This window comes from Kribbella amoyensis, from assembly GCF_007828865.1.
GTDB lineage: Bacteria > Actinomycetota > Actinomycetes > Propionibacteriales > Kribbellaceae > Kribbella > Kribbella amoyensis.
This window is the reverse complement of the sequence record NZ_VIVK01000001.1, coordinates 5,570,480-5,684,982: the sequence shown is the minus strand read 5'-3', so window position 1 is coordinate 5,684,982 and position 114,503 is coordinate 5,570,480. Positions and strand designations below refer to the sequence as shown.

Here is a 114,503-nt window from a genome sequence, read left to right as displayed (position 1 = left end):
TCTCCGCGCTGGCGATCTTCGGGCCGTCGCTCGCGCAGGTGGTCGGGATGACGACCCTGCTCGCGGCGGCCGACCGGCTGCCGCCCCGGGCCGCGCTGGCCGGACTCGGCTGGATCTTCGCCGCCGGCACCGCTGCCCAGGCGATGCCCGGCCAGCCCGTCTTCGTTGCCTTCAGCATCCTGTTCGTGGTCGGCGTGGTGTCGTCGGTCGGCGGCGGGGTCCGCTGGGGCCTGCTGAACCAGCTGCTCAGCAAGGACGGCTACCTGCTCGGCCGGTCGGTGCTGAACATGTCGGTCGGGGTGATGCAGATCTGCGGGTTCGCGACCGGCGGCGTACTCGTCGCCGTCCTGTCTCCCCGCGGCGCCTTGCTCACCGGTGCCGCCCTGTACTGCGGGAGCGCCGTGGTCGCGGGGTGCTTCCTCACCCGACGGGCGCCGAGGTCGACCCAACGAGTCTCGGTCGCCGTGACGTGGCGCAACAACCGCGAGTTGCTCTCACCGGTCCAGCGACGCCGGGTCTTCCTCGCACTCTGGCTTCCGAACGGGCTGATCGTCGGCTGCGAGTCCCTGTTCGTCGCGTACTCACCGACGTACTCGGGGCTCCTGTTCGCGGCCGCGGCCTGCGGGATGCTGGTCGGTGACACCCTGGCCGGGCGTTTCCGGCCACAACGGCTGGCCGTCGGGTTGTACCTGCTGCTGGCGGCCCCGTACTTGGTCTTCTTCCTGCGGCCACCACTCACCCTCGCCGTCGCCGCGGTCGCCGTTTCGGCTGTCGGGTACTCGGCCAGCCTGCTCATGCAGGAACGCCTGATGGCACTCACCCCGGACAAGCTGAGCGGCCAGGCACTCGGCCTGCACTCGTCCGGGATGCTCGTGATGCAGGGCGTCGCCGCGGCCTTGGCCGGCGGGATCGCCCAGCTGACCTCACCCGCGCTGTCGATGTCGGTCATGGCGGCCGCCTCGCTCGTCGTCACCTGCGCGTTGGCCCGCGGACTGCGGACCGGCTCGAAAAGCGCTCAGCTGGTGAGCACTTAGTTTGCGAGAATCCCCGTATGCGCGCTGATCGGCTGGTCGCCACCCTGCTCCTGATGCAGGCCCGCGGCCGGGTCACGGCGGCCGAGCTGGCCGAGGAGCTGGAGATCTCCGTGGCCACCGCGCGCCGCGATCTCGAGGCCTTGTCGACCGCCGGGATCCCGGTCTATCCACAGCCCGGACGCAACGGTGGTTGGTCCTTGCTCGGCGGCGCCCGGACGGATCTGAGCGGGTTGAGCGCGACCGAGGCGCAGGCCCTGTTCCTCCTGGTCGGGCCGGCCGCCTCGATCGCGCCCGACGCGAAGGCCGCGCTGCGCAAGCTCGTCCGCGCCCTGCCGGAGACCTTCCGGACGGAGGCCGAGGCGGCAGCGGAGGCGGTCGTGATCGACCCGGCGGGCTGGGGCGAACACGGCAAGCAGCGCCCGTCCCGGGTGAACGAGCTGCAGACCGCGGTGGTGAAGCGGCGGAAGGTACGCCTGACCTACGCCGGTCGCCGTCGTGAGCAGTCCGAGCGGGTCGTCGATCCACTCGGACTCGTCGACAAGGACGACGTCTGGTACCTGATCGCGGGGACCGAGAAGGGACAGCGCACGTTCCGGGTCGACCGGATCGTCGCGGCCGAGGTCACGGAGCTGCCCGCGGAGCGCCCGGACGACTTCGACCTCGCGACCGAGTGGGCCCGGGTGGTCGACGAGATGGAGCAGAACCGGTCCGGGCTCGCCGCGACCGTCCTCGTCCGGGAGCGGCATCTCTGGGTCATGCAGGACCGGCTCGGGCGGCACTGCGAGGTCCTCGGACCGGGTGACGAAGGCTGGGTCCGGATCCTGGTGACAGCCCCGACCCCGCTGATGATCGCGCAGCACCTGGCCGGGTGGGGCGGCCTGATCGAGGTGCTCGACCCGCCGTCGGTACAGGCCGAACTGGCCCGGCTCGGCGGCGAACTCGTCCAGCGGTACGGCCACTGACCGCAGACGGCCGGTGACAATTCGTCGCAGCAGGTAAGACGTGCGCCAACCGGGGGGATTCGCGACTCCGGATGACCGGGACGGCGAGTAGGGTCCCCGATGTCCCAAAGCTGTTCCACGCGCTAGCAACAGGAAGTGTCCGTGACCACGTCTCCCCCTCAGCCGCCCCACAACCAGTACCCCGGCCAGCCGGCGCCCGGCGGGTACGGTCCGCCCCCGCAGGACCAGGGGCCGCAGCACCACGGTCCGCAGGGCCAGTTCCCGCAGTACACGCAGCAGCAGCCGGAGAACTTCCAGCCGGGCCCGTACGACCAGCCCCCGCACGGACAACCGCAGCACGGACAACCGCAGCACGGGCAGCCGTACGAGCAGCAAGGACAGCCGCAGTACGGTCAGCCGGGTGGCGGCCCGCAGTACGGGCAGGAGCACGGGCAGCAGTTCGGGCAGCCAGGGCCGGCGCAGTTCGGGCAGCAGCCGCAGCCGGGGATGGCGCCGATGCCGGGCGGGACGATGCAGTGCCGGTTCTGCGGTGCGGTGCCGGCCGTCCCGGCGACCGTCCGCGGCCACCAGGGCCTGATCATCGTGATGCGGTTCCTGAAGCTCGAGGGGCCCTACTGCAAGACCTGTGGGACCGCGGCGGTCCGCGACATGACCTCGAAGAGCATGGTCGCCGGCTGGTGGGGTATCGGCTCGCTGATCGTCAACCCGATCACGATGCTGATGAACCTCGGCCCGGCGAACAAGTTCAAGAACCTGCCCGAGCCCGCCCCCGGCGCACCGGGCCGGCCGATGGACCCGGGCAAACCGCTGTTCAAACGGCCGCAGGTGATCGGCCTGGTCGTGCCGCTCGCGGTCATCCTGCTGATCGTGATCGGCAACATCAGCAACCTGAGCAGCCCGTCGTCGGCGTCGGTCGGTGACTGCATCCACAACGCGGGCTCGGTCTCCAAGCCCGACGTGAAGGTGGTCGACTGCACGTCCTCGGACGCCGACTACAAGGTGCTCGGCAAGGTCAGCACGTCGGACGAGTCCCAGTGCGAGCAGTACGAGGGCTACACCGTCGCGTACACCGAGGAGCGCAGCTCGTCGGCGTACACGCTCTGCCTCGGCCCGAACTGACCAGACGCTCGGGGGCGGATCCGCTCCGCCCCCGAGCTGGTCAGGTGTAGTACCCGTCGACCGCGGCCTTCGCCTCGTCGTACAGCGCGGGCCCTTCCTGGGCGACGGGCTGGAATCCACCACCGGGCTTGAGCGCGTTCAGCTGCTCGCCCGACAACGCGTAGACGACCCGGCCGAGACCGGAGCGTTCCAGCGCGCCCGCGCACATCCCGCAGGGCTGGGTGCTGGTGTACATCGTGGTCTGTTTCGCGGTCTCCGGATCGAGGTTCGCCGCCGCCCACCGGGCCAGCTTGAGCTCCGGGTGGGCGGTGATGTCGTTGTCGGTGAGGCTGGTGTTCCCGTCCTCGGCGAGCACGGTGCCGTCCGGTGCCGCGAGCAACGACCCGAACGGCGGGTTGCCAGCGGCCCGGGCGGCGACGGCGAGCTCGATCGCGCGACGGAGAAGGGTTTCTGCTGCGGGGGTCACCTGCTGCTCCATTCGAGGTTGGCCCGGACCGTGGCCAGTGCCTGCCACGCGGTCTCGGGGTGTTCGGTCTCGGCAGGATCGCCGACGAACGGGTCCAGGACGACGGATTCGGCGCCGAGCAGCCGCAGTTCGTCGAGATCGCCGATCACCTGGTCGATCGTGCCTTCCCCGGCGACGCGCTCGCCGTCCGGAAGCGGGCGGTCGGTCAGCCGGAGCAGGATCCGCGGCGCGAACCCCGGTACCGGGCGCTGCTCGTCGTCGGCGATCGCCTTCATCCGGTCCAGGGCGTCGCGCATCCAGGTGACCCGTTCGCGCAACGGGTGCCACGCGTCGGCGTACCGGACGGCGCGGCGCAGTCCCGCGGTACTGCGGCCGCCGACCCACAACGGGATGTGGCCGCTGCGGTAGTCGGCCGTGTCCTGCCAGGCGGTCCGCAGGGCGGCGAGCGTCTCGTCGGTGGTACGGCCGCGGCGGGCGAAGTCGGCGCCGAGGGCCTCGAACTCCTGCTGGGCCCAGCCGATGCCGACGCCGAGGATCAGGCGGTGGCCGCTCAACTGGTCGAGGTTCGCCGCCATCCGCGCGGTGAGCAGCGGATGCCGGTACGGCGCGATCAGCACGGTGGTCCCGAGACGGATCGTGCTGGTCTGACCGGCGAGCCAGCTGAGCGTGGTGAACGGTTCGTAGAACGGGGCCGGGTACTGCTCGGCGACGTCGGGCGTGATCGCGACGTGGTCGGACACCATCAGCAGGTCGTACCCGAGTCCCTCGACGGTCCGGGCCCAGGCGAGCAACCGGTCGGGGGTGGTTCCGGGGCCGAAGTTGGGGACGTTCACACCGAGCAACATGCCGACCAGGCTATCCAGGCGGACCGGCCGCGTTGAAGAGAATCCTCGCGGTAAACCGGGGTCGTGGCCGTGGATCTCCCGGTAGGTTGGCCGGATGACCGAGACTCTTGATCAGACCGACTGGGCCATCCTGGTCGAGGTCCAGACCGACGGGCGGATTCCACTGACCGAGCTCGGCCGGCGGGTCAACCTGAGCGCCTCCGCGACCACCGAGCGGGTGAAGCGGCTGGAGTCCCTCGGCGTGATCAGCGGGTACAAGGCCGAGGTCGACCTGACGAAGGTCGGGTACCCGGTGCTCGCGGTCGTCCGGCTGAAGTACCCCGGGAACAAGCACGCTCCGTTGCACAAGCTGTTGCGGGAGCGATTCGAGATCCTCGAGTGCCTGCGGACCACCGGTGACGACTGCTACACGCTCAAGGTGGCCGCCGGGTCGATGGCGCACCTGGAGCAGCTGGTCAACGAGCTGACCGAGTTCGGCAGTACGACGACGAACCTGGTCTACAGCCAGACCCAGCCGTACCGCGGCCCGCAGGCGCCCCCGGCCGAGCTGTGACAACCGGCAACAGATGGGCAGCAGGTCCACGACAGGCGTCACCGGAACACTCGGCTCCTCAACAAACCCGAATATCCCGTGACCAAAGGATCTGAGCATGGCAAAGAAGACGTTGGAGGAACTGAAGGCCGAGTACCAGGGTCTCGCCGAGAGCCAGGCCGAACTGCGCAAGATGGGTGCGTCGGCGAGCTCGCCGCAGATGAAGCAGACCGCGAACCAGCTCGGCAAGCTCTCCAAGCAGATCGACAAGCTCGAGCGGTAGGCCGCTGACTTCCCGCGCTGCCGCCGCCCGCCCGCGGCGGTGGTGCTCCAGAACTCGAGGAGACAGCTCGTGGACGACGAGCCGATCGACCTGTTCTATCCCCACCTGGGCGCCTTCGTATCCGAGTGGATCGCGCGAAGATACGCGCGCCGGCTCGGCAACGCGTTCGTCTGGTGCCCGGAGTGGTACCAGCACTCCGAGGCCATGAGCCGCCTCGACGCTCTGTGGCGCGCCTGGGAGTCCCTCCGCCACGACGGCCAACTCGGGATGTCCCTGTGGTGGCGCGACCACGCGGACCACCACATGACCTACCTGCTCGACCCGGACGGCCCCTTCGGCACCTGCCGCAGCGGCCACTCGGAATTCCCGGTCCCAGACCTCCCCCTCGTAGACCCACCCGAAGGCCTCTTCGTCGACCTCCGCCAACCCGCCCTCTCCGCCTAGACAGTCCGTCAGGTAGGCAGCACCTGACGGGTAGCGTCCGGTGGATGGAGTTCTCGGAGATGGTTGAGCGGGCCCGGAGTGTCCGGGCTTCGTATGCGGCGGTCGAGGCCGAGCGGTACGGCCGGGCTTGGAACCGCGAGGAGCTGATGCTCGGGTTCCTGGGCGACGTCGGCGACCTGGCGAAGCTCGTCCAGGGGAAGGAAGGCGTGCGGCCCAGAGACGACCTCGACGAGGCGTTGGCGCATGAGCTGGCGGACTGCTTGTGGTCGGTGCTGGTCCTGGCCGATGCCTACCAGGTCGATCTCGAGGGTGCCTTCACCCGGACGATGGACGAGCTCGACCAGCACCTCGCCGGCTGACCGGCGAGGTCGCGCCCAGGTCAGTACGGGCGGTCGCCGGTGGTGGGGTCCCAGATGGGGCGGACTTCTATGGCGCCGTAGCGGGCTGAGGGGTGGGCTGCTGCTATGCCGGTGGCTTCGTCGAGGTCTTCGCAGTCGATGACGCAGAGGCCGCCGATCAGTTCCTTGGCGTCGGTGAAGGGGCCGTCGGTGATGGAGACCTCGTCGTCGTCATCCTGGTCCGCACCGGCACGGACGCGGACCGTGCGGGCCTCCGCCGGGGAGCGGAGGCCCGTCGCGTCGCGGAGGACACCGCGACGCGTCATCTCCTCGGTCCAGCCCTCGCAGCCCTTCTCGAACGAGTCGTCGGGCGCCAGTTCGGGATCGGGGCAGATCAGCAGGAGGTACTGCATCAGTCGTCGTTCGCGATTGTGGTCACCGGCGTGCCGAGCTCGACGGTCCGGCTGACCGTGCAGAGCCGGTCGTGGGACATCTTGACCGCCCGCGGCAGCGCCTCGCGGGCCTTGTCGCCGTCCTCGCCCTCGGGGAAGCGGATGGTGAACTCGACCTTCAGGTTCTCCATCCGGTTGCCCTCCTCGGGGTCGCGGATCTTGTCGCCGGTCACCACCGCGCCGAACTCGGCCGGTTCGGCGCGCCGGCTGACCACGACGTCCACGTCGATCGCCGAGCACGCCCCGATCGCGGCCAGCAGCAGCTCGACCGGGGTGAAGTCGGTGTCGTCGGGACCGCCGGAGCCGACCGTCATGGTGCCGCCGCGGACGTTGTGGACCAGGTACTTGCTGTTGGCGGTGCGTTCGAACCGCACCTGCCGGAGAGTGTCGCCCATCGTCCGTCGCAATCTGTTGCTCATGGCAACCTGGGAGGGCCCGGTACGACGCTGGGGTGGTGCGCGCGCCGGGCGGGTGGCCGTGCCGCGGTCAGAGCGATCGCAGCGCGTCGGCGACAGGGGTGTCGCCGGAGATCAGTTCCAGGGTCCGGCCGATCGAGGCCGGGGTGTCACAGAGACCGGCGAGGACCAGCGCCACGTCGTCGCGGGTCACCCGGCCCTGGCCGGTGTGGTCGGCGAGCAGTACCTTGCCGGTCGCGGGCTCGTCGGTCAGCCCGCCCGGCCGCAGGATGGTCCAGTCCAGGTCCCGGCCGCGCAGGTCGTCCTCGGCGGCCTTCTTCGCCCGCAGGTAGACGGTGAACGTGTCGTCGGGGTCCAGGCTGTCGATCCGGTCGACGCCCATCGACCCGACCTGGAGATGACGCCGTACCCCGGCCCCCTCGGCCGCCTCCGCGAACAACGCCGCCGCGCCTCGGTCCACGGTGTCCTTGCGCGCCTTCCCGCTGCCCGGTCCCGCGCCCGCGGCGAACACCGCGACCTCGGCCCCCGACAACACCTCGGCGACCGCGTCGACGTCGGCCTGCTCCAGGTCCAGCAGCGCGATCCGCCCACCGGCCGCGGCGACGTCGGCCTCGTGCGCGGGATTCCGCACCAGCCCGACCACCTCGTGCCCGTCGGCGGCCAGCAGCTTCGTCAGCCGCAACGCGATCTGCCCGTGTCCACCCGCTATGACGACTCGCATACCCCGAGACTAGTACTCCACCCCGACAGGGCCCGGGACGGTTCCGGCAGACTGGCAGGCATGTCCTCCGCAGTTGCCGCCGACGGGACCCGGATCGCCTACCAGCTCGCCGGCCCCGATCCAGGAACCCGGCCGGCGTTGCTCCTCCTGGCCGGTCAGTCGAACAACCACCACTGGTGGGACCCGGTGCGCGCCGACTTCGAGGCCGGCCGCCGGACGATCACGCTCGACTACCGCGGGACCGGGGACAGCGACAAACCCGACGTCCCGTACAGCACGCAAACCTTCGCCGAGGACGCCGTCGCGGTCCTCGACGAGCTCGGCCTCGACCAGGTGGACGTCTACGGCACGTCGATGGGTGGGCGGACCGCGCAATGGCTCGCGATCCGTCATCCCGAGCGAGTACGGCGGCTCGTCCTCGGGTGTACCTCGCCCGGCAAGGCGCACGGGTACGAGCGGAGCCAGGAGATCCGGCGAGCGCTCTCGCAGCGGGACCAGGAGGCGAGCGCGACCGTGCTGCGCGAACTCATGTACACCCCGGCCTGGCTCGCCGCGAACCCCGGCCCGTACCCGGTGCTCGGCGACACCACGATGCCCGCGTACGCGAAGGGCCGGCACCTGGTCGCCAGCAACAACCACGAGGCGTGGGACGAGTTGCCCGCGATCCAGGCGCCGACGTTGATCCTGCACGGTACCGACGATGTCTTCAGCCCGGCCGCGAACGCCGACCTGCTGGCCGCCCGGATCCCGGACGCGCGGGCGAAGCTCGTCCAGGGCGCGCGGCACGCCTACTTCCACGAGTTCCGTGCCGAGGCCAGTCCGCTGGTGCTGTCCTTCCTGAAGTCCTAGGAGTCCTGGCGGAGGATCGGGCGCAGCGTGTCGAGCACGGCCGGATCCTCGATCGTCGACGGGACCGGCTCGTCCCGGCCGTCGGCGATCCCACGCATCGTCTTGCGGAGGATCTTGCCCGACCGCGTCTTCGGCAGCGCCTCCACCACGGACACCTCGCGGAACGCCGCCACCGGGCCGATGTCTCGGCGAACCGCGGCGACCAGCTCGTCGCGGAGTACCGCCTCGTCCACCTCGACACCCGACTTCAGCACGACCAGGCCGCGCGGAAGCTGACCCTTCAAGGCGTCCTTCACCCCGATCACCGCGCACTCCGCGACCGCTGGATGCGCGGCCAGGACGGCCTCCATACTCCCGGTGGACAGGCGATGCCCGGCCACGTTGATCACGTCGTCGGTGCGCCCCATCACGAACAGGTACCCGTCCTCGTCGACGTACCCGGAGTCTCCGGTCAGGTAGTACCCGTCGTACCGGCTGAGGTAGTTGTCGATGTAGCGCTGGTCGTCGCCCCACAGCGTCGGCAGCGCCCCGGGCGGCAACGGCAGCTTGATCGCGATCGCCCCCTCCTCCCCCGCGGGCTGCCGAGCTCCTTCGGCGTCCAGGATGCGCACATCCCAGCCGGGCAGCGGGACCGTCGCCGAGCCGGGCTTGGTGGGCAACGGTTCGAGGCCACGCGGATTCGCGGCGATCGGCCAGCCCGTCTCGGTCTGCCACCAGTGGTCGACGACCGGGACGCCGAGGTGGTCGTGCGCCCAGTGGTACGTCTCCGGATCGAGCCGCTCGCCGGCCAGGAACAACGTGCCGAACGCCGACAGGTCGTACTTGGCGAGCTCGGCCGCCTCCGGATCGACCTTCTTGATCGCCCTCAACGCCGTCGGTGCCGTGAACAGCGCCTTCGCCCGGTGGTCGGAGATCACCCGCCAGAACGCACCCGCGTCCGGCGTCCCGATGGGCTTGCCCTCGTACAGGACCGTGGTCGCGCCGATCAGCAGCGGGGCGTACACGATGTAGGAGTGGCCGACGACCCAGCCGACGTCGGACGCCGTCCACCACACATCCCCCGGACCGATGTCGTACACGGCCCGCATCGACCAGGCCAGCGCGACCGCGTGACCACCGTTGTCGCGGACCACGCCCTTCGGCTTGCCGGTCGTCCCGGACGTGTACAGCACGTACAGCGGGTCGGTCGCGGCCACCGGGACCGGGTCCGCCGGATGCGCCGTCGAGACCAGCTTCTGCCAGTCGAGGTCGCGCTCGCCGAGAGTCGCGGGACCGGCGTCTCGTTGCAGTACGACGGTGGTGTCCGGCTGATGCGTGGACAGGGTGAGCGCGCTCTCGATGATCGGCAGGTACTCGACCACGCGGGCCGGCTCGATCCCGCAGGACGCGGCCACGATCACCTTCGGCCGGGCGTCGTCGATCCTGGCCGCCAGCTCCTTCGGCGCGAACCCGCCGAACACCACCGAGTGGATCGCGCCGAGCCGCGCGCAGGCGAGCATCGCGATCGCGGCCTCCGGCACCATCGGCATGTAGACGATGACGCGATCACCCTTGCCGACCCCGAGCGAGGCGAGCGCCCCCGCGAAGACGGCTACCTCGTCGCGCAGTTCGCGATAGGTGTACGTGCGCTGCGTCCCGGTGACGGGCGAGTCGTGGATCAGCGCGTTCCGGTCACCGTGACCCGCTTCGACGTGCCGGTCGAGCGCGTTGTACGCCGTGTTCAGCTCGCCGTCGGGGAACCAGCGGTACAGCGGCGCGGCCGAGTCGTCGAGCGCCCGGGTCGGTGGTGTGGTCCAGCTGATCGCGGTCGCCGCCTCCAGCCAGAATCCCGCCGGATCCGCCAGGCTGCGGCGGTAGCTCTCCTCGTACGCACCCATCGGTGGCCTCCTGTCACCCGTCCGGTGAGGTTCTCTGCAGTCTTGCCGGTGCCCCCGTGTTGGTCTACCCGGCTCGCAGTTGCACCGACGTTGCGTCCGGGCGTTCGCGACGGGCCGGGTCCCGCTACCGGTAAGGCGCGTGGCAAGGTTGGGACATGACAGTGACTGCCGCGGACGTCCAGCATGCGGCCGAGCGGATCTCCGGGCGGGTCCGGCGGACCCCGGTCCTGCGGGTCTCGCCGACGCTGACCCTCAAGCTGGAGCTGCTTCAGCACGTCGGCTCGTTCAAACCGCGCGGCGCCTTCAACCGGATGCTCTCCGCCAAGGAGCAGGGCGCACTGTCCGGCCTCGGCGTCGTCACCGCGTCCGGCGGGAACGCAGGCCTCGCGGTCGCCTACGCGGCCCGCGAACTCGGCGTACCGGCCCGGATCTTCGTCCCGGAGAGCGCCCCGTCCACGAAGGTCGCGCGGCTCCGGACCCTCGACGCGGACGTGGTCCAGATCGGCACCGAGTACGCCGAGGCGTACGCGGCGGCGGTGACCGCGAGCGAGGCCTCGGGGGCGTTGTTCGTGCACGCCTACGACCAGCCCGAGATCGTCGCGGGTCAGGGCACGCTGGGACTGGAGTTGCTGGAGCAGGCGGATCCGTTCGACACGGTCCTGGTCGCGGTCGGCGGCGGCGGCCTGATCGCCGGGATCGCGACGGCGCTGGGCGGCCGGGCCCGCGTGGTCGGCGTCGAGCCCGAGGTCGCGCCGACGATGGCCCGCGCTCTCGAAGCCGGCGAACCGGTGGACGTCCAGGTCGGCGGCTGCGCGGCCGACTCGCTCGGCGCCCGGCGGCTCGGCTCGATCGCGTTCGACGCCGTCCGCGCCCACGGCGTCCGGTCCGTCCTCGTCACCGAGGAGGCCATCGTTGCCGCCCGCAACGAGCTGTGGACCGAGTACCGGCTGGCGGTCGAGCACGGCGCCGCGGTCACCCAGGCCGCCCTGTCCTCGGGCGCCTACCGCCCCGAACCGGGCGAGCGCGTCGTCATGGTGGTGTGCGGCGCCAACACGGACCCGTCCACACTGGGCTGAGCGGCCCGACCGAGCCCTCAGGAGTCTCTCAGCTCGGGCAGAGCATCATCCGTACTGACTGCACCTGCTCCCCAGAGCCGAGGTTCCGATGACACCCTCCAGTGGAGGTGCCGGCAGTGGCCGATGAGATGCTCCCGTTTGGACGGCGACGAGGCGGCTGACCGTGTCCGGCGGACCGGCGCTCGTGGCGACGGACCTGCGCAAGTCGTACGGCCGGGTCATCGCCGTGGACGCGCTCGCGCTCGAGGTCGCCGCCGGGACCGTGCTGGGCTTCCTGGGCCCGAACGGCGCCGGCAAGACCACGGCGATCCGGATGCTGACCACGATCCTGCCCGCCGACGGCGGCTCCTTCGCGGTGACCGGGATCCCGCACACCAGGCCGGACGAGATCCGCCGCCGGGTCGGCGTCCTGCCGGAGAGCGCCGGGTACCCGGCCGGGCAGACCGGCGCGGAATGGCTGCGGTACCACGCGGAGCTGTTCGGCCGGAGTCGCGCCGACGCGCAAGCCCTGGTGGCCGGGCTGCTCGCCGAGGTCGGTTTGGCCGACCGGGCCCGGACGCTCGTGTCCGGGTACAGCCGCGGGATGAAGCAACGGCTCGGTATCGCCCGGGCGCTGGTGAACGACCCCGACGTGGTGTTCCTGGACGAGCCCACCCTGGGCCTGGATCCGATGGGCCAGGCACAGGTGCTCGACCTGATCGGCCGGATCGCCCGCGAGCGCGGCGCGACCGTGGTGCTGAGTACCCACGTCCTGGCCGACGTCGAGCAGATCTGCGACCGGGTGGTGATCCTGAACCGCGGCAGAGTGGTTGCCGAAGGCACCGTTGCGGAGGTGGTCCGGCAGGCGGCCGCGCCGCGGCAAGGCCGGCTCCAGGTCCCCCCGGAGCTGACCGGCCGGGCGCTGACGGCGCTGGCCGGCACGCAGGTGCGCGCGGTGTCCACCGGCGGCGGCCGGTTGGGCGAGCTCGAACTCAGCATGCCGCCTGGGCTCGGGCCGGAGGCCGCCGCCACCCAAGCCCTGACCGGCCTGCTGGCGGCCGGCGTGCCCGTGCTCGGATTCACCCTGGAGGGCGGCCGGCTCAGCGACGCCTTCCTCGCCTTCACCGAGGAGGCCTGATGACGATCCAGCCGACCGGCACCGATCCGGGCGGGACGACCCCGGCCGGTACCGGCGTGGAGCGTGCCTCCGATGTGCCGCGACGGGCCGGGCGCGGCTCGTGGCTGGTGGTCGCCTGGCGGGAGATCCGCGATCTCTGGCTCGGCGGCCGCGGCCTGGTGCTGTTGTTCGCCTACGCGATCACGCTCAGCGTGACCACCTACCTGACCGCGTCCAACCAGGCGCTGAACTTCCTCGAACAGCGCGAGGCCGTCAGCCTCACCCTCCAGGTCGCCGTGGCCCTCGGGACCCTGCTCACCCTGCTCGCGGCCTCCGACGCGTTCAGCGGCGAACGCGATCGCGGCACCCTGGAATCGTTGCTACTGGCACCCATCCCGCGCTGGGCCCTCACCGTCGGCAAGGGACTGGCCGCGCTGACGCTGTGGTTCGCCGCGTACGTGGTCGCGATCCCGTACGTGTGGTATCTCGGCAAAGGCGTCAAGGTGGTCGACACCTCGTTGCGCAGCGGCCTGCTGGTCGGGGCCTTGCTCGCCCTCGCGATGGTCGGCCTCGGCCTGCTGATCAGCATCTTCTCGAGCACGAACCGGGTCAGCCTGTCGGTGAGTGTGTTCATCCTGCTCGCCTTGTTCGCGCCGACCCAGATGCCAAGTTCCGCCCAGCGTGGTTGGTTCGGTGACCTGCTGCTGCGGGCCGATCCGTTCACGGCGGGGCTGCGCTACCTCGGGCGGACCATCGTGAACGCCAGGAGCTTCGCCCAGGAAGGCCATTGGCTGATCGGACCGGCCGTCGCCGCGGGCCTGGCAGTCGGGTTCGCGGTGGCCCTGTCCAGCCGACTCCGGCTCGGAGCGGGAGGCCGCGGATGAGGAAGTACCTGCTCCCACTGGTCGCTCTCGCCGCCATCGCGGCGCCTACCCCCTCAGCTGCCGTGGAGGCGCCGCCGGGCGCGGCTCAGCAGGTGATCGTCGAACTCGACCGGACCGAGGCCGCGATCGGACTCGGCCAGACGATCACCTTCACCTCGGCCGTGCGCAACACCGGCGAGCAGGAGCTCACCGGCGCGATCGCGCACCTGAACATCTTCGCCGTCGACCCAGGTGTCTACGTCGACCCGGAGGACTGGTCCAGCGAGCGTACGCAGTACCTGGACCCGCTCGGCGGTGGCGACACCGACAAGCTCGAGTGGGAGATGCAGGCGGTCAATTCCGGCCACTTCGTCGTCTACGTCGCGCTCGGTACCGGACAGGCCGCCGCGCCGGTCGTGTCGAGCAAGGCCTTGCGGCTGGACATCGCACCGGAACGCACCCTCGGGGCCGGCGGAGTGCTGCCGATCGCGGCCGGTGTGCCCGGCGTGATCGCGGTCCTGATGATGCTGGCGATGCTCCGCCGCCGGCAGCTGCGCCCGAAGAGCACCGAGCCCTCGCAGGACGCCGGCTCCTGAAGCTGAGGTCAGCCGACCGACGGCCGGGGACGGCGGTGCTCGGCCAGGATCCAGGCGGCGATGACGCCGCCTACCGCGCCGAACAGGTGGCCCTGCCAGGAGATGCCGTCCTGCGGCAGCAGTCCGCCGAGCAGGGCGCTGCCCCAGACCAGCACGACGACCAGGCCGATCAGGACCTGACCGATCCGGCGGTTGAAGATGCCGCGCGCGATCAGGTACGCGGCGTACCCGAAGACGAGACCGCTGGCGCCGATCGTCACCGTGTTCGGCGGCGAGATCAGCCAGGTCCCGAATCCACCGAGCACGGCGACCAGTGCGGTGACCGCGAGCAGCCGGGCCGCGCCGCCGATCGCGATCAGCGCGCCGAGGGTGACCAACGGCAGCGTGTTCGAGAGCAGATGGCCGAAGCCGAGGTGCAGGAACGGCGAGGTCACGATGCCGATCAGGCCGTCCGGCTCGCGCGCGACGATGCCGTACCGGTCGAGCTCGCCGTGCAGCAGGGTGTCGACGACCTCGCTCACCCACATCAGGCCCACCATCGCGATCAGCAGCTTGATCCCACCGCTGATCCGGGCAGCCTCGACCGCGTCGCTGGTACGGCGCGCCGGCGTCGGGTAGCTCATGCCTCCACCATGCCCGATTACCCCAAAACCCGCCCGGGTACGCCGCGCCGCGACCGCCGGGTGAGCAGGATGTGGACGGCCCGCTTTTCGGATCGTGGACCCCGACGAGCGCGACAGGGCCTGGATGTGTCACCATGTGCGACTTGCAGATCGCTGTGTGCGATCGGGGGTGGGCCGTCGGCCGGGCTGGGGAGATCCGGACGGGTGGAGTGCGCTGTTCCTGGTCGTTCGCCGGTGCCCGTCCGCCCCGACAGCTGGAGGAACTCGCGATGCCCGTCGCCGTCTACGTTCTCGGGCTGGCGATCTTCGCCCAGGGCACCTCCGAGCTGATGCTCGCCGGGCTGCTCCCCGAGCTCGCGGCGGACCTGGGCGTCTCGATTCCGGATGCGGGGCTGCTGATCTCGGCGTTCGCGGTCGGCATGCTCGTCGGCGCGCCGGTGCTGGCCGTGGTCACCCTGCGCCGCCCTCGACGGACCGCGCTGCTGGTGTTCCTGACCGTCTTCGCGCTCACCCACGTCGCCGCCGCCCTCACCCCGAACTACACGATCCTGCTCGCCACCAGGATCGTCGGCGCCTTCGTGTACGCCGGATTCTGGGCCGTCGCCGCCGTCACCGCGGTCGGTCTGGTCCCACCGACGAGCCGCGCGAAGGCGATGAGCGTCGTCGCCGGTGGCCTCACGGTCGCCACCATCGTCGGCCTGCCGGCCGGCACCGTGATCGGTCAGCACCTCGGTTGGCGGGCCGCGTTCTGGACCGTCGCGGTGCTGTCGGTCGTGGCGATGGCCGGCGTCATCAGTACGGTCCCGCCGGGCCGCCCCGATCCGGCGACGACGCCGCAGCTCGCCGCCGAGCTGCGCGCGATGAACAACCCGCGACTCTGGCTCGCCTACACCACGACCGCGCTCGTGACCGCGGCGATCCTGGTGATCTTCAGCTACCTCGCTCCCCTGCTCACCGGCGTGACCGGCCTCCCGGCCGGAGCGGTCCCCGCCGTCCTGGCCCTGTACGGCGTGGGTTCGCTGATCGGGATCACACTCGGCGGCCGGACCGCCGACGCGCAGCCGTTCCCCACGCTCGCGACCGGGATCACCGGGATCACCGTCCTGTCAGTGGTACTGGCCATGGCCGCCGGACTGCCGGTGGTGGCGATCGTCGCGGTGTTCCTGCTCGGTGGCTTCGGGTTCGCGACGAACCCGGCCCTCAACGCCAGCGTGTTCAGCCTGGCCGGGCGGGCGCCGACCCTGGCGACCGCGGTGAACTTCTCCGCGTTCAACGTCGGCATCACCGTCGGACCGTGGCTCGGCGGCGTCGCGATCGACGCCGGTGTCGGCTACCCCGCCCTCGGCTGGCTCGCGGCCACCCTCGGAGTACTTGCCCTGGGCACCGTTCTGATGACCGCCCGGCGGGTCCGGCGGGACCAGGCCCCGGGATCCTTCCGAGGACCCCGGGGCCTGTCCGTCGACTAGTTGACCGGGCCGCCCGAGTCGATGTGCGTCGGGTCGAAGTCGGAGCGGCGCTTGAACACGTACTTGTTCAGCAGCCAGGTCAGCGCCCACAGCCCGATCCCGACCAGCATCAGCCAGCCGGCGATCTTGTAGTCCGCGCCGGCCCGGCCCGACAACGGGCTGGCCAGGTAGACACACAGCACGACGCCGAGGATCGGCAGCACGGTCGGAGCGTGGAAGTGCTTGTGCTCGACCTTGTCCCGGCGCAGCACGAGCACGGCCACGTTGACGATCGCGAACACGCAGAGCAACAGCAGCGCCGTCGTCCCACCGAGCGCGGTGAGGTCGGCGTATCCGATCAGGAAGAACGCGAGCACCGTGGTGAACAGGATCGCGACCCACGGCGTCCGCCGGCTCGGCAGCACCCGGCCGAGCGGTCCGGGCAGAACCCGCTCGTGCGACATGCCGTACAGCAGGCGGCTGGCCATCAGCATGTTGATCAGCGCCGAGTTGGCCACCGCGAACATCGTGATCCAGGCGAAGATCTCCAGCGGGAAGCCGGGCGCGCCGGCCGAGACCACCTTGAGCAGTGGCGTGGAGCCCTGGTTCAGCTCTTCGGGCGAGACCAGGGTGACCGCCGAGATCGCCACCAGGATGTAGATGACACCGGTGACCGACAGGCCGATCAGCATGATCTTCGGGAAGATCTTGACCGGGTCCTTCGTCTCCTCGGCCATGTTCACCGAGTCCTCGAAGCCGACCATCGCGAAAAACGCCAGCGCGGTCGCCGCGGTCACCGCGCCGAACGGGCTCTCCCCCTCGGGCACGTTGAAGTCGGTCAGCCGCGAGGTGTCGCCGTCCCCACCGGCCAGCGCCCAGGCCCCGATCCCGATCACGATCAGCAACCCGGACAGCTCGACACAGGTCAGCACGACGTTGGCCTTGACGCTCTCGCCGACGCCCCGGAGGTTGACCAGGGCAATCAACGTCATGAACGCCAGCGCGGTGATCATCAACAGCGAGCCACGCTCGGGATCGATGTCGACCGCCGAGAAGAAGTTCGCGGCGAACGCCTTGGACGCACTCGACGCCGAGGTCAGACCCGAACACATCACCGCGAAGGTGAGCAGGAAGGTGAGGAAATGGATGCCGAACGCCTTGTGCGTGTACACGGCGGCGCCACCGGCCCGCGGGTACTTCGTCACCAGCTCGAGGTAGCTGGTCGCCGTCAGCATCGCGACGATGAACGCGCACAGGAAGGGCAACCAGACCGCGCCGCCCACCTCGCCCGCGACCTTGCCGGTCAGCGCGTACACGCCGGTACCGAGGATGTCGCCGACCACGAACAGCAACAGCAGCCCTGGTCCCATCACGCGTTTCAGCTCGGGACGGCTGTGATCGGTCGAAGCCGTGGCCGCGTTCGTGCTCTCGCTCATCGTGCCTCCTGCCGCGAATCGGGACGGAATCCCGGGTGACGCACCTTGGCCCAACATCCTTCCATCCGAGCGGATCGCTCGCGCCCCGGACACGCACGACGACGATCCGTGACTTTGTCAGGAAACCAAGCTTCGACAGGAACCCTGTGCAGGCAGGGAGAGCGGGAGCCGGGCGCGGGGTTGAGGCTTGACCGGGCGTCCCCTGTCCGGTCCCCCGCGCCCGGCCGTCAGTGGGTCGGCACCGCGTCCAGGACGGTCTGCTCCACCCGGCCGCCGGCCGCGTCGGTGGCGACCGCGCGCAGTGACAACGACTTGCCCGGGACCAACGCCCACGGCGGGATGATCGTCCGGTACCGCGACCCGATCGGCACCGTCAACGCACGGGTCCACTGCTTCCCGCCGTCGGTCGAGTACCAAAGCGACGCACCGGTGACCCGGGAAGCCGTCGACCCCTTCAGGTGACCGACCACCAGGTCGAGCGTCATCGGGCGCCACGCGGCCGCGCGACCGAGTCCGTCCACGTCGGCGTCGTACCCGATGTCGAGCAGCGCCGGCGGGACCCCGGTCGCCTTGGTCGGGTCCGGCGGCGTCGACGTGAAGTCCCAGGTGGTCTGCGCCCGGCCCGATCGCGGGAACAGCGCCGGGTCGAGGGTCCAGCTCTGTTCGAGCCGGAAGCGGCCTGGGCCGTTGGGGATCTGGAAGTAGCTCGACCCGCCGTTCACCTCGCTCACCAGCGCGCCGTCGCGGTACAGGGCCAGCCGGCGTTCGGAGTACGCCGTCGCGGGTGGCTTGCTGCTGTGCAAGGTGTCACCGAGTCCGGCGTCGACGAACAGGTAGCTCTTCGTGTGCGAGGCGGCGGCCACCGTCGGCCGCAGGGTGAGCCCGAAGTCCCGCTCGATCCGGGCCCCGGCCGCGAACGGCAGGTTCTCCCGGTCGCACAGCTTCGTCCCGGTGGCCGTCGTCGCTGTCATGCACTGGTTCCACCGCGAACCCGGTTCGGCGGTCAGCAGCTCGACCTCACGGGTCGGCGTGGTCACCGTCCGCCGGTTGACCCAGCCGATGTTGCCCTTGACCGTCGACCAGGCGCGCTCGACGGTCTGCGGACCAGTACCGCTGACACTGCCGAAGGTACTGTCCACCCGGGCCATCCGGGTCAGGTCGCGCCGGCTCACCGCGGGCGCCAGCGGAGAGGAAAACCGGTCCCTCGCAAACAGCAACTCGTACGCCGCGGCATCGCCGGACTTCACCGTGCCGACCGGTTCGAGCCGCCAGCGGTTCGACGCCTCGAACGAGCCGGCCCCGGTCAGCGCGGTCGTGGGTTGTACGAACACCTTGCCGGCGGCGATCTCCTCCGGCGTGAAGAAGTAGAAGTCGATCAAACCACGGCTCGTACTGTGCCGCGAGATACCGATCGCCGAGTGCACGAGCCGCGTCGGCTGACCCGCGACCGACGGCGCCCGCACCTGCTGGGCCTTGCGCGCGTCCGCCACGAACGTCGTGTCCTGGCCGAACGGGATCTCCGCGGTCCCGGCGAGCGCGAACGTCCCGGCCGCCGGGTCGGTCACCGCCGAGAGGACGGACAGCCGTCCGGGATCCAGCCGCACCTTCGCGGTCCCGTTCGCGTCCAGGGTGAGGTTCGACGATCCCCCGGTCACGTAGTTGAACACGGTCGCCTTGCCCCCGGCGTACGGCGCCCCGCTGCGGTCGAGCACCTTGACGGTCAGGTCGTAGCGCTCCGGTTCGTCGTACGCGCCGAAGGCCAGCCGGACCTGGTCGCCGAACGAGATCCCGCCCTGCCAGAACCCGTCCGGCAGCAACGCGGGATCGACGGTGATCGTGGTGGACGCCGTACCGCCCGCGGGCACGGTCAGCTCGGCCGGTGACGCGACCACCGCGTCGGCAGGCGCTTCGACCTTCGCCGAGTTCTGTTCGGCATCCGTCACGGGCAGCGTCACGGGCGTACTACCGGTGTTGGTCAAGGTGACCACGCGGCTGCGCTTCCCCTTCTCCGGGTAACGCAGGTACTCCAGGTCGAACGAGGAGATGTCCGAGGTCACCGTCGCGGCCGATGCCCGGGCGAGGTCGAGCCGCCCACCGCCGGAGGTCCAGCCGTCGTAGATCGTGGAGATGTCGGCGCCGTTGACGACGTCCGACTTCAGCTGTTGCCAGGTGTGCGCCGGGTTCCGCTGCAGCATCAACGCGGCCGCGCCGGTCACCAGCGGCGTCGCCTGCGAAGTACCCGACATCGTGACGTACAGGTTCGAGCCGTCGCGCGCACCGGCCTTGGCGCCCGGGATGTTCACGCCGGGCGCGGACAGGTCGGGCTTCAACCGGTACGTCCCGCGGGTCGGGCCCTCGCTGGAGAACAAGGCCTGCTTGTCGGCCCCGTCGACGGCGCCGACCGTGAGCGCCGACGCGGCGACCCCCGGACTGCCGATCGTGTACGGGTTCGAGCCGAGGTTGCCCCGGTTCCCCGCGGCCGCGACGAACAACGTGCCGTACTGCGCGGTCAGCCGCTCGAGCGCGTTCGACACCAGGTCGTCGCCGTCGGCGGGTGCGGAGCTCAGGCTCAGGTTGACCAGGTCGGCGCCCTGCTCGGCGGCCCACTCCATCCCCGCGATCACCCACGACTCCTGGCCGAACCCGTCGGCCGCGAGCACCTTGCCGGACAGCAGTTCGGCGGCCGGGGCGATCCCCTGCCGCGCGCCGTCCGACCCGGCGCCGTTGCCGACGATCAGCGACGACACGTGCGTACCGTGGCCGTTGTCGTCCTCGGCGCTCCCGGTACCGGTGAAGTCGACCGCCTCGGCGACCTTGCCGGCGAGCGCCGGGTGACCCGAGTCCGCGCCGGTGTCGAGCACGGCCACCTTCACGCCGCGACCGTCCAGGCCCTGCGCCCAGGCGGCCGGCGCCTTGACCTGGTTCAGGTACGGGTCGGGTGCCGCCGCGGTCACGCTGCGCAAACCAGTCGCGCCGAGCCGCTTGTCGAGCCAGACTTTCCCGGTGGTCGTCCGACGCGAGGTCAGCTGGTTCGTGAGGCTCGCGTCCTTGCCGATCGTGCCGGCGCTCGCTCCGACGCTCCGCAGCACCTTGGCCGCCCGCAAGCCGGCCGGGACGCCCTGCGTGATGACGGGCAGGTCCGAGCGGTGCGCGTCGTCGTACTCCATCTCGACCAGCCCGGTCACGTCGAACAGCGCCGGGTCGAGCACGTCCGGGACCAGGTTCGCCACCGTCGACGGGATCACCGTGACCCGGCCCTCGTCGCGGCGGACCGAGAACGACGTCCCCGGGGTCCGCGGGTCGATGGTGACGGCCGGTTCGCCGCTGCTGTCCGGTCCACCGAGGACGACGCGGTCACCGGTCAGCAGGGTGACCGTGCTCTCGGCGACAACCGCTGATCCGGCAGGTGAGCCAGGGCTCGGTACGGAGGCCGTGGCGGAGGCGCCGCCGAGCGGAATCAGCAGCGCGACGGACGACAACAGGGCGGCAGGGCGGAACAGGCGCGGGGACACCGTCCTGTGGTATCGAATCCAGCGGGGTCCACGCCACGAGATAGCGTGTCGTATGCCGGACTTGTCCAGAATTGGCCAGGAGGGGTCGTGCTCGAATCCGTCGGAGTGACACCTGCCGACGAGGCTGCCTACCGCGCCCTGCTCGCGATGCCGGGCGCCTGCCTGACCGACCTGGCCCACCGCCTCGACCGCGATCCCGCCGAGTTGCGCGAGACGGTCCAGCGGCTCGAGGACCTCGGCCTGCTGACCAGTACGTCGGACGCCCCGCCGCGGTTGCTGCCGACCCGGCCCGACGTGGCCGTGGACGCGCTGGTCGCGGTCCGCCGGGCCGAGCTGGACCGGGTCCGGGCCGAGGCGCGGGTCCTGTTGACCGAACTGCGGGCCCAGGAGCAGCACCGCCCGGAGAACCTGGTCGAGGTGATCGTCGGCCAGGAGGCGATCGCGGCCCGGTTCGCCCAGCTGCTGAACGGGACCACCAGCCAGCTCCTCGTCCTCGACCGGCCACCGTACGCCGCCGAGGTGGAGCAGTCCGACAGTACGGTCCGCGGGCTGCTCCGCGAAGGCGTCGCGGTCCGGGGCATCTACTCCCCCGACTCCCTGGACGTCCCAGGCGGCGTCGACGAGGCGTACTCCGCGGCCGACGCGGGCGAGACCTCACGGGTCCACCCGCAGGTCCCGATGAAGCTGGCCGTGTTCGACCGGACCGCTGCGCTGCTGCCGTTGTCGGTGGACCAGCTGGTCGACAGCGCGCTCGTGGTCCATCCGTGCGCGCTGCTGGACGCGCTGATCGAGATGTTCACGCTGCTGTGGGACCAGGCGGTACCGATGGTGCCGTCGGGACTGGACCCGCTCGACTCCCGGCTGATGACACTGCTCGCGGCCGGGTTCAAGGACGACGCGATCGCCCGTCAGCTCGCCCTCAGCAGCCGCACGGTCGGCCGCCGGGTCGCCGAGCTGATGGAGACACTCGGCGCCCGGACCAGGTTCCAGGCCGGCATCCACGCACAACGCCGGCGGCTGCTCGAGGACGGCTGAGCGGATTCAGCAGGTGCCGAGCATCTGCTGCAACGCGGTCTTCTCCGCCGACTGCAGGGACAGGCCGTAGGTGTGCTTCACCCAGATCCACTCGCGCGCGTAGATGCAGTGCACCGAGGTGTTGGTCGGCTTCCACGACGCCGGGTCCTTGTCGCTCTTCGACCGGTTGCTCGACGCCGACACCGCGATCAGCTGGGCGATGCTCAGGTCGTTGGCGAACTGCTGCCGCTTCGCCGTCGACCAGCTGTTCGCGCCCGACTTCCACGCCTCGGCGAGCGGGACGATGTGGTCGATGTCGATCGAGGAGTCGTCGTCGACGTAGGTGGCGTCGTACACGCTGTACCAGCGGCCGGCCGTCGGCTCGCAGTCGCCGTCGACGGTCACGCCGGTGCCGTCCCGCTTGAGGACCTCGTCGCGGGTATCACAGGAACCGGACTGGGTGATCCAGTGCGGGAACAGGTCGCGGCTGTAGCCGGACGTGGAGCCTTCGGCCTTCACGGTCAGGCCGGCCAGCTGCCTCTCGGCCGTACCGGCGGGCGGCGGGTCCGGCGGGTACGCGAGCGCGGTACCGGTACCGACCAGCCAGGCGGTCGCCACGGCCACGGTGAACTTCACGGAACGTCGCATCGGTCAGGCCTCCGAGGGTAGGGCGGATCCCCCCTGAACGAGCACTCCTAACCCTCCCCCACCAGCGGTGGCAAGAAAACCACCTGTTGATGAAGGCTCTGTGACAATCCCTGCCACGACGACCGTCAGGTCGTCGCCGTCCTCGTCCCGCTCGGCGCCTGCCCGTCCGGCTCGAAGCCGGCCAGCAACTCCTCGAGCGCACGCTGATCCGGCCCGACGAAAGGATCCGCCCCAGGTGCGGTCTCCAACAGGTCGAGGAACTCGGCGTTGTGGCCGGCGGCGGGCGGCAGGTGGCTGCTGAGGATGACGGCCGGGTCCATCTCCCGCAGTGGCTGGACGGTGCGCCGGAAGGCGGCCGGGTCGGCGGTGTGGACCCACGGACTGTCGATGGTGGCCCAGAGCAGCTGGCCGGCCCGGCGGGCGTCGGCCGGTGCGTCGCCGACGTCGCCGCCGACCGCGAGCTCGGCGCTCGGCATCGGCGCGCCGAAACAGTCGGAGCTGAAGCACACCCTGGAGCGGTCGTCGTAGAAGCCCACCGTCGCCGGGCTGTCGAACAGCGGTGGCCGGAAGGCGGTCAGCGTCCGGTCCCCGACCGAGAGCGACTGACCGGGGTTGAGCAGGTAGACCCGGTCCATCGGCAACGGCTGCTCGGTCGACATGATGCCGACGCCGATGAACGTGGTGATCACCCGGGCCCGCGGCGCCGCCTCGAGCAATTCGACCAGCGAGCCGGTGTGGTCGCGGTCCGGGTGGGTCAGCCAGATCCACCGCACGTCCTGCGGATCGACGACCGAACCGAGCGCGTCCATGAAGCCGCGGCCGGGCAGGCTCAGGCCGGTGTCGACGACCACCGGCTCGGCCGCCCGCAGGACGAAGGCGTTCACGGGCAGGAACCCGATCCCCGGAACTTCCAGCTGGTCGCTCAGCACGCTGATGTCAGCGTCGACACGGATCGTTTGCATGACGAAATCCCCCCTGTGAGCCCGCCGTCACCCACGGCGCACTCGATCGGCACCCCTTGGTTCGCACGGTCCGCCGCCAGGAGGAGGGTGTCAAGACTGGTCGCGGCCTCAGTCGTGCTCGACCACCGTGAGGGTCCAGCCGGCGCCGGTCCGGTCCAGCTCCGCGTTCCACCGCTCGGCGACCAGTTTGTGCAGCGCCCTCGCGGTGCCCGGGTCCTTGCCCGACTCGAGCAGGTGCCGGGCGACCAGGCCGCGGGTGTGCTTGGCGTTGTGCGAGACCACCGAGCGCACTCCACCACGCTCCCGCACGACCGATACGGCCACCCACTTCGCTGCCTGGTCCCCGGTCGGCCGCCACGCGGCGGCGTACGTGGACGAACGGCAGTCGACGATCACGCCCTGCCCGGCCACCTCGTCCAGCGTGGCCTGCAACGGGTCCCGCCAGTACGACGCCAGCGGGCCGAGTCCGGGCAACGTCGTCCCCATCGACAACCGGTACGGCGGAACGCGGTCCGCCATCCGCAGTGCGCCCCACGCCGCCGAGACGACGAGGAGCCGCGAGTTCGCCCGGCGCTTCGTTCCCGGCGACAACGAGGCGTACCCGAGCGCGTCGTACAGCACGCCGGAGTACAGCTCGGACACCGGGACCGCCGGCTCCGTCCGCCACCTCGTGTTGCGCTCCACCTCGTCCCGCAACGACGGGCCGACACCGAGAACGTCGTACGCATCGGTCGAGGCGGACACCTTGGCGAGCGCGTCGAGGACCGTCTCCCGCGCGATCGCGAGCTCGGGGAACGACAGCGCGCCGTGATCGACCACCTTGCCGCGGGAGCGTCCCGTCTTGCCCTCCGACGGCGGCAGCAGGATCACCGTCACGTCAGGTCGTCCAGGGTGGCGAGGTCCTCCGCCGTCGGATCCCACGACCCGGCCGCGACGTTCTGCGCGATCTGCTCCGGCGTGGTCGCCCCGGCGATCACCGAGCCGACCGCGGGCTGCGCGGCCAGACCACCGATCGCGACGTCCAGCAGGGTCAGGTCCCGCTCGGCCGCGAACGTCTCCAGCGCCTCGAGCTTGTCGAAGTCCGCCCGGGCCAGCCGCTCCGGCTGCTTGGCCAGCCGGCTGCCGTCCGGCGCGTCCTCGCCGCGGCGGTACTTGCCGGTGAGCAGGCCGGACTCCAGCGGGAAGTACGGCAGGATCCCGATCCCCAGGTGCTCACAGGCCGGCACCAGCTCGTCCTCGATCGCCCGGTCCAGCAGGGAGTACTTGTTCTGCGCGCTGACGAAGTGCTCCAGCCCGGCGGTCCGCGCGGCCCAGTCCGCGTCCACCACCTGCCAGCCGGCGAACTGCGAGCTGCCGAGGTACCTGACCTTGCCCTCGGCAACCAGTTCGGACAGCGCGGCCAGGGTCTCCTCGATCGGCGTCATCAGGTCCGGCATGTGCAACTGGTAGAGGTCGATCCAGTCGGTCCCGAGCCGGGCCAGGCTCGACTCCACCGCCTTGCGGATGTACCGCCGGGAGCCGCGCACGCCCCAGTCCGGACCGTTCACGCCTTTCATGTCGCCGCCGAACTTGGTCGCGATCACCACCTCGTCGCGCCGCTTGCCCAGTGCCTTGCCGAGGATCCGCTCGCTGCCGCCGCGCTCGCCGTACACGTCGGCGGTGTCGAACAGGGTGATCCCGGCGTCCACCGCCGCGGCCACGACCGCGTCCGCCTGCTCGGCGCCGATCCGGCCGCCGAAGTTGTTGCAGCCCAGCCCGACCACACTCACCGTGAGGCCGGAGTCGCCCAGTTGGCGGTACTCCATCTCGGTCATGGCCAAACCCTATCGATGCCGCTGGGGTGGTCGGCATAGAGTGCGCCCCATGCCGAGTCTCACCGTCGACGGCGCCCGTACCCGGGCCGCCGCCCTCTCCGTCCAGTCCTACGACGTCGACCTCGATCTCACCCGGGGCGAGCGCACGTTCGGATCCACCACGCGGATCGCGTTCACCGCCTCCACCGGCAGTACCTGGCTGGACGTGAAACCCGACGAGCTGGTCTCGGTGACCCTCAACGGCGCACCCGTCGACGTGGCCGGGCTGAGCGACGGCCGGCTCGAGCTGACCGGCCTCGCGGCCACGAACGAGCTCGTGGTGGAAGCGTCGATGCTGTACTCCCACGACGGCGAGGGACTGCACCGCAGCGTCGACGCCGCCGACGGTCTCACCTACCTGTACGCGATGTCGTTCCTGGACGCCGCGCCGCGGATCTTCGCCTGCTTCGACCAGCCCGACCTCAAGGCGCCGTACCGGATGACGGTGACCGCGCCGCCGGAGTGGGTCGTGCTCGGCAACGGGGCCGCCACCCAGGTCGCGCCCGGCCGCTGGGAGCTGGCCGAGACCAAGCCGCTGTCCACGTATTTCGTCACGCTGGTCGCCGGTCCGTACCACCAGATCCTCGGCGAGCACGACGGGATCCCGCTCGGCCTGGTCGCGCGGCAGTCGCTGAAGGAGGCGCTGGACCGCGAGGCCGCCGACATCTTCGAGGTGACCGGCCAGGCGTTCGACGAGTTCCACCGGCTGTTCGGCTACCGGTACCCGTTCGGCGAGTACCACCAGGCCTTCGTCCCGGAGTTCAACGCGGGCGCGATGGAGAACCCGGGCTGCGTGACGTTCCGCGACTCGATGGTGTTCCGGTCCGCGGCCACCGACGGCGAACGGTCCAACCGGGCCCGCACGATCGTGCACGAGATGGCGCACCAGTGGTTCGGCGACACGGTCACGATGCAGTGGTGGAACGACCTGTGGCTGAACGAGTCGTTCGCGGAGTACATGGCCCACCGGGTCGCGACCGCGGCCACCAAGTACGCCGACAACTGGATCGACTTCGCCTTCCTGCGCAAGTGGTGGGGGCTGCAGGCCGACCAGCGGTCCTCGACCCACCCGATCGCGGCCGACGCGGTGAAGGACGCGCTCGCCTCGCTCGACGACTTCGACGGCATCTCGTACGCCAAGGGCGCCGCGGTGCTCAAGCAACTGGCCGCGTACCTCGGGGACGACGTGTTCCTGGCCGGCGTCCGCGCGCACATCACCTCGAACGAGTTCGGCAACGCCACCTTCGCCGACCTGGTCGCCAAGTGGACCGAGGCCGGCGCCGTCGGACTGGACGACTGGGCGCAGAACTGGCTCCGCACCCCGGGCGTCGACACGATCAGCGTCGTACGGACCGGTATCGGCATCGTCCTGCGGCGGACCGCGCCCACCCAGTACCCCGCGATCCGGCCGCACCAGCTCACCGTCGGCGGGTACGACGAGTCGGGCCGCGGCGTCACGGTGCCGGTGCTGCTCGACGCCGACGAGGTCAGCGTCGACCTGGACCCGGCGCTCGCGGTGATCATCCCGGACGCCGGTGACGACACCTGGGCCAAGATCCGGCTCGACGCCGACTCGCTGGCCCGGCTGCCCGAGGTGCTGCCGAAGATCGAGGACGGGGTCACCCGCGCCGTCGTCCTGAACAGCCTGCGCGACGCCGCCGCCGACGCCGAGCTCGACCCGAAGCTCGCGTTCGAGGTCGTGCTGGCCGCCCTGCCGACCGAGACCAGCGACATCGCGGTCTCGGCCATGGTCGGCTGGGTGCACACCCGGCTGCTCGGCATCTACCTGACCTACGAGCCGTACCGGACCCGGCTGGCCGAGGTGCTCACGGCGAAGCTCGGCACGACCGAGGCGGGCAGCAGCCTGCAGTTGATGGTGGCTCGCTCGGTGATCCAGACCACCGCCGACGCGGACCTGCTGCGCGGCTGGCTCGACGGCACCGGCGTACCGGCGGGTCTCACCGTCGACGCCGACCTGCGCTGGCAGATCACGCTGCACCTGGCCGAGCTCGGCGCGATCGGCGACGCCGAGATCGACGCGGAACTGGCCCGCGACACCTCGTCCGAGGGCGTCGTCCACGCGACCCGGTGCCGCGCCGCCGTCCCGACCGTCGAGGCCAAGGAACGCGCCTGGTCCCTGATCATGACCGACGCCGAGCTGTCGAACTACGAGCTGTACGCCGCGTGCGAGGGCTTCTGGTGGCCGGCCCAGACCGACCTGACCGCGCCGTACGTGGACCGCTTCTTCGCCGAGATCGCCGGCACCGAGAAGTTCCGTACCGGGTGGGTGGTGGCGCGCGCCGCGTTGCAGTCCTTCCCGGTGTACGCGATCGACGAGCGGGTCGCCGGCCTGGCCGCGCAGCTGGTCGCGGACGAGTCGGTCTCGGCCGGCATCCGCAGGTCGGTCGGCGACGCGGCCGACGACCTGCGCCGGGCCCTTGCCATCCGGGCCGCGTACCCGGTTCGCTGAGCCTTTCGGGTGACCGTTCCGGGGGCCCTTACGAGTGTCGCCGGGACGGTCACTTTCGGTTGTGACTACTGTGACTGGTGTGACCAGAAGGACCCTGCTGAGCAGGCAAGATGTGATTTCGTGACGTAACCTCCACAATGACCGCCCGGCACGGCGCGCCGGTCTTGGTCAGGCAGCAGGTCACGGGAGAGACTGTCGAGAACCGCACAGGAGAACAAAGGCAATGCGCGAGGCGAAACTCGTCGGTCTGAGCCAGGATGGCACCCAGCTCATCCTGGCGATGGCGGAGACGGGTGAGGAGTTCGCCGTCCCGGTCGACGACCGGTTGCGTGCGGCCCTGCGCGGCGACCGTGCCCGACTCGGCCAGCTGGAGATTCAAATGGAGAGCGCGCTGCGCCCACGAGACATCCAAGCTCGCATCCGCGCGGGCGAAAGTGTCGAAGCGGTGGCCGCGGTCGCCCAGATGCCGATGGAACGCGTGATGGCGTTCGCCGGCCCCGTCCTCGCCGAGCGCGACCACGTCGCCAGCCTCGCCCAGCGCGCCTCCGTCCGGCGCCGCGGTGGCGCCGACGCCCCGACCCGCAACCTCGGTGCCTGGGTCACCGAGCGGCTGCGGATCCGCGGCGTCGACCCGGCCGCCGCCGAGTGGGACGCCTGGCGTCGCGAGGACGGCCGCTGGGCCGTCCGCGTCTCCTACCCCGTCCCCGGCGAGGACGAGGAGAACAAGGAAGAGAAGGTCGCCATGTTCGCGTACGACGCCCCCGGGCGGTACGCGGTCCCCGACGACGACGAAGCCCGCTGGCTGGTCGGCGAACAGCCCCAGGTCATCGCCGCCCCGCAGCAGACCGAACGCCGCCTCACCGCCGTCGCCGACTTCGACCACAGCCTCGCCCCCGACCACGGCGCCGACAGCTACGAGGCCGGCTTCGAGGACACGGTCAACCTCACCCGGGTCCGCCAAGCCGCCCGCGACGCCTCCCGCGAGTCCTTCGGCCGTGACGGGTCCGGACGTGACGGAGCCGGTCGTGAGTCCGGTGCTCGTGACGGGTATGGCCGGGAAGCCTTCGGACGTGAGGGTTCCGGGCCGAGCGGCCGGGATGCCAGCCGGGATGCCGGCCGTGACGCTGGTCGTGACGCTGGTCGTGAGAGCGGCGCCCGCGAGTTCCCCGGCCGGGACATCGCCGGACGTGAGGTCGGCGGCCGGGAGTTCGGCCGCGAGCAGGGTGGTCGTGACTTCGGCCGCGAGTCCGCCCGCGAAGGCTTCGGTCGCCGCGACGACCGCGGTCCCCGCCGAGTCCACCCGGTCCCGAGCCCCGACGACGAACCGACCCTCATCGACGTCCCGATCGAACCCCCGCCCGCCCTGCGCCCAGCAGTTCGCGCAGTAGAGCGCCCAGCCCAGCGCCCGCCGGAAGAGTCCGCCGCCAACCCGTTCGCCGACCGCCCCGACGACACCGAAGCGGCCACCTCCGACGACGCTCCGGATGAGATCAGCGCGCGCGGAACTGACTCGCCGGACCAGGCGACCGTTCCGGCCACCGACGCTCTGGATCACGCTGCAGCGCGCGCGACCGGCACGTCGGACCGCGTCAGCGCACGCCCATCCAGGGACAACACCCCCACGCGCCTCACCGAGATGCAGCGCGCCGCCCAAGCCCGCGCAGCCGAAGAAGCGCAAGCGGAGCAGCCAGCGCCGCAACTGTTCGAAGCTGACCGGGACACGCAGCCGGCCGAGGCGACTTCGGCACAGGGCCAAGCGCGCCCGACTGCTCAGAGCAACGGCAAGCCCGTCGACCCGCGCCACCCCGAACTCCACACCACCGGCCCCCGCCCAGCCGACCCTCGCCACCCCGAGCTCAACGGCGACGAAGAGGCCTCGGCGCCCACCCCCATCAACGGCCAGACCGCACGAGCAACCACAGCCGCCAGCGACACCGACGCCACCGGCACCGCACGCACCGACGCCGCACGCGCCGACACTGCACGCACCGACGCCGCACGGACTGGCACCGCACGCGCCGACACTGCACAGTCGGACACCGCGGACGCCGGGACACGGTCGGCCGGGTCGACCACCGCAGCTACGGGTACGGACTTCGCGAGCCCAGGCGACCCGGTAACCGCACGCCCGTCCGACCCACGCCGCGACCCCTCGCGCCCGGTCCCCCGCGATCCCCGCGCAGACAAGCGGCCCCAGCCCACCACGGGTACACCGGGCCAATCCGCCGACCCGACGCCCCGCCCCGCGGCTCCCGCAGCACGCAACAGCGACCAGCCCCAACCAGTCGGCGCCCGCCAAGCCACCGAGGCTCCCGCGCAGTCTGCGGCCGCAGCACCCGCAGCCGAAGCCGACCAGCCGCAGGCCGAACCCCCCAAGAAGAAGCCGGCCCGCCGCAACTCCAAGCGAGCCAGCGTCCCCAGCTGGGACGAGATCATGTTCGGCAAGAAGGCCGACTGACCCCCGACCAAGGGACAGCCAGCCAGCGGCCGAGCTGGGTCGCTGGCGGCTTGTTGGGCTGACTGTCGTGCTGCAACACGGCAGTGGTGAAACAACGCGTCAGTGGGTGCTGGATGCGCCACCCCGGCGCCACGGTCGCGCACCCAGGTCCGCGGCTATCACCGCCGTCTAGCTGACACATCATGGAATGGCGTCTCGGATGGTGGGATCTGTTTGGTGGGGTGGGGCGGGTCTGCCATGATCTTCCGCATGCGGTTCATGCTGTGTTGTTGCTGTTGTTGTCGCTGACGCGCGCCGTCACCGGCGTACGAGGCCTTGCCCATCCGGCCCGCCTGCCGACACCAGCACCCACAGAATTCCGGATTCTCCGCAATGAACCTGTCTGTCTTCGGCGACCTGCTCGCTTCCCGCGGCCTGCGGCTGCTGCCCGGCTCGCACGCCGTACCGGTCGAGCTGCTCGTACAGTTGCCTGACGCAACGATCGCCCGCTTCACCGCCCGCGGCACCACGCTGCGCCTGCGCCGGTACGCCGCGACCGCGCTCACGTCGATCGTGATCGCCCCCGAGTGCGGCTGCGGCGACCACCACCCGCACCTCGGCCCGAACCGCGTCACCCTGAGCGCGTACGCCAGCCCACTCACCGAAGACGTCATCGACGGCGAACTCCTCTTCGGCTGGACCGGCCACGAAGCCGGCCTGCTCCCCCTGGTCGACGCCGCGCCGCACTTCTTCACCCTGCTGAGCGCAACCACCGAAGCCCCCGCCACGCAGCACCCCGACCGCACCCTCGTCGGCGTCGCCTGAGCCACCACCCCAAGCGACGCGAACTCAAGAAGGCAACGGACGCGACGGCGTCGAGGTCGCCACATACGCGACGCCGTCGTACTCCTTCCGCAACCGCGTCGGCGCGAACTGCAGCTTGTACGCCCACCGCTGCACGTACGCCCCGAAGCTCCGGAACATCTGCGGCTCCTCCAACCACTGCCGCACCGCCTCGGGCACCTCGGGCGGGACCCGCAGATCCAGCAAGTGATCCCCCGGGTTCGCGGCCGCCAGCTGACCCTCCAGGGCGTTGTACCCACCCCGGTCGAGCTTGTTGCTCACCACCGGACCGCCCATCGAACCAGGCCACGGCCCCGGAAACATCCGCCGAGCCCTGAACGCACCCGACCCGCACAGCAACGCCAGCGCGTAGTACTCATCCCCGTGCCGCTCCCGCAAATGCTGACCAAGCGGCCGCAACTCCGGCGTCGAACGGCTCGCCGCCAAATGCCCGTTGTGCGCCCACACCGCCACCTTCGCCGACGGGTCCGCCAGCAACTCACTCACCGCATCCGCCATCAGCCGGTCCCGCACCGCGAACGTCGTCCGCGCCACATCCTTGTCCTGCTTCGGCGCGCAAACCACCGCCGCACACCGAGCCAACACAAGCCCATGCCGTACGACGTCCGCCGGCGCACCGTCACGCTTGAGGAAGCCCACCAACGCCTCAGCCTCCCGGACGAGCAGCGCCTGCGCATCGGGAGCAGCGCCAGGCCCGGCATCCACCTGCGCAGCCAGACCCGACTCGAACAGTTCCAGCCGATCCGGCGCCGAGTCCCGAAGATAGGTGCTCACAGCAACCACTGACGCGGAGCACTGCTGCGGATCGATCCCCGCGAACCCGACCTGCTCCGCCACCGGCCGCCCAGCGTTGTAGGAACGCATCCACTCGACCAGAGCGACGACCTCCTCGGTCCGCCAGGTCCAGAACCCGAGCTCGCTCACCACCGTGGCCGCATCGCCGATCCCGTGCCGGACGTACGCGTCGACCGCCGGCGCCGCCGATTCGCTCGCCTCCATCGCCACCACGGTGTACCCGAGCTCGGTGACGAGGAACTCGATCAGCCGGTGCTTCAACTGGAAGAACTCACTGGTCCCATGCGTGGACTCACCCAGCCCCAGTACCCGGACCCCGGCCAGCGCCGGCTTCCACACCTGCAGGTCGTCGGCCGCCGCTCCCGCGGCCAGACTCTTCAGCGGCCACGCCGTCCGCGCCAGCCACTCCCGGACCTCTGCCGCACCGACGCTCGCCACGCCCGCAGCCTAGGCGAGCGCGCGTTCACGCCCGAATCAAGCCTGCCCATACCCGCTCTTGTATTAGTAACACGCTTGGTTTAACTTAACCGCAGACCCGTTGGAGGCGTGGCCGCTCAGGGCCGGCCGCACCCCGAGCGGTCCCTCTTCGCTTGCTCCCGGCCCGCCACCTGGAGGTTCAGCCATGCCCGCCCGACGTCTGCTCGCGGGGATCCTCGCCGCGCTGCTGCTGACCGGAATCCTCAACTCCCCCACCGCGATCGCGGCCACGATGTACCCGAGCGGCGTCGGCGCCGATCTCGGCCCGACTCCGACGACCCTCGGCGTCCAACCAGCCGCGGGCCCCGATCCCGCCGGCCTCCGCACCGGCACCGAGCAGGGCCGCACGTACTGGCGCACGAACCAGGCGGCCGGTACCGAGTACATCTCCTTCGACGTCGACCGTGACTACGTCGACGAGCTCAGCACCGACGACGTCCTGGTCAGCGTCACGTACCTCGACAGCGGCACCGGGACCCTTCAACTGCTGTACGACGCGGCCGCGGATCCGCAGGCGTCCGCCGACGACGTCCCGCTCACCGGGTCCGGCCGGTGGCGTACCGGGACGTTCTCGCTCGACGGCATCGAGTTCGCCGACCGGCTCGGCGGTGCGGACCTGCGGTTGTCGGGCACCGAGGACATCACGATCGCCGGGCTGCGGATCAGTACCGCCGGCGCCTCGGTCCAGTTCGGCGCGAACCCGGTCCAGGCCGGGATCACCGTCCGCGCGGGCGACCGGCCGGAGAACCTCGTCACCGGCGTCCAGGACGGGCGGCCGTACTGGCAGACGGACCGGACCGCGCCGGCGCCCGGGACGAACTTCTTCTACGCGAACGTGTCCGACACCTACCTGTACGACAACCGTGGCCTGGTCCTGGTGAGCGTCGACTACTTCGACGCGGGCAACGGGCAGTTCGGCCTGCACTACGACTCCCCCGGCGAGACCATCCCGGAGCGGTTCAAGAACTCCGAGCTGGTCAGCTACGGCGACAGCCGGACCTGGAAGACGCACACCTTCGCGTTGCCCGACGCGGTGATGACGAACCGGTCGAACGGCTCCGACTTCCGCATCCACATCGGCAACGGTGCGGTCGATCTGAAGGTCGCGGCGGTTCGTGTCGCCAAGGTGGCCGGCACCCTCGACGTCACCGAGGGCCTGGTCGAGCTGATCGACGAGGCCACCCGCGCCCAGAAGTCCGCCCGGGAAGGAACTCGCGACGGGCAGTACCCGACCGGCAGCCGCGCGGTCCTGCTCACCGCGATCGACGAGGCCCGCGCGGTCGCCACCACGCCGGGTGTCACCGACGTCCAGGTCACGGCGGCGCTCGGCAACCTCCAAGCGAAGCTCGACGCCTTCAACGCCTCGATCGTCGACACCAACTTCGCACCGACCGGTACCGCGACCGCCGCGGACGGCAGCGGGGCCACCAACGTCAACGACAGCAACCACACCACAGCCTGGTCCAGCGAGTCCGCGAACACCTGGCTCCAGGTCGACCTCGGCCGGCAGCGGCCGGTGAACGACGTCCGCGTCGAGTGGGCGCAGTCCTCCTCACCGGACTACACCGTCCAGCTCTCGAACGACGGCCGCAACTTCACCACCGTCGGCCGGACCGGGTCACCCGGCGCGAACCAGTTCAGCAAGACCCGCTTCGCCACCACCAAGACCCGGTACGTCCGCGTGGTGATGACCGGTGCCCAGGGCTACAGCGTCAAGGAGCTGCAGCTGCGCGAGTCGCCCGTCGTCGTCCCGCAGCCGAAGCTGGTACCGACCGTCAACCCGACTGAGGACGGCGTCGTCGCCGACTTCGACGCCACCCGGTACGGCGCCGACCGTACTGGCCGCACCGATTCGACGAAGGCGATCCAGAACGCGATCTACGCCTGCCAGGATGCGGGCGGCGGTACGGTCTGGCTGCCGGCCGGGCGGTACCTGGTGAAGGACACCGTCGAGGTGCACGCATTCTGCACGCTGCGTGGTGATCGGCGTGACCCGGACGCGGCCGGCCCGGGTGACTACGGCACGGTCGTGATCGCGGATCTGGCGTCCGGTGACGACGGGCCCAGCCTGTTCCGGATCGGCGGTTCGGCCGGCGTGATCGGCGTGACCACCTGGTACCCGCGGCAGAGTGCGACCAGCCCGGTCCCGTACAACTACACGTTCGAGATCCCCGGTGGCGCCTGGATCGGGAACGAGAACTACATGATGGCGACCGTCCAGGACGTCACCCTGCTCAACTCGTACCGCGGGATCGGGATCAGCACGATGCCGAACGACCGCGGCAACGCCCCCAGCTCGGGCCAGGTGCACGAGTCCAGTACGCTCCGCAACATCCGCGGCACCGCCCTGTCCGAGGGCGCCCGGGCGTACAACGGCGCGGACGTCGGCACCTGGGAGAACGTTGCCTTCAACAACTCGTACTGGGCGCAGGCGCCGGCGAAGTACCAGCCGCCGGCCCGGTCCGCGCTGGACACCTGGACCCGGGCCCACGGGACCGGCCTGGTCCTCGGCGACCTCGAGTGGGACCAGTTCCACCGGATCTCGCTGGCCGACTACAAGGTGGGCATCCACGTCGTCGCGGGTCAGCGGGCCCAGTTCACCGGCAGCTTCCTCGAACCCGATATCCGGCGGACCGGGACCGGCGTCCTGGTCGACGTGATCGACGACCGCTGGGGCATGACGCTGGCCGGTGGTCACGTCCAGGGCAGCGAGTACGCCGTGCGCAACAACGCTCGCGGGTACGTCAAGATCACTGGCACGCAGACGATGGGAGCAGTCACCGGGATCGTGCACCGGATGTCCGGCACCGCGCCGACGTACACCCAGCGCTCACTCCCGGCACCGGCCCGCAAGAGCCTCACCCTTGTGGACGCACCACACGGCGTCGGGTACCTGCCCACCGCCGACGCCACCGCAGCGATCCAGCGGGCCCTGGACAAGGCCGGCCGTGACGGCGGCGGCATCGTCTACCTCCCCGCCGGCTGGTACCGGATCGCCCGCCACCTCAGCGTCCCCGCCAAGGTGGAACTGCGCGGCGCCTCCGCCGTTCCGAACCGCGACCAGGGCGGCGCCAGCGGAGGCACCGTGCTGCACGCCTTCGAGGGCCGCGGCACCAACGCACCCGACACGGCGACCGCACTCGTCACGCTCAACGGTGCCAACTCCGGCATCCGCGGGCTGCGCGTCTTCTACCCCGAGCAGAACCCGGGCAAGGCCGAAGGCGTGGTCCCCTACCCGTACGCGATCCGCGGCAACGGCGCCCGGACGTACGTAGTCAACGCCGGCTTCCCGAACGCTTGGAACGGCATCGACCTCACCACGTATCGCAACGACGGCTTCGTCGTCCGCAAGGTGGCCGGCGCCTTCTTCGACCACGCGATCTCGGTCGGCCGCGGTACCGGGGGCCGGATCGAGGGCGTGCTGTCCAACGGCAACGCGGTGACCCGGATCGGGTACCAGCAGCCGTACTGGATGAACGAGGGCAGCATCTTCGAGCTCGTCATCGACAAGTACATGCGCAAGATCGCCAAGATCGTCACCGTCTACGGCGCGACCGGGCTCACCTTGTTCAACGTGTTCGCGTACGGCTTCCACGACGGGCTGGTCGTGCACGACGGCGAGGTCGACGCGTTCAACCTGGGCACCGACAACCTCGGCACCGACGGGTACACGGTGCGGGTGACCACGGGCGACGTCGAGGCCACCAACCTGGCCCGGTACAACGGCGCGACCAGTACCGGTCCGGTGACACTGCGCAACGTGATGGTGATCAACGTGGTCCAGCGCCGGATCGCGGCCGAGGCGGACGGCGACGGGACCGTGCGGCTGGACGGCAACGAGTCCGAACCGGGGACCTACGAGGTCGGCACGCAGGTCACCGCGACGGCGACGCCAGGATCGGATAGCGTTTTCCGGAACTGGACCATCGACGGGCAGGTCGTGTCGGCCGATCCGGGGTACACGTTCACAGTGACCACGGATCAGGTGCTCACGGCGCATTTCACTGCCCGAGAGGAGCGCAATGGCTGACCCAACCCATCAGGTCGCGATCGTCGGGTGCGGCATCATCGGCCGCACCCACGCCGACACCCTCGCGGCCCGCCCCGGGGCGACCGTGACCGCGCTGGTCGACGGCGACCGCGCGGCCCGGGCGGCGCTGGCGCTCCGGCTGAAGGAGGCCGGGCAGCCGGAGCCGAAGGTGTTCGACGACCTCACCTCGGCGCTCGGCGCGGCCGACGTGTCGCTGGTCGCGATCTGCACCCCGAGCGGCACCCACGCCGTCCTCGCGGAGCAGGCGCTGAACGAGGGCAAGCACGTCGTGATCGAGAAGCCGCTCGACGTCGACCTGCCCCGGGCCCGCCGTCTCGGCGCGGCGGTCACCCGGGCCGGGAAGTACGGCGCCGTCGCGTCGGTGATCAGCCAGCGCCGGTTCGACCCGAGCGCGCTGCGGGTCGCGGAGGCGATCCGGGCCGGCCGGTTCGGGCAGATCACCTCGGCCGTCGCGACGCTCGCCTGGTGGCGCAGCGACGAGTACTACGCGTCCGCGGGCTGGCGTGGCACCTGGGCCCAGGACGGTGGCGGCGCCCTGATGAACCAGGGCGTGCACACCGTGGACCTGCTGCTGTGGTTCCTGGGGCGCCCGGCCACGATCCAGGCCCAGGCGTTGCGGGCGGCGCACCACGAGATCGAGGTCGAGGACACCGTGGTCGCCACGCTCGCGTTCGAGAGCGGCGCGGTCGCCACCCTGCACGCGACGACCGCGGCGTACCCGGGCGGCCGGACCCGGATCTCGGTGCACGGGACGCAGGGCGGTGCGGAGCTGGAGAACCAGCAGCTCCGCCGGTTCAACGCCGACGGCAACGCCGACGACCTGCCCGTCGAGCCCTCGACGACGGGCGGCCACGACGCGCAGTACGCCGACATCTTCGATGTCATCAGCAACGACAAGCAGCCGGCCGTGACGGTGCACGACGCGATCGAGGCGCTCGCCACGATCCGGGCCGTGTACGTCGCGTCCCGGCTGCAGCGGCCGGTGAAGTACCTGGACGTGCTGGAGGGGCGCTACGACGACGTGGACGTCACCCACGGCATCCAGCTGCCGCCGCTCTAGCCGGCGGTCGACGGTGCCTGGCCGGGCTCTCGTGTGTTGAGGATGCGCTGGTAGAGCTTGCTGTCGCGCCAGGCACCGTCGATGTGCAGGTAGTCGCGGGCAAAGCCGTACTGCTCGAACCCGACCTTGGTCAGCACCCGCTGCGACCGCTCGTTGTCGGTCCCGGTGCTGGCCGCGATCCGGTGCAACAGCAACTCGGTGTCGGCCAGGTCGCACACCGCGGCCACCGCCGCCGACGCCAGGCCCTTGCCGACCTCGGTCACGTCCACCCAGTACCCGATGTCACCGCTGCGCCAGGCACCGGCGACGATGTTCGACAACGTCGCGGTCCCGATGACGCGATCCCCGGCCGCCAGGACCCAGGGGATGACGTTGTCGCGCTCGAGGAGACCCTTGATCCGGTCGGCCTGGAACGCGGGGTCGTACCACTCGTCGGCGCGGCGTGGTTCCCACGGCCCCAGCTGCTCGCGGCTGCGGGCCTGGGCCGCGCAGAAGGAAGCAGCGTCCTCGGGCCGGATCAGGCGGAGCTCTACGTCATCGATCAGCGGGCGGGTCAGATTCACTTCGGCAGCCTACGGGCCTGGCTGGAGCCACCGACCCGTGGGGTGAACGCGTCGTGGAAGATCGTCGACGCAGCCCCGACCGCCGCCGCGTCGGCCTTGAGCATCGACTCCTCGACGACGACCGTCCGCGGACCGCGCGCGATCGGGAACGAGTTCACCGCCTGGTCGATCTCGGTGAGCAGTGTGCCGGCGATCTCCGGCTCGAACGCCGGTCCGCCCAGCACGATCAGGTCGATGTCCAGCAGGTCGACGAGACCCACCGCGCCCTGGGCGATCACCCGGGCGACCTGGCTCACCGCCTGCTGCGCGCCCTTGTCGCCGTCCGCTGCCGCCCGGCACGCGGCCTTGTACCGCTTGGCCTCGTCGGTCGCCGTCGGATCGGTCTGAACGTAGCCAAAACTCTCCGCGATCACCGGCAACGACGCCGTCGGATTGCACTCGGCCATCATCCGCGGTCCTTTGGTGGCGTCCCACTCCCCCATCCGCAGCGCGGCGAGCTGCCCGAACTCGCCTGCGTTCGCCGTGCCGCCGCGGTAGATCGAGCCGTTCAGGATCAGCCCGGTCCCGACCCCGGTGCCGAGGTAGAGATAGGCGAAGTCGCGGGCCCGGGCGGAGCGGCCGATCCACCGTTCACCGATCGCCGCGGCCGTTCCGTCCTTCTCCACCAGGACCGGGTGGTTCAGCTTCTCCTGCAGGAGGTGGCGGATCTTCAGCCCGCGCCAGGCCGGCTGCAACGGCAGGTCCAGCAGGGTGCCGTCCGCGTTGATCGGGCCAGGGACAGCGACCCCGACGCCCAGGACCGAGGCCTGGTCCACCTGGCTGATGCTGACGGCAGCGGTCACCGTCGCCGCGGCCAGGTCGACCAGGCGCTGGGCGTCGAGATCGGCGGCCAGATCGACCGTTTCGCGGCGCACGATCGTGCCGTCCAGGTCGACCACCGCCACCGTGAGCAGCTCGGGATCGACGTGGATGCCGACGGCGTGCGCCGCGTTCGACCGGAGCCGGACCGGCGTCCGGGGCTTGCCGAGCCGCTCGGCGCGTTCCTGCGCCTCCTCGACCAGCAGGCCCTGCTGCAGCAGGATGCGCAGGATCCGGGACACCGACTGCTGGGTGAGCCCGGTCCGGCGGGAGATCTCGGTCCGGCTGATGATGCCCGCCAGCCGGATCGTCTCGATGATCACGGCCTCGTTGAAGGAGCCGAGGTCGTACTGGTTCGCACCGGAACGCGCCGGTTCGTCGAGCACCGCCGAGTCACGGTCCGACGTGGCCATCGCCCACCTCCCTTGTCCGCTTTTCTTTCCCTGCTTCAGAATCCGGCCGCCCCGGCCAGCCGCGATCGTACCCGCCGGATCACGTGGATCCGGCGGGTACGACGACTCACGGTGCCTCGAGTGCTCCGTCGATCCGCCGGACCCCGGCCGCCCACTCGTCGTGGCCGGACAGCTGGGCCGGGTACCGGGCCGCGGCCTCCTCGTCGATCTCGATCCCCCAGCCCGGCGCCTCGTTCGGCGTGAGCCAGCCGTTCTCGATCCGCAGCGTGCCCGGGAAGACCTCGTGCGTCGCGTCGTTGTAGATGTGGCCCTCCTGGATCCCGAAGGCGACGGAGCTGACGTCGAGCGCCACGTTCGCGGCCGCGCCGATAGGCGAGGTGTCCCCCGGACCGTGCCAGGCGGTACGTACTCCGCACAGCTCGGCCAGGTCGGCCAGCTTGCGGGCCGGGGTGAGCCCGCCGATGTCGGACACGTGCGAACGGATGAAGTCGACGCCGTGATCGCGGACCAGCCGGACCGCGTCCCCCATCGACGTGGTCAGCTCGCCGACGGCCAGCGGTACGGGCGAGGCGGCGCGGACCTCGGGCAGCCGGTCCCAGTGCTCCGGGGCCAGCACGTCCTCCAGGAAGAACAACCGGAACGGCTCCAGCTCGCGGGCCAGCAGGACGGCCTCCTTCGGGGTGAGCCGGGAGTGGACGTCGTGCAGCAGCTCGAGGTTGTCCGGCAGCACGTCCCGCGCCGCGGCGAACAGGTCCGGCGTGGTCCGCAGGTAGTCCCGCGCCGACCAGCCGTTGTGGTACGGCATGTCCGGGTACAACGTGGCCAGCCGCGGCGCGCCGTACCCGCCGCCGCCCGGCGTGGAGATCTGCAGCCGGATGTGCCGCCAGCCCTGGGCGACGAAGTCCTTCGCCTGGTCCAGACACTCCTCGATCCCGACCCCGCTGGCGTGGATGTAGGTGTCCGCGGCGGCGCGCACCTTGCCGCCGAGCAGCTCGTACACCGGCATCCCGGCGCGCTTGCCGGCGATGTCCCACAGCGCCTGGTCGATCCCGGAGATCGCGTTGTTGGTCACCGGCCCACCCCGCCAGTACCCGGAGAAGCCGGCCAGCCTGGTCAGGTCGCCGATGTCCCCGGGGTACCGGCCGATCAGCAGCCGGGCGAGGTGTTCGTCGACGAAGGTCTGCACCGCCTTCCACCGCTGCGTGAACGTGGCACAGCCCAGGCCGTACAACCCGGGCTCGGTCGTGTCGATCCTGACCACTACCAGCGGGATGCCCTGCGGAGCGGTCACGATCGCCTTGACCGCCCGGATCCGGACATCGTCGCGGGCCGGCCAGGGCTGGGCGAAGGTGGCGGGCGTCTCTTGCGGCATTCAGCTCTCCAGTCGAAGGGTGGGAAGGTCCAGCTCGTGCTGCGCCTGGAAGCCCAGCACGGTACGGGCGGCGGTCAGGTCCATCGGTACCTCGCGCCCGGTGAACCGCCGCAACCGGGGGACGTTCGGGGCGAACGCGTCCAGCAGGTCCTCGGTCGCGTACGGCGCGTTGGTGGTGTTCGCGGCGACGAAGAACGCCTGGGCGCCGCTGAACTCCGCGGTCAGCCCGAGCTCGATCGCGCGCGCCGCGTCCCGGGTGTCCAGGTAGCTCCAGCCTTCCCGGACCCCGCCGACCGGGTCCTCGCGGAACCCGTCCGAGAGCTTGGTGAGGACGTCGGGCGAGTTCACGTGCGGGAACCGGAAGGCGACCACGTCGATCCCCCAACGCCGCCACGCCATCCGGGCGGTGTGCTCGTCGTTCTGCTTGGACAGCGAGTACCAGTCGGCGACGTCCGTCGGGATCTTCTCGTCCAGCGGGAAGTACGCCGGCAGGATGTCGTGCGGGTTGAACGGCACTCCGTACGCGTTGATGCTACTGGCAACGACCGCCCGGCCGATCCCGAGGGCCCCCGCCTGGGCGAGCACGTTGAAGGTGGACACGACGTTCGTCGAGAACACCTCGTACGGCGTGCCCGCGGTCGGATGCGGCCGCGCGGCCAGGTGGACGACCAGGTCGACGTCCTCGAGCGCCCGCGCGACGTCCGCCTCGGACCGGGTGTCGCCGACCACCACCCGGTCCGCCTTGAGCGACTCGTCCTCGACATTGGTGAGCGCCGTGACCAGCGCGCCGAGGTCGGCCAGGTGCCGGCTGGTGGCCGACCCGATCCGCCCGGCCGCGCCCGTGACCAGCACCCGGCGGCCGCTCAGCGATGAACTCACTCCTTGATCCCTCCCGACATCCCGACTCCCTTGAGGAACTGCTTCTGGAACACCAAGAACAACACCACAGGTACCAGCACGGCGAGGAACAACGCGCTCATCTGCAGCGAGATCTCGGTGGTTTCCTGGACCCGCGGCAGCGCGACCGAGATCGGCTGCATCCGCGGATCCGGCAGTACCAGCAGCGGCCAGAGGTAGTCCTTCCAGGATCCGATCACGGTGAGCAACGCCACGACTCCGAGAATCGGCTTGGACAACGGCACCACCAGCGCGGTGAACAGCCGCAGGTTGCTCGCCCCGTCGATCCGGGCCGCCTCGATCAGCTCGCGCGGGATCGAGTCGAAGTAGCGCTTCATCACCAGGATGTTGAACGCGCCCGCCGCCTGTGGCAGCCAGACGGCCCAGAAGGTGTTCTGCAGGTTCACCCCGAGCACCGGCATCTTCAGGATGGTCAGGTATAGCGGGACGAGCGAGATCACCCCGGGCAGGAACAGCGTCGCCAGCACCGCGCCGGTGACGATCGGGCCCCACTTCGGCCGCAGCACGCTGAGCACGAACGCGCCCGTCGTACAGACGAACAAGGTGGAGATCAGCGACCCGAGCGCGATGATCGCGGTGTTGCCGAGGTACGAGCCGATCTGCACCCGGGTCCACGCGGTCGGCAGGTTGGACCACTGGATCCCGCTCGGCCACAGCTGCATCGGTCCGCGCAGGATGTCCTGGCTCGTCGACAACCCGGACTTGAGCAACCACAACAACGGCCCGATCCCGGCGATCACGACGCCGATGAAGAGCAGCACCTGGATCGCCGGCAGTCCGTACCGGATCAACGGCCGCCGGCGGTCCGCGATCGAGACGATGCCCCGCTCCTCAGCCTCGAGGGCGCGGCGCCGTCGGCGGGTTCGCGGGGTCTCCGTGGCGGTACTCACGGCTTGTTCGGTGACGGGGTAACTGGTCATGTCGTGCTCCATCGCCGGGTGAGGAAGTGGTACACGACCGACAGCACGCAGAGCACTCCGGCGAGCAGCACGCTCAACGCGGTCGCGGCGCCGAAGTCGCCGTTGATGAAGGCGTACCGGTAGATCAGCAGCAGGATCGTCGTGGTCGCGTTGTCCGGACCGCCGCCGGTGAACAGGAACGGCTCGGTGAACACCTGGAACGTGCCGATCAGCTGCAGCAGCATCATGATCAGGATGATGCCGCGGATCTGCGGCAGCGTGACGTGCCAGACCCGGCGCCAGATCCCGGCCCCGTCCAGCTCGGCCGCCTCGTACAGCTCGGTCCGGACCCCGGTGAGCGCGGCCAGGTAGATGATCGACGTGGCGCCCGCCCCGGCCCAGGTGGCCTCCAGCACGATCGCCGGCATCGCCAGGCTCGGCGAGTTCAGCCAGGCGTACGGGCCGAGGCCGACCCAGCCGAGGATCGCGTTGAACACCCCGGTACCGCTGGGGTCGTAGAAGAACTTCCACAGCAGGATCGCGGCCACCGGCGGCACCACCGCCGGCAGGTACGAGATCACGTTGTACAGCCAGCCGGTGGTCCGCAGCTCGCTGATGAACACGGCCAGGAACAGCGGGACCGGGAAGCCGAAGACCAGCGCCAGCAACGCGAAGTACAACGTGTTGGCGGCGGCCTGCGGCAACTGCGGGTCGGTCAGGACATAGCTGAAGTTGGCCGTCCCGACCCACTCGGGGGCGGTGACGAGGTTGTTCTTCTGGAAGCTCAGCACCAGTCCGCGGACGATCGGGCCCCAGGAGAAGTACAGGAAGACCAGCACCAACGGGAGGGCGAAGAGGACGCTGCTCAGCCCGCCGGAGCGGAACCAGCTGACCGGACTCCGGCGCGGCCGAGCGGCGGTACGGATCGACAGGGCCATGACGGGTTACCGCCCGAGGCGTGCGTCGATCTTCGAGGCGGCGTCGGTGAGCAGTTTGTCGACGTCCGCGTTCTTGTCGGTGAGCACCTTCTGCACGACCGGGTCGAGCATCGCGTAGACCTCCTGCGCCTTGTTCGACGGCTCCGGCAGCAGCTTCAGCGACTTGGTCGACTCCAGGTACCCGGCGAACTGCTGCACCGGCACGTTGTTGTACGGCTCACGCCACTTGTTGTACCGGTCGTAGGTCTCCTGGCTCAGCGGCGTGATCCCGGGCCGGCCGACGAAGCCCTTGTCCGCGATCGTGTCCTTCGCGTTCTGCACCGCGAGCTGCTCGTCGGTGTACTTGTCGAACTCCTGCGACTTGATCCACTTCAGCGCGGCGACGATCTCGTTCTTGCTCGCCTTCGGGTTGATCATCTTGATCGAGCCCCCGGTCAGCGTGCCGTGCGGACCACCGTCCTGCGGCAGCGCCGCGTGCCCGTAGTCGGCCGGCTTCATCCCGAAGTTCTTCACCGCCATGTCGTACGCGTCCGGCGCCTGCAGGACCATGCCGATCTTGCCGGCCGCGAAGTCCTGCCGGATCTCCTCCTGGTTGTAGAGGAAGTTGCTGCCCATCGTGTTGTCGGACCAGCGCATGTCCTTCAGCAACTGCAGCGCCTTCTTCGTCGGCGCGTCGTTGAACGTCGACTTCTTGCCGTCCTCGGACTGGACGGTGCCGCCCATCGAGTACGTCATCGTGGTGAGCATCCAGCCGCCGGTGTTGTCCTTGGTCAGCTGCGCGTACCCGGCCTTGCCGGTCTTCTCGGTGATCTGCCGCGCGTACTCGCGGACCTCGTCCCACGTGGTCGGCGGCTTCTCCGGATCCAGCCCGGCCTGCTTGAACAGGGCCCGGTTGTACGCCAGACCGACGCTGAACACGTCGATCGGGACCCCGTAGATCCGGCCGGCGTCGTCCTGGACGATCTTCAGCACGTTCGGGTTCAGGTCCTTGGTCAGGTCGACCAGCTTCAGCTCGTCGGTGATGTCCGGCAGCTGCTTGTTCGGGATCATGTTGGCCGGCTCGGTGAAGCTGATGTTCATCACCGTCGGCAGCGAGCCCCCGGCCACCTGGGCCTGGAAGGTCTGCGCGTCCCACTTGGTCTCGGTGGACTTCACCGTGATGTTCGGGTGGGCGTCCATGAACTTCTTCACGTTGCGGTCGAACGCGGCGATGTCGTTCGGCTTGTCCGGGGTCGGGCGGTCCCCGATCGTGATCGTGACCGGCGCATTCTCGTCGACCGCGCCGGCTCCGTCCGCGGCCGGCGTCGTGCCGTCCGCACAGGCCGCCGCTGTCACCAGCAGCGCGACCGTGGTCGTCAGGGCGGCGACACACCTAGCGGTTCTCGTCATCGGAACTCCTCAGGTTTCCGGAGCACCCCGCCACCGGGCGGGCTCAGGGGTGTGGTGCGGGCCACAGCGGCCCGGGTTCCGAGTAAGTTAAACCAAGCGTGTTACTTTGTCCACGGCTGGCTTGGTCACGGTTCGGAACACCTGAGGAGCGGCTTCTGGGATCGGTCTGTTTCAGCGCAGTCCGCTGCTGCGCGGGTCGGCGAGTTCGCGGGCTGTGCGGACGATGCTCGCCTCCGGCTGAACCAGCGGGAGGCGTACGGCGGGTGTCGGGATCGTCCCGCAAGCGTGCAGAACCGCCTTGATCACCGTGGGATTGGGCGCGGCGAACAGCGCGCGGGACAGCTTGGCGAGCTTGTGACCCAGAGGCCTGGCCGTGCCGAGATCACCCTCGCGGTACGCGTCGAGAAGTGCGGCGAACTCGGCCGGGGCGACGAGCGCCGAGGCGAGGATGCCGCCGGTCGCGCCCAGCGCGAGCAGGGGTGCGATGAACGGGTCGTCGCCACCGAGGACCGCGAAGTCCGCCGGCTGCTCGGCCATCAGGTCGACGGTGTCCTCGTCGATACCACCCGCCGCGTACTTGATGCCCACGACGGCGCGGATCGCCGCGAGCCGGCGGATGGTGGCCGCCGACAACGACTGCCCGGTGCGGTACGGGACGTGGTACGCGACGAGCGGGACCGGGCTGACAGCGGCCAGGTGCTCGAAGTACGCGACCACTCCGCGCTCCCCCGGCCGGACGAAGGGTGGCACCAGGGTGAGCGCGGCCGCGGTCCGGTCGGTGAGCTTGGCGAGAGCGTCAGGCGTGTTCGCGCCGACGATGAGCTGGGCGTTCTGGGCGTGGCAAACGCCGGCTACGACGTCGAGGACAGTGCGGCGTTCGGCTTCGCTCAGGCTGCTCGGTTCGGCGGTCGTGCCGAGGGCGACGAGGCCGGCCGCCCCGGCCGTGAGGGTGTCGACGGCGAGCTTCTCCAGGGCGTCCAGCGCGACCTTGTCGTTGTCGTCGAACGGGGTGATCAGCGGGACGTACAGACCGGTGAGCGTCATGCGTCCACTCTCGGCGCGCGGTGAACGGTAGGTCCAGTTCAGCTTTCTGCGGTTATTCGTAAGCTGACCTTATGCTCGACGTTCGCCGGCTCCGCCTGCTCCGCGATCTCGACCGACTCGGCACGATCGCCGCGGTCGCGAAGGCGCACAGCTACACGCCCTCCGCGGTGTCCCAGCAGCTCGCCGTCCTCGAACGAGAGGCCGGGGTCCGGTTGCTCGAACGGACCGGCCGACGGGTCGAGCTCACGTCGGCCGGTGCGGTGCTGGTCCGACAGGCCGAGCGGGTGCTGAGTGCGCTGGAGGAGGCGGACGCGGCGCTGGCCACGGTCCGCGGCGAAGTCTCGGGGCCGCTGCGCATCGGGGCGTTCCCGACCGCGGTGCGCACGATCCTGCCGACCGCGCTAGTCACGCTCGGCCGCGAGTACCCGGCGCTCGAGCTGATGGTGACCGAGCTCGATCCGGTCGAGGTGCCCGAGGCGTTGCGGGAACGCCGGCTCGACGTGGCGCTGGTGAACGACTTCGACCTGTTGCCGGTCGCACCGGACGACACGCTGGACGCTGTCGAGCTGCTCGACGAGACGGTGTTCCTCGCCGTACCGGCCGACGACGCCACCGGCGACGAGCCGGTCGCCCGTTACCGGCACTCACCCTGGATCGCGGGCAGCCCTGGTACCGCCTGCCACGCGGTGACCTTGCAGCTGTGTCGCGCGGCCGGATTCAGCCCGGTCGTCCGGCATCACGCGGACGACTTCGACGCGGTACTGGCCCTGGTCGCCGCCGGGTTGGGCGTCTCCCTCGTCCCCCGGCTCGCCGCCTCCCGGCCGCCGAGTGGGGTCGCTCTCCTCCCCCTCGAACTCCGCCGCCGGACCCGGATCGCGTACCGGCGGGGCGCCCAGGACCATCCGGCCGTGAATGCGTTCACAACCGCGATCCGGGCGGCGACCGTGGAGCACGTCCGCCGGTGACCCGTGAGTACGGGTGCAACAAATCGCGTTCGAGTCGCATCGTGGGGGTATGACCGGGTCGCCGACCCGGCGGACTGGAGGGGAATGACATGTCTGCGGTGAACAACGTCGACGTGGCCGGGTTCTGGGAGAACGGCTGGACCATCGTGCCGGGCGTGTACTCGCGGGAGGACGTGAGCCGGTTGCGGGAGGCGGCGCACTGGTCCCGGAAGAACTTCGGCGGCGACCTGCTCGCGAACCCGCGGCTGAGGGAAGTCCTGACCGACGGCAACTTCGTGAAGATCGCCCGTCAGGTGCTCGGCCAGGACGAGATCGTCTACGCCGGCGACAGCGCCTTCACCGTCAACGGGGTCCAGCGGGGCTTCCACAAGGACAACGCGGACCGGGTCGACCCGAACGCGCCGGACTGGAACGGCAAGTACACGATCCTGCGGTTCGGCATCTACCTGCAGGACCACTACCGGCACACCGGCGGACTCAACCTGCGGCACCGGTCCCACAACACCCCGGACCTGACCGTCGGCAACAACGTGTACGTGCGGACCCGTGTCGGCGACGTCGCGGTGTGGAGCCTGCGGACCACCCACAGCGGGAACGGCATGCTGCTGCGCTTCCCGAAGTCGAAGGCGCCGCTGCCGAACGAGCAGGGCAAGTACCCGAAGTGGCTCGTCACGGGCAAGGACGGCGACCGGATCGCGCTGTTCGCGGCGCTCGGGCTGGACGACGCCCACATGAGCCGGTACGTCGACTACCTGAAGACCCGCAAGTACATGGTCGACATCTGGCGCAAGACCCGGTACGACCAGGCCGCGCTGTCCGCCGCGGAACAGGCCGGGCTCACCGTGCGCAACGTCCCGCTGGAGATTGTCGACGATCCGGAGGTCGGTCAGAACGCGGACTACGTGGCACTGCCGTACTGAGGTCGCGTACCTCGGTCGCGCGGGCGGCGGTAAATCGGCTGGCCGGAGCCGGGCTGGTCGGGGAGGATGGGCGGGTGCTTCTCCGACCGGCGACCGGCGCCGACTTCGACTTCCTGGCCTCGATGTTGCTCGAGGCGTACAACTGGGACGGGCAACCGCGGTTCACGCTGTCCGCGTTGACGGCGATGGACGAGGCGTGGCGGTACCTGGACGGTTGGCCGCGATCCGGTTCCGACTTCGGGGTCGTTGCCGAGGTCAACGAGCGGCCGGTCGGTGCGGCCTGGGCACGGTGCCTCACTTCCGACCGGCCGGGGTACGGGTATGTCGGCGACGACGTGCCCGAGTTGAGTATCGGCGTCTCCCGCGACGCGCGCGGCCAAGGAGTTGGGCGTGCGCTGTTGACCGAGCTGATCGCGGCGGCGCGGTCGGCGGGGTACGAGCGGATCAGCCTGAGCGTGGAGCCGGCGAACCGGGCGGCCGACCTCTACCGATCACTCGGCTTCGTCGAGGTCGGCCGGACCGGCGGCTCGGACACGATGGTGCTCACGCTCTAGCCGATCGGTACCGGCTGGTGGGTCAGCCGAAGTTGCGGACGCGGAACTGCATCACGCGGTACGGCCAGCCGGCGTCGGTCTTCCATTGACTGACCGACAGGTGCAGGTCGCTCAAGGTCGAGCCGGGGATGATGTAGCCGCCGTACAACTGGGCGACGTGGTTGTCGTTCTCCTGGCCCCACGCACCGCCGTAGACGAGGGTCTGTCGGTACGCGGTGTAGAGATTCGAGGTCGGGGTGTCCATGATGATGCCGTCGATCCGGTAGTCGCCGGCGTTGAACCAGGTCAGCACCCACTTCCCGCCGAGCGGCCGCAGGCACAACTCGCCGAAGCTGCCGGTCAGGATCGGCGTCGCCGGGTTGCCCCAGGCCCAGACGCCGTCGCGATACCCCCACGGCTCGTACGCGGCCGGGTTCGCGATCTGGTTGCTCCGGACCCGTTTGAGGATGATCGGCTTGTTGCGCTGGAAGCCGGTCGAGTACACGTAGACGTACCCGTCGTTGCCGTCGCCCCAGGTCAGGCACTGGAACAGCCCGCCGTCGAGATTCGGGGCGAACTTCGCGCCGGTGTGGTACCAGCTGGCGCCGGAGTTGTCCGACCGCCAGATCTCGGTCCAGACGACGTTGCCGAGTCCCTTGTTCACCATCGCGTGCAGGTACATCGACCCGCCGATCGTGATCACGTCCGAGGGCAGCACCGTGGAGAACGTCGGGTTGTCGTGCGGGTAGTCCCAAAGCTGCTGCGCCGCGGCACCACCGACGGCGCCGGACCACTTCACGCCGCTGTTCAGGTCGGTCGTGGTGGACCAGAGCGCGACGGGCGACCGCCACCAACCACCGCCGACGCGGGCCTCCTCGAACGTGTCGCCGAACATGAACAACATCCGCCCGTCGGGAGTCCGCACGGGGATGCCGAGATCTGTCGCCGCCATCCGGAACCGATCCGTCAACCCAGGTCCGGTGAGATCAGCAACCTTGGTGGTCAGCACTGCGGCCGGCGCGGCCACGGCTGCGGGTGCGGCGAGCGACGGCGCCGCGACCAGGGCACCGGCCCCGGCCGCGACTTTCAGGAAGGACCGTCGCATCATCGGCTCGGACATCGGCACTCCTCGATCGGGGCGGGAAATCGATTGCCCACGAGCCTGCGCCGCCGAGTCCGGCGAGTCAAGGCCCAGGCCCAGCAGTATCAGCCAGATCGAAAGGGTGCGGACGCCCACCACTCATCAACTGTCCCCGAGACTCGTCGCCCGACGGACGCCACGCCTGCGATCCCGGGTGCCGCCAGGCGCCTCGCAGGGTTGGTGAGTGCTGCGGGTCCGCCCTCAGTTGGGACCGGTGGCTACGGGGTGGTCGGGGTCGGTGATCCAGTGGGACCAGGAGCCGAGGTAGACGGGGGCTTCGAGGCCGGCTACTTCGAGGGCGAGGGATTCGTGGGCCGCTGTTACTCCTGAGCCGCAGTAGGTGCCGATGGGCTTGGTGCCGTCGGCGCCGAGGGCGGCGAAGCGGGCTCGGAGCCGGCCGGCCGGGAGGAAGCGGCCTTCGGGGTCGACGTTCTCGGTGGTCGGGGCGTTGATCGCGCCCGGGATGTGGCCCGCCACCTTGTCCATCGGCTCGACCTCGCCCGCGAAACGTTCGGGGGCTCGCGCGTCGAGGAGTACGCCGGTGGTCGCGAGATCGGCGGCTGCTGCGGCGTCCAGGACCGGGAGATGGCCCGGGGTGGCGACGAAGGTGCTGGTGGCGTCGGCGGGGACCTCGGTGGTCACCTCTCCCCCGGCTGCTCGCCAGGCCGCGAGACCGCCGTCGAGGACACGAACGTCGCGGACGCCGAAGTACCGGAAGACCCAGCGGGCGCGGGCGGCGGCGGTCGAGTTGGCCGCGTCGTAGACCACGACCGGGGTGTCGGCCTCGATCCCCGCGCGGCGCAGCGCCGCCTCGACTACGGTTGCTGAGGGCAACGGGTGGCGGCCGCCGTCGCCGGGTGGGCCGGCCAGTTCGGTGTCCAGGTCGACGAAGTACGCGCCGGGGATGTGGCCGGCCGCGTACGCCTCTCGGCCGGGTGGTCCCTGCAGGTTCCAGGTGGCGTCGACGACGACCGGGCGGCCGGCCGCGGCCAGCAGCTCGGCGGCCTGGATCAGCGGGCTCATGATGCCGCACCTCCGAACGGGAGTACCTCGGGTGACAGGGTGGCGCGGGCGCGGGCCGCGGTCAGCCGGCGCCGGTGGTGCCGACGGCAGAGTACTTCGTACGCCACTTCGCGCTCGTCCTCCTCGATGTCGCCGACGACGAGCTGCTCGCCCTCGGTCACCATCTCACCGCCGACGGTCCGTGCGTTGTGCGTCGCCCGCTCACCGCACCAGCACAGCGCCTCGACCTGCAGCAGCTCCATCCGGTCGGCCAGCTCGACCAGCCGCGCGGACCCCGGGAACAGGCTGGCCCGGAAATCGGTCAGGATGCCGAAGCAGAAGACGTCGATCTGCAACTCGTCCACCAGCCGAGCCAGTTGCTCGACCTGGAGCGGCGTGTAGAACTGCGCCTCGTCGCAGACCACGTAGTCGATCCGGCCGCCGTGGGTCAGCTCACCGACCACGTACTGCCAGAAGTCGAAGTCCGGCCGCACCTCGATCGCCTGCGCGGCCAGCCCGAGCCGTGACGACAGCACCGACTCCCCGGCCCGGTCGTGGCTGGTGAAGATCCGCCCCAGCCGCCCGCGCGCCTTGTGGTTGTGATCCATCTGCAGCGCGAGGGTGGACTTTCCGCAGTCCATGGTCCCGGTGAAGTAGAGCAGCTCAGCCACGGGCGCCCATCCTGCCAAGTGACTGGTTCGTCAGCGACCCCGGGGTGCGTCGGCTTTCGTTCTGAGCCTCTCGCGGGGTGTACTTGGACGTGCGCAAAGCTCTGATCCTGGTTCTCTCGTGCTGCCTGATCGTCCTCGGCCTGACTCTGGCGGCGGCTTCACCCGGCCGGATCGAGGCGGGCCTGCGGGCGTACTTCGTGCTCACCGCGCCGAAGCAGACCGGGCAGGTCACCGGCGCGATCACCCAGAACGGCGGCAGCGTGTACGCCGCGTACGACGGGATCGGCGTCGTCGTCGCGCACTCCAGCGCGCCGGATTTCGCGACGAAGATGCGCACCGTCGGCGGGGTCCAGAAGGTCGGCGCGACCCGGACGTCGGACGTCCCCGCCGCGGCCGCGAGCCCGGCGGTCCCGCCGCCCGCGACCGAGCAGGCGGACGCGACCCCGGAGATCCCGCGCGCGGACATGACCCAGATCGGCGCCGACAAGGCCTGGGCGGTGAACCCGGGCTCCAAGGCGATCACGGTCGGCGTGCTCGATACCGGCGTGGACGACCAGCACCCGGACCTCAAGCCGAACTTCGACGCCACCAGATCCGCCTCCTGCGCATACGGCAAGGTGGACACCCGGCCGGGAGCATGGCGGCCGGTCGGCGAGCACGGCACTCACGTCGCCGGGTCGATCGCGGCCGCGAAGAACGGCAAGGGCATGGTCGGCGTCGCCCCGGGCGTGCGGATCTCGTCGGTCCGCGTCGCCGAGGCGGGCAGCCAGCTGTTCTTCCCGGAGAACACGGTCTGCGCGTTCGTGTTCGCCGCCGACAAGGGCATCTCGATCACCAACAACAGCTACTACGTCGACCCGTGGCTGTTCACCTGCCCGTCGGATCAGGACCAGGACGCGATCGCCGAGGCGGTCCGCCGCGCGGTCGCGTACGCGGACTCCAAGAACGTGGTGAACGTCGCGGCGGCCGGGAACGAGGACTACGACCTGTCCCAGAAGTCCGACGACGACACCAGCCCGAACGACTCCACCCCGGCGATGCGCACCGTCACCGACGACTGCCTCAGCCTGCCGACCGAGCTGCCGAACATGGTCGTGGTCGCCTCCGTCGACGGCGACAACCTGAAGTCGAACTTCTCCAACTACGGCAACACCAAGATCAGCCTGGCCGCGCCCGGCGAGAGCGTGTACTCGACCATCCCCGGCGGCGGGTACCAGAGCCTGCAGGGCACGTCGATGGCGGCGCCGCACGTGGCCGGGGTCGCGGCACTCCTGCGCAGCGTCAATCCCAAGCTCACCGCCGAGCAGGTCCGGGACCGGCTCGCCGCCCAGGCGAACGACCTCCCGTGTCCGGCCGCGGCCGGCGGCGAGTGCACGGGTTCCGACGCGAACAACTCGTACTACGGCGAGGGCCTGGTCGACGCGGCCGAGGCGGTCGGCGCCGCGGGTGGAGCGCCGTCGACCGGGGTCACCATCACCGAGCCGGGCGAGCAGCTCGGGTTCGGCGGGATCCCGGCGATCCCGCTGCTGCTCAAGGGCACCAGCAGCAAGGGCGAGATCACGTACACCGCGACCGGGTTGCCGCCGGGGCTGTCGATCGACCACGACCGTGGCTGGATCACCGGCGTGCTCACCCCGGGCGCCGGCCGGTACAAGGTGACCGTGATCGCGCGGGACGCGGAGTCCCGGACGGCCTCGACGAGCTTCTTCTGGAACGTCTGGAGCTTCTGAGCCCGGAGACGCTCAGCCGGCGTCGACGAGCAGCGGGATCGCCATCTCGTCCTCGGTGAGCGAGCCGTGCAGCCCGATCAGCGCGGCCTCCTGCGGGAACCGCCGCCCGGCGACCAGCGCGACCGGACCGAGCGCGGCGACCACGACATCGCCGATCCGCGCCGACACCCGCTCCTCGACCGGACCGAACCAACCGCGTCCGGCCGCCTCTTCGCGGGTCAGGACCAGGGCCAGGTCACCGAGTCGTTCGCGGTACGTCGCGACCACGTCGTCGACCGCGCCGTCCACGCAGTACAGGTGGCGGAACCGGGATTCGCCGCCGACCAGCCGCAGTCCCTTGGTCAGCGCGGGCTCCGCGTCCAGGTCGATCCGGTGCTCGGGAGCGATGTCGACCATGCCGTGATCGGCGACGACCAGCAGAACCGCGTCCCGGGGCAGCGCCGACCGGACACGCTGGGCGAACGAGTCCGCGGCCGCGAGCTCCTTGCCCCAGTGGACCGACTCGCAGCCGTGCCCGTGACCGATGTAGTCGAGCTGCGAGTCGTACACGTACACGAGGGACGACGAGCCCTCACGACTGGCGAACCTGGTCGCGTCCAGCCGGTCCTCGATCGTGTCGGCACCGCGGTGAGCACTCCCCCGGAACGCGGCCGCGGTCAACCCGGAGGTGTCGAACCGGGCCTTGCTCACGTTCCGCGTGGCAACACCGGCCGCGGCCACTCGCTCGAACACGGTCCGGTGCGGCTGCCAGCGCCGCGGATCGACCTTGGCGTCCCAGGCCAGCGCGTTCAGCAGAGCACCCGTTTCCGGCACCATCGAGGTGTACCCGACGATGCCGTGGGCGCCCGGTGGCAACCCGGTCCCGAGACTGGTCAGGCTCGCCGCGGTCGTCGACGGGACGCCCGCGGTGAGGACGCGGCCGGCCAGCGAGGAGAGGTACGGCGCGAGGTCGGCGCGTCGGCGGAGCAGGTTCCAGCCGAGGCCGTCGAGCAGGAGGACGGCGTACCGCGGCGCCTCGGGCAGGTCGAGCACGTTCGACTCGCCGGGGACGGACAGGGCGCCCGCGACCGACGGCAGCACGTCGGCCAGCGAGCCCACGCCGTACGCCGGGAGGGTCGGCTCCAGGCCGGACATCACTACCTGCTGGTGGCGAACGACAGCGCGGCCGCGAAGTCGAGCACCTGCTGGAGACCGGCCGGGCCGTCCGCGGCCGCGCTGATCCGCAACGAGATGTCGTCGGCCGCGACGGAACCGGTGTAGCCGTGGTCGGCCTCGCAGTTCGGGTCCGCGCAGACGGCCGGCTCGAGGTCGATCCGGTTCACCATGCCCCAGCCGATCGTCAGCACCACCTCGCCGCCGTCGGCCGGATCCGCCTGCCGCTGCGAGGAGTAGCCCGCCGGGTTCGGGACGACGCGGTTCACCACGACGGCGTTCACCCGCTGCAGCGGGATCGCCTCGGTCGAGGTGGACGCGTACGGGGCCCGGATCAGGTCGTCGGCGGCGTGTTCGTCGGTGTGGCCGACGATCAGCCGGCTCGGGGTGAGCGCCAGGATGGTGATGTGCCGACGGACCTCGTCGCGGTCGAACGTCGGCTCGTGCTGCAGGACGAAGGCCCGGATCGGTTCTCCGGCGATGGCCACCCGGAGCGAGTCGGCCACGACATCTGGGTAGTAGCCGCACCGGTCGATCGCCTCGCGCAGCGCGGACGACGCGTCCGCCAGCTCCGGCACCGGTGCATTCAGGTCACGCATGCCCTCATCCTTGCATGCGCCGGTCCGAGGGACGGTACGCCTCCCCCGCCGCCTCGCCAGCCGCCTTGCCGCCGCCTTGCCGCCGCGTCGCCGGAGCCTCGCCGCCGCCTCGCCGGAGTGGAAAGGCGAGGGACGTCGTGGGACCGCCCCTCGCCGACTCCGGTTCTAGCCGACGCTCGCCTTGCGCAGGACCGGAGCACCCGCGGCTCCCGCGACGGCGACCAGGACCAGCCCGACGACGACCTGCCCGGCCAGCAGGAGTACGCCCGAGCTGCCCTCCGTGATCACCTTGCCCCCGCTCAGCGCCAACCCGCACAACGCACCGAAGCCGACCACGGGCAGGCCGACACCGACGACCGGGACCACCGCGGCCAGTCGCGCCGAACGCTCGATCACCTGCAGCGGTACGCCCGACCGGCGCAGCGCCTTCGCCGGAGCCGCCTGGTCCAGGGCCGTACCGACCGCGCCCGCCGCTGTCGACGCGGCACCGGTGACGAACACCAGACCGAGCAGCAGCGCGACCCCGAGACGCAGGTCCAGGTAGAGCCCCGCCTCATGCGCCTCCTTCTCCGCATCGGTCAACGGCACCTCGTCCGGTACCAGGTCGTACAGGATCGTGCGGACCTGCTCGCGGTCGTTGGTCGCGACCGTGATCTCGAGGGCGCGATCACGAGTACTGACCTCGCCCTTCAGCCCCGCGTCGGTCAGGCGCTTGCGGGCGTCCTGCGCGACGATCGCGGTCCTGCCCTGATCCGGAGAGACCTCGAACGCCGCGTCGGTGCCTTCGTCGGCGAGGCCGTACGGCATGAAGAGCGCGAGGAATCCGGTGACGAACCCGCTCAGCACCAACGCGGCCACCGGGCGGAACGCCGCCTTCGGGTCGTCGGCCAGCCGGCGACCGGCGAGCAGGACCACGGGACCCCTCGCGGTGTTGGCGAGGATCCGGCCGATCACCTGGACGGCGAACGGACCGACCACGCGGACCGCGAGCGCCGCCATCCCGAGACCGATCAGCAGCGGCAGGACCGCGCCGCCGGTGCCGAGGACGCCGAGCATGATCGGCCCGATCACCAGCAGACCCATACGGACCGCGCTCATCCCCTTGCGTTTCTGGCCGCGAACCACGCCGAGCGGCGTGATGCTGACCCGGCCGAGACCGATCAGCGCGCTCAGTACGGACAACAGCGGGACCGCGACCAGCACGATGAGGACAAGCCACCAGCTCACGGTGAGATCCGAGAGGTACCAGTGGCCGCCGCCCAGCGGGATGCGCGCGATCAGCGGGGTGAGCGCCGTGTACCCGATCAGGCCGACGATCGCGCCGAGGAAGCCGAGTACCGCTTGCTCGACCGCGCTCAGGAGCAGGACCTGGCCACGGGTGGCGCCGGCGAGACGGAGTGCGGCGAGCCGGTGTTCGCGGCGTTTGGCGGCGACCCCGGCGGCCTGGCCGACCAGACTGAGCAACGGGAAGAGGACGAGCGCGATCCCGAACGCGACCAGGACGAGCAGCATCGCCATCCGGCTGTCCAGGGCCGTGCCTTGCCAGGTGTCCAGGATCTTCGGGTGGTCGGTGGCCCGCACCCCCGGTGTATCGGGGCCGACGCCGCGGATCAGGACCAGCTCGTCCGGCGACGAGAGTCCGTCCTTGGTGATCGTGCCGGTCGGCTGGTCCACGCCGTACCGCTTGCTCAGGTCGCCGGTGGACCACAGCTTCGCCAGCGCGGGCGAGACGAAGACCTCACCCGGCTTCGGGGTGTGCGGGAGACCGGGCGGCGGTGGGAGATGGGCGTTGCGGTCCTGGTCGAGGACGGCCAGGTCGTACCGGACGACGGGCTCGCCCTGGGTCATGTCCTTGACCTCGTCCACGGCACCGACCGCGGTCCGCCGGTCGCCGTCGTCGGTGGTGCGCCAGCCGATCCGGTCGGAACGGTGCGTCAGGCCGAGCGAACCGGCGATCAGGAACGTGACGAGCAGCGCGACCACCGCGGTCGCGCCGAAGGCGGCCAGGTTCGCGGCCCGGCCTCCTGGTCCCGGCCGGCGGACGAACCGCAGGCCGAGATCGGTCATCGGGTTCATCGCTCGCTCACCCGGCCGTCGACGATCCGCACCACCCGGTGGCAGCGCGCGGCGACCGCGTCGTCGTGCGTGACCACGACGACGGCCGCACCGCGGTGGGTCGCGGCGCCGACGAGCAGGTCGATCACCTGGCCGCCGGTGGCCGCGTCCAGGGCGCCGGTCGGCTCGTCGGCGAAGACGACCTGCGGTTCGCCGACCAGGGCGCGGGCGATCGCGACGCGCTGGGCCTGGCCGCCGGACAGCTCGCCGGGGCGGCGGCCGGCTTCGTTCGCGAGGCCGACCTGGGCAAGAGTGGCGCGGGCCCGGCCGACGGCTTCGCGGCGGGACATCCCGTCGACCATCAGCGGGAGGGCGACGTTCTCGTCGGCCGGGAGTTCGGCGAGCAACTGGTTGTCCTGGAAGACGAACCCGAGCCGGCGCCGCCGGAGTACGGTCCGCTGGCCGTCGCTCAACTGGTCGACCCGGTCGTTGCCCAGCCAGACCTCGCCCTGGTCGGGGACCAGGATGCCGGCCAGGACGTGCAGCAGCGTCGTCTTGCCGTTGCCGCTGGGTCCCATCACGGCGAGCGCTTCGCCCGGCCGGACCGCGACGTCGACCCCGGCCAGACCGACGACGTCCCCGTAGTACTTGACCAGCCCACGCCCCGACAACGCCGCCGGCAGATGCTGGAACTCGTGCTGCGTATGCGGCGGCCGCTGAGCCACCGCCTGCGCCGACACCGGCTGCTGGGTCGGCACCGGGTACTGAGCGGTCGGAGCCGAGCTTGCGCCGCCCTGCGTCGGCACTGGGTTCTGCGTCGGCACCGGGCTCTGCGCGGGCAGCGGGTACTGCGGGGTCGGCGTCTGGTGGTGCGGTGGCGCGGGGTACTGCGTCGGTGTGTGCGGCGGACGGGTCGACGGGTTGTGGGCCAGCGGCTGGGCCGTCGGGGTCGGTCGCGGGGTCGGGGTGCTCATGCCCCGAAGCCTTCCGGTCACGGCCGTCCGGAGCGTCGGCCCGTGGACCGGTTCCGGGCACGCCTTTGGTCGTCCGTCGGTCGACCCGCGTAGTCCCTGGGTCGTACGTCGCGCTGGCCCCCGGGCTACTCGGCGGCGAATGCGGACGGGTACGCGTCGCGGTAGCTGACCAGTCGACCGGCCGGCGTCTCCACCGTCTCGGCCGCCAGCACCGCGCTCACGATCGCCCGCGTCAACGTCCGGGCTCCCGCGGCGAACACGCTCTCCAGCCGAGCGATCGCCGCCCGATCCGTCACGCTCAACCGCGCCTGCTCGGCCGGAGCGGTGGAGAGGGCGAACACGGAGTCCCCGTCGAGCAGCGTGTGCACCGGATCCACCGCCCGAGCGATGCCGTCGTGGGCGACCATCGCCATCCGCTGCGCGGCGGCCTTGTCGAGGGGTGCGTCGGTGGCCACGATCGCGATCACCGTGTTCATCCCCGGGACCGCCCCGGCCGGCGGATCCGGCGGCGGTTCCACGGGCGTCCTCAGTCCTGCGTACTCCTCCCCCAGTCCGTACCGGTCGCCGTACAACCGCCCTGTCGCGTCCACCGTCGAGCCGACCGCGTTCAGCACCACGATCGCGCCCACCGTCGTCCCGTCGTCGAGCCGCACGCTGGCCGTACCCAGGCCGCCCTTCAACCGGCCGACCCGGGTCCCCGCCCCGGCCCCGTGATTGCCCTCGGCAACAGCACCGTTGCCCGCAGCCTCGATCGCCTGACGGCCCCAGTCACCGGTGGGACGCGCCGTGAATCCACCTCCACGTCCCAGGTCGAAGACCACCGCTGTCGGCACGATCGGGACCACGTCGCGCTCGCCCGGACCGACCCGCACGCCCTCGCCGCGTTCCTCGAGCCAGGCCATCACGCCGGACGCGGTGTCGAGCCCGTAGGCGCTGCCGCCGGACAGCACGATCGCGTTGACGCCCGGGTTGGAGTTCACCGGGTCGAGCAGGTCGGTCTCGCGCGTCCCGGGTGCGCCACCGCGGACGTCGACGCCGGCGACCGCGGTCCCCGGGAGGTACACGACGGTGGTGCCGGTCAGGTACGGCGGGTCGGTGCGCTCGACCTGGCCGACGAGGACGCCGGGGACGTCGGTGATCGCGTTCTGCGGGCCTGGCTGCATAGGGAACTGTCTAGCACCCGGCCGAAATCCGGTTGCGGCCGACACTAGCGTGGAACGCATGAATCCCGATCACCTCTGTGGACTGCTGGCCGAACCGTCGAGACTGCGCACGTACGCCGCGGTCGTCCTCGGCGCCGGGACCCCCGAGGAGATCGCCGCGGCGACCGGGCTGGAGCTGCCGGTGGTCGCCAAAGCCCTGCAGCGCCTGGGCAAGAACGAGCTGATCACCGCATCACCCGGGGGTTTGAGCGCCGACGTGGACGTCTTCAAGGACGCGGTCCGCGACCACCGCCCGGAGCGCGAGCCCCTCGATCCGGACCCGGCCCGGGACGCTGTCCTGCGGTCCTTCATCCGCGACGGCCGGGTGACGGTGCTGCCGACGGTTCCGGCGAAGTTCGCGATCGTGCTCGAGTACCTGGTCAACTCCTTCGACCACGGCACCGACTACTCCGAGCCCGAAGTGAACGAGATCCTCAACCAATGGCACCCCGATCACGCCCAGCTCCGCCGGTGCCTGGTCGACGCCGGCCTGATGACCCGCACCGACAGCATCTACCGCCGCGCTGCCTGACTGCGCTGCCTGACTCGGGTTACCCCTGGACGACCTCGGCGGCGTACTCCAACTCCGCAGGAGTCGGGAGACCGGTGAGCAGCCCGGCGACCTTGTCGTCGGCGTACTCGCGGTGGTGCGCCGCCAGGTCGTGGTCCAACGCGGCACCGGCCTGCCCGTGCAGGAAGTTGAGGTGGATCGCGAGCCCGGTGGCGAAGCCGTCCGCACCGGTCAGCTCAGCGGATCCACCGGACGCGCGGTACGCCTCGACGACGCGGCGCAACGCGTCCTCGTTGGTGAGGTGTCCGAAGAGGACGGCGCCGAGCTCGCGCCACGGGGCCATCGGGCCGGCGTTGTCCCAGTCGACCAGGACGGCGTGGTCCGGGGAGTGGAGGACGTTGGTGTTCTTGAGGTCGCGGTGACACCAGATCACGTCGCCCTCCGGTGCCGCGTTGACCAACTCGGTCAACTCCGTCAGGCGGACCAGCTGCCGTCGCAACTCCCCGGCCCAGACGGCACCCTCGCGAGACGCCAGCTCGGCCAGCTCAGACCAGTCACCGTCGACCCGCTGGTAGAAGGGGCCGCGCTCGCCCTCGCCACGCAACCACTCCAGGCTGTGCATCGCACCCATCCGGCTCGCGACCCACACTGACACGTCGACGTCCGCGTGCGTCGGCACCTCGCCGTCCACCCACTCGTACAGGCGCCAGCTCACCCCGTCCACGTCGACGGCGTACGCACCGGACGTCGCGGCCAGCGGACGCGGACTCGGTACACCGACGTCGGCGCAGGCTCGGTTGAACGCGACCTCCGAGCGAACGGCCTCCTCGTCCCACGCGAACCAGAACGACTCCTTCGCTGCGAACCAGCCGCTCTCGGTCCGCAGCCGCCAGACCGCCCCCATCGCACCACGAGCCACCCGGTCGAACGCCTCGACCCGGCCCAGCCCGTACGCCTCGGCCAAGGCGCCGGCACAACTGTCCGGCGGCGGGTTCACAGGAGAGGACGGGCTCACGTGAGACGGCGGGCCGGCGTGTCCTGGCGCGGCTTCTCGTTCGGGGCGATGCGAATCGTGGTGTCGACGACCGTCGCTCCGGTGGCGTGGACCAGGACCGACCGGAGATCGAGCCGGACGACCTCTTCAAGCTCCAGCGTGAGCCGGGCGACGCGGTGCAGCAGATCCTCGATCGCGGCGATGTCGACCGGATCCGTCCCGCGGTACCCGTACAGCAACGGGGCGGCACGGACCTCGCGGACCATCTCGGCCGCGTCGGTCGTGGTGAGCGGCGGCATCCGGTACGAGCGGTCGCCCAGCAGGTCCGTCGCCACACCCGACAGGCCGAACGACACCACGGGACCGAACGCCACGTCCTCCAGCGCCGAGATCACCACCGGCACCCCCGGCGGCGCCATCTTCTGGACGACGAACTGCGCGCGGCCCGGATCGCCCGCGACGCCGAAGGTCTCGGTCATCTCGGCCCACGCCTCGCGCATGTCGTCCTCGTCGTGGATGTGCCGCCAGATGTCGGCCAGGTCGGGGCGCATCCGCCACTGCTCCGCGGTCGCCTTGAGGATCACCTCGAACCCGAGGTCGGCCGCCCGCGCGACCGCCTCGTCGCCGGACAGCACCGGGAACGCGGGCAGCACGTTGATGTCGTAGAAGCTCAGCAGCCGCTGCCGATCCGCGTCGTCCAGGTCGGCGCCGTTCGGATGCCGCTGCAGGAACTCCTGGACGAAGTCCTCCGCGCCCGCGGTGTCGATCCCGGGCAGGTCCGGGATCCGCGAGTCCGCCCGGCGCCGCCACTCGGCGTACTGGGTGGCCTTGGCGAGCGCGCCCACGGCGTACTGCGGGGAGAGGAAGGACGGGATCGATCCGCGGGCGGCGCTCCCGCTCTCGCCCGGGACGCGGAGTTGCTCCGGGACGCTGCGGGAGGCGAGGAACGTGGACACCACCGGCTTGTCGGAGTCGGCGGCCGCGGCGGCGAGGACCTGGGCCACCTCGTCGCTGTTCGACAGGACGGGCGGGGTGAAGATCACCACCACCGAGTGCACCTGGTCGTCGGCGAACACCTCGGTCAGCGCGGTCTCGAAGTCCGCGGCGGAGGCGTCGGCGCTGAGGTTGTACGGCTCCCCCGCGACGTGCAGGCCGCAGGCCGCCATCGTGTCCAGGGCGAGCAGGGTGAGCGCGTCGGAGTTGCTGACGATGCCGACCCGGCGGCCCTTCGGCAGCGGCTGGTGCGCCATCAGCTGGGCCACGTCGAACAGCTCGCCGGTGGTGTCCACCCCGATCAGCCCGCTCTGCCGGAACAGCGAGTCGACCGTTGCCGGTGGCAACTGGCTGCGCCGGACCGTGTGCCCGAGCGGGACGCCCTGGGTGGCGCGGCCCGACTTCAGCGCGATCACCGGCTTGCGGCTGGCCAGCCGGCGCGACACCCGGCTGAACTTGCGCGGGTTGCCGAGCGACTCCAGGTAGAGCAGCACGACCTCGGTCGCCTCGTCGGAGTACCAGTACTGCATCAGGTCGTTGCCGGACACGTCGGCGCGGTTGCCGGCCGAGACGAAGCTGGACAGGCCGAGCCCACGCCCCACCATGTCGGCCAGGATCGAGACACCGAGCGCGCCGGACTGGCAGAAGAACGCGACCCGTCCCCGGCTCGGCATCAGCGGCGAGAGCGACGCGTTCAGGGTGACGCCGGGCGCGGTGTTGATCACGCCGAGCGCGTTCGGCCCGATCACGCGCATCCCGTACGACCGGGCCAGGCCGACCAGCCGGCGCTGCCGCCGACGGCCCTCGGCACCGATCTCGGCGAACCCGCTCGACACCACGACCAGCCCGCGGACCCCCTTCGCCGCGCAGTCGAGCACCACGTCGACCACCGCCTCGGCCGGGACCGCGACCACGGCGAGGTCGACCGTGTCCTCCACATCGCGGATCGTCGCGTACGCCGGGACGCCCTCGAGCTCGTCGGCCTTGGTGTCCGCGTTCACCGCGTACAGCCGGCCCGGGAACCCGTCCCGCAGGTTGCGCAGCAGCGCGTTCCCGATCGTGCCCTCGCGGCGGCTCGCCCCGATGACGGCGACGCTGGCCGGGGTGAGCAACCGGGCGATCGACAACGCCTCGGACCGTTGCTCGCGGGCCTGCATCACCCCGAACGAGGTGTCCGTCGGCGCGATGTCGAACTCGACGATGATCACGCCGTCCTCGAACTCGCGGGCCACCTTGTACCCGGCTTCGGTGAAGACGGTGATCATCTTCCGGTTGTCCGGCAGCACCTCGGCGACGAACCGGGTGATGCCGTGCTCGCGGGCCGCCTGCGACAGGTGCTCCAGCAGCAGTTGCCCGAGGCCCCGGCCCTGGTGCGCGTCCTCGATCAGGAACGCCACCTCGGCGGTCCGCCGGCCGGTCCGCTCGTACCGGCCGACGCCGATCATCTGGTCGCCGACCGTGACGATCAACGCCAGCCGGTCGGTGTAGTCCACCTGGGTGAACCTCGCCACGTCGCGGTCGGACAGCTGCGGGTACGGCGCGAAGAACCGGTAGTACTTGGACTGCTCCGACACCCGTGCGTAGAACGCGACCAGCAACTCGGCGTCGGCGGGCGTGATCGGCCGCAGGTGCGCGGTGGCGCCGTCCCGCAGGACGACGTCCGCCTCGTACTCCGCCGGATAGCCCGTTGGTGGCTCGGGGCCATACTGGCCCGGGCGCTGAGGCTGCTGCTCCGACAAGGTCACGCGGCCCAGCGTACTAAGGACGAGGCACCGGAGGTCGGCGAATTCCATGTGGTGGGTGAGCGCACTCGGGGCGCTGGGTGTGCTCGGAACAGGGCTGCTCGGTGCCGGCGACGCGCTGGCCGTGATCGAGCGGATCGGGCCGGTCCTGATCTTCCTGGTCGCGGTGACCGTGATCGCCGGGCTGGCGGACACCGCGAAGGTGTTCGACGTGGCCGCGCGGGAAGCGGCCCACCTCGGCAAAGGCCGCACGTGGCGGCTGTGGCTGCTCGTGGTCGCGCTGGCGACCGCGTCCACGGTGGTGCTCTCGCTCGACACGGCGGCTGTCCTGCTGACCCCGGTGGTGCTCGCGATGGCGCGCCAGCTCCAGCTCCCGCCGAAGTTGTTCGCCTTCACGACGGTCTGGCTGGCCGGGACCGCGTCCCTGCTGCTGCCCGTGTCGAACCTCACGAACCTGCTCGCCCTGCACCAGTTCCACCAGCTCGATCTCGGCCTGCGCGACTACCTCGGACTGAGCTGGCGACCCGCGCTCGCCGCGATCCTCATCACGGTCGCAGTCCTGGCCGCGCTCTTCCACCGCGACCTCGGCCGCCCGTACGCCGTCCCGCCGACTCCGGTGGTGGACGACAAGGTGCTCTTCTGGGGAGCGGCCGGGGTCTGCCTGGCACTCGGGCCGGCCTTCGTGTCCGGCGTCGAGGTCGCCTGGCCGGCCGGGGTGGGTGCGCTGATCCTGATCGGGCTGTTCGCGGTCCGCCGCCGCGACGAGCTGACCTGGTCGCTGATCCCGTGGCGGCTGGTCGTCACGGTGGTCGGGTTGTTCCTGCTGGTCGCCGCGCTGACCGAGCACGGACTGGAGCGGGTCCTCGGCGAGATCGCGGGCACCTCGTCCGACGGGTTGCTCGCCGACCTGCGGCTGACCACGACGGCGGCGGCCGGCGCGAACGCGGTCGACAACCTGCCCGCCTACCTGGCGATGGAACCGGTGGCCGCGACCGAGGGGCGGCGGCTGACCCTGCTGCTGATCGGCGTGAACTTCGGCTGCCTGCTCACGCTGTGGGGCTCGCTGGCCACCCTGTTGTGGCGGGACCGGTGCCGCACGGCGGGCGTACACATCTCCTGGTGGTCGTTCCTCTGGCGCGGCCTCATTCTCACCCCGCTCGTCCTCGCGGGCGCGGTGCTGGCCCTCAACCTGAGCTGAACCGTCAGGTCAAGCGGTGCCTGCGCGCACCCGCCTCGGCGTCGCCGATGATCTCGGTGGCGACGTCCCGCAGTTCACGCCCGGCGTCCTGGCTGAACCTGGCCAGCGTCGCGAACGCCTGGTCCGCGGTCAGGTTGAACCGCTCCATCATGATCCCCATCGCCTGGCCGATCAGGTCCCGCGTCTCCATCGCGGCCCGCAACTGCTCCAGCTCCTGTGTCCCGGCGTACGCCACCGCCGCGTGCGCCGCGAAAAGCATGCCGACGTGCTCGGACTCGTCGGTGAACGCGCGCGGCCGGCTGCTGTACAGGGTGAGAGCGGCCATGCTGTCCCCAGTCACGAACAGCTGGAACGACAGCATGCTGGCCGCGCCGAGAGCCGCCGCCCGCGGCGCGAACCGGGGCCAGCGCGACTCCCGGCTCATGTCGGTCACGCGGACGGTCTTGTGCTGCCAGACGGCGTCCAGGCAGGGACCCTCCCCGACGTCGACCATCACGTGATCAACCAGGGCGGGCAGGTAGCCCGAGGCTGCCCGCTCCCGGATCCGGTCCGGCCGGATCACCTCCGCGACCGCGCCCTCCTCGACGCCGGGGACCAGCTCGACCGCACCGGTGACGATGTCCCGCAGGCTCGCCTCCAGGTCGGGCGCGTCCTGCGACTCCCGGGCCAGCCGGCTCAGCTCGACGGCCGGCGCGTCCCGGCCGATCGTCGTCCCGCCGTCCGCCGTCGGGGGCCGTGTCTCAGCTGCCCCGTGCTCTCGGTCCTGCGCACCCACCCTTCCACCTAACACCCGGCTGTCGCCGCACGCCACCCCGGACGCGCGAGCCGCGATTGCCGCCGGGCACCGGGTCGGCCATAGTGCGGGACATGAGCGAGGAACAGAGCACGGCCGAGCCGACCCGGACCTTCCGCGCCGCCCGCGACTTCCTGATCGCGCACCGCGAGAACTACGAGACCGCCTACCGTGACTTCGACTGGCCGAGATTCGACCGGTTCAACTGGGCCCGCGACTGGTTCGACGCGCTCGCCGTCGAGCAGCCGGAGGTGGCCGCGCTCACCATCGTCGAGGAGGACGGCGAGGTGAACTCGCTGACCTACGCGGAGATGGCGCACCGGTCCCGCCAGGTGGCCGGCTGGCTGACCGAGGCCGGGTTGCAGCCGGGTGACCGGGTCCTGATCGTGCTCGGCAACACGGTGCCGCTGTGGGAAGTCATGCTCGGCTGTATCCGGGCCGGCGCGGTGATGATCCCCGCGACCACGCTGCTGACCGACGCGGACCTGGCCGACCGGATCGACCGAGGCGGCGTACGGGCCGTGGTCACGGCCGCGGCCGACGCGCCGCGGTACGCGGGGATCGCCGACCACTGCCTACGGGTCGCTGTCGGGGACGCGGTCGAGGGCTGGCTGCACTACGACGACTCCACGGGGTACGACGGTCCTGTCCCTGAGGTGGACACGTCGGCCGACGACTCGTTGCTGCTGTACTTCACCTCCGGGACGACGAGCCGGCCCAAGCTGGTCGAGCACACCCAGGTGAGCTACCCGGTCGGCCACCTGTCGACGATGTACTGGATCGGTCTGCAGCCCGGCGACGTCCACCTCAACGTGTCGTCCCCCGGCTGGGCCAAGCACTCGTGGAGCAACGTCTTCGCGCCCTGGAACGCGGGGGCGACCGTCTTCCTGTACAACTACGGCCGCTTCGACGCCGAGAAGATGCTGCGGGTCCTGCAGACGTACGGCGTGACCACGTTCTGCGCGCCGCCGACGGTGTGGCGGATGCTCATCCAGGCGGACCTGTCGGCGGTCGACGTGCAGATCCGCGAGTGCATCTCGGCCGGCGAGCCGCTGAACCCCGAGGTGATCGAGCAGGTCCGCAGCGCCTGGGGCATCACCATCCGGGACGGGTACGGCCAGACCGAGACGACCGCGCAGATCGGCAACCCGCCGGGTCAGCCGGTCAAGCTGGGCTCGATGGGCCGGCCGCTGCCCGGGTACTCGATCGCGCTGGTCGATCCCGCCACCGGCGAGGTGGGCGACGACGGCGAGATCTGTATCGAGCTCGTTCCCCCGCCGGTCCCGCTGATGCGTGGGTACCGCGACGCCAAGGAGCTCACCGACGAGGCGATGCGGGGCGGGTTCTACCACACCGGCGACGTCGCGAGCCGGGACGAGGACGGGTACGTCACGTACGTCGGCCGCGCGGACGACGTGTTCAAGGCGAGCGACTACCGGATCTCCCCGTTCGAGCTCGAGTCGGTCCTGATCGAGCACCCCGCGGTCGCCGAGGCCGCGGTCGTCCCGTCGCCCGACCCGGTCCGGCTCGCCGTGCCGAAGGCGTACGTGGTGCTGGTGGCCGGGCGGGAGCCGTCGCGCGAACTGGCCGGCGAGATCCTGGCCTTCTGCCGCGAGCACCTGGCGCCGTACCAGCGGATCCGGCGGATCGAGTTCGCCGAGCTGCCGAAGACGATCTCGGGCAAGATCCGCCGGATCGAGCTGCGCACCGACGAGGCGGCCAAGGTGGATCGCGGCGAGGCCGGCCGGTACGCGTACGACGAGGCGGACTTCCGCGAGCGCTGAACCGCGGCTCCCCCGGATCCGTCCGGGGCGCGTGGTGAAATGTCCGGATGTCGTTCGACACCGGCCTGGGGACGTCCGCGGTCGTGGTCCTGCCGCTCCTGGTGGCGATCGCGGTCGTCGCGTCCCGGTACGCCGAACTGCGGCACGACCGCGGCATCGTCACGGCCGGACTACGGGCCGTGGTCCAGCTGGCGGCGGTCGGCCTTGTCGTCGGATTCGCGCTGCAGTCGCTGTGGGGTGCGCTCGCGTTCGTCCTGGTGATGTTCACCGTGGCGACCGTGACGAGCACGCGGCGGATCCGGTCCACCGCGGCCGTCCCACGGCAGTACGCCTACTGCGCGCTCGCGATCGGCGGCGGAGCGGGCGTGGTCCTGCTGCTCCTGATCCTGCCGGGCGTGGTGCCGCGCAACCCGGAGACCATCCTGCCGATAGGCGGCATCGTCATCGGCGGCGCGATGAACGCGACCACGCTGGCGGGCCGGCGGCTGCTGTCGGAGTACGGGACCCGCTTCGGCGAGTTCGAGGCCGGGTTGTCGATCGGCCTGATGCCACGGGACGCGTTCAAGCTGGTGGCCGGACCGGTCGCGGGCGACGCGCTGCTGCCCGCGCTCGACCAGACCCGCACGGTCGGCCTGGTCACGCTGCCCGGCGCGTTCGTCGGGATGGTGCTCGGCGGTGCCTCACCGACCGCCGCCGCCGCGTTGCAGCTGGTCGTCCTGCTCGGGCTGATCGCGGCCGAGGCACTGGCGATCCTGATCACCACCGAGCTCCTGGCCCGGTCCCGGCTGCCGGACGGGCGTACCGTTTCCTCATGACCGACGACAAAGGCATCTTCGACCGCATCAACGACCTGGTGGCCGAGGAGCACGAGCTCCGCAGCAAGCACAGCGCCGGCACTGTCGACGACAGCGAGGAGCGGACCCGGCTGCGCGCCCTCGAGTCCGAGCTGGACCAGTGCTGGGACCTGCTCCGCCAGCGCCGCGCCAAGCGCGAGTTCGGCGAGGACCCGGACTCCGCGGCCGCCCGCTCGGCCGAGACGGTCGAGGGCTACCTGAACTGAGCCCGGCGTACCGAGGTCCGCCCGCTGCTGTGCGAGCGGACCTCGGTACCTGGAATCAGAAGCCGCGCAGCTTGTCCGGGGTGATCCGGATCAGCGCCGAGTACTCCGCGTGGAACGACTCGGCGGTCATCCCGAGGCCGGTGATCGAGGCGCCGTACTTCGCGTTGTACGCGGTCAGCTCCTCGGGACTCGGGCCGGCTTCGTCGATCACCGCGTCGCCGCTGATCACGCCGACGTCGCCGCCGGTGTGGGTGGCGTTGAAGTTGAGCGCGACCCGGGGATTCGCGGCCACGTTGTGCAGCTTCGCCTTCGCCTGCTGGCTGAAGACCAGGACGTGCTCGCCGGTCCAGAGGAACCACACCGGGTTCGGCGCGGGCGTCCCGGAGCGGCCGACCGTTGTCAGCCAGAGCACCTCCTCGCCGGCCAGCTGCTTCTCGATCCGGGCACCGAAGCCGGTGGACGTGTCGATCGTGAACATAGGACCCTCTCGATCGGGTGCAGTGAACTCCGCTGACGTCAGGACGGACCCAGCCGGCCCCACTCGATCGCCGGGCAGCGGTCCATCACCATCGTCAGTCCCGCCGCCGTCGTCCGGGCGTAGGCGTCCGGATCCGTCACATCCAGCTGGAACCAGACCGCGCGGGCGTTGATTCCCACCGCCTGGTCCGCGATGTCCCCGGCCAGCTCGGACCGGACGAACACGTCCACGCAGTCCACCGCGAACGGGATGTCCGCGAGGCTCGCGTACCCCGGCTCCCCGTGCACCTGCTCGGCCGACGGGTGCACCGGGACGATCCGTTTCCCCTTCTCCTGCAGGAACCGCGCCACCCCGTACGCCGCCCGGCCCTTGTTGGTCGACAGGCCGACCACGGCCCAGGTCTCGCAGTCGGCCAGGATCGCGCGGATGTCGCTCTCGTCCGCCCAGCTCGTCATGTCCGTCCTCTCTCGGCGGGCCGGTGGTTCGGTCCGGCCGGGCCCCATCCTCCGACCTCGACCTGGGTTGAGGTCAAGGTCAGCGACGCAGATAGGTGAGCACCGCGGAGACCCGGCGGTCCAGGCCGTCCTCGAGCTCGAGCTTGGCGAAGATGTTGCCGACGTGCTTGCGGACCGCGGCCTCGCTGACCACGAGCTGCTCGGCGATCGACGCGTTCACCCGGCCCTCGGCCATCAACGCCAGCACCTCCAGCTCCCGCGGGGTCAACGCGGCCAGCGGCCCGTCGTCGCGGCGCCGGGCGAGCAACTGGCGGACCACCTCGGGATCGACGACGGTCCCACCCTCGGCGACCCGGTCCAGCGAGGCGAGGAACTCGGTCACGTGCCCGACCCGGTCCTTCAGCAGGTACCCGATCCCGCCGCTGGTCGTCTCCAGCAACGACGACAGGTACGCGTCGGCGACGTACTGGGACAGCACGAGGATGCCGATCGTCGGGAAGCCGGCCCGGATCGCGGCGGCGGCGCGGAGCCCCTCGTCGCTGTGGCCGGGTGGCATCCGGACGTCGGTGATGACCAGGTCCGGCGGATTCTTCCGGACCACGGCGAGCAGCGTGTCGGCGTCCCCGACCGCGTCGCGGACCTCGTGGCCGGCCCGGTCCAGGATGCTGGCCAGGCCCTCGCGCAGCAGCAGCGAGTCCTCGGCCAGCACGATGCTCAGCGGCCGGTCCGGCACGGGTACCTCCGGGTCGGTCGCTGCGGGGTCAGTCGTCGAGCCGGCACGGGCACTCCATCCTCAGTCGGGTCGGCCCACCGGGTGGGCTGCTGAGGTCGAGTGTGCCGCCCAGGGCGTCCAGCCGCGTCACCAGCCCGGTCAACCCGGTCCCCGCCGACGGATCCGCGCCGCCGACGCCGTTGTCGCTGACGGTCACGATCAGCCGGTCGCCGCCGATCCAGCCGTCGACCTGGCAGAGCGTCGCGGCGGCGTGCTTGGCGACGTTGGCCAGCGCCTCGCTGATGACGAAGTACGCCGCGGCCTCGATCGGCGGCGGCAACCGGGTCGGCAGCGTCATCCGGACCGTCACCGGCAACGGACTGCGGTCGGCCACCTCCCGGACCGCGGCCTCCAGACCGAGATCGACCAGCACCCGTGGGTGGATCCCCCGAACTGCTTCCCGCAGATCCGCCAACGCGGCCTCGGCCTCGCTGTGCGCCTTCACCACGAGCCGTTTGCCCTCGCCGTCCGGTAGGTCGAGCTCGGCCAGACCGAGCGTCATCGTCAACCCGACGAGCCGCTGCTGCACACCGTCGTGCAGGTGCCGCTCGATCCGGGCGCGCTCGGTCTCGAACGCGTCCACCAGGTCGAGCCGGGAGCGCCGGAGCTCGGCGAGGTTGCGGCGCAGTTCGTCCTCGCGCGGGCCGAGCATCGCCTTGGCCAGCTCCGCCTCGGCGCCGGCGAGGCAGCCGAGGAAGTACGAGCTGACCACGTACCAGAGCGGGCCGAAGGTGACGAGGAAGAGGACGCCCTCGCTCGTGCTGTCCAGGCTCCACGGCCCCATCTCGAGCCGGTCGTCGGTGGCGATGACCGGCGCGAGCAGGGTGACCACGATGACCGCCGCGCTCAGCCCGGCGAACGCGGCACTCGCGATCCAGCCGAAGGTACCGAGCAGGACGCCGTACCCGAGCGCGCGCAGCGACCCCTGCTCGCGGCGGCGGAACCGGAGCCGTTCTCGCAGCGTCATCCGCGCCGGCATTGTGGCGTGCGGGCTGCTGATGCCGCCCGGCACCATCACCCGGACCCGCCACCGCTCCACGGTGCCGATCACCACGCCGACCAGCGGGAACCCCGTCAGCATCAGGATGCCGACGATCAGCGGGCTCAGCAGCGCGCTCAAGGTGATCCCCAGGAGCAGCAGCACGATCGTCACGAGGCCGACCGGGATCGAGCTCAACAGATAGGCATAGCTGCGCCACGGCCACGACGAGACGAGGTACCGTCGCGTCGCGAGCGCCGCCCACACGTTGTCCGGTCCTCTCACGGGGTCAACCCTAGAGTCGGGGCGGCCCCGGACGCGGTAGCTTGCGCGCTACCTCCACTCTCTCGCCGGGGCCAGCGCGTGTCGGCTGCCGCGGCGGTTGGCTGGGGAGCATGACCAGTACCGCGTCGGCCTTCCCGACCTCACCCGCTCACCCGTCGTCCGCGGCCCAGCCGTACGGACCGGCCGGTGACGCGCCCGCACTCCTGCTCGACGGCATCGCCAAGACGTACCGGTCGAAGGCCGGCGCCGTGGACGCGCTGCGCGGCGTGACGTACCACTTCGCCCGCGGGTCGTTCACGGCCGTGATGGGACCGTCGGGCTCCGGGAAGTCCACCTTGCTGCAATGCGCCGCCGGGCTCGACCGGCCGACCAACGGGACCGTCGTCCTGAACGGAATCCCGCTGCACGGTCTCGGCGAGGTGGCCCTCACCAAGCTGCGGCGCGAGCAGATGGGATTCGTGTTCCAGGCTTACAACCTGCTGCCGTCGCTGACCGTGTACGACAACGTAGCGCTGCCGTTGCGGTTGATGGGGCGGCGTCCCGGCCGTGGTGAGGTGGAGGCGGTCCTGACCCAGGTCGGACTGGACGGGAAGGCGAAGCGGCGTCCGGCCGAGCTGTCCGGCGGCCAGCAGCAGCGGGTGGCGATCGCGCGGGCCCTGGTCACCCGGCCGGCCGTGCTGTTCGCCGACGAACCGACCGGCGCGCTGGACAGCGGGACCAGCCGGCAGGTCCTCGGGTTGTTGCGTGAGGCAACCGTCCGGTCCGGGCAGACGACCGTGATGGTCACCCACGACCCGGTCGCCGCGGCGTACGCGGAGCGGGTGCTTTTCCTGTCCGACGGGCTCGTCGCGGGCTCGCTGGACCGCGGGACGCCCCAGCAGATCGCCGCCGCGATGAGTGAGCTGGAGCGCTGATGTTCTTCCTCAGCCGGCACACGGTCAGCCGCCATCGCGCCTTGTACGCCGGGTCGTTCGTCGCCCTGGCCGTCGGGGTCTTCCTGCTCGGCCTCGCCGCGACCGCGACGGCCGCCACCCTCGGGTACGACGGACCGACGGGTGACACGATCACGGTGACCTTGCCCGCCTACGACGACACGCCCGAGCGGACCGCCAAGGTGGTGATGTCCGGGGAGGACGTGTCCGGGCTCCAGGCGGTGCTCAGCGTGGTCGGCACGATCGCGGGGTTCATCACCATCTTCGTCATCGCGAGCACGTTCGCCTTCGCGGTGGCGTCACGGCGCCGCGAGATCGGGCTGCTGCGGCTGATCGGGGCGACCCCTGGTCAGGTCCGGCGGATGGTGCTCGGTGAGGCGCTGGTGGTCGCCTTCGCGGCGGCTCTGACCGGGGCGGTACTGGCCCAGTTGGCGACTCCCCTGCTGCTCGCGAAGGCGTCGTACACCGAGCTCGCGCCGGTGAAGCTGGAGCCGGCGAGTCCGTGGGTGCCGCTCGCGATCGCGATGGGGATCGGGCTGGTCGTGGCGATGCTCGGGGCCCGGTCCGCCGCTCGCCGGGCCGGCAAGGTCGGACCGGTCGACGCGTTGCGGGAGGCGTCGGTCGAACCACGCCGGATCGGACCGGTGCGGGTCGTGGTCGGGGTCCTGGTGCTGGCCGGGTCGATCGTGTTGCTGGCGCTGATCCGGCCGGGCACGGGCGAGGCGGTCATCCCGTTGGCGATGTTCACACCGATGCTGCTGGTCGTCGCGCTCACGTTGCTCGCGCCGTTGGTCGTCCCGCTGATCGGCCGGCTCTGGGCGGTACCGCTGGTCGCGTGGACCAACGTCTCCGGCCGCCTGGCCCGCAGCAACGTGACCGCCGCACCTCGCCGGAGTGCGTCGCTCGCCGCCCCGATCCTCGGCATCTCGGCGATCGCGGGCTCGATGGTCCTCACCCTGAGCTTCGCCGCCGACGCGTCCGCGGCCACGATCCGGGAGACCCTGCTCGCCCCCGTCGTCGTCACCTCGGCGGACAGCGTCGATCTGCGGGAACGCATTCTGGGGACACCGGGGGTGGCTGCCGTGGACGGTGCGATCCCGGTACCACTGGTACGGATCGATCGGGACTCCGCCGAGCTGGAGACCGCCGAGGGGATCGACGTCACGGCCACGAGCCAGGCGCGGAAGGTACCGGCGCTCTCCGGTGACCTCGGCCGGCTCTCCGGCCATACGGTTGCCATTAGCAAGGAACTGGCCGGGCTCGAGCAGTACAAGGTGGGCGACGAGATCGCGGTGACGTTCGCGGATCGCAAGGCCGACCGGTTGAAGGTGGTCGCGATCCTGCCGACCGCGCTCGAGCTGAACGGCGCGATGATGATCCCCGCCGACCTCGCCCGGCAGCACGCCCCGCGGGCCCAACCGACGCGCTGGTTCGTCGTCCCCGACCAGGGCGCGGACGTCGGTACCGTCATCGCCGCGCTCGACCGCCGGCTCGCCGGTACCGGCGCGGACGCCGTCCCCGCGACCGAGTGGGAGGCCCAGGAAGGCGATGCCGTCCGGCAGGGGAACGACCTCGGCCTGATCCTGCTGCTCGGACCGGCCTCCCTGTACAGCGCGATCGCGATCGCCAACACGCTGCTGATGGGGAGCCTGCAACGCGGCCACGAGTTCGTCACCGCGCGGCTCCTGGGCGCCACCCCGGCCCAGATCCGCCGCATGGTGCTGTGGGAGTCGGCCCTGGTCGGCGCGGTCGCGCTCAGCCTCGGCACGGCGATCACCGTCGCCGTCGGCACCCTGATCCGCCGGGCCATGAACGCCGGACTCGGCGAGGTCTCCGCCACTGTCCCCTGGGCGATCCTCCTCGGGATCGCGGTCCTCTGCCTGGTCCTCGCAATCGGAGCGGCGCTGGCTCCCACCAGCTTCATCCTCCGCAGGACCCACCCGTCGGCCGCCGTCGGCTGATCCGCCAGGCCGAGCAGGGCGGACACGGAGGGTGGTGAGGGTTCGGATTGCGGAATTGTCGGCGGGCCGGGCATAGGGTTGGCGGATTGGGGCCGGGTCGCTGCGGGAGTTCCGGGGGCGGACCGGCGACAATGGCGCTGCCGCCGGACCGCCGCGGCGCTTTTCAGTGACAGGCACCGAGGAGTTCGTAGACCCGCATGGCACGCCGTTCCAGCACCACCGCCGAACCCGAGGACTTCGAGGAGCGCATCCTCGACGTCGACGTCTCCGACGAGATGCGCAGCAGCTTCCTGGAGTACGCCTACTCGGTGATCTACTCCCGGGCCCTGCCGGACGCGCGGGACGGCCTGAAGCCGGTCCAGCGCCGGATCCTGTTCTCGATGGCAGAGAACAACATCCGGCCCGACCGCGGCCACGTGAAGTCGGCCCGCGTCGTCGGTGAGGTGATGGGTAAGTACCACCCGCACGGCGACGGCGCGATCTACGACGCCCTGGTCCGGACCGCGCAGCCCTGGTCGATGCGGGTGCCGCTGATCGACGGCCACGGGAACTTCGGCTCCCTCGACGACGGCCCGGCCGCGATGCGGTACACCGAGTGCCGGATGGCGCCGCCGGCGATGGCGATGACGAACGGCCTGGACGAGGACGTCGTCGACTACAAGCCGAACTACGACGGCCAGGAGGAGGAGCCGTCGGTCCTGCCGGCCGCGTTCCCCAACCTGCTGGTCAACGGCGCCGCCGGGATCGCGGTCGGGATGGCCACCAACATGGCCCCGCACAACCTCGTCGAGGTGGTGCAGGCGCTGCGGCACCTGATCAAGTCGCCGAACGCCGACCTGGACGACCTGATGCGGTTCGTCCCCGGCCCGGACCTGCCGACCGGCGGCAAGATCGTCGGCCTGGACGGGATCAAGGACGCGTACGCGGCCGGCCGGGGCAGCTTCAAGATGCGCGCCACCGCCCGGATCGAGAACGTCACCCCGCGGCGCAAGGGCATCGTGGTCACCGAGCTGCCGTACACGGTCGGCCCGGAGAAGGTGATCGAGAAGATCAAGACCCTGGTCCAGGCCAAGAAGCTGCAGGGCATCTCCGACGTCAAGGACCTGACCGACCGGGCGCACGGCACCCGGCTGGTGATCGAGGTGAAGAACGGCTTCGTCCCCGAGGCCCTGCTGGAGCAGCTGTACAAGCTGACCCCGCTGGAGGACTCGTTCTCGATCAACGCGGTCTGCCTGGTCGACGGCCAGCCCCGCACCCTCGGCCTGAAGGAACTGCTCGAGGTCTACCTGGGGCACCGCTACGACGTCACCCGGCGGCGCAGCGAGTTCCGCCGGAGGAAGGCGCAGGACCGGCTGCACATCGTCGACGGCCTGCTGATCGCGATCCTGGACATCGACGAGGTGATCCAGATCATCCGGTCCAGCGACGACGCCGGCCAGGCCCGGTCCCGGCTGATCGAGATCTTCGAGCTGTCCGAGACCCAGGCGAACTACATCCTGGACATGCCGCTGCGCCGGCTGACCAAGTACTCGCGGATCGAGCTGGAGACCGAGAAGGCCGAGCTGGAGCGCGAGATCGAGAAGCTGACCGCGATCCTCGAGGACGACGCCCTGCTCCGCAAGATGGTCTCCGACGAGCTCGCCGAGGTCGCCAAGACCTACGGCACGCCGCGGCGGACGGTGCTGCTGGAGTCGTCCGGCGCGGCCAAGACCGCGGCCGTCCCGCTCGAGGTGTCCGACGACCCGTGCTGGGTGCTGATGAGCTCGACCGGCCTGCTGGCCCGGACCAACGGCGTCGAGCCGTTCGGGGAGAGCGACAGCCGGGCCAAGCACGACGCGATCGTGTCGGTGATCAAGAGCACCGCCCGCGGCCAGTACGGCATGGTCACCAGCGCCGGCCGGCTGATCCGGCTCGAGTCGCTCGACCTGCCCGCGGTCCCGGCCACGGCCAGCGCGCCGAACCTGCAGGGCGGTGCGCCGATCGCCGAGTTCGTCTCGCTGGAGCCGGGTGAACGCGCGCTCGCGCTGACCACGATGGACCCCGAGTCCGTCGGCCTGGCGCTCGGGACGGCGGGCGGCGTGGTCAAGCGGGTCGTCCCGGACCACCTGAGCAACCGCGACTCGTGGGAGGTCATCCGGCTCACCGACGGCGACGAGGTCGTCGGCGCGGTCGAGCTGGCCACCGGCGAGGAGGAGCTGTGCTTCGTCACGTCGGACACGCAGCTGCTGCATTTCAACGCCGGCGCCGTCCGTCCGCAGGGCCGGACCGCGGGCGGTATGGCCGGTGTCCGGCTCGGCAAGGACGCGAAGGTGGTGTTCTTCGGCGCGATCGACCCGGCCAAGGACAACATCGTGCTCACCATCTCCGGCTCGTCGTCCGCGCTGCCGGGGACGGAGGTCGGCGCGGTGAAGGTCACGCCGCTCACCGAGTACCCGGGCAAGGGCCGCGGGACGGGCGGGGTCCGCTGTCACCGGCTGCTCAAGGGCGAGGACGGCCTGATGATCGCGTACATCGGTGCCGGTCCGCTGCGGGCCAGCGCGAGCAGCGGCGCCCCCGTGGAGCTGCCGCCGCTGGACGCCCGCCGCGACGGCTCCGGCGTACCGGTCGCGCAGCCGATCGCCGCGTGCGCCCCCAACCTGGCAGGCTGATCCCATGAGGAGACTGGTCGCGCTCGGAGCGGTGCTCGTGCTCGCCCTGGTCGGTTGCAGCGACGACAAGGGCAGTGACGGCGACGGCAAGACCGGCGACGACGCGGTGACCCTGCTGACCGAGGCGAAGAAGACGATCGACGAGGCGGCCAGCGTGCACGTGGTCCTGGCCGGCCGCGATCTGCCGGACACGGCGCAGACGCTCGCCGCCGGTGACGGGGTCGCCACCCACGCGCCCGCGTTCAAGGGCAAACTGACCGTGCGCGCGGCCGGGTCGCCGATCGACGCCGAGGTGGTCGCGGTCGGCGGCAAGGTGTACGCCAAGCTGCCGTTCACACCGAAGTTCATCGAGCTGCCGCCGAGTCAGCTGGCCGGGCTCGGCGCCCCCGACCCGGCGATCCTGCTCGACCCGTCCAAGGGCCTCACCTCGGTGCTGCCGACGGTGAAGGACCCGGCGATCAAGGGCGAGACCCGGGACGGGTCCAAGGTGCTGACCGAGGTGACCGGAACGATCCAGGGCAAGTCGCTGCAGGGCATCTTCCCGAAGGCGCCCGCCGACCAGGACTTCCCGAGCACCTTCAAGATCGACAAGGACGCCAAGCAGTTGGTGTCGGCAACGATCACCGGACCGTTCTACGACGGCGCCACCAGCAGCTACGACGTGACCCTGGACCGGTACGGCGAACAGGTCGAGATCACCAAGCCGTGAACGCGCCGGGGGGATCCGGCCGGCCCGGGACCGGGGCCGGCCGATGAGTGAGGTACCGGTCGCCGGTGGGACCGTGGGCGGCGCGCGCCGGCGGTTGACGCTGGCCTCGATCGCGGTGGCGTTCGCGGCCGCGGACACCTACGTCGTGGTGCTGGCGTTGCCGGACATGATGGCCGGCGTCGGGTTGTCCGCGGACCAGCTGCAGCGGGCCGCCCCGATCGTGTCCGGCTTCCTGCTCGGCTACATCGCCGTACTGCCGTTGATCGGCCGGATCGCGGACGTGGTCGGCCGGACCCCTGTCCTGGTCGGCGCGCTCATCCTGTTCGCGGTCGGCTCGCTGATCACGGCCGGGGCGTACGACCTGTCCCTCGTCGTCCTCGGGCGCTTCCTGCAAGGCGTCGGCGGCGGTGGACTCGTACCGGCCACGCTCGCCCTCGTCGCCGACCTCTGGCCGACCGACAAACGCGGACTCCCCCTCGGCGTGGTGGGCGCGGTCCAGGAGCTCGGGTCCGTCCTCGGTCCGCTGCTGGGGGCCGCTGTCCTCGCGATCGCCGACTGGCGGTACATCTTCTGGCTCAACCTCACCGTCGCCGTGGTGCTCGCGATCCTGCTGCGCGGGCGTCGACGGCCACCGCTCTCGGCCGTTGCCGGGTTGCTCGCGTGTATCGCGCTCGGGCTGACCCTGACCGCGCCCGAACGCCTCGCCACCGGCGTCACCCTGGGCATCCCGTTCGTCCCGTTCAGCGGGGATTCCCGGTTGCTCACCCCGATCGGCGTCGTCACGCTCGTCCTCCTTCTGGTCTGGATCGCTCTGCTGCTTCGGAAGACCGATCTGCGGAGCGTCGCTGCCCAGGTCGACCTCGTCGGCGCGTTGCTCCTGGCCGCGGCGCTCGCGGGTGTCGTACTCGCCTTCGCCACCGCGGATCCCGAGCGCGAGGTGATGTCCCCGGCCGGACCGTGGCTGCTCGTCGGTGCGGGGGCCTTCGCGATTGCGTTCGCGCTCTGGCAACGCCGGACCGCGCAGGCGATCGTGCCGCCAGGATTGCTGACCGCCAAGGCTGCCTGGGGTTCGCTCGTGGTCAGCTTCCTCGTCGGCGCAGCCCTGATCGCCGCTCTCGTCGACGTTCCCGTGTTCGCCCGGACGACGCAGGGCGGTGGGCAGCTCGCGGCCGCGCTCGTGCTGCTCCGGTTCCTGGTCGCGCTCCCGGTCGGCGCGGTCGCCGGCGGCTGGCTCACCCGGCGGTACGGGCTCGGCCTGATCACCGGCGCCGGGCTCGCGTTGTCGGGTGCGATGTTCGTCTGGATGGCGTTCTGGGGCCGGGACGCGCTCGACCACGTCCCGGCGACGCTGGCCCTGATCGGCTGCGGGTTCGGATTCGGCCTGGCGCTCTCCCCGGTGAACACCGCGATCCTGGCCGCGACCCGGGCGGACAGCCACGGCCTGGCCAGCGCGCTCGTCGTGGTCGCCCGGATGGTCGGCATGCTCGTCGGCGTCTCGGTCCTCACCGCGCTCGGACTCCGCCGGTACTACGCCCTCGCCGAGGACATCCCGTCACCCAACGAGCTGTGCCCGGCTACCCCCGGTACCTGCCGCCCGTTCGTCGACGCGCTCCGCGACGCGGCGATTTCACAAGTGCACACGATCTTCGCCGGCGCGGCGGTCTGTGCGTTCGCGGCCGCGATCCTCGCCGTCGTGCTGCTCGGCCGGCACCGATCCGTCCCGAGGTGAGGACGGTCGTGCGGGTCGCCGGCCCGGCTCGCGTACCGTGATGCCTGTGACCGCACGAACCCTCGGCCGGCCGGACCTGTGTTCGGTCGTCTGCCGGCAACTGGACGAACCGATGCCGGGGACGGCCGTCGTGGCGTCCGGCTGGGTGGTTGTCGAGCAGCCCGGTCCGTGGGGACGCAAAGCACCGACCGAGAGCCGGCTCGATCCCGCGTTCGGTGCGACGATCGATGCCGAGTGCAAGAAAGCCGATCTCCGGTTCGGCCTGATCCGCTCCCCCGGCCGCCGGCGCGACATCGAGCCGCCGCCCCACCAGGTGTACGTCGCGAGCAGCGTCCCCGGACGGACGTGGCTCCTCGGTGGCCGCGTGACCGATCCGGCCGCGTTGTCCGGCCTGGACCTCCAAGCCGTGAAGCGCGGTGACCGCGACGCGGTCGTCGCGTCGATGCCCGAGCTCGCGCCGACGACCGACCCGGTGATGCTGGTCTGTACCAATGGCAAGCGGGACGAGTGCTGCGCGGTGTACGGACGCCCGCTGATCGACGCACTGGCCGGCCAGGTCCCCGGCCGGGTCTGGGAGTCGAGCCACCTGAGCGGGCACCGCTTCTCCCCCACGGCCGCCGTGCTGCCGTACGGCACACTGCACGGCCGGCTCACCGCCGAGAGCGCGCTGGCCGTGCTCGACGCCGCCGATCGCGGCGAGACCGTGGTACCGACGCTGCGTGGCAGGTCCGCCTGGACCAAGCGCGGCCAGGTCGCCGAGATCGCCGTCCGCAACCTCACCGGCGAGGTCGCCCTGGACGCGCTCAGCGTCATGGCGGAAAGCCTGGACACCGTTTCGGTGCGGCACACCGACGGGCGGACCTGGACCGTTCAGGTCACCAGTGCACCCGCCGACCCACCCCGCCCGGAGTCATGCGGAAAGGAAACCTACGACATGTCGATCCTGCGTGCCGGCACCGTCACCCCTGGAGGACACCGATGAGTGCCGACGAGATCCTGCCGCCGGTCCCCGGCTTCGAGGACCTGCTCGCCGCCAACGCCGACTACGCCGACCACTTCGCGTACTCGGGCTTCGACGGCATCGCCCACGCCGGCATCGGCGTGGTCACCTGTATGGACTCACGGATCCCGCCGCTGGAGATGCTCGGCCTCAAGCCCGGCGACGCGAAGGTCCTGCGCAGCGCGGGCGGCCGGGTCACCGAGGTAACGATGACCGGGCTCGTACTGGGCGTCCAGCTGCTCGGGGTCCGCCGGGTGATGGTGATCCCGCACACCCGGTGCGCGATGGCCGCGATGACCGAGGACGAGCTGCGCGCCAAGGTCGAGAAGGCGGCCGGCAAGCCCGCCGGGTACCTGCCGATCAGCGTTGTCCCGGACCAGCTGGAGGCGCTCCGCAAGGACGTCGCCGCGGTCCGTGAGCACCCGCTGATCGGCGACGACATCCTCGTCGGCGGCTTCATGTACGACGTGGACAGCGGCCGCCTCACCCAGATCGCCTGACCCGTTCGCCTGAGCGGTTCGCCTCAATCCGATCGTCTGACCCTTCGTCTGACCCAGGTCGGCTGACGTCGGCCGATGTCGAGTGGCGGCCCGGTGCTGTCCCCCGACGGCCCGGGCCGGACGTACGCCCCCGCCCGCCTCGCAGTGAGGAGCAGCTCGTGTCCGGATCGCTCGTCCCGCCCGCGCTCGAACCGTTGCCGCTGGCAACCCTGCGACCGGCCGGCTGGCTGCGGGCCCGGCTACGGCTGCAGGCGGACGGGATGGCCGGTCACCTCGACGAGTTCTGGCCCGACATCGCCCGCAGCGGCTGGATCGGCGGCGACGCCGAAGGCTGGGAACGCGGTCCGTACTGGCTCGACGGCATCGTCGGGATCGCCTACTTGCTGGACGATCCGCGGCTGACGGCGAAGGTGGACCACTGGGTCGGGTACATCCTCGACCACCAGCACGAGGACGGCTGGTTCGGGCCCCGGACCGGCTCCGCTACGTACGCCGACCACGACGTCTGGCCCCGGGTGATCGTGCTGAAGGCGTTGCTGCAGTACCACGACGCGACTGGCGATCCGCGCGTGCTGCCGGCCGCGCTGCGGTTCCTCCGGCTGCTCGACCGGCTGCTGGACGAGTGGCCGTTGCTGGAATGGGCGCGGTCGCGCTGGACCGACCTGGTCTGGGTGATCAACCAGGTGGACGACCTCACCGGCGAACCCTGGCTCCGCCCCCTGGCCGCGAAGTCGCACGCGCAGGGGTACGACTGGTTCGCGTTCGCCGACCGGCTGCCGTACCGGGAGAAGGTGCCCGAGGCAACGTTGAAGGCGCTGCAGGCCGCCAACGCGGGGAACTGGATGAACGACGAGTACCTCGCCTCGCACGGCGTGAACGTGGCGATGGGTCTCAAGGCGATGCCGGTGTGGTGGCGGCACACCGGTGACGACGGGCAGCTCCCCCGGTTCCGGCGGATGCTCGACGCGCTCGACACCCACCACGGCCAGGCCAGCGGGCTCTACAGCTGCGACGAACACCTGGCCGGTACCCATCCGAGCCAGGGCACCGAGACCTGCACGGTGGTGGAGTACCTCGCGTCGCTCGAGGTCGCCCTCGAAGCCTGGGGCGCCGCCGGATCCTGGGACGCGGTCGAGCCGATCGCGGACCGGCTGGAGAAGATCGCGTTCAACGCGTTGCCCGCCTCGGTCTCCCCGGACGAGTGGACCCACCAGTACGTCCAGCAGGCGAACCAGGTCGTCTGCCATGTGACCGAGGACCGCGTCTACACGAACAACGACGCCGACGCGAACACCTTCGGCCTCGAACCCCATTTCGGCTGCTGCACCGCGAATCGGCACCAGGGCTGGCCGCGATTCACCAACCACCTGTGGCTGCGTGCCTCCGACGGCGGCCTCACCGCCCTCTCGTACGCGCCGTGCTCCCTGCGGACCGACGACGTACAGGTCGAGGTGTCGGGTGGGTACCCCTTCACGGACGAGGTGGTCCTCACGGTCGAGCGAGTCGGCGCGACGGTGCCGTTGCGTCTGCGCGTTCCGGCCTGGTCCGACGGGGCGACGCTGACCGTCGACGGTGGGGAGGCGGTCGCGTTGACGCCGGGTTCGGTGCAGGAGGTCCTGGTCGACTGGACGGGCTCCCGCGTTCTCCGGCTCACCCTGCCGGCCGCGGTCCGGGTCGTACCCCGTGGCGCGAGTGCGGTCTCCGTCGAACGCGGACCGCTGGTGTACTCCGTTCCCGTCCCCGACGAGTGGCGGCAGATCGGCGGCGAACACCCCCATGCCAGTTGGGAAATCCACCCGACCGGCCCCTGGAACTACGCCCTCGCGGTGACGCCTGGCACGGTCGCCGAGTCCGACGTGACCCGGACCGAGATCGGCGATCGACCCTTCTCGCCGGAGGACGCACCGATCCGCCTGCGCCTGCAGGGGCGCCTCGTGGACTGGGGTCTCGAACACGGTGCCGCCGCTGCTCCCCCGGCAAGCCCGGCCAAGTCCTCGGCCGAGCTCGAAGACGTCGAGCTGATCCCGTACGGGTGCACGAACCTCCGCGTCACCGAGTTCCCTTGGACGCACGTCGGCTGACGGTGGCGGAGTGGATCCGGGCGTACGCGCCGATCGGAGTCGACCGGTAACGCTCCGGATCTGGTAAGACTCCTGTATGAGACTCCGCCCCAGCTCACTGTCGCGTTCGTTGCTGGTCGGTGCTTTGGCGCTGACCAGCGTGTTGTCCGCCGCTCCTGCCCCGGCCGTCGCGGGCCCGGTCCGTACCGGCTGCTTCGACCCGGCGATCACCGGGAGCGTCGAGGAACAGCGGCTCGACAACGGCATCGACGGCGGACCCTCGGTCCCGGCCGAGATCCTCGCCCGCTCCGGCTTCGACAAGCAGGTCGCGGTCTTCACCCGTCTGCTCTGCACGGCACCGAACGGACGAGCCGCCCGCGCGATCGTCCAGGCCCAGGGCGAGGCGCTGTGGCGTACGGCGACCCACCGGGCGCAGCGCCCGCAGACGGCGCCCGCGCTGCCGCCGACCGACGACCGCGGCCTGTACTGGGCCCGGATCTCGATGAGTCTGGCCCTCCGGCAATGGCAGCCGGGCTTCGACCTCGGGACCAGCGAGCGCGCCGGCCTGATCCGCGCGCTGGAGTACTCGTCCCGCGGGATCACCAGCAGCCGGTTCAGCGCCGGGGTCCGCAAGATCGTGGTCACCGGGTTCGACCCGTTCACGCTCGACGCGGACGTCCGGATCGGCAACCCGTCCGGCGCGAACGCGCTCTCCCTGGACGGACAACGCTGGCGGATCGGCGGCACGACGTACGAGATCCGGACCATGGTGTTCCCGGTCCGGTACACCGACTTCGACGAGAACATGGTCGAGAACGCGCTCGCCCCGCACTACCGGAGCGGACCGCAGCACGCGGACCTGGTGCTGACCGCGAGCCAGGGCCGGGTCGGGCTGTTCGACCTGGAGGTGTTCAACGGGCGGCGGCGGTCGGTCAGCTCGATCGGCGACAACAACAACCTGTGGGGCGGCGGCACGCTCGCCGCGCCGGTGGTCTCACCGAGCATGCCGGCCGGACCGGAGTGGCTGACGACCAGCCTGCCCACGGCTCGGATGGCGCAGACCGAGGTCGCGCCGTTCCGGACCCGCGTGAACACGTCGGTGCTGGAGATTCCGGCCGGCGAGACCACCCCGGTCCGCCGTCCGCTCGGCCCGACGGCCGGCTCGATCGCCTCCGAGGGCGCGGGCGGCGGCTACCTGTCCAACGAGATCGCCTATCGCAACACGTTGCAGCGGGACCTGCTCGACCCGCTGATGCCGGCCGGCCACCTGCACGTCCCGGTGCTCCAGTTCGACCTGGAGAACAAGACCGCGATCACCGACCCGACGTACGAGGCCAACCGCGCCGCGATCGTCGAAGGCGCCCACGCGATCCTGCGCAGCGCACTGACCTGACGCCACCGCCAGTTCCAGCACGGGGCACTAGCTCGCGAGGATCACCGGGAACGCCTTCAGGATCGAGTCGAAGTGGTGATCGGCGACCGGGGTGTCGACGGCGTGGTGATGACCGATCCGGATCGTCGACAGCCCCGCGTTGATCCCGCCCGCGATGTCGTACGCCGGGTGGTCGCCCACCATCCACCCGCCGGCCAGGGTCGCCCCGGTCTGCTCAGCCGTCACCGCGAAGATCCGCGGGTCCGGCTTCCGTACCCCGGCCGCCTCGGAGATACAGGCGAAGTCGACGACCTGGTCGATCCCGGTCGTGCGCAGCTTGAGACTCTGCTGCACGGTGCCGCCGTTGGTGATCACGGCGACCCGCCACCCCGCTGTACGCAAGGACTCCAGCCCGTCCAGGACAGCCTGCTCCGCCCGCGTGAACAGCGGGTGCTCCGCGTCGTACGCCTCGACCAGCTCCGGCACCGTCGCCCCGACCGGGTAGCCCTCCTTCAACCCGGCGAAGAGTTTCCGCCGATCGTGGAAGCCACCCTGGTCGTGGTCGCGCAACCAGCCGACCGCGCTCTCGTCCAGACCCTCCCGGTCGACCCACCACCGGGCCCAGGCGAGGAACGCCGCGTCCCGATCGATCAGCGTGTTGTCGAGATCGAAGCAGGCGAGACGCGGAGCAGCGGCCGTCATACGTCGATGCGGGTCTCGTCCAGCTCGTACGCGCCCTGCACCAGGAACTCCTTGCGCGGCGCGACGTCGTTGCCCATCAGCAGGTCGAACACGCTCGCGGCAGCCTCGCCGTCGTCGACCGTGATCCGGCGCAACGTCCGGTGCCGCGGGTCCATCGTGGTCTCCGCCAACTGGTCGGCGTCCATCTCACCGAGACCCTTGTAGCGCTGCGGGGGCTCCTTCCAGCGGACGCCCTTCTTCATCAGCTCGGCCGACTTCCGCTGGTACTCCGCGTCGCTGTAGGTGTACAGGTACTTGTCCTGGCCCTTCTTCGGGTTCGTCAGCTCGAACCTGTGCAGCGGCGGGACCGCGGTGTACACCCGGCCCGCGTCGACCAGCGGCCGCATGTACCGGAAGAAGAGGGTGGCCAGCAGACACCGGATGTGCGCGCCGTCGGAGTCGGCGTCGGCCATGAAGATGATCTTGCCGTACCGGGCCTGGTCCAGGTCGAAGGTCCGCCCCGACCCGGCGCCGACCACCTGGATGATCGAGGCGCACTCGGCGTTCTTCAGCATGTCGCCGACCGACGCCTTCTGGACGTTCAGGATCTTGCCCCGGATCGGCAGCAGCGCCTGGAACTCCGAGCTCCGGGCCAGCTTCGCGGTCCCGAGCGCCGAGTCGCCCTCGACGATGAACAGCTCGGAGCGGTCCACGTCGTTGCTGCGGCAGTCCGCCAGCTTGGCCGGCAGGGCCGACGATTCCAGCGCCGTCTTCCGCCGCTGCAGCTCACGATGCTGCCGGGCCGCGACCCTGGTCCGGGACGCGGCGACGATCTTCTCCAGGACCGCGCGGGCCTGCGCCTTGTGCTCGCGCTTGGTCGAGGTGAGGAACGACTCCAGCTCGCTCTGCACGACCTTGGCCACGATCCGCGAGGCGGCCGGCGTGCCCAGTACCTCCTTGGTCTGGCCGTCGAACTGCGGCTCGGCCAGCCGGACCGTGACCACCGAGGTCAGGCCCTCCAGCACGTCGTCCTTGACGATCTCCTCGCCGGACTTCAGCAGCCGCGTCCCGGTCAGCACGGACGTGAACGCCTTCGACAGCGCCCGCTCGAAACCAGCCACATGGGTGCCGCCCTTCGGCGTGGCGACGATGTTCACGAACGACCGCACCTCGGTCTCGTACCCGTCGCCCCAGCGCACCGCGATGTCCACGTCGAGGTCGCGCTCGACGTCGGTCGGGGTCATGTGTCCGGCGTCGTCGAGCATCGGCACCGTCTCGGTGAAGTGCCCGGTCCCGGTCAGCCGGACCACGTCGGTGACCGGCTGGTCGGTGGCCAGGAACTCGGTGAACTCGCTGATCCCGCCGTCGTGCTTGAACGACTCCTCGCTGACCTCGTCGCCGCGCTCGTCCCGCACCACCAGCTCGAGCCCGGGCACCAGGAACGACGTCTGCCGCGCCCGGGTGACCAGCTCGTCGTAGTTGAAGGTGGCGTCGCGGGTGAAGATCTGCCGGTCCGCCCAGTACCGGATCCGGGTGCCGGTGACGCCCTTCTTGGCGCGGCCGTTCTTCCGCAGGCCCTTGGCCGCGGTGAACCCGGCGGTGGCGCCTTCGCCGTCGAACTCGCCCGCGACCCCGCGGCGGAACGACGTGGTCCAGACCGTGCCGCCACGGTCCACCTCGACGTCCAGCCGCGCGGACAGGGCGTTGACGACCGAGGCGCCGACACCGTGCAGACCACCGGAGGCGTTGTACGAGCCGCCGCCGAACTTGCCGCCGGCGTGCAGCTTGGTGAAGACCACCTCGACCCCGCTGAGCTTGGTCTTCGGCTCGACGTCGACCGGGATACCGCGGGCGCGGTCCCGGACCTCGACGGAGCCGTCCTTGTAGAGGATGACGTCGATCCGCTCACCGTGACCGGCGAGGGCTTCGTCGACCGCGTTGTCGATGATCTCCCACAGGCAGTGCATCAGACCGCGGCTGTCGGTCGAGCCGATGTACATCCCCGGCCGCTTGCGCACCGCTTCCAGTCCCTCGAGGACGAGCAGGTTGCGGGCGTTGTACGTCGGGTCGAGCTCGGCACTGCGAGGCGTCGGGGCGGCCACTGGGCTCCTTCACTGGTTCACAAGCAGACAGCGCGGCGGCCGGGGCCACCGCTGCCCCAAGAGTACGAGGCGGCACCCCCAAACCGCGGCAGGCGGGTCCGTTCGGCGGCCCAGCGAGCCGCCGGTCTCCGGCAGCCGGACGGTCGGCGCCGCGGCGTCCGCTTCCGGCCGTCAGGACTTGTGCGCTTTGGTGTACCCGGCATCATGGCGGGGTACCGAATGAGGACAACAGCATCGACGGGATCCGAAGCAGGAAAGGTGTTTCGGAAGATATCGATCCGGACTCGATCGTTCGCCTTTCCGACACACCGGGACTGCGCGCAGAGTGAACAGTCGATGGCGCACAGTGAAAGTAGACACGCCCGACACTCGCCGGAAACATCAGATCGCCCGAATCCGAAACGATTCCCCGTCAATATGCGTCATAAGGGAACAGGTGGTTCGTCTCACATTCGGACACGCTGCACCTACCGGGAAGCGATCCGCATGTCAGGATGTTGCTATCTGGTGAGTACGGAACTAGATGAGATGAGGCCTCAAGTGACTACAGCACTCGCCCCGAGTTCGACCCTGTCGGCTGCGGACCGTTGTGACCGCTGCGGCGCGCAGGCCTACGTCCGTGTCACCCTGACCAGCGGTGGGGAGCTTCTGTTCTGCGCCCACCACAGCCGGGAGCACGCGGAGAAGCTGCGCAACATCGCGGTCACCATCCACGACGAGACGGGCCGGCTCGACGCCGCCCCGACCATCGACGCGGAGGACGAGCGGTAACCGGCCTCATGAGGCGCCAACGGCGGCGCCCTTCCCTCCCCCTCTAAGACCATTCGATGGCGGTCACCCGGACAGGGCGGCCGCCATCCGTCATGTCCGGCCGCTGCCGGCTCAGACAACCGGGACGCCGGGCGCGGGCCCATGCCGGCGGAACTCGTGCCAGGCGCCCGCCAGCCGGTCCACGGCGTCGTCCAGTACTCGCTCGGGATAGGCGAACGGGATCCGCAGGTGGCCGTCGTGTTCCCCGGTCGGATCCATCGCCCGGCCGGCGACGACCTCGACCCCGTGCCGCAACGCGATCTGCGCGAACACCCGCGCGTCCGTGTCGGGCAGCCGGATCCACAACGCCGATCCGCCGTCGGGCTCGACCCAGCTCCACTCCGGCAGCCGCTCGGCCAGTAGGCGACCCACGTACGCACGCCGCGCGGTCGCGAGCCGGGCGCGTTCCGCGGTGACCTCCGGGAGCTTCGGCAACAATCTCGCGGTGAGGGCCTGGTCGATGATCGGGCTGCCGAGATCGGCGAGCGCCTTGTGCCGGGCGAGCCGCTCGGCCAGCGGACGCGGTGCGCGGATCCAGCCGATCCGCAGTCCGCCCCAGACCGCTTTCGACACCGACCCGATCGTCAGCACCTCCGCATTCTTCGGCGCGAACGCGGCCAGCGGCGGCGGAATGTCCGGCCCGGCCGGATCCCAGGCGGAATACGCGTTGTCCTCGACCACCACGACGCCGTATTTCGCGGCGAGTTCGGCCACCTGGCGACGGCGTGCCGTGGCCATCAGCCGGCCGGTCGGATTGTGGAACGTCGGCATCACGAACAGCATCGCCGGGTGGTGCTCCCGGAACGCGGCCTCGAGCAGGTCCGGCCGGATCCCGGCATCGTCCAGCGGTACGCCGACCACGCGGCCGCCGGCGGCACCGAACAGGTCGAAGCACCCCGGCCAACTCGGTTGCTCGATCACCACGGCCGCGCCGGACCGCAGGTACATCTGGGTGACCAGCGCGATCGCCTGATGCGCCCCGCTCGTCACGACCACCTCGTCCGCGCTGGTCGGGAGGCCGCCGTCGGTGAAGTGTTCGGCCACGCGTTCGCGGAGTACGCCGAGTCCCCGGGGGTGGTAGCCGACGTCCTGGAGCAGCAGCGGCAGCTCGTCCTTGGCGAGGTCGGCCAGCTCGGCCGCGACCTCGGGGATGCCGGGGTCGACGGCGTACGTCATCGCGATCACGTCGCCCGGTCCGACCGCGATCCGGTGGAACAGCGACTCGCCGTATCCGGTCGGGATCCGCCGGTCCGCGGTCGAACGGCCCCGGCTCGCCGAGCGGGCGACCGTCGTACCGCTCCCCCGGCGGCTCTCGACCAGACCACGGGCCCGGAGTTCGTCGTACGCCGCGACGACGGTGCTCCGGCTGACCGCGAGGGCGTCGGCGAGCCGGCGTTCCGCGGGCAGGCGGGCGCCGACCGGCAGCTCGGCCGAACCGACCAACGCCGCGATCGAGTCCGCCAACCGCCGGTACAGGCCGCCCGGTTGGCCGGTCAGCCGTCGGCCGATCAGGTCCGCGAGGACGTCGGGATCGCCAGAACGGTCCACTTCACCTCCCATTGGCACGGGTGGACTGCATCCAGTCCCGCCAGGCTAGTCGCGACAGACAGTCCACTTGGAGAGCGGAGGCCGGCGGGATGGGGATCGGGCAGGGATTGGGGTTCGTCGGGGCGACGGTGGTGCTGGTCGGGCTTCCGGGTCCGAACAACCTGTACATCTCGCTGCGCAGCCTGACCCAGGGCCGGCGGGCCGGTGTGGTCTCGGCGATCGCGATCGAGACCGGCACCGTCGTCTACATCCTGGCCGCGGCCCTCGGTCTGGCGGCCCTGGTCCAGACGTCGCCGGGGATCATCACCGCTATCTCGCTGACCGGCGCCACCTACCTCGCGTACCTCGGCCTGCGGACCCTGCGCCGACCCGCCGCCGCCGAGCCGACAGCGACCCTGGCTGTCGAGCCGTTGGGCCGGATCTTCCGGGCCGGCGTGCTGGTGAACCTGCTGAACCCGAAGGCGGCGCTCTTCTTCCTCGCCTTCCTCCCGCAGTTCGCCACCAGCGGCGCCGGACCGGAGCAACTCCGCAACGAGCTGCTGCTCCTCGGTCTCGCGGTGCTCGTGATCGGCCTCGCGCTCGACCTCTGCTACGCCGTCGGCGCCGCCGAACTCGGCCGCCGTCTCAAGCCCACCGGCCGCGGCCAGACCGTCCAACGCTGGACGGTCGCCGGCATCTACCTCGCCATTGCCGCCGCGGCCGCGATCAGCGCCATCGGTTAGGTCGTGTCTGGTAATCCCGCGCAGTAGGTGTGGGATTACCAGACACGACCTAGTCCGTGGAGACGGTGAGCTCTCCGTTCTCGTACTCGACGGAGACGGTCCTCTCGCCGATCTTCAGGCCGTGCAGCTGGAGTCGCTGCCAGGGGAAGGGATCGGCCGGGGTGAGATCGAGCGTGCCCCGCGGTACATGCGGTTCGACCCCGAGCGCGGCCACGACGACCGCGATCGCGGAGGCGGCCGCCCACGCCTGCGGGCGGCAGGACAGCGGGTACGGCGTCGGGGTGCTCTCCTCGGCCGTCCCCGCGCCGCCGTACAGCTCGGGCATCCGGTACTCGAATCCTTCGGCGGCATCGAGCAGACCCCGCACGTACTTGGTCGCGGTCGTGCCCTGGCCCGCGGCGTACAGGCCCTGGACCGTCATCGCGGTGTCGTGCGGCCAGACGCTGCCGGTGTGGTACCCGAGCGGGTTGAAGGCGGTCATTGCCGAGGACAACGTTCTCAGGCCGAACCCGCTGTCGAGCTGCTCCTCGCCCAGCAACGCGGCGACGACGGCCTCCTCCTGCGGGTCGAGCAGGCCGGTCCCGAGCAGGTGGCCCATGTTCGACGCGGGACCCGCGACCGGGCGCTTCTCGCCGTCGAGCGCGATCGCGGGATACCCGTCGACCCAGAAGGTGGCGCGGAAGCGTTCCTTCAGTGCGGCGGCCCAGCCGGTCCACTCGTCGGCCCCGGGCAGACCGAAGGCCGTCAGCAACTCGGCACCCGCGACCGCGGCGGCGTACGCGTAGCCCTGTACCTCACACAGGGCGATCGGCGCCTTGGCCAGAGTGCCGTCGGGCCACTGGACCGAGTCGCTCGAATCCTTCCAGCCCTGGTTCGCGAGACCGTGGCCGGACTCGTCGATGTACTCCAGGAAGCCGTCGCCGTCGGGGTCGGCGTAGTCGCGGATCCAGGCGAGCGCGTTCTGCAGGTTCGGCAGCAGCTCCTCGACCTCGGTGGGCGGCATCCCCCACCGCCACGCCTTGTGCAACGTGGTGATCCAGAGCTGGGTGGCGTCGTGGGTGCCGTAGTACACGGCGGGCAGGACGAGGCCGCCACCGTGGTCGGCGACCTCGGCGCGGAGCTCGTGCGGAATCTTGCCCGGCTGCTCGGCGGCGTCCGGGTCCACCTTCGTCCCCTGCCGGCGAGCCAGCGCCCGGAGCGTCCCGGCGGCGAGGCCCGGGTCCACCGGCAGCAGCATGCCGGACGAGATCAGCGAGTCCCGGCCGAACAAGGTCAGGTACCACGGTGGGCCGGCGCCGAGATAGCGGTCGCCGGCCGGACCGTCCGCGGCCAGTTGGAGCCCGGCCACGTCGTCGAGCGACCGGCGTACCCAGCGCTGCAGCCGCGCGTCCTCGCTGGCGGCCACCACCTCGCCGTACGTGATCCGCTCGGCCGGCGGCTCGATCGTGAACCCCTCGGTCGCCGGGAAATCGCCGCTCACAGTGACCGCGACCGTTGTCTCCTCGCCCGCAGGAACGGAGAGCTGCCAGGAGACCTCGCCTGGTACTTCGCCGAGCGAGAGCGGCGCCGGCTCGAGGAGAGCGGTCACGGTTGTGCCCGCGCTCTCCCAGCGCAAACCGGTCGCACCGACAACGGCCGGCTCCAGAGCGGGAAGGTCCGCGGCCGCTTCGCTGCGAACGGCCGCGGTCCCGGCGAGATCGGTGCCTAGGGCAAGCGTAACGGTGCAGTCGACGGTGACGTGGGAGTTGTTGACGAGGGTGAGCTGCTCGGTCATGCCGTCACCGGCCACCGAGCGGGTGCGGTGCAGCAGGACGGTCGGGTCGTGGCCCGCGTCGCCCAGACCCTCGATCACGGCCGTGTGCCGGGTGGTCCAGGCGGTGGGCTCGTCGACGTGGACCGGGAGCGGCTCGCGGCCGTCGACGGTGACCCTCGAGGTGGCCAGGACGCGGCGGTCGCGGGCGTACACCCCTTCGGCGCCGTGGCTGGTGAGTTGGCCGGATCGAGGGGACAGCGCCACCCAGGGAGCGGCGACCGCGGTGACCAGATCATGCAGATAGGGCATGCGTCCACCCTAAGCGGAGGGATTTGCGGCAGAGTGGCAGCGTGAACAGCGTTGCGACCGTCCTGGTCGGTGTCGCGATCTTCGTGGGGATCGCCGGCATCGTGATTCCGATCCTGCCCGGCGCGCTGCTCAGCCTGGCCGCGATCCTGGTCTGGGCCCTGATCGAACAGAGCCCGACCGGCTGGGTCGTCCTCTCCGCGGCCGTCGCCCTCATCGGTGCGAGCCAGGTGGTCAAGTACATCGTGCCCGAGCGCCGGCTGCGCGAGTCCGGGGTGCCGAGACGGTCGATGATCATCGGGGTGCTGCTCGGGATCGTCGGCTTCTTCGTGATTCCGGTGATCGGCATGTTCGTCGGCTTCCCGATCGGTGTGTACCTGTCCGAGTGGCAGCGGCAAGGCGCGCACGGCCCGGCCTGGACGTCCACCAAGCACGCCCTCCGCGCTACTGGGCTGTCGATCCTGATCGAGCTGATCGGCACCTCGCTCGCCGCCGCCGTCTGGCTCGCCGCCGTCATCTTCCTGGTCTGACGGCCGCACACTGCCAGGATTTTGCCAGCTTCGCCGGAGCCTCGTCTCAGGTCCGCTCGGCAGTGTGGGACGACCAGTACCAGGCGCGGAGTCCGGTACGCAGTCACGGGAGGCACAGCAGTATGGCGTCGTTCCAGAAACTCACCGACAAACCGTGGCGACTGGCCGGGACCGTCGCCGCGGTGGCCGTCACCACAGCGGCTGGCGGGGTCGCCTGGGCCACCACCAATGCCGACACCCCGTCCCCCTCGCAGTCCCCCTCCCAGGCACCGTCGGCGAGTCCGTCGGCGCCGTCCGACCAGGACCAGCGCGGTCCGGGCAAGGGACCGGGGCGACACGGCGAGCTGGGGATGTTCGGCGGAGCCCTGCACGGCGAGTTCGTGGTCGAGAAGGACGGCGGCGGCTACCAGACCGTCGCCACGCAGCGCGGCGAGGTGACCGCGGTCAGCAAGGACTCGATCACGGTCAAGAGCGCCGACGGGTACACCAAGCAGTACACGCTGACCGAGGACACGTTGGTGAACTCGGCCCGCGACGGTATCGACGACGTGAAGACCGGCAACCAGGTGACCGTGCTCGCGACCGCGGCCGACGGCAAGGCGACCGCGACCAGCGTCAGCGACACGACGGTGCGCCAGGAGGCCCAGGAGAAGTGGGGGTTCAAGCGCGGTCCCCGCTGATCCGGACCGGGCCGACACTCACAGCGGATTGCCAGGAAGCTCCCAGGGTTCTGCTGGGTCCGGGCGGCAGACTGGGGCCATGAGCCCGCATCTGCTGGTGGTCGACGACGAACCGAACATCGTCGAGCTGCTGTCCGCGAGTCTCCGGTTCGCCGGGTACGAGGTGTCCACGGCGAGTCACGGCACAGAGGCGCTGCGCAAGGCCCGTGAGGTCGAGCCGGACCTGGTCGTGCTGGACGTGATGATGCCCGGCCTGGACGGGTTCGAGGTGGTCCGCCGGCTGCGCGGTGAGGACCGGCACGTACCGGTGCTGTTCCTCACCGCGCGGGACGCCGTCGAGGACAAGGTGCTCGGCCTGCAGACCGGTGGCGACGACTACGTGACCAAGCCGTTCAGCCTGGACGAGCTGGTTGCCCGGGTCCGCGCTCTGCTGCGCCGGTCCGGACACCGCGAGCAGGTCGCGACCGAGGCCGCGGTGCTTAAGTACGCCGACCTGGAGCTCAACGAGGACAGCTACGAGGTGTTCAAGTCGGGCGAGCCGGTGCAGTTGTCGCTCACCGAGTTCAAGCTGCTGCGCTGCCTGCTGGAGAACGCGGAGCGGGTGATGTCGAAGGGGCAGATCCTGTCGGCGGTGTGGAACTACGACTTCGCCGGTGACGCGGGCGTGGTCGAGTCGTACATGTCGTACCTGCGCCGCAAGGTGGACACTGGTGAGCCGAAGCTGCTGCACACGGTCCGCGGCGTCGGCTACGTGCTGCGTACTCCGCGGGGCGCGAGCTGATGCAGGGACACCGCCGGCTGGCGGACCGCTATCCGCTGCGGATCACGATCGTCCTGGTCCTACTCGCCCTGGTGACCGCGGCGCTGGTCGCGTCCGGGCTGGTCGCGACCACGATCATGCGCGGCTACCTGACCGACCGGGTGGACACCCAGCTGAGCGAGGCCGCCCGGCCGATCGTGAACCGGCCGTGGCTCGGCGCAGACCGGCCGCCGCCGGAGAACACCCAGAACCGTCCGCCGCTGCCGAGCGCGTTCTACGTGCAGGCGTTCCGCGCGGACGGGTCCGAGACCCAGGGCGGCGCGTTCCGGCAGCCGTTGCGCGAGTCGGAGAGCCAGCCGAAGCTGCCGGCCCTGACCCTGCAGCAAGTGGTTGCCCGGAACAACCAGCCGTTCAACGCCCCGGCGGCGAGCGGCGGTGACACCTGGCGGGTGGTCGCGGTCCCGCTGAGCGGCGACCGCGGGTACGTGATGGTCGCGCAGAGCCTCGGCGACATGAACAAGACGATCCAGCGGCTCGTCGGCGTCCAGGTGGCGACCGGGGTGATCCTGCTCGTCCTGCTGGCCGGCGTCGGTACGTACGTCGTCCGCCGGAGCCTGCGTGGTCTCGAGGACGTCGAGCACACCGCGGTCGCCATCGCCGGCGGCGACCTCGGCCGCCGGGTACCGCAACGCGATCCGCGGACCGAGGTCGGCCGGTTGTCGCTCGCGCTCAACCAGATGCTCGGGCAGATCGAGAACGCGTTCGCCCAGCGCACCGCGTCGGAGTTCGCGGCCCGCCGCTCCGAGGACGCCGCGCGCCGCTCCGAGGAGGTCGCGCGCCGGTCGGAGGAGAACGCGCGCCAGTCCGAGGACCGGATGCGCCGGTTCATCGCCGACGCGAGCCACGAACTGCGGACGCCGCTGACCTCGATCCGCGGGTTCGCCGAGCTGACCCGGCAGCGGGGCGGTACCGCGGATCCGGTGACGATGCAGCGGATCGAGGACGAGGCCAAGCGGATGGGGTTGCTCGTCGACGACCTGCTCCTGCTCGCCCGGCTCGACCAGCAGCGGCCCTTGCAGAACCAGCCGGTCGACCTGCTGACGCTCGCGGGCGACTCGGTCCACGACGTCGAGGCGGTCCAGCCGGGCCGGGCGATGAGCCTGCAGATCCTGCCCGATTCCGGTGCGCCCGTGGTCGACGGCGACGAGTCGCGACTACGTCAGGTCCTCGGCAACCTGGTCAGCAACGCGCTCCACCACACGCCGGTCGACACACCGATCACGGTCTCGGTCGGGACCCGGGACGGCGAGGCCGTGCTCGAGGTGGCCGACCGCGGTCCCGGGCTGTCCGACGAGCAGAAGGCCCGCGTGTTCGAGCGGTTCTACCGCGCCGACTCGGCCCGGACCAGGGCCACCGGCGGTTCCGGCCTCGGCCTGTCGATCGTCGCTGCGCTGGTCGCTGCCCATCGCGGCCGGGTCACCGTGACGGACACTCCGGGCGGCGGCGTGACCTTCACGGTCCACCTCCCGCTCGCGCCCTGACCTCAGCTGTCCTGCTGTTTGTCCTGCTTGCGCGGGGTCAGCGGCGGCAGCGGCTCGGCCTTGCCGACGACGAACGCGTACGTCAGCGCGCCGATCACCGCGACGCCCGCGGCCACCCCGAACGACGGCCCGTACGACCCGTCGTACACGTCGAGCAGGAGGCCGAAGAGGAACGGGCTGATGATGCCCGCGATGTTCGAGGCGAAGTTCTGGATCCCGCCGATCGACGCGACGTGCCGCGAACTCGGGGCGACGTCCCCCGGCAAGGACCAGATCCCGGTGGCCGCGATCGCCAGGCTCGCGTACGAGATCGCCAGGAAGATCAGCGCGACGTAGACCGACGACGCGGGCGCCGCGAACACGATCGCCGCACCGCCGAGCAGGCCGCCGACCATGATCGTCTTGCGGACCCGGGTGACGTCGGCACCGCGGCGGATCCGGCGGTCCGCGACCAGGCCGGCGATCCAGGCGCCGACGATCGCGGTGATCCCCGGCAACGTCCCGAGAGTGCCGAGCTCGGCCAGGTCCAGGCCGCGGGCGTCCTTGAGATACGACGGGAACCAGGTCAGGAAGAAGTAGATGACGAAGTTCAGGCAGAAGAAACCGAGCATCATCCCGCGCACGGTCCGGTACTTGAACAGGTCCCGCCAGCGGACGTTCACCGCGTCCTCGTCGTCGGTCTCCTCCAGCCGCGCGCCGTGGTTGGCGATGTACTCGCGCTCCTCCTCGTTCGCGTGCTTGTGCTCTCGTGGATCGCGGTAGTACCAGTACCAGGCCGCCGCCCAGACCAACCCGGCCGCGCCCAGGACGACGAAGGAGAAGTGCCAGCTGACCAAGGCGATCAGCGCCGTCACCACCGGCAGTGCGAGCACCGTGCCGACCCGGGAGCCGGAGTCGATCACCGCGGTCGAGAACGCTCGCTCGTGCTTGGGGAACCAGCGGGACGCGGCCTTGGTGGCACTCGGGTACGCCCGGGGCCTCACCGGCTCCGAGCGCGAACCGGAACAGGAACAACGACCAGAACCCCCGCGCCAGCGGAGTCAGCGCGGTGACCACGGACCACCACACCGCCGCGACCGTGAACGCCTTCCGCGAGCCGACCCGGTCCGCGAACCAGCCGGCCGCGAGCATCGCCCCGTCGTACGCCCAGAAGATGGCGCCGAGGATCAGCCCCTTCTCCGCGTTGCTGAGATCGAGGTGCAGGTCGTCCTCGATGAACGGCAGGGCGACGCTCAGATTGGCCCGGTCCAGGTAGTTCAGCGAGAGCCCGACGAAAGCGAGCGCGAGAATCAGATAGCGAGTCCGGCTCGCGCCGGGTGGCGCCTTCACCACGGGGGTGGTGGTCACTGTGTGCCTCCGATCGATGGCGGATCGTCGAGACGTTACCCACTCCCCCGTCATGTCACGACAAACAGTCCACTCCACGGAACGGCGCCGTCACGCTCAGCTCGCGGTATCGCGGGCTAACGCTGCAGGATGCTTCGTTCGACCAAGGTCCAGGTGGTGGTGATCAGCAGGTAGAGGCCGGCCGCCGGCGGTACGAAGGCCGCCGTGGCGAGGGTGCCGAACGGGGCCAGGCGCGTGATTCGACGGGTCAGCGGGGTGGCCGACTCGTCGAGGCGGCGGACCTGGCGCCGGGAGGACAACCACGCCACCACGCCGAGCAGCACGGCCAGCGCGAGGTACGCCGGGGTCGCCGCGAACAACGGCCAATGCAGGCCGAGTAGGGATCCGGCGAGCAGCTGGTTCGCCTGGCCGGCGATCACGGTGGTCGAGAACACGGTGTACAGCAACCAGAAGAACGGCAGTTGCGCGAGCATCGGCAGGCAACCGGCGAGCACCGTGGTCCCGGACGACTGCTGGAGGTCGGCCATCTCCCGCTTCAGCCGGTCCGGGTCGTCGCGGTGCTTCTCGCTCAACTCGCGGAGCTGCGGCAACAACGCGGTGCGGGACTGCTCACCGCGGTGCGCGGCGAGGCTGAGTGGGAGTAGAAGGAGGCGGACGGCGAGGGTACAGAGGACGATCGCCACGACCGCGGAGTACTGGCCGGTGAGCGGTTCGATCGCGGTGACGAGGGACGTGACGAGGTGGTACGCGCCGGCGATGGGCGCGTCGAGGAATCCGGGCATGACTGAGCTCCACAACAGAGAAGGAATCGGACAGCGCTGCAGTGGGCCGCCTACCAGGGCGGCCCGGCGCTACTGTCCGGGAGCTCGGGGACGTGGACGCCCGGGCGCACCGGGGTCCCGCAGCCGCAGGAACGCGACCTGCTCGGAGCGCTCGCGCGCGGCGACCGCGCGGACCGGGACCAGCACCGGTGCGGAGCGGCGGGAGACAAGCAGGGCGGACAACAGAACGGCCGCCGCCGTGAGCACGGCGGCGGCCAGGAACGGCGAGTCGAGGGCAGCGATCGCCGACGACAGTGCGGCGGCGATCAGCTGGCCCATCGATCAGTCCAGGTAGTCGCGGAGGACCTGCGAGCGGGACGGGTGCCGCAGCTTCGACATCGTCTTCGACTCGATCTGCCGGATCCGCTCCCGGGTGACGCCGTAGACCTTGCCGATCTCGTCCAGTGTCTTCGGCTGGCCGTCGGTGAGGCCGAAGCGCATCGAGACCACACCGGCCTCGCGCTCGGACAGTGTGTCCAGGACCGCGTGCAGCTGCTCCTGCAGCAGCGTGAACGAGACCGCCTCGGCCGGCACGATCGCCTCGGAGTCCTCGATCAGGTCGCCGAACTCGGAGTCGCCGTCCTCACCGAGCGGGGTGTGCAGCGAGATCGGCTCGCGGCCGTACTTCTGCACCTCGATGACCTTCTCCGGGGTCATGTCGAGCTCCTTGGCGAGCTCCTCCGGAGTGGGCTCGCGGCCCAGGTCCTGCAGCATCTGGCGCTGGACGCGGGCCAGCTTGTTGATGACCTCGACCATGTGCACCGGGATGCGGATGGTGCGGGCCTGGTCGGCCATCGCGCGGGTGATCGCCTGCCGGATCCACCAGGTCGCGTACGTCGAGAACTTGTAGCCCTTGGTGTAGTCGAACTTCTCCACCGCGCGGATCAGGCCGAGGTTGCCCTCCTGGATCAGGTCCAGGAACAGCATGCCGCGACCGGTGTACCGCTTGGCCAGCGACACCACCAGGCGCAGGTTGGCCTCGAGCAGGTGGTTCTTCGCCCGCCGGCCGTCCTCGGAGATCCAGTCGTACTCGTCCTTGACCTTCTCCTTGAGCTTGGCGTCCTCGTCGGCCAGCTGCTCCTCGGCGAACAGGCCGGCCTCGATCCGCTTGGCGAGCTCGACCTCCTGCTCGGCGTTCAGCAGCGGGACCTTGCCGATCTGCTTCAGGTAGTCCTTGACCGGGTCGGCGGTGGCCCCGGCGACCATCACCTGCTGCTCGGGCTCGTCGGTCTCGTCGGCCTCGGAGACGATGAAGCCCTGGTCCTCGGTGAGCTCCTTCTCCAGCGGCTTCACCGCGTCCGGCTGGAAGTCCGCCTCGTCGACGTCGTCCAGCGCGCGGGGCTTCCCGGTCTTCGGGTCGATCGACAGACCCGCCTCGGACACGGCCTTCTTCGCCGGCGCCTTCTTGGCGGCGGCCTTCTTCGCGGGAATACCGTCCTCCTTGCTGGACGCAGCTACCTTCTTGGCCGCGGGGGCTGGCTTCTTCACTGCTGCCTTCTTCGCGGCTTGATCGGGAACGCGGGCGCTGGTCCTCGGAGCCGTGCTCCGGGCGGTGGCGGCCACGGCCCGGGCGGACTCGGCGGCAAGGTTCTCGGACGAGCTGGACGACACGAATTACCTCTCGTCTGACGCAGGGTTTCTGTACGGCAATACGACGTTGCGGTGGTGCTGGTGGAGCCTCGGAGTGTGGTGCTGCTCGCTGGTCAGGCGGCGGCAACAGTCCATTGTAATCCGCGAGCCAAGCTCAATCGCCGCGCGGCCCCCGGAACGGCGTGCCTTCTCCGGCGCCTGCCCGCCTGCGCGAGCGAGCACCGGAGCCGTCGGTTCAGCACTCAACTGTTCCGGGTCTGCCGTAACGGGCGCGCCACCACCCGCTGCTGAGCAACCTGCTGGGCCTGCTTGAACTGCCTCACTTTCACCAAGGACGCCACGTCGATCACGTCCGCGACGGACTTGAAGGCGCCGTCCTCGCCGTACGGCTCGGACGCCTCCCGCCAGCCGCGCGGCCGGACCTTGAGCTGCTTGCCGAGCAGCGCGACGAAGATCTTCGCCTTCTGCGCGCCGAACCCGGGCAGGGCCGACAGCCTGGCGAGCAGGTCGTCCCCGGACTTCACATCGGACCAGACCGCCGAGGCGTTACCGCCGTACTCCTCGTCCAGGTGCTTGGCCAGGGTCTGGATCCGGGCGGCCATCGCGGTCGGAAACCGATGCACGGCGGGCGGGCCGGCGACCACCTCGACGAACCCGTCCGGGTCGTAGGCGGCGACCGTGCAGGGGTCGAAGGCGCCCTGCATCCGCTTGGCGATCAGGACCGGTCCGGCGAAGGCTCGCTCCATCGGGATCTGCTGGTCCAGCAACATGCCGATCATCAGCGCGAACGGGTCCCGGCTCAGCATCTCGTCGGCGTCCGGCTGCTGGGCCAGGCACAGCTTCCTGCTGCGAGTCGAAGTCACCTCAGTCCTCCCCTTCCTCGGCCTTGACGGCCAGCACCGGACACGGAGCGTCGAGCAGCACCCGCTGGGCGTTGCTGCCGAGGATGAGCTTGCCGACCGGGGATCGGCGCCGCAGGCCGATCACGATGAACTCGGCCTGCACTTGTTCGGCGACGGCCACCAGGTCCTCCGCCGGATCGAGTCCCCGCACCAGTTGCCGTACCTCGTACGGCACACCGGTCGAGTCGAGTTGTTCGCGTACTTCTCTGAGCGCGGCGTCACTGGCCGCGGCCTCGTCGCTGTCGAAGCTGCGGCCGCCCCGGTGCGAGTTCACCACCACCAACTTGGCGGAGCGGAGCTTCGCCTCCTCGGCCGCACGCCGAAGAGCTGCTCGCCCTTCGGCCTTCGGCACATATCCCACGACGATGGTCGTCATCGACTTGCCTCACCTCCGGGTGTCACTGTCGACCCGTTCCGAACGATACTGCCCTGAACCGGCCCCGGCATCTGTGGAAATGCACCATCTGTGTCGTGACCGTGACCGTTAGGCAGTTGTGTCCGCAACACGGTCGAGTGATCCACGAGTGGGCGTCTCGTTGGATCGTGCATACCCGCGTGGGCACCTTCTAACCTTCCGGGTGCCACACCCTTGCAGGGCCGGCGGCCGACGCGCCAGTACCGCCGAGCGTGTCGGCGTAGACGGCGCATCCCCTTTCGTATCGCGGATTCGCACCCACCCGGACGCCGCTCGCTTTGCGTGATCGGTTGCCGTCGGCAAGAGCGGAGCGGCCGCTGTCCTACGTTGTCCGGGCCTCTCCGCTTTCTTCATGCTGTTTACTAACCGGTTCAGTCGACCGGCCACTCGTGGACGGGGGTGTTCGCGTGCATGTGGTCGCGGTAGCGGCCCAGCATTCCGCGGAGCGCGTCGCGGCGGCCGTGCGATCCCTTCGTGTAGAGCCGGTGGAACTCGTCGGCCTGCCAGGCGGCGCCGTTGCGGTGGGTGAGGCAGCGCTGCTCGATGATGCCGAGCAGCCGGTCGCGGACCGCCGGGTCGACCTCCCAGGCGTCCAGCCCGCGTGATGCCAACGGCAACAGCCGGCGCAGTACCAGCTCGGTCGCGCGGGCCGTCCCGACACCGGGCCAGAAGACCTCCGCGTCGATCCCCTGCCGGGCCGCCTCGTGGAAGTTCTCCTCGGCGGCGCTGAACGACATCTGCGACCAGATCGGCCGTTCGTCGTCGGCGAGCGCGCGGACCAGGCCGAAGTAGAAGGCGCCGTTGGCCATCGTGTCGACGACGGTCGGGCCGGCCGGCAGCACTCTGTTCTCCACCCGCAGATGCGGCTTCTCCCGGACAACGTCGTAGACCGGGCGGTTCCAGCGATAGATCGTCCCGTTGTGCAGCCGGAGCTCCGCAAGAGCTGGGGTGTCGCCGCGATCCAGGACGGCGATCGGATCCTCGTCCGACGTCACCGGCAACAACGCCGGGTAGTACCGCGAGTTCTCCTCGAACAGGTCGAAGATCGAGGTGATCCAGCGTTCGCCGAACCACACCCGCGGCCGGACCCCCTGCGTCTTCAGCTCGTGCGTCCGGGTGTCCGCGGCCTGCTCGAACAACGCGATCCGGGTCTCTCGCATCAGCTCCTTGCCGAACAGGAACGGCGAGTTCGCCCCGATCGCGAGCTGGACCCCGGCGATCGCCTGCGCCGCGTTCCAGTACCGCGGGAACGCCTCGGGCGTCACCTGCAGGTGGAACTGCGTCGACGTACACGCCGCCTCGGGCAGGATGCTGTCCGCGGTGACCTTCAGCCGTTCGACGCCGTCGATCGAGATCTGCACGTCCTCACCACGGGCCGCGAAGATCTGGTCGTTGAGCAACGCGTACCGGGGGTTGGTGCTGAGCGCGTCGCGGCGGATGTGCTCGGTCAGCAACGTCGGCAGGATGCCGATCACCACCATCGACGAACCGGTCCGGGCCGCCTTCTCCTCGGCGGCGTTCAGGCTGCCCCGGATCGACTTCTCCATCGCCTCCAGCCCGGCACCGTCGATCTGGCCGGGCGGCACGTTGATCTCCACGTTGAACTGGCCGAGCTCGGTCTGGAACGCGTCGTCCTCGATCGCGCTGAGCACCTCGGTGTTCTTCATCGCCGGGTCGGACCGGTCGTCCACCAGGTTCAGCTCGATCTCGATCCCCGTCATCGGCCGCTCGGCCTCGAACCGGGACTCGCGCAACATCCGCGCGAACGCGTCCAGGTTGCGGTGGACCTGATGCCGGAACGCGGTCCGGTCGGCCCGGGTGAACTCGACCTTGTCGACTTCCTCGCCCATACGTGCCTCCCCTGGTCCCTGCGGTGCACCTTCGAGGACCCCTGCGGTGCCTCCGCTTCCCAGTACCTGGCCTCAGTCTGCCTGAACCTGCCGCTTGATGTGACCTGGATCGCGTCGGCGGGGCGGCACCGTGGTCGCGGCGGCCGGGAATCGGGCCGCTTCGGCGGGGAATCCGCCCGCCGCGGAAGTGTCGGAGGCACCCGTCAGACTGGTGGTCGTGCGTGCCGATCCCTCCATCCTGCATGTCGACCTGGACGCGTTCTTCGCGGCGGTCGAGCAGCGGGACAAACCGTCGCTGCGGGGCAAACCCGTCGTCGTCGGCGGGATCGGGCTCCGCGGTGTCGTGTCCACGGCGTCGTACGAGGCGCGCAGGTACGGCGTCCGCTCGGCGATGTCGACCGCGGAGGCCAGGTCGCGCTGCCCGCACGCGGCGTACCTCGGCACCCGGTTCGAGGTCTATCGGGAGACCAGCCAGGCCGTGATGGCGCAGATGCGGGCGCTGTCGCCGTTGGTCGAGCCGCTGTCGCTGGACGAGGCGTTCGTCGATCTCGCCGCGGCCGGGCTGCACGACCTGACCGTCGAGGACGTGCACGCGATCGGTATGGACCTGAAGGAGGCGATCCGGGAAGCGAGCGGCGGCCTCACCGCCTCGGTCGGCGCGGGCACGTCGAAGCTCATCGCCAAGATCGCCAGCGACCTGGACAAGCCGGACGGCATCGTGGTGGTCCCGGCCGGCACCGAGGCGGAGTTCCTCGCGCCGATGCAGGTGACCGTGATACCCGGTGTCGGTCCCGCGACCGCGCAACGACTCGGCCTGATCGGTGTCCGGACCGTCGCCGAGTTGCAGCAGTTGAGTGAGGAGGAGTTGGTCCGCCAGGTCGGCGTCGCCCACGGCAGCAGCCTGCACCGGCTCGCCGTCGCGGCCGACGCCCGCGCCGTGGTGAGCGATCGGGAGACCAAGTCGATCAGCGTCGAGGACACGTTCGAGACCGACCTGATCGACCGGTCCTTGCTGGCGGCAATCAGCGACCGGATGGCGCACCGCGTCGCCGAGCGGCTGCAGAAGGCGCAACTGTCCGGCCGGACCGTGACGGTGAAGACGCGGATGCACGACTTCACCACGCACACCCGCTCGTCCACCCTGGCCGGTCCGACCGACGACAGCCGGGTGATCGCCCGGGTCGCGCGCCGGCTGCTCGAGGACAGCGACGTCTCGGGTGGGATCCGGCTGCTCGGCGTCGGCGTCTCGTCCCTGGCCGACTGGATCCAGGACGACCTGTTCACCGAGTCCGAGGACGTGCCGATCGACCTCGCGGTCCTTCCCGAGCGACCCCGCGAGCGGCTCACCGGGTACTACCCGGGCCAGGACGTGGTGCACGCACAGCACGGTGCGGGCTGGGTCTGGGGTTCGGGTCGTGGACGGGTGACGGTTCGCTTCGAGACCGCGACGACGCCGGCCGGGCCGGTCCGTACGTTCGCTGTGGACGACCCGGAGCTCACCCGGTTGGAGCGAGTTGTGGCCGAGGAGGACAGCTCTTCTACTGGTACGGCCTGAGGCGCACCGAGAGACAGGTGACGCAGCCCTCGAGTTTCTCGAACTCGCTGATGTCGACGACCACGGGCCGGTACCCGAGTGCGCGGAACAGCTCGGCGGACTTCGGCGCGGAGGCGGCCATCAAGAGACGGTCGTCGTCGAGCAGGACGACGTGCGCGCCGGCTTCCTCGGGGACAGCGCGGAAGGTCGGGAACGCGGCCGGATCGTCGACGAGCGGCGCGTACCCGATCACGGTCCGGTCCGGCAACGCGGTGACCGCGGACTTCAGGTGCAGGACCTTGCTGACGGGGATCGCGACCACGGTGGCGCCGAGCGGTTCGAGGTACGCGCGGAGTTGGTCGATCCCGTCCTGGTTCGTCCGACCACCGCGTCCGACGTAGACGGTGTTGCCGATCTTGAGGACGTCGCCGCCGTCGAGGGTCCCGGGTTCTTCGATCCGCTCGACTCGGTAGCCCTGCTGTTCGACGGCTTCCTCGGCGGCCTTTGCCTCGGGGCGACGTTCCTCCGCACCGGCTCTGGCGATCACGGCGAGGTCGCGGTACACGACCATCGTGTCCTCGACGAAGACGGCGTCCGGGCACTCCTCGATCCCGGGCACCTCGACGATGTCCCAACCGGCCGCGCCGAGCGCCTCGACGTACTCGGTCCACTGGCGTCGCGCGAGTTCGACGTCGACAGGGACGCGTTCGACGTGGGTGACCAGGCCCTCGGCCAAGCGGGGACCGACAGCTCGTACCAGTGCCCGTCGCTTCGTCATGCGGGCACGATAGCGCTGGGGTAATCCCGTGGACAGGTGGCTGCGCTGGGTGGTTCCATCGCGTGCCATGGGTGCGGGCCGGGTGGTGAGCGAGGCGGAGATCGCCGAGGGGTTGCGTTCGCTGGGTTTGACGTCGGCTTCTTCGGTCCTCGTCCACGCGTCGCTGCGTTCGTTCGGCGAGGTGGAGGGCGGGGCCGAGGCGGTCTGCCGGGCTCTGGTGGAGACGTGCGGGACCGTGATGATGGTCGCCGGCACGTGGGATCACACCGGCCTACCGGCTCCACCGGGACTGGTCCGGCCGGACAACGCGTACTACAACGCGGACACGTGGGCCGATTTCGACGACGCGCTCGCCGCTGCTGTGCCGTTCAGTTCGGATCTGCCGGTCGACCGGTGGTTGGGGACGATCGCGGAGACGCTGCGGCTGGGGTATGCGCACGAGCGCGGTACGCATCCGCTGTTCGCGTTCCTGGCGGTGGGTGGTCATGCCCGGCGGTTGATCGACGCCCAACGCGTGGACTGGCCACTGGGACCGATCGAAGCGCTGGCCGAGTTGAGGGGCCACGTGCTGTTGCTGGGCGTCGACCACACGTCGAACACCACCATCCACCTCGCCGAGCAGCACCTCGGGAGATCCCGCTTCCACCGCTACGCGAAATCGGGCGCGGGCTCGTGGATGGAGCTCCCGAACGTGTCGGGCGAGAGCCACAAGTTCGACGAGATCGAACCGGACCTCCGGCCGTTTACCACCGAGGTCGTGATCGGTGAGTGCAGGGCGCGCCTGATCGCGGTCGAGGACGTACTGACCTGCACGACCACCCTCATCACGAAAGACCCAGCAGCCCTCCTCTGCACCGAGCAAGGCTGCCGCTGCACCGCCGCCCTGGCGCAGTACGTGCATTCGAGCAGGAGGTAGTCACCGAACCGGCGATCGATCACGGCCGGGGACGGCGTGTCGGCGGCATCCTGGCTACCACCTCCTGTCGAGACGCCCGCGCAACGCTTGGTGCATGGGCGGGGGTTCGGCGGGTACTGGCGGGCCAGGACTTTTGGGAGCTGGAGGTTTGGATGCCGAAGATTTTGCCGCAGGTTGGTGGAGATGTCGTCGAGCTGATTCTTGCTGACCATCGGTGGTTCGAGGAGGCCTTGCGGGAGTTGCGGGACGTCCGGAGTGACCGTGCCGCCGTGCTCGCGGATCTTGCGGCTGTCCTCATCGCTCATGCCGAGGCCGAGGAGTCGAAGGTCTATCCCTCGCTGCGGAAGCGGGACGCCATCGACGCCGAGGAGGTCGAGCACTCGGAGCACGAACACGACGAGGGCAACGAAGCCCTGCTCGCGTTGATGGAGGTCGGCGACACCAGCTCGGACGAATTCGGCGACAAGGTGCACGAGTTGTCGGAGGCGCTTTCACATCATCTCGACGAGGAGGAGCGCGATGTGCTCAACCCGGCGCGGACCGACGTGAGCGCCGAGGTGCGTGAGCGACTCGGGGCCGACTTCGCCGCCGAACGGGCGCGACTCCTCGACGCGAACTGCGGTGAGATCGAGAACGTCCGCCGGATCGTCGCCGAGGCCGGGAAGAAGTAGTTGCCCAACGCATCAACCCGGTCCGTCAGAGCGCGATCTCCAGCCCCTCGTCGGCCGCGATGACCTCGCCGTCGAAGACCACGGCCGCCTCCTGCACCGAGACGGCGCGGTCCGATCCCGGCCAGAAGTGCGTGAGCATCAACCGCTTCGCGCCTTCCGCGTACGTCGCCGCCTCGCCGGCCGTCATCACGTACCGCGGCGTGGTCTGCGGTGACGGTCCCTGCAACGTCGCGTCCGAGATGTACAGATCCGCGTCCTTCGCCAACGCCCGCAGGACCGGGGTCGGCCCGCTGTCACCCGTGTACGACACGGTCAGGCCGTCCGCGGTCAGCCGGACCCCGAGGTTCGTCACGTAGTGCGGCAGGTGGACACACTCCAGCTTGAACGGACCCACCTCCGACGACCCGGCCAGATCGCGAACGTCGAACACGGTCGCCGGATCGGGACGTGGCTCCAGCGCCCGCAACACGTCGACCACACCCGGCGGGCAGTACAGCGGGATCGGCGGCGCCTCCCGCGCTTCGTAGTACCGAACCCGGGCGAGGCCGCTGACGTCCACGCAGTGTCCGGATGCTGATGCGTCACAATGACGGCGTCCACCTCGCCAAGCGGGCACAGCTCCAGCAACCGCGGCAACGTGGCGTACCCGAGGTCGAGGGCCACCTTGAACCCGTCGTACTCGAGCAGGTACCCAGCGCAGGCTCGACCGGCCTCGGGCCAGGCGCCGCAGGAGCCGAGGACGGTCAGCTTCCGGCCGGTCGGCATCAGGAGCCGAAGCCCTGGTCGGTCGAGACGATCTCCTTGCCGAGCGGGACGAGTGAGATCGGGATCAGCTTGAAGTTCGCGATGCCGAGCGGGATGCCGATGATGCTGACGCACAACGCGATCCCGGTCGCCAGGTGCCCGAGCGCGAGCCACCAGCCGGCCACCAGGATCCAGATCACGTTGCCGATCACCGAGCCGGCCCCGGCGCCGCGGCGGTCCACCATCCGGCGGCCGAACGGCCACAGCGCGAACCCGGCGATCCGGAACGACGCGATGCCGAACGGGATGGTGATGATCAGGATGCAGCAGATCAGGCCGGCCAGCACGTAGCCGACGGCCAGCCAGAATCCGGCCAGCACCAGCCAGATCAGGTTCAGGAGCGTTCTCATACCGTCCAGCCTGCCACCCGCCGGGTGTGCTCGAGGGTCAAACGGGCCACAAGTCCGGGATCGTTCCGGGGCAACCAGTGGCCTCCCCTGACCACCTGGACGCTCAGCCGGGACGCCCACCGCGCGACGTCGGTCTGCAGCGGCGTCGTGACGAAGGCGTCACCGTCCGGCGACACCGCCAGCACCGGTACGTCGGTCCGCCGCGGCCGGGGCCGGAGCAGCCGCGGGATCACGTTGGCGCGGTAGAGCTCCAGCCCGTTCACGAAGTCGCCGATCGAGCGAGCGTCGTCCGAGGCGGCACTCCCGCCCGCGCTCCGCTCCAGCCGGTCGAACACGCGATGCGCCCAGCCGTTCCGCCACCCGTGTTCCGGCACCCGGGGCAGGTGGAAGTAGAAGATGTACCAGGAGTGCCGCAGTTGCCGGAGCAGTTCGCGCTTCGGCCGGCGAGCCCGGAAGAAGTAGCCGGCGTGATCCAGCGACGGCCCCGAGATCGACACGAACGACGCGATCCGCCCGCGTAGCCGCTCACTCGTGACGAAGTGCCAGGCCTGGATCGAACCCCAGTCGTGGGCGAGCAAGTGCACCGCCCGATCGGGAGCGACCGCGTCGAGGACAGCGGTGAAGTCCTCCTCGAGCCGCGCCAGCCGGTACGCGGAGCGGCCGCGCGGGTGGTCCGAGGCACCGGCGCCGCGCACGTCGTAGGTGACGACGCGGAAGTGCTCCTGGAGCCGGCTGACCACGGGATCCCAGAGCCGCGCGTTGTCCGGATAGCCGTGCACGCAGACGAGCACTGGCTTGTCTGCGGGCACGTCACCGGCTTCGTAGACGGCCAGCTCCGTCCCGTCCGCCGATCGCACCCGGCGCACGCGTCAGTACTCCTCGGTGCTGATCACCCGGAACGTCATCCCGGCCTCGACCAGCCGGTTCCGCAGCGCCGGACCCATCGCGGCCGCGGGCGTCACCTGGCCGGCGATCTTCGGCAGGTCGTCGAGCGCGAGCGACAACGCGCTCTCGCCGAGCATCTTGGCGGTCTCGTCGTACCCGGGATCGCCGCCGGCCACCTCGGTCACCACCCGCTGCCCGCCGCCGGACCCGATGAACCTGGCCTTGAACCAGGACTTCGCCCGCTGTTCCTCGGACGGCCCGTCGCCGGCCTTGATCCGGTCGAGCAACGCGTTCCGCACCGGTGGGACCTGGGCCGCCAGGACCAGCCCGCCGACCCCGACGATGCCCCCGGCAACCATCGGCAACCGCTTCACGGCCGCGTAGTGCGAGTACCGGAAGTCCGGGCCGTACTCGTCCAGCAGGAGCGCCGAGTTCCGGACGATCTGCGGGTCCACGGTCGGCAGCGGGACGGCCCAGAAGCCCTGTGCGCGGTGGATCCGGCCGGCCTTCACCTTGACGGACCGTTTCGCCGGCCGCTCCTCCGCCTGCCGACGCGCGCGGTGGGCGTCCCAATTCTGCCGGCCGCGGGAGAACGCGGTGATCGCGGTCTGCAGGGTGCCCCCGGACGGCCGGCCGCCGGCGCGGACCAGGCCGTCCACGTGGATCGGGACCCGGCGCGGCAACTGCTCCACGGTGAACTGGACGCCCAGGTCGTACGGGATCGAGTCGAATCCGCAACAGTGGATGATCCGCGCACCGGTCTCGGCCGCCCGGGCGTGATGGTTCACGTACATCCGGTCGACGAACTCGGGCTCCCCGGTGAGATCCAGGTAGTCGGTCCCGGCCTCCGCGCAGGCGGCGACCAGTGGTTCGCCGTACCGGACGTACGGGCCGACCGTGGTCGCGAGGACCCGGGTGGACTCGGCGAGTGCGCGCAGCGTGTCCGGCGCGTCCACATCGGCCTCGACGAGTTCCACCTCGACGCCGAGCCGATCGCGGAGCTCGGACAGCTTCGCCGGGTTCCGGCCGGCCAGCGCCCACCTGAATCCCGGCGGCACCCGCTTCGCCAAGTACGCCGCGGTCAGCGCCCCGGTAAACCCGGTCGCCCCGAAGAGCACCACATCGTACGTACGGGCTCCGGCACTCACCGCTGCGCCACCTTCGCGCTGTCCGCCTGACCACCCGCACCCGAAGCCCGGGTGGACACCGTCGCTCCGCGGGTCTCGATGTCCGCGAGCGCGGCCCGATCGGCCTTCGCGACGGACAACCGCGATCCGAACTCGACCACGTGCGGGATCAACGCGCGCACCGCCTTGAGCGGACCGATCCAGCCCGGCACGTGGACGACGCGGGACCGCCGCCTGATCCCGCGGACGAACTTCTCCACCGCGAAGTCCAGCGGGTACACCCGGTTCGCCAACGGGATCCCGGTCCGCACCTTGCCGAACACCGGGTGCTCGTCGACCCCGCGGACCATGTCGGTGTCGACGAACGTCATGTGCGCGACCCCGACCTTGACGCCGAGGTGCCGCAGTTCGGCCCGCAGACTGTTGCCCATGGCCTCCACTCCGGCCTTGGCCACGGTGTACGAGGCGAGACCCGGGATGTGCACGACCGCCGCCAGCGAGGACACCAGCAGCAGGTACCCCTTGCTCGCCAGCAGGTGCGGCAGCGTGACCCGGACGGTCCGCCAGACGCCGTACAGATCGACGTCGAGGACTCGCTCGAAGACGGCCGGGTCCATGCTCCGGGTGAAACCGGGCGCCGCGATCCCGGCGTTCGCGACCACCACGTCGATCCGGCCGTACCGCTCGACCACAGCGTCGACGGCCGCCTGCAGGGACGCGAGATCGGTGACGTCGGCCTCCCACCAGCCGGCGTCCGGACCGCACTCCTCGGCGACCTGCCGCAGTTCCTCGGGTTCGAGCCCGACCAGCGCGAGCTTGTCCCCCTCGCTCGCGAGCCGCCGGGCGACGGCGGCCCCGATCCCCCGGGACGCTCCAGTGACGAGTACGACCTTGCCGGACATGCGGAACCTCCGTGCCAGCTGTTGAGTGGGTACTCAACAGTAAGTGCTTGTTGACCGTCTACTCAATAGACTGGCGCTATGACTCACGCCTCGTCCGCCACCGACGGCTCCGCCACCCCGGTCGAGCCCGGCGGTGAGCGGTCCGCCCGGTTGCGGCCCGAGCAGCGCCGGGCGCAGATCCTCGACGCGGCCCGGCGGGTCCTGGAGGCGGACCCGCACCGGGAGCTGACCGTGGAGCTGGTCGCGGCCGAGGCGCACGTCTCTCCCGCGTTGCTCTTCCACTACTTCGGCTCGAAGAAGAAGTTCCAGTTCGCGGTCATCGAGGCGGCGGCGACCGAACTGATGCTGCGCACAGCGCCCGACCCGGCGCTGCCGCCGAGGGAACAGCTCAGCTCGGGTATCCGCGCGTTCGTGCGTACCGTCCTCGAAGCGCCGCAGCTCTATCGGGCGACGCTGCTGATGTCGGCCGCCGGGGATCCCGCGGTCCGCGCGCTGCACTCGGAGCTGCGGCAGACGTTCAGCCACTGGGTGATCGACGCGGTCGCGCAGCTCGGGATCGAGCGGACGCCGACGATCGAGCTCGTCTGCCTCGGCTGGCAGGGGTACGTCGAGCAGACCCTGGTGACCTGGATCGACCAGCCGACCGTCGAGCCGGCGGACCTCGAGGACCTTTGCGAGCGATCCCTCACCGCACTGCTCTCCACGGCTGACGACCGCCCCGGCCCACCCTCGACCTGAACGACAACTTCACCTGTCGCGGAGCGCGGAGCAAGCTCAGCCTCGACGCGAGGTCGAGAGTGTCGGCCGTCGACCTCCACCCGAGCAGGAGTGGCTGGGCACCAGTGCCCCGTGGTGGAAGTCTCTTGAGTGATTGCGGTGGTCAGGTGCGTGCCTGGGCGCCGCAAGCGCCAGGCAACTCCCGACACGGGGCACTAGAGTTGCCGGGTGTTGAAGGTGGCGACGGTGAACGTGAACGGGGTCCGGGCGGCGTACCGGCGGGGCATGGCGACCTGGCTCGAGCAGACCGATCCGGACCTGCTCCTCCTCCAAGAGGTGCGCGCCACCGACGAGGTCCTGCGCGACCACCTCGGTGGGGACTGGCACCTCGCCCACGCTGAGCCGGTGATCGAGGGCAGCAAGGGCCGCGCCGGCGTGGCGGTCGCGAGCCGGCGCCCGATCAAGGCGGAGCGGATCGAGGTCGGCCCCGGGCGCTTCAGCGGCAGCGGTCGCTGGGTCGAGGCCGAGGTCGTCCTGGACGACGGGTCACCGCTCACTGCCGTCAGTACCTATGTCTTCACCGGCGAGTTCGAGACACCGCCGCGGCAGGCGGAGAAGTACGCGTTCCTCGACGCGATCACCGAGCGGCTCACCGCTCTGCGCGCTGACGGACGGCACGTCCTGCTCTGCGGCGACCTCAACATCGCGCACCGCGAGGAGGACCTGAAGGCCTGGAAGGCGAACCGGAAGAAGAGCGGCTTCCTGCCCGAGGAGCGAGCCTGGCTCGACCGGCTGTTCGCGGCCGGCTGGGTCGATCTCGGCCGCCGGTTCGGTGGCGACGGGCCCGGTCCGTACTCCTGGTGGTCCTGGCGCGGCAAGGCCTTCGACAACGACGCCGGCTGGCGGATCGACTACCAGATCGCCTCCCCCGGACTCGCCGCCGCGGCTCGCTCCTGCGTGGTCGACCGGGCCCCCACCTACGCGGAACGCTGGAGCGACCACGCACCTGTGGTGGCGACGTACGAGCTCTGACATCCGGGCGGGTAGTCTCGCCGCATGTCCGACCTCAATCCCCCTGTCGCCGCCCGCAAGCCGATCGAGCGCAGCCACCACGGCGACGTCTTCGTCGACGACTACGAGTGGCTGCGGGACAAGTCCGACGCCGAGGTGCTCGACTACCTGCGCGCCGAGAACACCTACACCGAGTCCCGCACCGCGCACCTCGAATCGTTGCGTGAGGCAATCTTCAAGGAGATCTCCGAGCGCACCCTGCAGACCGACCTGAGCGTGCCCGCGCGGCGCGGCAGCTACTGGTACTACAGCCGCACGGTCGAGGGCCGGCAGTACGCGATCAGCTGCCGGGTGAAGGTGGACGGCGACCAGCCGCCCGCGACCGACGGCGACATCCCCGGCGAGGAGGTGCTGCTGGACGGCAACGAGCTGGCCGGCGACTCCGAGTTCTTCGCGCTCGGCACCGTGGACGTCTCCCCCGACGGCCGGCTGCTCGCGTACTCGGTCGACCTCACCGGCGACGAGCGGTTCACGCTGCGGATCAAGGACCTGGCCACCGGCGAGCTGCTCGCCGACGAGCTGCCCGAGGTGCACTACGGCTCCGCCTGGTCCGCGGACGGCTCGACCATCTTCTACACCAAGGTGGACGACGCCTGGCGGCCGTACCAGGTCTGGCGGCACACCCTCGGCACCGACGGCGACGTACTGGTGATGGAGGAGACCGACGAGCGGTTCTGGGTGGGCGTCGACCTGACCCGGAACGAGAAGGCCCTGCAGATCTCGCTCGGCAGCAAGCTCACCAGCGAGGTCTGGCTGCTCGACGCCGCCCACCCGGACGGCGAGCCGGTCGTGGTGGCCCCGCGTCGCGAGGGCGTCGAGTACGACGTCGAGCACGCCGGCGACCAGCTGCTGATCGTGCACAACGCGGACGCGCCCAACTTCTCCCTCGCCACGGCGCCGCTGGACGCCCCGGGCGACTGGACCACCTTGCTCGAGGGCGACACGTCGAGCCGGTTGCTCGGCGTCGACGCGTTCGCCGACCACGTCATCCTATACCGCCGGCGCGACGCCCTCACCGAGCTCGCGATCATGCGGCGCGCGGGCGACGCCGGCTCCTTCGGGTCCCCGGAGGTCCTCACCTTCGACGAGCCCATCTACACCGTCTCCCCCGGCCGCAACGACGAGTGGCACGACACCCGGTACCGCTTCGGCTACACATCCCTGGTCACGCCGGGCTCGACGTACGACGTGGACCTGGCCACCGGGGAGCGCCGGCTCCTCAAGCAGCAGCCCGTCCTCGGCGGCGTCGACCTGTCCGGGTACACCCAGTACCGGGAGTGGGCGACCGCGGCCGACGGGACCCGGGTACCGATCTCGCTGGTGGCCCGCAAGGACGTCGCCAAGGACGGGAACGCGCCCGTCGTGCTGTACGGGTACGGCTCGTACGAGAGCTCGATGGACCCGTGGTTCTCGATCCCCCGGCTGTCGTTGCTCGACCGGGGTGTGGTGTTCGCGATCGCGCACATCCGTGGCGGTGGCGAGCTCGGGCGGCACTGGTACGACAACGGGAAAATGCTGACCAAGCGGAACACGTTCACCGACTTCGTCGCGGCCGCCGAGCACCTGGTCGAGGCCAGCTGGTCCCGGCCCGAGCGGATCGTCGCGCAGGGCGGCAGCGCGGGCGGTCTGCTGATGGGCGCGGTGGCGAACCTGGCCCCGCAGGCGTTCGGCGGGGTCGTCGCCGAGGTCCCGTTCGTGGACGCGCTGACCACGATCCTCGACCCGTCGCTGCCGCTGACCGTGATCGAGTGGGAGGAGTGGGGCAACCCGCTCGAGGACCCCGAGGTGTACGCGTACATGAAGTCCTACTCGCCGTACGAGAACGTCACCGCCCAGCAGTATCCGCGGATCCTCGCGATCACGAGCCTGAACGACACCCGGGTCTTCTATGTCGAGCCGGCCAAGTGGGTCGCCAAGCTGCGGGCCACCGCGGCCGGTGACGTCGACGTGCTGCTGAAGACCGAGATGGAAGCCGGTCACGGCGGCCGCAGCGGCCGGTACGACGCGTGGCGGGAAATCGCCTTCACGCTGGCCTGGGAACTCGACACCCTGAAACTCGCCACCAGCTGATCACCAGACCGTCCCCGGCGGCTGTGACGCGGCCGCACCAAAGGCAATTCTCCACCGGTCCGGGATTTCCCTGAGAAATCCCGGACCGGTGGTCGTTTGTGGCCGTCCTCACGGCGAGCCGGACCGTCGTTTGGCCGGGAAGACGGCGGGTACCTGAGGCGTTGCACGAAGTGTCGGGTGAAGGTGTGTCATGCACCACAGCCACGCAGGGATCGGGCCTGTGCTGCCAACAGTTCTCAGGTTCCGCGCGTCCTTGTGTCGACAAGACGAAACGACGCAAACCCCCGTGAAACAAAGCCGATCGTGGGCACAGGCTGCTCGAGGTGCGCACGACCGGCCGGAACAGCGGTTCCGGCGGTGGGTTTCGAGGGTGGAACAGTGCCGGGAACTCTCAGGGAACGTTCAGGCTGT

102 protein-coding genes and 2 pseudogenes (1 of these 104 cut by a window edge) are annotated in these 114,503 nt (G+C 70.6%); 49 read left to right on the top strand and 55 right to left on the bottom strand.

Going from position 1 to position 114,503, the window contains the following annotated elements:
- The 3 genes from FB561_RS26535 to FB561_RS26525 all read left to right on the top strand — a co-directional run.
- Positions 1-1,034, top strand: the 3' portion of a protein-coding gene (locus tag FB561_RS26535; protein WP_145811250.1) for an MFS transporter. Its footprint begins 139 nt before the window's first position; the window shows 1,034 of its 1,173 coding nt (coding positions 140-1,173); its start codon lies beyond the left edge, outside the window; its stop codon occupies positions 1,032-1,034.
- 17 nt (positions 1,035-1,051) lie between these two features.
- Positions 1,052-1,996 (top strand): helix-turn-helix transcriptional regulator, encoded by a 945-nt coding sequence (locus tag FB561_RS26530; RefSeq protein WP_145811248.1) that lies wholly within the window; start codon positions 1,052-1,054, stop codon positions 1,994-1,996.
- Positions 1,997-2,137: 141 nt separating this feature from the next.
- Positions 2,138-3,115: an LppU/SCO3897 family protein gene (locus FB561_RS26525; protein WP_145811245.1), complete on the top strand. Its 978-nt coding sequence runs from the start codon at positions 2,138-2,140 to the stop codon at positions 3,113-3,115.
- 40 nt (positions 3,116-3,155) lie between these two features.
- On the opposite strand, the gene FB561_RS26520 is transcribed toward FB561_RS26525, so the two are convergent.
- Positions 3,156-3,581: a nucleoside deaminase gene (locus FB561_RS26520; protein WP_238335071.1), complete on the bottom strand. Its 426-nt coding sequence runs from the start codon at positions 3,579-3,581 to the stop codon at positions 3,156-3,158.
- On the bottom strand, positions 3,578-4,426 hold the full coding sequence (locus tag FB561_RS26515) for an LLM class flavin-dependent oxidoreductase (RefSeq protein WP_145811240.1): 849 nt from the start codon (positions 4,424-4,426) through the stop codon (positions 3,578-3,580). The genes FB561_RS26520 and FB561_RS26515 overlap by 4 nt, the downstream gene beginning before the upstream one ends.
- A gap of 94 nt (positions 4,427-4,520) precedes the next feature.
- Here FB561_RS26515 and FB561_RS26510 point away from each other — a divergent pair, with 94 nt between their 5' ends.
- The 4 genes from FB561_RS26510 to FB561_RS26500 all read left to right on the top strand — a co-directional run bounded on the left by FB561_RS26510 (position 4,521) and on the right by FB561_RS26500 (position 6,044).
- Positions 4,521-4,979 (top strand): Lrp/AsnC family transcriptional regulator, encoded by a 459-nt coding sequence (locus FB561_RS26510; RefSeq protein ID WP_145811238.1) that lies wholly within the window; start codon positions 4,521-4,523, stop codon positions 4,977-4,979.
- Positions 4,980-5,076: 97 nt separating this feature from the next.
- The gene (locus tag FB561_RS37995) at positions 5,077-5,241 is read left to right on the top strand and encodes a hypothetical protein (protein ID WP_170284769.1); all 165 of its coding nucleotides are present in this window, start codon (positions 5,077-5,079) and stop codon (positions 5,239-5,241) included.
- Between the two features lie 69 nt (positions 5,242-5,310).
- Positions 5,311-5,685, top strand: a complete 375-nt coding sequence (locus FB561_RS26505) for a DUF4913 domain-containing protein (protein ID WP_145811236.1) — start codon at positions 5,311-5,313, stop codon at positions 5,683-5,685.
- A 44-nt stretch (positions 5,686-5,729) separates the two neighbouring features.
- On the top strand, positions 5,730-6,044 hold the full coding sequence (locus tag FB561_RS26500) for a MazG nucleotide pyrophosphohydrolase domain-containing protein (protein WP_202880742.1): 315 nt from the start codon (positions 5,730-5,732) through the stop codon (positions 6,042-6,044).
- A 20-nt stretch (positions 6,045-6,064) separates the two neighbouring features.
- Here the strand turns inward: FB561_RS26500 and FB561_RS26495 are convergent, their stop codons facing one another.
- From FB561_RS26495 to FB561_RS26485, 3 genes are all read right to left on the bottom strand, one after another.
- Positions 6,065-6,436 carry a YciI family protein gene (locus FB561_RS26495; RefSeq protein ID WP_145811233.1) on the bottom strand — a complete coding sequence of 124 codons (372 nt, stop codon included), beginning with the start codon at positions 6,434-6,436 and terminating at the stop codon, positions 6,065-6,067.
- Entirely contained in the window at positions 6,436-6,894 is a 459-nt protein-coding gene (locus FB561_RS26490) for an OsmC family protein (protein WP_238335070.1), read from the bottom strand. Before FB561_RS26490 ends, FB561_RS26495 begins: the two co-directional genes overlap by 1 nt.
- 67 nt (positions 6,895-6,961) lie before the next feature.
- On the bottom strand, positions 6,962-7,612 hold the full coding sequence (locus tag FB561_RS26485) for an SDR family oxidoreductase (RefSeq protein ID WP_145811231.1): 651 nt from the start codon (positions 7,610-7,612) through the stop codon (positions 6,962-6,964).
- Between the two features lie 60 nt (positions 7,613-7,672).
- Here FB561_RS26485 and FB561_RS26480 point away from each other — a divergent pair, with 60 nt between their 5' ends.
- On the top strand, positions 7,673-8,461 hold the full coding sequence (locus FB561_RS26480) for an alpha/beta fold hydrolase (RefSeq protein ID WP_145811229.1): 789 nt from the start codon (positions 7,673-7,675) through the stop codon (positions 8,459-8,461).
- Here the strand turns inward: FB561_RS26480 and FB561_RS26475 are convergent.
- Positions 8,458-10,338 carry a propionyl-CoA synthetase gene (locus FB561_RS26475; protein ID WP_145811227.1) on the bottom strand — a complete coding sequence of 627 codons (1,881 nt, stop codon included), beginning with the start codon at positions 10,336-10,338 and terminating at the stop codon, positions 8,458-8,460. The genes FB561_RS26480 and FB561_RS26475 overlap by 4 nt on opposite strands.
- A gap of 155 nt (positions 10,339-10,493) precedes the next feature.
- On the opposite strand from FB561_RS26475, the gene FB561_RS26470 reads away from it, so the two are divergent.
- The 4 genes from FB561_RS26470 to FB561_RS26455 all read left to right on the top strand — a co-directional run bounded on the left by FB561_RS26470 (position 10,494) and on the right by FB561_RS26455 (position 13,969).
- A complete protein-coding gene (locus FB561_RS26470) occupies positions 10,494-11,414 on the top strand; it encodes a threonine/serine dehydratase (protein WP_145811225.1) in 921 nt (306 codons plus the stop codon).
- A 163-nt stretch (positions 11,415-11,577) separates the two neighbouring features.
- Complete coding sequence (locus FB561_RS26465; protein ID WP_238335069.1) at positions 11,578-12,531, top strand: ABC transporter ATP-binding protein; 954 nt, start codon at positions 11,578-11,580, stop codon at positions 12,529-12,531.
- Entirely contained in the window at positions 12,531-13,394 is an 864-nt protein-coding gene (locus FB561_RS26460; protein WP_145811221.1) for an ABC transporter permease, read from the top strand. Before FB561_RS26465 ends, FB561_RS26460 begins: the two co-directional genes overlap by 1 nt.
- Positions 13,391-13,969, top strand: a complete 579-nt coding sequence (locus FB561_RS26455) for a hypothetical protein (RefSeq protein WP_145811219.1) — start codon at positions 13,391-13,393, stop codon at positions 13,967-13,969. Before FB561_RS26460 ends, FB561_RS26455 begins: the two co-directional genes overlap by 4 nt.
- An 8-nt stretch (positions 13,970-13,977) precedes the next feature.
- Here FB561_RS26455 and FB561_RS26450 read toward each other — a convergent pair whose 3' ends face one another.
- Positions 13,978-14,592, bottom strand: coding sequence for a rhomboid family intramembrane serine protease (locus FB561_RS26450; protein ID WP_145811218.1), 615 nt, complete (start codon positions 14,590-14,592; stop codon positions 13,978-13,980).
- Between the two features lie 269 nt (positions 14,593-14,861).
- Here FB561_RS26450 and FB561_RS26445 point away from each other — a divergent pair, with 269 nt between their 5' ends.
- Positions 14,862-16,058: a Cmx/CmrA family chloramphenicol efflux MFS transporter gene (locus FB561_RS26445; RefSeq protein WP_145811217.1), complete on the top strand. Its 1,197-nt coding sequence runs from the start codon at positions 14,862-14,864 to the stop codon at positions 16,056-16,058.
- Here FB561_RS26445 and FB561_RS26440 read toward each other — a convergent pair.
- The gene (locus FB561_RS26440; RefSeq protein WP_145811216.1) at positions 16,055-17,473 is read right to left on the bottom strand and encodes an APC family permease; all 1,419 of its coding nucleotides are present in this window, start codon (positions 17,471-17,473) and stop codon (positions 16,055-16,057) included. The two genes, FB561_RS26445 and FB561_RS26440, sit on opposite strands and share 4 nt — an antisense overlap.
- Positions 17,474-17,700: 227 nt before the next feature.
- Positions 17,701-20,985, bottom strand: coding sequence for a S8 family serine peptidase (locus FB561_RS26435; RefSeq protein ID WP_145811215.1), 3,285 nt, complete (start codon positions 20,983-20,985; stop codon positions 17,701-17,703).
- An 87-nt stretch (positions 20,986-21,072) separates the two neighbouring features.
- Here FB561_RS26435 and FB561_RS26430 point away from each other — a divergent pair, with 87 nt between their 5' ends.
- Positions 21,073-22,020, top strand: a complete 948-nt coding sequence (locus FB561_RS26430) for a LuxR C-terminal-related transcriptional regulator (protein ID WP_145811214.1) — start codon at positions 21,073-21,075, stop codon at positions 22,018-22,020.
- A 6-nt stretch (positions 22,021-22,026) separates the two neighbouring features.
- On the opposite strand, the gene FB561_RS26425 is transcribed toward FB561_RS26430, so the two are convergent.
- The 4 genes from FB561_RS26425 to FB561_RS26410 form a co-directional block, all read right to left on the bottom strand.
- Positions 22,027-22,647, bottom strand: coding sequence for an HNH endonuclease family protein (locus tag FB561_RS26425; protein WP_145811213.1), 621 nt, complete (start codon positions 22,645-22,647; stop codon positions 22,027-22,029).
- A 125-nt stretch (positions 22,648-22,772) separates the two neighbouring features.
- Positions 22,773-23,609 carry an oxygen-binding di-iron domain-containing protein gene (locus FB561_RS26420; RefSeq protein WP_145811212.1) on the bottom strand — a complete coding sequence of 279 codons (837 nt, stop codon included), beginning with the start codon at positions 23,607-23,609 and terminating at the stop codon, positions 22,773-22,775.
- Positions 23,610-23,717: 108 nt separating this feature from the next.
- Positions 23,718-24,485 (bottom strand): YaaA family protein, encoded by a 768-nt coding sequence (locus tag FB561_RS26415; RefSeq protein ID WP_145811211.1) that lies wholly within the window; start codon positions 24,483-24,485, stop codon positions 23,718-23,720.
- Positions 24,482-25,423 carry an aldo/keto reductase gene (locus tag FB561_RS26410; RefSeq protein ID WP_145811210.1) on the bottom strand — a complete coding sequence of 314 codons (942 nt, stop codon included), beginning with the start codon at positions 25,421-25,423 and terminating at the stop codon, positions 24,482-24,484. The genes FB561_RS26415 and FB561_RS26410 overlap by 4 nt, the downstream gene beginning before the upstream one ends.
- A 49-nt stretch (positions 25,424-25,472) precedes the next feature.
- On the opposite strand from FB561_RS26410, the gene pepN reads away from it, so the two are divergent.
- The 3 genes from pepN (at position 25,473) to FB561_RS26395 (ending at position 31,194) form a co-directional block, all read left to right on the top strand.
- Complete coding sequence (gene pepN, locus FB561_RS26405) at positions 25,473-27,932, top strand: aminopeptidase N (protein WP_145811209.1); 2,460 nt, start codon at positions 25,473-25,475, stop codon at positions 27,930-27,932.
- A 223-nt stretch (positions 27,933-28,155) separates the two neighbouring features.
- Positions 28,156-30,390, top strand: a complete 2,235-nt coding sequence (sepH, locus tag FB561_RS26400) for a septation protein SepH (RefSeq protein ID WP_145811208.1) — start codon at positions 28,156-28,158, stop codon at positions 30,388-30,390.
- 372 nt (positions 30,391-30,762) lie between these two features.
- Entirely contained in the window at positions 30,763-31,194 is a 432-nt protein-coding gene (locus FB561_RS26395; RefSeq protein ID WP_145811207.1) for a hypothetical protein, read from the top strand.
- A 24-nt stretch (positions 31,195-31,218) separates the two neighbouring features.
- Here the strand turns inward: FB561_RS26395 and FB561_RS26390 are convergent, their stop codons facing one another.
- Complete coding sequence (locus FB561_RS26390; protein WP_145811206.1) at positions 31,219-32,466, bottom strand: erythromycin esterase family protein; 1,248 nt, start codon at positions 32,464-32,466, stop codon at positions 31,219-31,221.
- A 184-nt stretch (positions 32,467-32,650) separates the two neighbouring features.
- On the opposite strand from FB561_RS26390, the gene FB561_RS26385 reads away from it, so the two are divergent.
- Both FB561_RS26385 and FB561_RS26380 read left to right on the top strand, forming a co-directional pair.
- Positions 32,651-36,535: a glycosyl hydrolase family 28-related protein gene (locus FB561_RS26385; protein ID WP_145811205.1), complete on the top strand. Its 3,885-nt coding sequence runs from the start codon at positions 32,651-32,653 to the stop codon at positions 36,533-36,535.
- Entirely contained in the window at positions 36,528-37,616 is a 1,089-nt protein-coding gene (locus FB561_RS26380) for a Gfo/Idh/MocA family protein (protein WP_145811204.1), read from the top strand. The genes FB561_RS26385 and FB561_RS26380 overlap by 8 nt, the downstream gene beginning before the upstream one ends.
- On the opposite strand, the gene FB561_RS26375 is transcribed toward FB561_RS26380, so the two are convergent.
- From FB561_RS26375 to FB561_RS26340, 8 genes are all read right to left on the bottom strand, one after another.
- Complete coding sequence (locus tag FB561_RS26375; protein WP_145811203.1) at positions 37,613-38,179, bottom strand: GNAT family N-acetyltransferase; 567 nt, start codon at positions 38,177-38,179, stop codon at positions 37,613-37,615. The genes FB561_RS26380 and FB561_RS26375 overlap by 4 nt on opposite strands.
- Positions 38,176-39,450, bottom strand: a complete 1,275-nt coding sequence (locus FB561_RS26370; RefSeq protein ID WP_145811202.1) for an ROK family transcriptional regulator — start codon at positions 39,448-39,450, stop codon at positions 38,176-38,178. The genes FB561_RS26375 and FB561_RS26370 overlap by 4 nt, the downstream gene beginning before the upstream one ends.
- 106 nt (positions 39,451-39,556) lie before the next feature.
- Positions 39,557-40,822 carry an enolase C-terminal domain-like protein gene (locus FB561_RS26365; RefSeq protein WP_145811201.1) on the bottom strand — a complete coding sequence of 422 codons (1,266 nt, stop codon included), beginning with the start codon at positions 40,820-40,822 and terminating at the stop codon, positions 39,557-39,559.
- On the bottom strand, positions 40,823-41,701 hold the full coding sequence (locus FB561_RS26360; protein ID WP_238335068.1) for an NAD-dependent epimerase/dehydratase family protein: 879 nt from the start codon (positions 41,699-41,701) through the stop codon (positions 40,823-40,825).
- Positions 41,698-42,660: a carbohydrate ABC transporter permease gene (locus FB561_RS26355; protein WP_145811200.1), complete on the bottom strand. Its 963-nt coding sequence runs from the start codon at positions 42,658-42,660 to the stop codon at positions 41,698-41,700. The genes FB561_RS26360 and FB561_RS26355 overlap by 4 nt, the downstream gene beginning before the upstream one ends.
- Positions 42,657-43,577, bottom strand: coding sequence for a carbohydrate ABC transporter permease (locus tag FB561_RS26350; protein ID WP_145811199.1), 921 nt, complete (start codon positions 43,575-43,577; stop codon positions 42,657-42,659). Before FB561_RS26350 ends, FB561_RS26355 begins: the two co-directional genes overlap by 4 nt.
- Before the next feature lie 6 nt (positions 43,578-43,583).
- Positions 43,584-44,966 (bottom strand): ABC transporter substrate-binding protein, encoded by a 1,383-nt coding sequence (locus FB561_RS26345; protein WP_145811198.1) that lies wholly within the window; start codon positions 44,964-44,966, stop codon positions 43,584-43,586.
- A 171-nt stretch (positions 44,967-45,137) separates the two neighbouring features.
- On the bottom strand, positions 45,138-46,010 hold the full coding sequence (locus FB561_RS26340) for a dihydrodipicolinate synthase family protein (protein ID WP_145811197.1): 873 nt from the start codon (positions 46,008-46,010) through the stop codon (positions 45,138-45,140).
- Positions 46,011-46,081: 71 nt separating this feature from the next.
- Here FB561_RS26340 and FB561_RS26335 point away from each other — a divergent pair, with 71 nt between their 5' ends.
- From FB561_RS26335 to FB561_RS26325, 3 genes are all read left to right on the top strand, one after another.
- The gene (locus FB561_RS26335; protein WP_145811196.1) at positions 46,082-46,975 is read left to right on the top strand and encodes a LysR family transcriptional regulator; all 894 of its coding nucleotides are present in this window, start codon (positions 46,082-46,084) and stop codon (positions 46,973-46,975) included.
- A gap of 89 nt (positions 46,976-47,064) precedes the next feature.
- Positions 47,065-47,895, top strand: coding sequence for a phytanoyl-CoA dioxygenase family protein (locus tag FB561_RS26330; RefSeq protein ID WP_145811195.1), 831 nt, complete (start codon positions 47,065-47,067; stop codon positions 47,893-47,895).
- Between the two features lie 74 nt (positions 47,896-47,969).
- A complete protein-coding gene (locus tag FB561_RS26325; RefSeq protein ID WP_145811194.1) occupies positions 47,970-48,449 on the top strand; it encodes a GNAT family N-acetyltransferase in 480 nt (159 codons plus the stop codon).
- Positions 48,450-48,471: 22 nt separating this feature from the next.
- On the opposite strand, the gene FB561_RS26320 is transcribed toward FB561_RS26325, so the two are convergent.
- From FB561_RS26320 to FB561_RS26310, 3 genes are all read right to left on the bottom strand, one after another.
- Positions 48,472-49,548: a DUF4185 domain-containing protein gene (locus tag FB561_RS26320; RefSeq protein WP_202880741.1), complete on the bottom strand. Its 1,077-nt coding sequence runs from the start codon at positions 49,546-49,548 to the stop codon at positions 48,472-48,474.
- Positions 49,549-49,770: 222 nt separating this feature from the next.
- Positions 49,771-50,592 (bottom strand): sulfurtransferase, encoded by an 822-nt coding sequence (locus tag FB561_RS26315; RefSeq protein WP_145811193.1) that lies wholly within the window; start codon positions 50,590-50,592, stop codon positions 49,771-49,773.
- Positions 50,589-51,242, bottom strand: a complete 654-nt coding sequence (locus FB561_RS26310) for a thymidine kinase (protein WP_145811192.1) — start codon at positions 51,240-51,242, stop codon at positions 50,589-50,591. Before FB561_RS26310 ends, FB561_RS26315 begins: the two co-directional genes overlap by 4 nt.
- 89 nt (positions 51,243-51,331) lie before the next feature.
- On the opposite strand from FB561_RS26310, the gene FB561_RS26305 reads away from it, so the two are divergent.
- Positions 51,332-52,972: a S8 family peptidase gene (locus FB561_RS26305; RefSeq protein WP_238335067.1), complete on the top strand. Its 1,641-nt coding sequence runs from the start codon at positions 51,332-51,334 to the stop codon at positions 52,970-52,972.
- 12 nt (positions 52,973-52,984) lie between these two features.
- Here FB561_RS26305 and FB561_RS26300 read toward each other — a convergent pair whose 3' ends face one another.
- The 5 genes from FB561_RS26300 to FB561_RS26280 all read right to left on the bottom strand — a co-directional run bounded on the left by FB561_RS26300 (position 52,985) and on the right by FB561_RS26280 (position 58,915).
- Positions 52,985-54,106, bottom strand: coding sequence for an alkaline phosphatase family protein (locus FB561_RS26300; RefSeq protein ID WP_145811190.1), 1,122 nt, complete (start codon positions 54,104-54,106; stop codon positions 52,985-52,987).
- A gap of 2 nt (positions 54,107-54,108) precedes the next feature.
- Positions 54,109-54,723 (bottom strand): DUF5998 family protein, encoded by a 615-nt coding sequence (locus FB561_RS26295; RefSeq protein ID WP_145811189.1) that lies wholly within the window; start codon positions 54,721-54,723, stop codon positions 54,109-54,111.
- Between the two features lie 165 nt (positions 54,724-54,888).
- Positions 54,889-56,799: an FtsX-like permease family protein gene (locus FB561_RS26290; protein WP_145811188.1), complete on the bottom strand. Its 1,911-nt coding sequence runs from the start codon at positions 56,797-56,799 to the stop codon at positions 54,889-54,891.
- Positions 56,796-57,503, bottom strand: coding sequence for an ABC transporter ATP-binding protein (locus FB561_RS26285; protein ID WP_420371364.1), 708 nt, complete (start codon positions 57,501-57,503; stop codon positions 56,796-56,798). Before FB561_RS26285 ends, FB561_RS26290 begins: the two co-directional genes overlap by 4 nt.
- 374 nt (positions 57,504-57,877) lie before the next feature.
- Entirely contained in the window at positions 57,878-58,915 is a 1,038-nt protein-coding gene (locus tag FB561_RS26280) for a P1 family peptidase (RefSeq protein ID WP_145811187.1), read from the bottom strand.
- Between the two features lie 58 nt (positions 58,916-58,973).
- On the opposite strand from FB561_RS26280, the gene FB561_RS26275 reads away from it, so the two are divergent.
- Entirely contained in the window at positions 58,974-59,486 is a 513-nt protein-coding gene (locus FB561_RS26275) for a DUF2087 domain-containing protein (RefSeq protein WP_145811186.1), read from the top strand.
- Between the two features lie 19 nt (positions 59,487-59,505).
- Here FB561_RS26275 and FB561_RS26270 read toward each other — a convergent pair whose 3' ends face one another.
- Together FB561_RS26270 and FB561_RS26265 are read right to left on the bottom strand one after the other, a co-directional pair.
- Positions 59,506-60,462, bottom strand: a complete 957-nt coding sequence (locus FB561_RS26270; RefSeq protein WP_145811185.1) for a phosphotransferase enzyme family protein — start codon at positions 60,460-60,462, stop codon at positions 59,506-59,508.
- Positions 60,463-60,476: 14 nt separating this feature from the next.
- Complete coding sequence (locus tag FB561_RS26265) at positions 60,477-63,191, bottom strand: bifunctional acetate--CoA ligase family protein/GNAT family N-acetyltransferase (protein ID WP_420371363.1); 2,715 nt, start codon at positions 63,189-63,191, stop codon at positions 60,477-60,479.
- 52 nt (positions 63,192-63,243) lie between these two features.
- Here FB561_RS26265 and FB561_RS26260 point away from each other — a divergent pair, with 52 nt between their 5' ends.
- Positions 63,244-64,392 carry an ArsB/NhaD family transporter gene (locus FB561_RS26260; RefSeq protein ID WP_145811183.1) on the top strand — a complete coding sequence of 383 codons (1,149 nt, stop codon included), beginning with the start codon at positions 63,244-63,246 and terminating at the stop codon, positions 64,390-64,392.
- Between the two features lie 4 nt (positions 64,393-64,396).
- Here FB561_RS26260 and FB561_RS26255 read toward each other — a convergent pair whose 3' ends face one another.
- A complete protein-coding gene (locus FB561_RS26255; protein ID WP_145811182.1) occupies positions 64,397-65,167 on the bottom strand; it encodes a GAF and ANTAR domain-containing protein in 771 nt (256 codons plus the stop codon).
- Positions 65,168-65,259: 92 nt separating this feature from the next.
- Here FB561_RS26255 and FB561_RS26250 point away from each other — a divergent pair, with 92 nt between their 5' ends.
- Genes FB561_RS26250 through FB561_RS26240 form a run of 3 tightly spaced genes read left to right on the top strand, consistent with a single transcriptional unit; the run spans position 65,260 to position 68,029 of the window.
- A complete protein-coding gene (locus FB561_RS26250) occupies positions 65,260-66,969 on the top strand; it encodes an AMP-binding protein (RefSeq protein ID WP_145811181.1) in 1,710 nt (569 codons plus the stop codon).
- A gap of 47 nt (positions 66,970-67,016) precedes the next feature.
- Positions 67,017-67,784: an ABC transporter permease gene (locus FB561_RS26245; protein WP_145811180.1), complete on the top strand. Its 768-nt coding sequence runs from the start codon at positions 67,017-67,019 to the stop codon at positions 67,782-67,784.
- Positions 67,781-68,029 (top strand): DUF2630 family protein, encoded by a 249-nt coding sequence (locus FB561_RS26240; RefSeq protein WP_145811179.1) that lies wholly within the window; start codon positions 67,781-67,783, stop codon positions 68,027-68,029. The genes FB561_RS26245 and FB561_RS26240 overlap by 4 nt, the downstream gene beginning before the upstream one ends.
- Before the next feature lie 55 nt (positions 68,030-68,084).
- Here FB561_RS26240 and FB561_RS26235 read toward each other — a convergent pair whose 3' ends face one another.
- The 4 genes from FB561_RS26235 to FB561_RS26220 all read right to left on the bottom strand — a co-directional run bounded on the left by FB561_RS26235 (position 68,085) and on the right by FB561_RS26220 (position 70,998).
- Complete coding sequence (locus FB561_RS26235) at positions 68,085-68,507, bottom strand: TIGR03667 family PPOX class F420-dependent oxidoreductase (RefSeq protein WP_145811178.1); 423 nt, start codon at positions 68,505-68,507, stop codon at positions 68,085-68,087.
- Between the two features lie 38 nt (positions 68,508-68,545).
- Positions 68,546-68,962, bottom strand: coding sequence for a CoA-binding protein (locus FB561_RS26230; protein ID WP_145811177.1), 417 nt, complete (start codon positions 68,960-68,962; stop codon positions 68,546-68,548).
- 79 nt (positions 68,963-69,041) lie between these two features.
- Positions 69,042-69,695 carry a response regulator transcription factor gene (locus FB561_RS26225; protein ID WP_145811176.1) on the bottom strand — a complete coding sequence of 218 codons (654 nt, stop codon included), beginning with the start codon at positions 69,693-69,695 and terminating at the stop codon, positions 69,042-69,044.
- A gap of 28 nt (positions 69,696-69,723) precedes the next feature.
- Positions 69,724-70,998 (bottom strand): sensor histidine kinase, encoded by a 1,275-nt coding sequence (locus FB561_RS26220; protein WP_145811175.1) that lies wholly within the window; start codon positions 70,996-70,998, stop codon positions 69,724-69,726.
- Between the two features lie 110 nt (positions 70,999-71,108).
- Between FB561_RS26220 and FB561_RS26215 the strand changes: the two genes are divergently transcribed.
- From FB561_RS26215 to FB561_RS26175, 9 genes are all read left to right on the top strand, one after another.
- Entirely contained in the window at positions 71,109-71,912 is an 804-nt protein-coding gene (locus tag FB561_RS26215; protein ID WP_145811174.1) for an ABC transporter ATP-binding protein, read from the top strand.
- On the top strand, positions 71,912-73,891 hold the full coding sequence (locus FB561_RS26210) for an FtsX-like permease family protein (RefSeq protein WP_145811173.1): 1,980 nt from the start codon (positions 71,912-71,914) through the stop codon (positions 73,889-73,891). Before FB561_RS26215 ends, FB561_RS26210 begins: the two co-directional genes overlap by 1 nt.
- Positions 73,892-74,088: 197 nt before the next feature.
- Complete coding sequence (locus FB561_RS26205) at positions 74,089-76,539, top strand: DNA gyrase/topoisomerase IV subunit A (protein WP_145811172.1); 2,451 nt, start codon at positions 74,089-74,091, stop codon at positions 76,537-76,539.
- A 4-nt stretch (positions 76,540-76,543) separates the two neighbouring features.
- On the top strand, positions 76,544-77,248 hold the full coding sequence (locus FB561_RS26200) for an LppX_LprAFG lipoprotein (protein WP_145811171.1): 705 nt from the start codon (positions 76,544-76,546) through the stop codon (positions 77,246-77,248).
- A gap of 43 nt (positions 77,249-77,291) precedes the next feature.
- Positions 77,292-78,977: an MFS transporter gene (locus FB561_RS26195; protein ID WP_145811170.1), complete on the top strand. Its 1,686-nt coding sequence runs from the start codon at positions 77,292-77,294 to the stop codon at positions 78,975-78,977.
- 46 nt (positions 78,978-79,023) lie between these two features.
- A complete protein-coding gene (locus FB561_RS26190; RefSeq protein WP_145811169.1) occupies positions 79,024-79,959 on the top strand; it encodes a sucrase ferredoxin in 936 nt (311 codons plus the stop codon).
- On the top strand, positions 79,956-80,477 hold the full coding sequence (locus FB561_RS26185) for a beta-class carbonic anhydrase (protein ID WP_145811168.1): 522 nt from the start codon (positions 79,956-79,958) through the stop codon (positions 80,475-80,477). Before FB561_RS26190 ends, FB561_RS26185 begins: the two co-directional genes overlap by 4 nt.
- Before the next feature lie 158 nt (positions 80,478-80,635).
- The gene (locus tag FB561_RS26180) at positions 80,636-82,558 is read left to right on the top strand and encodes a beta-L-arabinofuranosidase domain-containing protein (RefSeq protein WP_145811167.1); all 1,923 of its coding nucleotides are present in this window, start codon (positions 80,636-80,638) and stop codon (positions 82,556-82,558) included.
- A gap of 76 nt (positions 82,559-82,634) precedes the next feature.
- Positions 82,635-83,930 carry a hypothetical protein gene (locus FB561_RS26175; protein ID WP_145811166.1) on the top strand — a complete coding sequence of 432 codons (1,296 nt, stop codon included), beginning with the start codon at positions 82,635-82,637 and terminating at the stop codon, positions 83,928-83,930.
- A 27-nt stretch (positions 83,931-83,957) separates the two neighbouring features.
- Here the strand turns inward: FB561_RS26175 and FB561_RS26170 are convergent, their stop codons facing one another.
- Positions 83,958-84,611: an HAD family hydrolase gene (locus FB561_RS26170; protein WP_145811165.1), complete on the bottom strand. Its 654-nt coding sequence runs from the start codon at positions 84,609-84,611 to the stop codon at positions 83,958-83,960.
- Positions 84,608-86,692 (bottom strand): DNA gyrase/topoisomerase IV subunit B, encoded by a 2,085-nt coding sequence (locus FB561_RS26165; RefSeq protein ID WP_145811164.1) that lies wholly within the window; start codon positions 86,690-86,692, stop codon positions 84,608-84,610. The genes FB561_RS26170 and FB561_RS26165 overlap by 4 nt, the downstream gene beginning before the upstream one ends.
- A 528-nt stretch (positions 86,693-87,220) precedes the next feature.
- Here FB561_RS26165 and FB561_RS26160 point away from each other — a divergent pair.
- A complete protein-coding gene (locus FB561_RS26160) occupies positions 87,221-87,463 on the top strand; it encodes a DUF7455 domain-containing protein (protein WP_238335064.1) in 243 nt (80 codons plus the stop codon).
- A gap of 111 nt (positions 87,464-87,574) precedes the next feature.
- Here the strand turns inward: FB561_RS26160 and FB561_RS26155 are convergent, their stop codons facing one another.
- Positions 87,575-89,050: an aminotransferase-like domain-containing protein gene (locus tag FB561_RS26155; protein WP_202880740.1), complete on the bottom strand. Its 1,476-nt coding sequence runs from the start codon at positions 89,048-89,050 to the stop codon at positions 87,575-87,577.
- Between the two features lie 89 nt (positions 89,051-89,139).
- Between FB561_RS26155 and FB561_RS26150 the strand changes: the two genes are divergently transcribed.
- A complete protein-coding gene (locus FB561_RS26150) occupies positions 89,140-89,772 on the top strand; it encodes a LysE family translocator (protein WP_145811161.1) in 633 nt (210 codons plus the stop codon).
- A 49-nt stretch (positions 89,773-89,821) separates the two neighbouring features.
- Here FB561_RS26150 and FB561_RS26145 read toward each other — a convergent pair whose 3' ends face one another.
- Positions 89,822-91,834 (bottom strand): amylo-alpha-1,6-glucosidase, encoded by a 2,013-nt coding sequence (locus FB561_RS26145; protein ID WP_145811160.1) that lies wholly within the window; start codon positions 91,832-91,834, stop codon positions 89,822-89,824.
- Between the two features lie 41 nt (positions 91,835-91,875).
- On the opposite strand from FB561_RS26145, the gene FB561_RS26140 reads away from it, so the two are divergent.
- From FB561_RS26140 to FB561_RS26125, 4 genes are all read left to right on the top strand, one after another.
- The gene (locus FB561_RS26140) at positions 91,876-92,361 is read left to right on the top strand and encodes a DUF456 domain-containing protein (RefSeq protein ID WP_145811159.1); all 486 of its coding nucleotides are present in this window, start codon (positions 91,876-91,878) and stop codon (positions 92,359-92,361) included.
- 122 nt (positions 92,362-92,483) lie between these two features.
- Positions 92,484-93,041 carry a hypothetical protein gene (locus FB561_RS26135; protein ID WP_145811158.1) on the top strand — a complete coding sequence of 186 codons (558 nt, stop codon included), beginning with the start codon at positions 92,484-92,486 and terminating at the stop codon, positions 93,039-93,041.
- Positions 93,042-93,120: 79 nt separating this feature from the next.
- Positions 93,121-93,822 carry a response regulator transcription factor gene (locus FB561_RS26130; protein WP_145811157.1) on the top strand — a complete coding sequence of 234 codons (702 nt, stop codon included), beginning with the start codon at positions 93,121-93,123 and terminating at the stop codon, positions 93,820-93,822.
- Entirely contained in the window at positions 93,822-95,342 is a 1,521-nt protein-coding gene (locus tag FB561_RS26125) for a sensor histidine kinase (RefSeq protein WP_145811156.1), read from the top strand. The genes FB561_RS26130 and FB561_RS26125 overlap by 1 nt, the downstream gene beginning before the upstream one ends.
- Positions 95,343-95,344: 2 nt before the next feature.
- Here the strand turns inward: FB561_RS26125 and FB561_RS26120 are convergent, their stop codons facing one another.
- From FB561_RS26120 to FB561_RS26090, 8 genes and pseudogenes are all read right to left on the bottom strand, one after another.
- Positions 95,345-96,325: an MFS transporter gene (locus FB561_RS26120; protein WP_202880739.1), complete on the bottom strand. Its 981-nt coding sequence runs from the start codon at positions 96,323-96,325 to the stop codon at positions 95,345-95,347.
- Between the two features lie 46 nt (positions 96,326-96,371).
- Positions 96,372-96,743 (bottom strand): annotated as a pseudogene (locus tag FB561_RS39280) (MFS transporter); the annotation flags it as partial.
- A gap of 62 nt (positions 96,744-96,805) precedes the next feature.
- The gene (locus FB561_RS26115) at positions 96,806-97,471 is read right to left on the bottom strand and encodes a YidC/Oxa1 family membrane protein insertase (protein ID WP_145811155.1); all 666 of its coding nucleotides are present in this window, start codon (positions 97,469-97,471) and stop codon (positions 96,806-96,808) included.
- 69 nt (positions 97,472-97,540) lie between these two features.
- Positions 97,541-97,789: a DUF6412 domain-containing protein gene (locus tag FB561_RS26110; RefSeq protein WP_145811154.1), complete on the bottom strand. Its 249-nt coding sequence runs from the start codon at positions 97,787-97,789 to the stop codon at positions 97,541-97,543.
- A 3-nt stretch (positions 97,790-97,792) separates the two neighbouring features.
- A pseudogene (locus tag FB561_RS26105) lies at positions 97,793-99,144 on the bottom strand (RNA polymerase sigma factor).
- 198 nt (positions 99,145-99,342) lie between these two features.
- The gene (locus FB561_RS26100) at positions 99,343-99,963 is read right to left on the bottom strand and encodes an HhH-GPD-type base excision DNA repair protein (protein WP_145811152.1); all 621 of its coding nucleotides are present in this window, start codon (positions 99,961-99,963) and stop codon (positions 99,343-99,345) included.
- 1 nt (position 99,964) lies between these two features.
- Positions 99,965-100,378 (bottom strand): universal stress protein, encoded by a 414-nt coding sequence (locus FB561_RS26095; protein ID WP_145811151.1) that lies wholly within the window; start codon positions 100,376-100,378, stop codon positions 99,965-99,967.
- Between the two features lie 410 nt (positions 100,379-100,788).
- Entirely contained in the window at positions 100,789-102,267 is a 1,479-nt protein-coding gene (locus tag FB561_RS26090; RefSeq protein WP_145811150.1) for a glutamate-cysteine ligase family protein, read from the bottom strand.
- Positions 102,268-102,484: 217 nt separating this feature from the next.
- On the opposite strand from FB561_RS26090, the gene FB561_RS26085 reads away from it, so the two are divergent.
- The gene (locus FB561_RS26085; protein WP_145811149.1) at positions 102,485-103,822 is read left to right on the top strand and encodes a DNA polymerase IV; all 1,338 of its coding nucleotides are present in this window, start codon (positions 102,485-102,487) and stop codon (positions 103,820-103,822) included.
- On the opposite strand, the gene ddaH is transcribed toward FB561_RS26085, so the two are convergent.
- Positions 103,806-104,579 (bottom strand): dimethylargininase, encoded by a 774-nt coding sequence (ddaH, locus tag FB561_RS26080; protein WP_145811148.1) that lies wholly within the window; start codon positions 104,577-104,579, stop codon positions 103,806-103,808. The genes FB561_RS26085 and ddaH overlap by 17 nt on opposite strands.
- Positions 104,580-104,646: 67 nt before the next feature.
- Here ddaH and FB561_RS26075 point away from each other — a divergent pair, with 67 nt between their 5' ends.
- Positions 104,647-105,495 carry an AAC(3) family N-acetyltransferase gene (locus FB561_RS26075; RefSeq protein WP_238335062.1) on the top strand — a complete coding sequence of 283 codons (849 nt, stop codon included), beginning with the start codon at positions 104,647-104,649 and terminating at the stop codon, positions 105,493-105,495.
- A 152-nt stretch (positions 105,496-105,647) separates the two neighbouring features.
- A complete protein-coding gene (locus tag FB561_RS26070; RefSeq protein ID WP_145811147.1) occupies positions 105,648-106,166 on the top strand; it encodes a hemerythrin domain-containing protein in 519 nt (172 codons plus the stop codon).
- Between the two features lie 25 nt (positions 106,167-106,191).
- On the opposite strand, the gene FB561_RS26065 is transcribed toward FB561_RS26070, so the two are convergent.
- From FB561_RS26065 to FB561_RS26045, 5 genes are all read right to left on the bottom strand, one after another.
- A complete protein-coding gene (locus FB561_RS26065) occupies positions 106,192-106,725 on the bottom strand; it encodes an MBL fold metallo-hydrolase (protein ID WP_238335061.1) in 534 nt (177 codons plus the stop codon).
- A gap of 205 nt (positions 106,726-106,930) precedes the next feature.
- Positions 106,931-107,320 carry a YccF domain-containing protein gene (locus FB561_RS26060; protein ID WP_145811146.1) on the bottom strand — a complete coding sequence of 130 codons (390 nt, stop codon included), beginning with the start codon at positions 107,318-107,320 and terminating at the stop codon, positions 106,931-106,933.
- Positions 107,317-108,186 carry an alpha/beta fold hydrolase gene (locus FB561_RS26055; protein ID WP_145811145.1) on the bottom strand — a complete coding sequence of 290 codons (870 nt, stop codon included), beginning with the start codon at positions 108,184-108,186 and terminating at the stop codon, positions 107,317-107,319. The genes FB561_RS26060 and FB561_RS26055 overlap by 4 nt, the downstream gene beginning before the upstream one ends.
- 3 nt (positions 108,187-108,189) lie before the next feature.
- On the bottom strand, positions 108,190-109,353 hold the full coding sequence (locus FB561_RS26050; protein ID WP_145811144.1) for a saccharopine dehydrogenase family protein: 1,164 nt from the start codon (positions 109,351-109,353) through the stop codon (positions 108,190-108,192).
- Positions 109,350-110,234 carry an SDR family oxidoreductase gene (locus FB561_RS26045; RefSeq protein WP_145811143.1) on the bottom strand — a complete coding sequence of 295 codons (885 nt, stop codon included), beginning with the start codon at positions 110,232-110,234 and terminating at the stop codon, positions 109,350-109,352. Before FB561_RS26045 ends, FB561_RS26050 begins: the two co-directional genes overlap by 4 nt.
- A 78-nt stretch (positions 110,235-110,312) precedes the next feature.
- Between FB561_RS26045 and FB561_RS26040 the strand changes: the two genes are divergently transcribed.
- The 3 genes from FB561_RS26040 to FB561_RS26030 all read left to right on the top strand — a co-directional run bounded on the left by FB561_RS26040 (position 110,313) and on the right by FB561_RS26030 (position 114,092).
- Positions 110,313-110,972: a TetR/AcrR family transcriptional regulator gene (locus tag FB561_RS26040; RefSeq protein ID WP_145811142.1), complete on the top strand. Its 660-nt coding sequence runs from the start codon at positions 110,313-110,315 to the stop codon at positions 110,970-110,972.
- A gap of 207 nt (positions 110,973-111,179) precedes the next feature.
- On the top strand, positions 111,180-111,983 hold the full coding sequence (xth, locus tag FB561_RS26035) for an exodeoxyribonuclease III (protein WP_145811141.1): 804 nt from the start codon (positions 111,180-111,182) through the stop codon (positions 111,981-111,983).
- Positions 111,984-112,007: 24 nt separating this feature from the next.
- Positions 112,008-114,092: a S9 family peptidase gene (locus FB561_RS26030; RefSeq protein ID WP_145811140.1), complete on the top strand. Its 2,085-nt coding sequence runs from the start codon at positions 112,008-112,010 to the stop codon at positions 114,090-114,092.
- Positions 114,093-114,503 lie beyond the last annotated feature (411 nt).

Excerpts from the sequence above, each read along its gene's own strand:
- FB561_RS26185 (WP_145811168.1), top strand. The coding sequence starts at position 79,956 with ATGAGTGCCGACGAGATCCTGCCGCCGGTCCCCGGCTTCGAGGACCTG.
- FB561_RS26460 (WP_145811221.1), top strand. The coding sequence starts at position 12,531 with ATGACGATCCAGCCGACCGGCACCGATCCGGGCGGGACGACCCCGGCC.
- FB561_RS37995 (WP_170284769.1), top strand. The coding sequence starts at position 5,077 with ATGGCAAAGAAGACGTTGGAGGAACTGAAGGCCGAGTACCAGGGTCTC.
- FB561_RS26215 (WP_145811174.1), top strand. The coding sequence starts at position 71,109 with ATGACCAGTACCGCGTCGGCCTTCCCGACCTCACCCGCTCACCCGTCG.
- FB561_RS26115 (WP_145811155.1), bottom strand. The coding sequence starts at position 97,471 with ATGCCCGGATTCCTCGACGCGCCCATCGCCGGCGCGTACCACCTCGTC.
- FB561_RS26135 (WP_145811158.1), top strand. The coding sequence starts at position 92,484 with ATGGCGTCGTTCCAGAAACTCACCGACAAACCGTGGCGACTGGCCGGG.
- FB561_RS26440 (WP_145811216.1), bottom strand. The coding sequence starts at position 17,473 with ATGAGCGAGAGCACGAACGCGGCCACGGCTTCGACCGATCACAGCCGT.
- FB561_RS26495 (WP_145811233.1), bottom strand. The coding sequence starts at position 6,436 with ATGCAGTACCTCCTGCTGATCTGCCCCGATCCCGAACTGGCGCCCGAC.
- FB561_RS26490 (WP_238335070.1), bottom strand. The coding sequence starts at position 6,894 with ATGAGCAACAGATTGCGACGGACGATGGGCGACACTCTCCGGCAGGTG.
- FB561_RS26510 (WP_145811238.1), top strand. The coding sequence starts at position 4,521 with ATGACCGAGACTCTTGATCAGACCGACTGGGCCATCCTGGTCGAGGTC.
- FB561_RS26425 (WP_145811213.1), bottom strand. The coding sequence starts at position 22,647 with ATGCGACGTTCCGTGAAGTTCACCGTGGCCGTGGCGACCGCCTGGCTG.
- FB561_RS26410 (WP_145811210.1), bottom strand. The coding sequence starts at position 25,423 with ATGACCGAGATGGAGTACCGCCAACTGGGCGACTCCGGCCTCACGGTG.
- FB561_RS26240 (WP_145811179.1), top strand. The coding sequence starts at position 67,781 with ATGACCGACGACAAAGGCATCTTCGACCGCATCAACGACCTGGTGGCC.
- FB561_RS26170 (WP_145811165.1), bottom strand. The coding sequence starts at position 84,611 with ATGACGGCCGCTGCTCCGCGTCTCGCCTGCTTCGATCTCGACAACACG.
- FB561_RS26130 (WP_145811157.1), top strand. The coding sequence starts at position 93,121 with ATGAGCCCGCATCTGCTGGTGGTCGACGACGAACCGAACATCGTCGAG.
- FB561_RS26230 (WP_145811177.1), bottom strand. The coding sequence starts at position 68,962 with ATGACGAGCTGGGCGGACGAGAGCGACATCCGCGCGATCCTGGCCGAC.
- FB561_RS26420 (WP_145811212.1), bottom strand. The coding sequence starts at position 23,609 with ATGCAAACGATCCGTGTCGACGCTGACATCAGCGTGCTGAGCGACCAG.
- FB561_RS26345 (WP_145811198.1), bottom strand. The coding sequence starts at position 44,966 with ATGACGAGAACCGCTAGGTGTGTCGCCGCCCTGACGACCACGGTCGCG.
- FB561_RS26290 (WP_145811188.1), bottom strand. The coding sequence starts at position 56,799 with ATGAACCCGATGACCGATCTCGGCCTGCGGTTCGTCCGCCGGCCGGGA.
- FB561_RS26260 (WP_145811183.1), top strand. The coding sequence starts at position 63,244 with ATGTGGTGGGTGAGCGCACTCGGGGCGCTGGGTGTGCTCGGAACAGGG.
- FB561_RS26335 (WP_145811196.1), top strand. The coding sequence starts at position 46,082 with ATGCTCGACGTTCGCCGGCTCCGCCTGCTCCGCGATCTCGACCGACTC.
- FB561_RS26530 (WP_145811248.1), top strand. The coding sequence starts at position 1,052 with ATGCGCGCTGATCGGCTGGTCGCCACCCTGCTCCTGATGCAGGCCCGC.
- FB561_RS26095 (WP_145811151.1), bottom strand. The coding sequence starts at position 100,378 with ATGACGACCATCGTCGTGGGATATGTGCCGAAGGCCGAAGGGCGAGCA.
- FB561_RS26450 (WP_145811218.1), bottom strand. The coding sequence starts at position 14,592 with ATGAGCTACCCGACGCCGGCGCGCCGTACCAGCGACGCGGTCGAGGCT.
- FB561_RS26515 (WP_145811240.1), bottom strand. The coding sequence starts at position 4,426 with ATGTTGCTCGGTGTGAACGTCCCCAACTTCGGCCCCGGAACCACCCCC.
- FB561_RS26355 (WP_145811200.1), bottom strand. The coding sequence starts at position 42,660 with ATGACCAGTTACCCCGTCACCGAACAAGCCGTGAGTACCGCCACGGAG.
- FB561_RS26475 (WP_145811227.1), bottom strand. The coding sequence starts at position 10,338 with ATGGGTGCGTACGAGGAGAGCTACCGCCGCAGCCTGGCGGATCCGGCG.
- FB561_RS26210 (WP_145811173.1), top strand. The coding sequence starts at position 71,912 with ATGTTCTTCCTCAGCCGGCACACGGTCAGCCGCCATCGCGCCTTGTAC.
- FB561_RS26295 (WP_145811189.1), bottom strand. The coding sequence starts at position 54,723 with ATGCGTGACCTGAATGCACCGGTGCCGGAGCTGGCGGACGCGTCGTCC.
- FB561_RS26350 (WP_145811199.1), bottom strand. The coding sequence starts at position 43,577 with ATGGCCCTGTCGATCCGTACCGCCGCTCGGCCGCGCCGGAGTCCGGTC.
- FB561_RS26480 (WP_145811229.1), top strand. The coding sequence starts at position 7,673 with ATGTCCTCCGCAGTTGCCGCCGACGGGACCCGGATCGCCTACCAGCTC.
- FB561_RS26040 (WP_145811142.1), top strand. The coding sequence starts at position 110,313 with ATGACTCACGCCTCGTCCGCCACCGACGGCTCCGCCACCCCGGTCGAG.
- sepH (WP_145811208.1), top strand. The coding sequence starts at position 28,156 with ATGCGCGAGGCGAAACTCGTCGGTCTGAGCCAGGATGGCACCCAGCTC.
- FB561_RS26300 (WP_145811190.1), bottom strand. The coding sequence starts at position 54,106 with ATGTCCGGCCTGGAGCCGACCCTCCCGGCGTACGGCGTGGGCTCGCTG.
- FB561_RS26150 (WP_145811161.1), top strand. The coding sequence starts at position 89,140 with ATGGGGATCGGGCAGGGATTGGGGTTCGTCGGGGCGACGGTGGTGCTG.
- FB561_RS26205 (WP_145811172.1), top strand. The coding sequence starts at position 74,089 with ATGGCACGCCGTTCCAGCACCACCGCCGAACCCGAGGACTTCGAGGAG.
- FB561_RS26060 (WP_145811146.1), bottom strand. The coding sequence starts at position 107,320 with ATGAGAACGCTCCTGAACCTGATCTGGCTGGTGCTGGCCGGATTCTGG.
- FB561_RS26175 (WP_145811166.1), top strand. The coding sequence starts at position 82,635 with ATGAGACTCCGCCCCAGCTCACTGTCGCGTTCGTTGCTGGTCGGTGCT.
- FB561_RS26195 (WP_145811170.1), top strand. The coding sequence starts at position 77,292 with ATGAGTGAGGTACCGGTCGCCGGTGGGACCGTGGGCGGCGCGCGCCGG.
- FB561_RS26200 (WP_145811171.1), top strand. The coding sequence starts at position 76,544 with ATGAGGAGACTGGTCGCGCTCGGAGCGGTGCTCGTGCTCGCCCTGGTC.
- FB561_RS26045 (WP_145811143.1), bottom strand. The coding sequence starts at position 110,234 with ATGTCCGGCAAGGTCGTACTCGTCACTGGAGCGTCCCGGGGGATCGGG.
- FB561_RS26445 (WP_145811217.1), top strand. The coding sequence starts at position 14,862 with ATGCCCGTCGCCGTCTACGTTCTCGGGCTGGCGATCTTCGCCCAGGGC.
- FB561_RS26075 (WP_238335062.1), top strand. The coding sequence starts at position 104,647 with ATGGGTGCGGGCCGGGTGGTGAGCGAGGCGGAGATCGCCGAGGGGTTG.
- FB561_RS26110 (WP_145811154.1), bottom strand. The coding sequence starts at position 97,789 with ATGGGCCAGCTGATCGCCGCCGCACTGTCGTCGGCGATCGCTGCCCTC.
- FB561_RS26090 (WP_145811150.1), bottom strand. The coding sequence starts at position 102,267 with ATGGGCGAGGAAGTCGACAAGGTCGAGTTCACCCGGGCCGACCGGACC.
- FB561_RS26070 (WP_145811147.1), top strand. The coding sequence starts at position 105,648 with ATGCCGAAGATTTTGCCGCAGGTTGGTGGAGATGTCGTCGAGCTGATT.
- FB561_RS26030 (WP_145811140.1), top strand. The coding sequence starts at position 112,008 with ATGTCCGACCTCAATCCCCCTGTCGCCGCCCGCAAGCCGATCGAGCGC.
- pepN (WP_145811209.1), top strand. The coding sequence starts at position 25,473 with ATGCCGAGTCTCACCGTCGACGGCGCCCGTACCCGGGCCGCCGCCCTC.
- FB561_RS26385 (WP_145811205.1), top strand. The coding sequence starts at position 32,651 with ATGCCCGCCCGACGTCTGCTCGCGGGGATCCTCGCCGCGCTGCTGCTG.
- FB561_RS26330 (WP_145811195.1), top strand. The coding sequence starts at position 47,065 with ATGTCTGCGGTGAACAACGTCGACGTGGCCGGGTTCTGGGAGAACGGC.
- FB561_RS26250 (WP_145811181.1), top strand. The coding sequence starts at position 65,260 with ATGAGCGAGGAACAGAGCACGGCCGAGCCGACCCGGACCTTCCGCGCC.
- FB561_RS26280 (WP_145811187.1), bottom strand. The coding sequence starts at position 58,915 with ATGCAGCCAGGCCCGCAGAACGCGATCACCGACGTCCCCGGCGTCCTC.
- FB561_RS26315 (WP_145811193.1), bottom strand. The coding sequence starts at position 50,592 with ATGAGCCCGCTGATCCAGGCCGCCGAGCTGCTGGCCGCGGCCGGCCGC.
- FB561_RS26395 (WP_145811207.1), top strand. The coding sequence starts at position 30,763 with ATGAACCTGTCTGTCTTCGGCGACCTGCTCGCTTCCCGCGGCCTGCGG.
- FB561_RS26370 (WP_145811202.1), bottom strand. The coding sequence starts at position 39,450 with ATGGCCACGTCGGACCGTGACTCGGCGGTGCTCGACGAACCGGCGCGT.
- FB561_RS26485 (WP_145811231.1), bottom strand. The coding sequence starts at position 7,612 with ATGCGAGTCGTCATAGCGGGTGGACACGGGCAGATCGCGTTGCGGCTG.
- FB561_RS26470 (WP_145811225.1), top strand. The coding sequence starts at position 10,494 with ATGACAGTGACTGCCGCGGACGTCCAGCATGCGGCCGAGCGGATCTCC.
- FB561_RS26380 (WP_145811204.1), top strand. The coding sequence starts at position 36,528 with ATGGCTGACCCAACCCATCAGGTCGCGATCGTCGGGTGCGGCATCATC.
- FB561_RS26235 (WP_145811178.1), bottom strand. The coding sequence starts at position 68,507 with ATGTTCACGATCGACACGTCCACCGGCTTCGGTGCCCGGATCGAGAAG.
- FB561_RS26245 (WP_145811180.1), top strand. The coding sequence starts at position 67,017 with ATGTCGTTCGACACCGGCCTGGGGACGTCCGCGGTCGTGGTCCTGCCG.
- FB561_RS26125 (WP_145811156.1), top strand. The coding sequence starts at position 93,822 with ATGCAGGGACACCGCCGGCTGGCGGACCGCTATCCGCTGCGGATCACG.
- FB561_RS26455 (WP_145811219.1), top strand. The coding sequence starts at position 13,391 with ATGAGGAAGTACCTGCTCCCACTGGTCGCTCTCGCCGCCATCGCGGCG.
- FB561_RS26500 (WP_202880742.1), top strand. The coding sequence starts at position 5,730 with ATGGAGTTCTCGGAGATGGTTGAGCGGGCCCGGAGTGTCCGGGCTTCG.
- FB561_RS26145 (WP_145811160.1), bottom strand. The coding sequence starts at position 91,834 with ATGCCCTATCTGCATGATCTGGTCACCGCGGTCGCCGCTCCCTGGGTG.
- FB561_RS26160 (WP_238335064.1), top strand. The coding sequence starts at position 87,221 with ATGAGGCCTCAAGTGACTACAGCACTCGCCCCGAGTTCGACCCTGTCG.
- FB561_RS26365 (WP_145811201.1), bottom strand. The coding sequence starts at position 40,822 with ATGCCGCAAGAGACGCCCGCCACCTTCGCCCAGCCCTGGCCGGCCCGC.
- FB561_RS26320 (WP_202880741.1), bottom strand. The coding sequence starts at position 49,548 with ATGTCCGAGCCGATGATGCGACGGTCCTTCCTGAAAGTCGCGGCCGGG.
- FB561_RS26275 (WP_145811186.1), top strand. The coding sequence starts at position 58,974 with ATGAATCCCGATCACCTCTGTGGACTGCTGGCCGAACCGTCGAGACTG.
- FB561_RS26340 (WP_145811197.1), bottom strand. The coding sequence starts at position 46,010 with ATGACGCTCACCGGTCTGTACGTCCCGCTGATCACCCCGTTCGACGAC.
- ddaH (WP_145811148.1), bottom strand. The coding sequence starts at position 104,579 with ATGACGAAGCGACGGGCACTGGTACGAGCTGTCGGTCCCCGCTTGGCC.